Source organism: Pseudomonas sp. WAC2 (genome assembly GCF_030403525.1).
GTDB classification, from domain to species: domain Bacteria; phylum Pseudomonadota; class Gammaproteobacteria; order Pseudomonadales; family Pseudomonadaceae; genus Chryseomonas; species Chryseomonas luteola.
Map to the genome: position 1 here is coordinate 171304 of NZ_JAUEPD010000009.1, position 84973 is coordinate 256276.

General features: G+C 53.1%; 82 protein-coding genes, 1 tRNA gene and 1 pseudogene (1 of these 84 cut by a window edge). 56 read left to right on the forward strand and 28 right to left on the reverse strand.

Annotation, left to right across the window (positions count from 1 at the left end):
- From QWJ10_RS19040 to brnQ, 6 genes are all read left to right on the forward strand, one after another.
- Window positions 1–30, forward strand: the 3' portion of a protein-coding gene (locus QWJ10_RS19040; RefSeq protein ID WP_026003888.1) for a 2-oxoglutarate dehydrogenase E1 component. The gene continues 2802 nt to the left of window position 1, outside the view; only the last 30 of its 2832 coding nucleotides appear in the window; its start codon lies beyond the left edge, outside the window; its stop codon occupies window positions 28–30.
- A 36-nt stretch (window positions 31–66) separates the two neighbouring features.
- Window positions 67–1290 (forward strand): 2-oxoglutarate dehydrogenase complex dihydrolipoyllysine-residue succinyltransferase, encoded by a 1224-nt coding sequence (gene odhB / locus QWJ10_RS19045; RefSeq protein ID WP_019365383.1) that lies wholly within the window; start codon window positions 67–69, stop codon window positions 1288–1290.
- Window positions 1291–1355: 65 nt separating this feature from the next.
- A complete protein-coding gene (gene lpdA, locus QWJ10_RS19050; RefSeq protein ID WP_010797807.1) occupies window positions 1356–2792 on the forward strand; it encodes a dihydrolipoyl dehydrogenase in 1437 nt (478 codons plus the stop codon).
- Window positions 2793–2943: 151 nt separating this feature from the next.
- A complete protein-coding gene (gene sucC / locus QWJ10_RS19055; RefSeq protein ID WP_019365384.1) occupies window positions 2944–4110 on the forward strand; it encodes an ADP-forming succinate--CoA ligase subunit beta in 1167 nt (388 codons plus the stop codon).
- Window positions 4110–4997: a succinate--CoA ligase subunit alpha gene (sucD, locus tag QWJ10_RS19060; RefSeq protein WP_003087428.1), complete on the forward strand. Its 888-nt coding sequence runs from the start codon at window positions 4110–4112 to the stop codon at window positions 4995–4997. The genes sucC and sucD overlap by 1 nt, the downstream gene beginning before the upstream one ends.
- 314 nt (window positions 4998–5311) lie before the next feature.
- A complete protein-coding gene (gene brnQ / locus QWJ10_RS19065) occupies window positions 5312–6631 on the forward strand; it encodes a branched-chain amino acid transport system II carrier protein (protein ID WP_197873205.1) in 1320 nt (439 codons plus the stop codon).
- A gap of 55 nt (window positions 6632–6686) precedes the next feature.
- On the opposite strand, the gene QWJ10_RS19070 is transcribed toward brnQ, so the two are convergent.
- Window positions 6687–6971 carry a hypothetical protein gene (locus tag QWJ10_RS19070; protein WP_010797811.1) on the reverse strand — a complete coding sequence of 95 codons (285 nt, stop codon included), beginning with the start codon at window positions 6969–6971 and terminating at the stop codon, window positions 6687–6689.
- A gap of 277 nt (window positions 6972–7248) precedes the next feature.
- Between QWJ10_RS19070 and htpG the strand changes: the two genes are divergently transcribed.
- Complete coding sequence (gene htpG, locus QWJ10_RS19075) at window positions 7249–9147, forward strand: molecular chaperone HtpG (protein ID WP_125887836.1); 1899 nt, start codon at window positions 7249–7251, stop codon at window positions 9145–9147.
- Between the two features lie 63 nt (window positions 9148–9210).
- Window positions 9211–9945: a dienelactone hydrolase family protein gene (locus tag QWJ10_RS19080; protein WP_150347691.1), complete on the forward strand. Its 735-nt coding sequence runs from the start codon at window positions 9211–9213 to the stop codon at window positions 9943–9945.
- A 74-nt stretch (window positions 9946–10019) separates the two neighbouring features.
- Here the strand turns inward: QWJ10_RS19080 and bfr are convergent, their stop codons facing one another.
- The 4 genes from bfr to pyrC all read right to left on the reverse strand — a co-directional run bounded on the left by bfr (window position 10020) and on the right by pyrC (window position 12744).
- Complete coding sequence (bfr, locus tag QWJ10_RS19085; RefSeq protein ID WP_019365389.1) at window positions 10020–10496, reverse strand: bacterioferritin; 477 nt, start codon at window positions 10494–10496, stop codon at window positions 10020–10022.
- A 186-nt stretch (window positions 10497–10682) separates the two neighbouring features.
- Window positions 10683–10898, reverse strand: coding sequence for a bacterioferritin-associated ferredoxin (locus QWJ10_RS19090; RefSeq protein WP_073450677.1), 216 nt, complete (start codon window positions 10896–10898; stop codon window positions 10683–10685).
- Window positions 10899–11023: 125 nt separating this feature from the next.
- Complete coding sequence (gene rnt / locus QWJ10_RS19095) at window positions 11024–11704, reverse strand: ribonuclease T (protein WP_019365390.1); 681 nt, start codon at window positions 11702–11704, stop codon at window positions 11024–11026.
- On the reverse strand, window positions 11701–12744 hold the full coding sequence (gene pyrC / locus QWJ10_RS19100) for a dihydroorotase (RefSeq protein WP_197873242.1): 1044 nt from the start codon (window positions 12742–12744) through the stop codon (window positions 11701–11703). The genes rnt and pyrC overlap by 4 nt, the downstream gene beginning before the upstream one ends.
- A 244-nt stretch (window positions 12745–12988) precedes the next feature.
- On the opposite strand from pyrC, the gene QWJ10_RS19105 reads away from it, so the two are divergent.
- The gene (locus tag QWJ10_RS19105) at window positions 12989–13939 is read left to right on the forward strand and encodes an OmpA family protein (protein ID WP_073450678.1); all 951 of its coding nucleotides are present in this window, start codon (window positions 12989–12991) and stop codon (window positions 13937–13939) included.
- 109 nt (window positions 13940–14048) lie between these two features.
- A complete protein-coding gene (locus QWJ10_RS19110) occupies window positions 14049–15266 on the forward strand; it encodes an argininosuccinate synthase (protein ID WP_019365393.1) in 1218 nt (405 codons plus the stop codon).
- Between the two features lie 98 nt (window positions 15267–15364).
- Here QWJ10_RS19110 and QWJ10_RS19115 read toward each other — a convergent pair whose 3' ends face one another.
- The 7 genes from QWJ10_RS19115 to metG form a co-directional block, all read right to left on the reverse strand.
- Window positions 15365–15544 (reverse strand): PA3496 family putative envelope integrity protein, encoded by a 180-nt coding sequence (locus tag QWJ10_RS19115; RefSeq protein ID WP_010797819.1) that lies wholly within the window; start codon window positions 15542–15544, stop codon window positions 15365–15367.
- A 144-nt stretch (window positions 15545–15688) separates the two neighbouring features.
- Entirely contained in the window at window positions 15689–16327 is a 639-nt protein-coding gene (gene nth / locus QWJ10_RS19120; RefSeq protein WP_289929027.1) for an endonuclease III, read from the reverse strand.
- 44 nt (window positions 16328–16371) lie between these two features.
- Window positions 16372–17751 (reverse strand): RnfABCDGE type electron transport complex subunit B, encoded by a 1380-nt coding sequence (locus tag QWJ10_RS19125; RefSeq protein WP_289929028.1) that lies wholly within the window; start codon window positions 17749–17751, stop codon window positions 16372–16374.
- A 140-nt stretch (window positions 17752–17891) separates the two neighbouring features.
- A complete protein-coding gene (locus tag QWJ10_RS19130) occupies window positions 17892–18674 on the reverse strand; it encodes an ABC transporter ATP-binding protein (protein ID WP_289929030.1) in 783 nt (260 codons plus the stop codon).
- Window positions 18674–19747, reverse strand: a complete 1074-nt coding sequence (locus tag QWJ10_RS19135; RefSeq protein ID WP_125887843.1) for an iron ABC transporter permease — start codon at window positions 19745–19747, stop codon at window positions 18674–18676. Before QWJ10_RS19135 ends, QWJ10_RS19130 begins: the two co-directional genes overlap by 1 nt.
- Window positions 19744–20892 (reverse strand): ABC transporter substrate-binding protein, encoded by a 1149-nt coding sequence (locus QWJ10_RS19140; RefSeq protein ID WP_289929035.1) that lies wholly within the window; start codon window positions 20890–20892, stop codon window positions 19744–19746. Before QWJ10_RS19140 ends, QWJ10_RS19135 begins: the two co-directional genes overlap by 4 nt.
- 132 nt (window positions 20893–21024) lie before the next feature.
- On the reverse strand, window positions 21025–23070 hold the full coding sequence (gene metG / locus QWJ10_RS19145; RefSeq protein ID WP_289929037.1) for a methionine--tRNA ligase: 2046 nt from the start codon (window positions 23068–23070) through the stop codon (window positions 21025–21027).
- Between the two features lie 162 nt (window positions 23071–23232).
- Between metG and apbC the strand changes: the two genes are divergently transcribed.
- The 4 genes from apbC to QWJ10_RS19165 all read left to right on the forward strand — a co-directional run bounded on the left by apbC (window position 23233) and on the right by QWJ10_RS19165 (window position 27108).
- Complete coding sequence (gene apbC / locus QWJ10_RS19150) at window positions 23233–24327, forward strand: iron-sulfur cluster carrier protein ApbC (RefSeq protein ID WP_010797826.1); 1095 nt, start codon at window positions 23233–23235, stop codon at window positions 24325–24327.
- Window positions 24328–24452: 125 nt separating this feature from the next.
- Window positions 24453–25019, forward strand: a complete 567-nt coding sequence (gene dcd / locus QWJ10_RS19155; protein WP_010797827.1) for a dCTP deaminase — start codon at window positions 24453–24455, stop codon at window positions 25017–25019.
- Window positions 25020–25275: 256 nt separating this feature from the next.
- Complete coding sequence (locus QWJ10_RS19160; protein ID WP_019365402.1) at window positions 25276–26205, forward strand: chemotaxis protein CheV; 930 nt, start codon at window positions 25276–25278, stop codon at window positions 26203–26205.
- Between the two features lie 96 nt (window positions 26206–26301).
- On the forward strand, window positions 26302–27108 hold the full coding sequence (locus QWJ10_RS19165) for an MOSC domain-containing protein (protein WP_289929043.1): 807 nt from the start codon (window positions 26302–26304) through the stop codon (window positions 27106–27108).
- A 43-nt stretch (window positions 27109–27151) separates the two neighbouring features.
- Here the strand turns inward: QWJ10_RS19165 and rapA are convergent, their stop codons facing one another.
- On the reverse strand, window positions 27152–29974 hold the full coding sequence (gene rapA, locus QWJ10_RS19170; RefSeq protein WP_289929044.1) for an RNA polymerase-associated protein RapA: 2823 nt from the start codon (window positions 29972–29974) through the stop codon (window positions 27152–27154).
- Window positions 29975–30089: 115 nt separating this feature from the next.
- Here rapA and QWJ10_RS19175 point away from each other — a divergent pair, with 115 nt between their 5' ends.
- From QWJ10_RS19175 to ccoM, 4 genes are all read left to right on the forward strand, one after another.
- A complete protein-coding gene (locus QWJ10_RS19175; protein ID WP_010797831.1) occupies window positions 30090–30356 on the forward strand; it encodes a hypothetical protein in 267 nt (88 codons plus the stop codon).
- Window positions 30357–30455: 99 nt separating this feature from the next.
- Window positions 30456–31037: an alpha-ketoglutarate-dependent dioxygenase AlkB gene (locus QWJ10_RS19180; protein WP_150347682.1), complete on the forward strand. Its 582-nt coding sequence runs from the start codon at window positions 30456–30458 to the stop codon at window positions 31035–31037.
- Window positions 31034–31192 carry a hypothetical protein gene (locus QWJ10_RS19185; RefSeq protein ID WP_010797833.1) on the forward strand — a complete coding sequence of 53 codons (159 nt, stop codon included), beginning with the start codon at window positions 31034–31036 and terminating at the stop codon, window positions 31190–31192. Before QWJ10_RS19180 ends, QWJ10_RS19185 begins: the two co-directional genes overlap by 4 nt.
- A gap of 100 nt (window positions 31193–31292) precedes the next feature.
- The gene (gene ccoM / locus QWJ10_RS19190) at window positions 31293–31400 is read left to right on the forward strand and encodes a cytochrome c oxidase subunit CcoM (RefSeq protein WP_289929049.1); all 108 of its coding nucleotides are present in this window, start codon (window positions 31293–31295) and stop codon (window positions 31398–31400) included.
- Window positions 31401–31509: 109 nt separating this feature from the next.
- On the opposite strand, the gene QWJ10_RS19195 is transcribed toward ccoM, so the two are convergent.
- The 4 genes from QWJ10_RS19195 to QWJ10_RS19210 form a co-directional block, all read right to left on the reverse strand.
- Window positions 31510–32745: a sugar MFS transporter gene (locus tag QWJ10_RS19195; protein WP_010797835.1), complete on the reverse strand. Its 1236-nt coding sequence runs from the start codon at window positions 32743–32745 to the stop codon at window positions 31510–31512.
- A gap of 225 nt (window positions 32746–32970) precedes the next feature.
- Window positions 32971–34188 carry a beta-ketoacyl-ACP synthase I gene (gene fabB, locus QWJ10_RS19200; protein WP_122042994.1) on the reverse strand — a complete coding sequence of 406 codons (1218 nt, stop codon included), beginning with the start codon at window positions 34186–34188 and terminating at the stop codon, window positions 32971–32973.
- Window positions 34189–34200: 12 nt separating this feature from the next.
- Complete coding sequence (gene fabA / locus QWJ10_RS19205) at window positions 34201–34716, reverse strand: 3-hydroxyacyl-[acyl-carrier-protein] dehydratase FabA (RefSeq protein ID WP_010797837.1); 516 nt, start codon at window positions 34714–34716, stop codon at window positions 34201–34203.
- Between the two features lie 180 nt (window positions 34717–34896).
- Window positions 34897–36780 carry an ATP-binding protein gene (locus QWJ10_RS19210; RefSeq protein WP_289929057.1) on the reverse strand — a complete coding sequence of 628 codons (1884 nt, stop codon included), beginning with the start codon at window positions 36778–36780 and terminating at the stop codon, window positions 34897–34899.
- 196 nt (window positions 36781–36976) lie between these two features.
- On the opposite strand from QWJ10_RS19210, the gene QWJ10_RS19215 reads away from it, so the two are divergent.
- From QWJ10_RS19215 to QWJ10_RS19245, 7 genes are all read left to right on the forward strand, one after another.
- Window positions 36977–38005, forward strand: a complete 1029-nt coding sequence (locus QWJ10_RS19215; RefSeq protein WP_197873214.1) for an NAD(P)H-dependent glycerol-3-phosphate dehydrogenase — start codon at window positions 36977–36979, stop codon at window positions 38003–38005.
- 8 nt (window positions 38006–38013) lie between these two features.
- Window positions 38014–38307, forward strand: a complete 294-nt coding sequence (locus QWJ10_RS19220) for a DUF4389 domain-containing protein (protein WP_197873215.1) — start codon at window positions 38014–38016, stop codon at window positions 38305–38307.
- Window positions 38304–38759: a phosphohistidine phosphatase SixA gene (gene sixA / locus QWJ10_RS19225; protein WP_197873216.1), complete on the forward strand. Its 456-nt coding sequence runs from the start codon at window positions 38304–38306 to the stop codon at window positions 38757–38759. The genes QWJ10_RS19220 and sixA overlap by 4 nt, the downstream gene beginning before the upstream one ends.
- Before the next feature lie 96 nt (window positions 38760–38855).
- Window positions 38856–39293, forward strand: coding sequence for a hotdog fold thioesterase (locus QWJ10_RS19230; protein WP_289929060.1), 438 nt, complete (start codon window positions 38856–38858; stop codon window positions 39291–39293).
- A 159-nt stretch (window positions 39294–39452) separates the two neighbouring features.
- On the forward strand, window positions 39453–40319 hold the full coding sequence (locus QWJ10_RS19235) for an alpha/beta hydrolase (RefSeq protein ID WP_289929062.1): 867 nt from the start codon (window positions 39453–39455) through the stop codon (window positions 40317–40319).
- Window positions 40320–40569: 250 nt separating this feature from the next.
- Window positions 40570–41370 carry a DUF4892 domain-containing protein gene (locus QWJ10_RS19240; RefSeq protein ID WP_122042986.1) on the forward strand — a complete coding sequence of 267 codons (801 nt, stop codon included), beginning with the start codon at window positions 40570–40572 and terminating at the stop codon, window positions 41368–41370.
- A gap of 164 nt (window positions 41371–41534) precedes the next feature.
- Complete coding sequence (locus tag QWJ10_RS19245; protein ID WP_026003889.1) at window positions 41535–42587, forward strand: AI-2E family transporter; 1053 nt, start codon at window positions 41535–41537, stop codon at window positions 42585–42587.
- Window positions 42588–42632: 45 nt separating this feature from the next.
- Here the strand turns inward: QWJ10_RS19245 and QWJ10_RS19250 are convergent, their stop codons facing one another.
- Window positions 42633–43838, reverse strand: a complete 1206-nt coding sequence (locus tag QWJ10_RS19250) for an MFS transporter (protein ID WP_219653212.1) — start codon at window positions 43836–43838, stop codon at window positions 42633–42635.
- A 540-nt stretch (window positions 43839–44378) separates the two neighbouring features.
- On the opposite strand from QWJ10_RS19250, the gene selD reads away from it, so the two are divergent.
- The 3 genes from selD (at window position 44379) to QWJ10_RS19265 (ending at window position 46850) form a co-directional block, all read left to right on the forward strand.
- The gene (gene selD, locus QWJ10_RS19255) at window positions 44379–45413 is read left to right on the forward strand and encodes a selenide, water dikinase SelD (protein WP_150347677.1); all 1035 of its coding nucleotides are present in this window, start codon (window positions 44379–44381) and stop codon (window positions 45411–45413) included.
- Window positions 45413–46504, forward strand: coding sequence for a tRNA 2-selenouridine(34) synthase MnmH (gene mnmH / locus QWJ10_RS19260; RefSeq protein WP_019365418.1), 1092 nt, complete (start codon window positions 45413–45415; stop codon window positions 46502–46504). Before selD ends, mnmH begins: the two co-directional genes overlap by 1 nt.
- A gap of 64 nt (window positions 46505–46568) precedes the next feature.
- Entirely contained in the window at window positions 46569–46850 is a 282-nt protein-coding gene (locus QWJ10_RS19265) for a hypothetical protein (RefSeq protein WP_010797849.1), read from the forward strand.
- A 57-nt stretch (window positions 46851–46907) separates the two neighbouring features.
- Here the strand turns inward: QWJ10_RS19265 and QWJ10_RS19270 are convergent, their stop codons facing one another.
- The 4 genes from QWJ10_RS19270 to QWJ10_RS19285 all read right to left on the reverse strand — a co-directional run bounded on the left by QWJ10_RS19270 (window position 46908) and on the right by QWJ10_RS19285 (window position 50476).
- The gene (locus QWJ10_RS19270; protein WP_289929071.1) at window positions 46908–47651 is read right to left on the reverse strand and encodes a YciK family oxidoreductase; all 744 of its coding nucleotides are present in this window, start codon (window positions 47649–47651) and stop codon (window positions 46908–46910) included.
- Between the two features lie 38 nt (window positions 47652–47689).
- Window positions 47690–48361, reverse strand: a complete 672-nt coding sequence (gene mupP / locus QWJ10_RS19275; RefSeq protein ID WP_289929073.1) for an N-acetylmuramic acid 6-phosphate phosphatase MupP — start codon at window positions 48359–48361, stop codon at window positions 47690–47692.
- 4 nt (window positions 48362–48365) lie between these two features.
- The gene (gene ubiG / locus QWJ10_RS19280) at window positions 48366–49064 is read right to left on the reverse strand and encodes a bifunctional 2-polyprenyl-6-hydroxyphenol methylase/3-demethylubiquinol 3-O-methyltransferase UbiG (protein WP_289929075.1); all 699 of its coding nucleotides are present in this window, start codon (window positions 49062–49064) and stop codon (window positions 48366–48368) included.
- Window positions 49065–49153: 89 nt separating this feature from the next.
- Window positions 49154–50476: a TRZ/ATZ family hydrolase gene (locus QWJ10_RS19285; protein ID WP_289929077.1), complete on the reverse strand. Its 1323-nt coding sequence runs from the start codon at window positions 50474–50476 to the stop codon at window positions 49154–49156.
- A 182-nt stretch (window positions 50477–50658) separates the two neighbouring features.
- Between QWJ10_RS19285 and mtnA the strand changes: the two genes are divergently transcribed.
- The 4 genes from mtnA (at window position 50659) to pheA (ending at window position 56854) form a co-directional block, all read left to right on the forward strand.
- Window positions 50659–51735 (forward strand): S-methyl-5-thioribose-1-phosphate isomerase, encoded by a 1077-nt coding sequence (gene mtnA, locus QWJ10_RS19290; protein ID WP_010797854.1) that lies wholly within the window; start codon window positions 50659–50661, stop codon window positions 51733–51735.
- Between the two features lie 116 nt (window positions 51736–51851).
- The gene (gene gyrA / locus QWJ10_RS19295; RefSeq protein ID WP_125887859.1) at window positions 51852–54671 is read left to right on the forward strand and encodes a DNA gyrase subunit A; all 2820 of its coding nucleotides are present in this window, start codon (window positions 51852–51854) and stop codon (window positions 54669–54671) included.
- Window positions 54671–55756, forward strand: coding sequence for a 3-phosphoserine/phosphohydroxythreonine transaminase (gene serC / locus QWJ10_RS19300; protein ID WP_197873226.1), 1086 nt, complete (start codon window positions 54671–54673; stop codon window positions 55754–55756). Before gyrA ends, serC begins: the two co-directional genes overlap by 1 nt.
- 3 nt (window positions 55757–55759) lie before the next feature.
- Window positions 55760–56854 (forward strand): prephenate dehydratase, encoded by a 1095-nt coding sequence (pheA, locus tag QWJ10_RS19305; protein ID WP_010797857.1) that lies wholly within the window; start codon window positions 55760–55762, stop codon window positions 56852–56854.
- A gap of 18 nt (window positions 56855–56872) precedes the next feature.
- Here pheA and bamE read toward each other — a convergent pair whose 3' ends face one another.
- Window positions 56873–57406: an outer membrane protein assembly factor BamE gene (gene bamE / locus QWJ10_RS19310; RefSeq protein ID WP_289929081.1), complete on the reverse strand. Its 534-nt coding sequence runs from the start codon at window positions 57404–57406 to the stop codon at window positions 56873–56875.
- A gap of 302 nt (window positions 57407–57708) precedes the next feature.
- Here bamE and mgtE point away from each other — a divergent pair, with 302 nt between their 5' ends.
- Entirely contained in the window at window positions 57709–59142 is a 1434-nt protein-coding gene (mgtE, locus tag QWJ10_RS19315) for a magnesium transporter (RefSeq protein WP_010797859.1), read from the forward strand.
- 48 nt (window positions 59143–59190) lie between these two features.
- On the opposite strand, the gene QWJ10_RS19320 is transcribed toward mgtE, so the two are convergent.
- Window positions 59191–59508: an Arc family DNA-binding protein gene (locus QWJ10_RS19320; protein ID WP_010797860.1), complete on the reverse strand. Its 318-nt coding sequence runs from the start codon at window positions 59506–59508 to the stop codon at window positions 59191–59193.
- 281 nt (window positions 59509–59789) lie between these two features.
- On the opposite strand from QWJ10_RS19320, the gene QWJ10_RS19325 reads away from it, so the two are divergent.
- The 9 genes from QWJ10_RS19325 to QWJ10_RS19365 all read left to right on the forward strand — a co-directional run bounded on the left by QWJ10_RS19325 (window position 59790) and on the right by QWJ10_RS19365 (window position 68527).
- Window positions 59790–59866, forward strand: a tRNA-Arg gene (locus QWJ10_RS19325).
- A 511-nt stretch (window positions 59867–60377) separates the two neighbouring features.
- Window positions 60378–61403, forward strand: coding sequence for a glycosyltransferase (locus tag QWJ10_RS19330; RefSeq protein WP_010797861.1), 1026 nt, complete (start codon window positions 60378–60380; stop codon window positions 61401–61403).
- A 14-nt stretch (window positions 61404–61417) separates the two neighbouring features.
- Window positions 61418–62524 carry an FAD-dependent oxidoreductase gene (locus tag QWJ10_RS19335; RefSeq protein ID WP_289929085.1) on the forward strand — a complete coding sequence of 369 codons (1107 nt, stop codon included), beginning with the start codon at window positions 61418–61420 and terminating at the stop codon, window positions 62522–62524.
- On the forward strand, window positions 62505–64154 hold the full coding sequence (locus QWJ10_RS19340; protein WP_256680594.1) for a hypothetical protein: 1650 nt from the start codon (window positions 62505–62507) through the stop codon (window positions 64152–64154). Before QWJ10_RS19335 ends, QWJ10_RS19340 begins: the two co-directional genes overlap by 20 nt.
- 5 nt (window positions 64155–64159) lie before the next feature.
- Window positions 64160–64951: a pyridine nucleotide transhydrogenase gene (locus QWJ10_RS19345; RefSeq protein ID WP_289929088.1), complete on the forward strand. Its 792-nt coding sequence runs from the start codon at window positions 64160–64162 to the stop codon at window positions 64949–64951.
- On the forward strand, window positions 64951–65790 hold the full coding sequence (locus QWJ10_RS19350; RefSeq protein WP_289929092.1) for a sugar phosphate isomerase/epimerase family protein: 840 nt from the start codon (window positions 64951–64953) through the stop codon (window positions 65788–65790). Before QWJ10_RS19345 ends, QWJ10_RS19350 begins: the two co-directional genes overlap by 1 nt.
- On the forward strand, window positions 65787–66146 hold the full coding sequence (locus QWJ10_RS19355; protein WP_010797866.1) for an EamA family transporter: 360 nt from the start codon (window positions 65787–65789) through the stop codon (window positions 66144–66146). Before QWJ10_RS19350 ends, QWJ10_RS19355 begins: the two co-directional genes overlap by 4 nt.
- A gap of 7 nt (window positions 66147–66153) precedes the next feature.
- Window positions 66154–66966: a glycosyltransferase family 2 protein gene (locus QWJ10_RS19360; RefSeq protein ID WP_230382325.1), complete on the forward strand. Its 813-nt coding sequence runs from the start codon at window positions 66154–66156 to the stop codon at window positions 66964–66966.
- Between the two features lie 187 nt (window positions 66967–67153).
- Entirely contained in the window at window positions 67154–68527 is a 1374-nt protein-coding gene (locus QWJ10_RS19365; RefSeq protein WP_289929095.1) for an MFS transporter, read from the forward strand.
- Here QWJ10_RS19365 and QWJ10_RS19370 read toward each other — a convergent pair.
- The 4 genes from QWJ10_RS19370 to flgA all read right to left on the reverse strand — a co-directional run bounded on the left by QWJ10_RS19370 (window position 68524) and on the right by flgA (window position 71031).
- Window positions 68524–69258, reverse strand: coding sequence for a flagellar brake protein (locus QWJ10_RS19370; protein WP_019365194.1), 735 nt, complete (start codon window positions 69256–69258; stop codon window positions 68524–68526). The genes QWJ10_RS19365 and QWJ10_RS19370 overlap by 4 nt on opposite strands.
- Before the next feature lie 74 nt (window positions 69259–69332).
- Window positions 69333–69800, reverse strand: coding sequence for a flagellar protein FlgN (locus QWJ10_RS19375; protein ID WP_010797870.1), 468 nt, complete (start codon window positions 69798–69800; stop codon window positions 69333–69335).
- A 41-nt stretch (window positions 69801–69841) separates the two neighbouring features.
- Window positions 69842–70159: a flagellar biosynthesis anti-sigma factor FlgM gene (flgM, locus tag QWJ10_RS19380; RefSeq protein WP_289929098.1), complete on the reverse strand. Its 318-nt coding sequence runs from the start codon at window positions 70157–70159 to the stop codon at window positions 69842–69844.
- A 146-nt stretch (window positions 70160–70305) separates the two neighbouring features.
- Window positions 70306–71031 carry a flagellar basal body P-ring formation chaperone FlgA gene (gene flgA, locus QWJ10_RS19385; RefSeq protein WP_289929101.1) on the reverse strand — a complete coding sequence of 242 codons (726 nt, stop codon included), beginning with the start codon at window positions 71029–71031 and terminating at the stop codon, window positions 70306–70308.
- A 98-nt stretch (window positions 71032–71129) separates the two neighbouring features.
- On the opposite strand from flgA, the gene QWJ10_RS19390 reads away from it, so the two are divergent.
- The 14 genes and pseudogenes from QWJ10_RS19390 to QWJ10_RS19455 all read left to right on the forward strand — a co-directional run.
- Window positions 71130–72062, forward strand: coding sequence for a chemotaxis protein CheV (locus tag QWJ10_RS19390; protein ID WP_019365191.1), 933 nt, complete (start codon window positions 71130–71132; stop codon window positions 72060–72062).
- Window positions 72063–72105: 43 nt separating this feature from the next.
- Entirely contained in the window at window positions 72106–72933 is an 828-nt protein-coding gene (cheR, locus tag QWJ10_RS19395; protein ID WP_197873234.1) for a protein-glutamate O-methyltransferase CheR, read from the forward strand.
- A 227-nt stretch (window positions 72934–73160) separates the two neighbouring features.
- Window positions 73161–73574 (forward strand): flagellar basal body rod protein FlgB, encoded by a 414-nt coding sequence (flgB, locus tag QWJ10_RS19400; RefSeq protein WP_026003857.1) that lies wholly within the window; start codon window positions 73161–73163, stop codon window positions 73572–73574.
- 2 nt (window positions 73575–73576) lie between these two features.
- Window positions 73577–74020: a flagellar basal body rod protein FlgC gene (gene flgC / locus QWJ10_RS19405; RefSeq protein WP_010797876.1), complete on the forward strand. Its 444-nt coding sequence runs from the start codon at window positions 73577–73579 to the stop codon at window positions 74018–74020.
- Window positions 74021–74033: 13 nt separating this feature from the next.
- Window positions 74034–74744, forward strand: a complete 711-nt coding sequence (locus QWJ10_RS19410; RefSeq protein ID WP_289929110.1) for a flagellar hook assembly protein FlgD — start codon at window positions 74034–74036, stop codon at window positions 74742–74744.
- Window positions 74745–74771: 27 nt separating this feature from the next.
- Window positions 74772–76079 carry a flagellar hook protein FlgE gene (gene flgE, locus QWJ10_RS19415; protein WP_289929112.1) on the forward strand — a complete coding sequence of 436 codons (1308 nt, stop codon included), beginning with the start codon at window positions 74772–74774 and terminating at the stop codon, window positions 76077–76079.
- Between the two features lie 184 nt (window positions 76080–76263).
- Window positions 76264–77001 (forward strand): flagellar basal body rod protein FlgF, encoded by a 738-nt coding sequence (locus QWJ10_RS19420; RefSeq protein WP_197873237.1) that lies wholly within the window; start codon window positions 76264–76266, stop codon window positions 76999–77001.
- Between the two features lie 52 nt (window positions 77002–77053).
- Entirely contained in the window at window positions 77054–77839 is a 786-nt protein-coding gene (gene flgG / locus QWJ10_RS19425) for a flagellar basal-body rod protein FlgG (RefSeq protein WP_150347661.1), read from the forward strand.
- Between the two features lie 29 nt (window positions 77840–77868).
- Window positions 77869–78564, forward strand: a complete 696-nt coding sequence (gene flgH / locus QWJ10_RS19430; RefSeq protein ID WP_150347660.1) for a flagellar basal body L-ring protein FlgH — start codon at window positions 77869–77871, stop codon at window positions 78562–78564.
- 11 nt (window positions 78565–78575) lie between these two features.
- Window positions 78576–79676, forward strand: coding sequence for a flagellar basal body P-ring protein FlgI (locus tag QWJ10_RS19435; protein WP_289929118.1), 1101 nt, complete (start codon window positions 78576–78578; stop codon window positions 79674–79676).
- A 13-nt stretch (window positions 79677–79689) separates the two neighbouring features.
- Window positions 79690–80916, forward strand: coding sequence for a flagellar assembly peptidoglycan hydrolase FlgJ (gene flgJ, locus QWJ10_RS19440; RefSeq protein WP_150347658.1), 1227 nt, complete (start codon window positions 79690–79692; stop codon window positions 80914–80916).
- A 9-nt stretch (window positions 80917–80925) separates the two neighbouring features.
- The gene (gene flgK / locus QWJ10_RS19445; RefSeq protein ID WP_289929124.1) at window positions 80926–82977 is read left to right on the forward strand and encodes a flagellar hook-associated protein FlgK; all 2052 of its coding nucleotides are present in this window, start codon (window positions 80926–80928) and stop codon (window positions 82975–82977) included.
- An 11-nt stretch (window positions 82978–82988) separates the two neighbouring features.
- Entirely contained in the window at window positions 82989–84539 is a 1551-nt protein-coding gene (locus QWJ10_RS19450; protein WP_289929127.1) for a flagellar hook-associated protein 3, read from the forward strand.
- Between the two features lie 329 nt (window positions 84540–84868).
- A pseudogene (locus tag QWJ10_RS19455) lies at window positions 84869–84973 on the forward strand (flagellin FliC); the annotation flags it as partial.

The window sequence follows — 84973 nt, forward strand, 5'->3', positions numbered from 1 at the left end:
AAATTGCTGAACGATGCTTTTAATGGTTAACGCGCGCGCATAAAACGAATTAAGGAATCCAATAGAATGGCTATCGAGATCAAAGCCCCAACATTTCCAGAGTCGGTTGCAGATGGCACCGTCGCTACTTGGCACAAGAAGCCTGGTGAAGCGGTAAAGCGGGACGAACTGCTGGTCGATATCGAAACCGACAAGGTTGTCCTGGAAGTTGTGGCTCCCGCTGACGGTGTGTTGGCCGAAGTCTTGAAAAACGAAGGCGACACCGTGCTGAGCGAAGAAGTCATTGCACGCGTGGAGGAGGGTGCTGCAGCTGCTGCGCCAGCCGCTAGTGCTCCGGCCGTAGCGCCGTCTGCTGCGCCTGCTGCTGCAGCTCAGGATGAAGAGGATCCGATTCTGGCGCCAGCCGCTCGTAAGCTGGCAGAAGAAAATGGTCTGGATCCAGCCAGCATCAAGGGCACCGGAAAAGGCGGTCGCGTAACCAAGGAAGACGTTGTAGCCGCTATCGAAGCCAAGAAAGCTGCGCCTTCCGCTCCGGCAGCCAAGCCGGCTGCAGCTGCTGCGCCGGCACAGACCTTTGCTGCAGGTGATCGCGTCGAAAAGCGTGTACCGATGACACGTCTGCGTGCCAAGGTCGCCGAGCGTTTGGTCGAGGCTCAGTCAAGCATGGCCATGTTGACTACATTCAATGAAGTCAACATGAAGCCGATCATGGAGCTACGCGCCAAGTACAAGGACATGTTTGAGAAGAAGCACAATGGCGTACGCCTTGGCTTCATGTCTTTCTTTGTTAAGGCGGCGACCGAGGCTCTCAAGCGTCAGCCAGGCGTCAATGCCTCTATCGATGGTAGCGACATCGTTTACCACGGTTATCAGGATATTGGTGTTGCGGTTTCCAGTGATCGTGGCCTGGTTGTTCCGGTGCTGCGCAATGCCGAGCTCATGAGCCTGGCTGAAGTTGAGGGTACCATTGCTGATTTCGGCAAGAAGGCGAAAGCCGGCAAGTTGACCATGGAAGACATGCAGGGCGGTACCTTTACCATCTCCAACGGTGGTGTTTTTGGCTCGTTGCTATCCACTCCGATCGTTAACCCGCCGCAGACTGCCATCCTTGGCATGCACAAGATCCAGGAACGGCCTATGGCAGTGAATGGTCAGGTTGTCATTCTGCCGATGATGTACCTTGCTCTGTCCTATGATCACCGTCTGATCGACGGTAAGGAAGCCGTAACCTTCTTGGTCACCATGAAGGATCTGCTGGAAGACCCGGCCCGTCTGCTGCTGGATATCTAATCTGGTCCATATATAGAGACGGCTTCGTAAGAAGCCGTCCGGTTTATCGAAATAGGATGAAACTTATGAGCGAAAAATTCGACGTAGTCGTGATCGGTGCCGGCCCTGGCGGCTATGTGGCTGCCATCCGTGCTGCGCAGCTCGGCCTGAAAACTGCCTGTATCGAGCGATACAAGGGTAAGGAAGGCAAGGTCTCCCTGGGTGGTACCTGCTTGAACGTAGGTTGCATTCCTTCCAAGGCGCTGCTGGATAGCTCTTACAAGTTTCATGAAGCGCATGAAGGCTTCAAGGTTCACGGCATCGATGCACCCAACGTGACTATCGATGTACCTGCCATGATCGGTCGTAAGGATCAGATCGTTAAGAACCTGACAGGTGGTATCGGCACGCTATTCAAGGCCAACGGTGTAACGCTGTTGGAAGGACATGGCAAGCTGCTAGCCAACAAGCAGGTTGAAGTGACAGGTCTGGACGGTCAGACTCAAGTCGTCGAAGCGACAAATGTCATCCTGGCTTCGGGCTCGCGTCCGATCGAAATTCCGCCGGCTCCGCTTGTTGAAGGCATTGTTGTTGACTCCACGGGTGCTCTTGACTTCACTGAAGTTCCGAAGCGTCTGGGCGTTATTGGTGCAGGCGTTATTGGTCTGGAACTGGGCTCGGTATGGGCTCGTCTGGGTGCCGAAGTAACTGTTCTGGAAGCGCTGGACAAATTCCTGCCGGCTGCCGATGAGCAGATTGCGAAGGAAGGCCTGAAGATTCTAACCAAGCAAGGTCTGAACGTTCGTCTGGGTACACGTGTAACCGGTTCGGAAGTCAACGGAAACGAAGTGACCGTGACCTTTACCGACTCTACCGGTGAGCAGAAGCAGACGTTCGACAAGCTGATCGTAGCCGTAGGCCGTCGTCCCGTGACGACCGATCTGCTGGCTTCTGATTGCGGCGTGGAGAGCGATGAGCGCGGATACATCTATGTTGATGACTATTGCGCTACCAGCGTACCCGGCGTTTACGCAATCGGTGACTGTGTACGCGGCCTGATGCTGGCTCACAAAGCTTCCGAAGAAGGTGTCATGGTGGCCGAGCGTATCGCAGGTCACAAGGCTCAGATGAACTATGATCTGATTCCTTCGGTTATCTATACCCATCCGGAAATGGCATGGGTCGGCAAAACCGAGCAGGCTTTGAAGGCTGAAGGCGTTGAAGTGAATGTCGGCACCTTCCCGTTTGCTGCAAGTGGCCGAGCCATGGCGGCCAACGATACGGCTGGCCTGGTCAAGGTAATTGCCGACGCCAAGACCGATCGCGTTCTAGGTGTTCATATTATTGGCCCAAGTGCAGCGGATCTGGTTCAGCAAGGCGCCATCGCCATGGAATTCGGCACCAGTGCCGAAGACCTGGGCATGATGGTGTTCTCGCACCCAACACTGTCTGAAGCGCTGCATGAAGCGGCCCTGGCAGTGAATGGCCATGCCATTCATATTGCCAACCGCAAGAAGCGTTAAGACGGTAGACCAACGGTGAGCAGCCCGCCGCTACTCCAGGGGAGGGCCGCAGGAACGCTCACCGGACTGCCAGAGGGCAGTTACAGGTGGCGCGGCGCCAGTGAGCGCAGCGCCGAAAATGCGCAATACCTAACGAAGACGGTAGATAAGCATGAATCTCCACGAGTATCAGGGTAAGCAGCTGTTCGCTGAGTACGGCCTGCCTGTATCCAAGGGCTTCGCTGTAGACACCCCGGAAGAAGCGGCGGAAGCCTGCGACAAAATCGGCGGCAGCGAGTGGGTCGTTAAAGCACAAGTTCATGCGGGTGGCCGTGGTAAAGCCGGCGGTGTGAAGCTGGTCAAGAGCCGTGAAGACGCCAAGGCGTTTGCTCAAAACTGGCTAGGCAAAAATCTGGTGACCTACCAGACTGATGCTAATGGTCAGCCGGTTAGCAAGATCCTGGTTGAGTCCTGCACGGACATCGACAAGGAACTGTACCTCGGTGCGGTCGTTGACCGCTCCAGCCGCCGTATCGTTTTCATGGCCTCCACCGAAGGTGGCGTGGACATCGAAAAAGTTGCGCACGACACGCCTGAGAAAATTCTGAAGGCAACCGTTGATCCTCTGGTAGGTGCTCAGCCTTATCAAGGCCGTGAGCTGGCCTTTCAGCTAGGCCTGACTGGTAACCAGATCAAGCAGTTCACCCAAATTTTTGTTGGTCTGGCTAAGTTGTTCCAGGATTATGACCTGGCGCTGCTGGAAGTGAACCCGCTGGTCATCAAGAAAGATGGCGACCTTCACTGCCTGGATGCCAAGATCAATATCGACAGCAACGCCATGTATCGTCAGCCCAAGCTGCGTGCGATGCATGATCCATCCCAGGATGATGCTCGTGAAGCCCATGCGCAGAAGTGGGAACTGAACTACGTTGCACTTGAAGGTAACATTGGCTGCATGGTTAATGGTGCAGGTCTGGCCATGGGTACCATGGACATCGTTAACCTGCATGGCGGCAAGCCGGCCAACTTCCTGGACGTAGGCGGTGGCGCGACCAAAGAGCGCGTAACCGAAGCGTTCAAGATCATTCTGTCCGACAGCAATGTTAAAGCCGTACTGGTTAATATCTTCGGCGGTATTGTTCGTTGCGACATGATTGCTGAAGGCATCATCGGCGCAGTGAAAGAAGTCGGCGTGAAGGTTCCCGTCGTTGTGCGCCTGGAAGGCAACAACGCTGAGTTGGGTGCCAAGGTCCTGGCCGAAAGCGGTCTGAACATCATCGCGGCAACTAGCCTGACCGACGCTGCCCAGCAGGTCGTCAAGGCCGCGGAGGGTAAGTAATGAGCGTCCTGATTAATAAAGACACCAAAGTTATCTGCCAGGGCTTTACCGGTAGCCAAGGTACTTTCCACTCCGAGCAAGCTATCGCCTACGGCACCAAGATGGTTGGCGGTGTAACGCCAGGCAAGGGTGGTACTACTCACCTGGGTCTGCCCGTATTCAATACGGTTAAGGAAGCAGTAGAAGCGACCGGCGCCGAGGCTTCGGTCATCTATGTTCCGGCTCCTTTCTGTAAGGACTCCATTCTTGAAGCCGCGTTTGGTGGTATCAAGCTGATCGTTTGCATCACCGAAGGCATTCCTACGCTGGATATGCTGGATGCCAAGGTCAAGTGCGATGAGTTGGGCGTACGCCTGATTGGTCCAAACTGCCCAGGCGTAATCACACCCGGCGAATGCAAGATCGGCATCATGCCTGGTCACATTCATTTGCCAGGTAAGGTCGGCATTGTTTCCCGTTCCGGTACGCTGACGTACGAAGCGGTCAAGCAAACCACTGACGCAGGTTTCGGCCAATCCACATGTGTGGGTATTGGCGGTGACCCGATTCCGGGTTCCAACTTCATCGATATTCTAAAGCTGTTCCAGGAAGATCCCCAGACCGAAGCGATCGTCATGATCGGTGAGATCGGTGGTTCTGCCGAAGAAGAGGCTGCAGCCTTCATCAAGGCCAATGTGACCAAGCCTGTTGTGTCCTACATTGCCGGTGTTACTGCACCTCCTGGCAAGCGTATGGGTCATGCGGGCGCAATCATCTCTGGCGGCAAAGGTACTGCTGACGAGAAGTTCGCTGCGCTGCAAGACGCAGGCGTCAAGACCGTACGTTCCCTGGCTGATATCGGCAAGGCCCTAGCCGAGCTGACTGGTTGGGAAGTCAAGAAGGCGTAAGCCTTACCTTGATGCAAAGGCCACCTTTAAGGTGGCCTTTGTTTTTATAGGGCTGATAAATTTTTAGTTCTGTAAATCGCTGATCGATCGACAATACTGCTACAGAGGGCCTGATTTCGGCCCGTTTAGTCGGGGTGTAAGACGTTTTTGCTGCCTTTGTCTGCAGATTTCGTTAGGATGTGCACCCTTCACAGCCACCGTCTCCAAAAGAGTAGGGTAGCCATTAGTGGTCCGCTTTAGCCAAGCGGGCGTCGTTCCTAATAAGCAACGGGAACCCTTCGCGATCAATCTGTCTGAATCCGGTATTCCCTTAAATGAAATCTCTGAAAGGCCAGGATATCCTGGCGCTTGGCTTTATGACCTTCGCTCTCTTTGTAGGCGCGGGTAACATCATTTTCCCTCCGATTGTAGGCTTGCAAGCCGGTCCACACGTTTGGGCTGCGGCTATTGGCTTCCTTATTACAGCGGTAGGCTTGCCTGTACTAACAGTGGTTGCCTTAGCTCGTGTAGGCGGCGCCATGAATGCGCTGAGCTCACCAATCGGACGGGTAGCCGGTGGCCTGTTGGCAGCGGTCTGCTATTTATCAGTCGGTCCGCTGTTTGCCACCCCACGTACTGCAACTGTCTCATTCGAGGTTGGGCTTGCGCCCCTTACAGGTGGTGGGGCGCTACCGCTGTTTCTCTACAGCCTTGTCTATTTCTGTGTTGTATTGCTGGTATCGCTTTATCCAGGTCGGTTGTTGGATACGGTGGGCCGTTTCCTGGCGCCGTTGAAAATCCTGGCGCTTGCCATTCTGGGGGCGGCGGCATTCCTATGGCCTGCCGGCGGGACGGGCGAGTCCGTTAAAGCTTATCAGGCACAGGCGTTTTCCCAAGGTTTCATTAATGGTTATCTGACCATGGATACGTTGGGCGCTCTGGTGTTTGGCATCGTCATTGTAAATGCGATCAAGGCGCGTGGCATAGAATCAGCAACACTGATTACGCGCTACGCTGTTATTGCAGGACTGATTGCAGGTGTTGGGTTGGCTCTGGTTTACATCAGCCTGTTCCAGCTGGGCTCTACTAGCCATTCATTGGTGCCAGCGGCCACTAATGGGGCAGAGGTGCTTCATGCCTATGTACAGCATACGTTTGGTGAACCTGGCAGTATTTTCCTTGCCTGTCTGATTTCGCTTGCCTGTCTGGTCACTGCGGTTGGATTGACCTGCGCCTGTGCAGAATACTTTAGTGAAGCCCTGCATCTGCCTTACAAAGTTCTGGTTGTTGCACTGGCACTTTTTTCTCTACTCGTTTCGAATCTGGGTTTGACTCATCTGATTCAAATATCCGTACCCGTGCTGACGGCCATTTATCCGCCGTGTATTGTCTTGGTTGTGCTTAGCTTCTGCTCCAGACTGTGGCATTCACCCTCGCGCGTTGTAGCCCCTGTCATGTTGGTTGCGTTTCTATTCGGCGTTGTAGATGGCATAAAGGCGGCAGGTTTTGATGCCAGCTGGATTACATGGCTGGAAGCCAAGCTTCCGCTGGTAGATCAAGGGCTGGCGTGGCTCATTCCATCGGTTGTAGTGGGTGTATTGGCTACGCTCTGGGATAGACAGCAAGGCCAGCCACACGCCGTTCGAGCTTCATAAGAGCTTTTTCCCGGTAATAAAAAAGCCCGCAATAGCGGGCTTTTTTATTACAAGCTTACTGCTGCTTGGTGTTCGGATCACCGCCTTGCAGAGGCTGATCCGGATTTCCCTGAGGAGAAGTATTGGTGCCGGTATCCTGAGCTTCTTTAGCTTGCTCTTGGGCGGCTTCAGTACGCTCTTGAGCAGCCTGATTGCTTTCCTTGGCTGCTTCATTCATGTGTTCTTGAGCTTTCTGCTCGGATTGCTGTGCGTCTTGTGCCTTTTCTTCGGAAGGCTTGTCACAGGCAGCTAAGCCAAGGGCTGCAGCAAGCAGCAGGGCGTAAGCGAAAGGTTTTTGCATGGTCTTCTCCTTGTTTAATTCACGGCAGCACTTCGAGCATACGTATACAGCGAAGTTCCGCGTAGACCTTCTTAGCGTCTATGGCGGTATGCGAGCCTAACAGGTACGGCTGCCAGACCTATTGGCAGCAATCATGGCCAGGTAGTTCCTGACATTTGATTAAATGGCCCGGATATGAGACCTGTAATCCGTTTTGGGTTGAAAAATAAGGACTTGCCCCCATTTTGCGTCCATCACCGCTATCGCGGCTCAACCGTCATCTGTGGAGTTCGTAACCATGAGTGTGGAGACTCAGAAAGAAACATTAGGTTTTCAGACTGAAGTGAAGCAGCTGCTTCATCTCATGATTCATTCTCTGTATTCCAACAAGGAAATTTTTCTTCGGGAGTTGGTTTCCAACGCCTCCGATGCGGCGGACAAGCTCCGCTTTGAGGCCCTGGCCAAGCCGGAGCTGCTTGAGGGCGGCGACGCGCTCAAGATCCGTATCAGCTACGACAAGGATGCACGCACTGTCACGATAGAGGACAACGGCATCGGCATGAGCCGTGAGGATGTCGTTACGCATCTGGGAACTATTGCCAAATCAGGCACCGCTGATTTCCTTAAGAACCTGTCGGGCGACCAGCGCAAGGACTCCCACTTGATCGGCCAGTTTGGGGTCGGTTTTTATAGTGCCTTTATCGTAGCGGACAAAGTGGATGTCTTTACACGCCGTGCTGGACAGCCTGCTGCGGAAGGGGTCCACTGGAGTTCGAAAGGCGAAGGCGAGTTCGATGTTGAAACCATCGAAAAACCTGAGCGTGGTACTCGCATCGTTCTGCATCTGAAAACAGGCGAAGAAGAGTTCGCTGACGGCTGGCGTCTGCGTAATATCATCAAGAAGTATTCTGATCACATTGCACTGCCGATCGAGTTGCCAAAAGAGCATCACGGAGAGGACGCACCCTCAGAGCAGGAGTGGGAAACGGTCAACCGGGCCAGCGCGTTGTGGACACGGCCGCGTACTGAAGTCAAGGATGAGGAATACCAGGAGTTTTACAAGCACGTCTCCCATGATTTCGAGAACCCTCTGACCTGGAGTCACAATAAGGTAGAGGGCAAACTTGAATACACCTCGCTGCTTTATGTACCTGCACGCGCGCCCTTTGATCTGTACCAGCGTGAAGCGCCGCGTGGATTGAAGCTATATGTGCAGCGTGTATTCATTATGGATCAGGCTGACGAGTTCCTGCCCCTTTACCTGCGCTTCATAAAGGGTGTGGTGGATTCCAACGATCTCTCGCTTAACGTCTCTCGTGAGATTCTTCAGAAGGATCCGGTCATCGACTCCATGAAGTCGGCGTTGACCAAGCGGGTCCTGGATATGTTGGAAAAGCTGGCCAAAAACGAGCCGGAGCAATACAAGCAGTTCTGGAGTGCTTTTGGACAGGTACTGAAAGAAGGGCCGGCGGAGGACTTTGCCAATCGTGAGAAGATTGCCGGCTTGCTGCGTTTTGCATCGACTCATGGAGATGCGGGTGAACAGGACGTTGCGCTCGCTGACTACATTGGTCGCATGAAGGAAGGGCAAGACAAGATCTACTACCTGACAGGCGAAAGCTACAATCAGGTGAAGAGCAGTCCACACTTGGAAGTTTTCCGTAAGAAGGGTATCGAAGTCCTTCTGCTAACGGATCGCATCGATGAGTGGCTGATGAGCTACCTGACTGAGTTCGATGGTAAGGCATTCGTTGACGTCGCTCGTGGCGATCTGGACTTGGGTAAGCTTGATTCCGAAGAGGACAAGAAGGCTCAGGAAGAAATAGCCAAGGCCAAAGAAGATCTTGTTGGTCGCATCAAGAAGGCACTGGATAACGAGGTCAGCGAAGTGCGGGTTTCTCATCGCCTGACAGACTCACCGGCTATTCTGGCAATCGGCGAACAGGACCTGGGTCTGCAGATGCGTCGCATCCTTGAGGCGAGCGGCCAGAAGGCCCCTGAATCCAAGCCGATTTTTGAAATCAATCCACAGCATCCTTTGATTGAAAAGCTGGACATGGAGCAGGATGAAGACCGCTTCGTAGATTTAGCTCATGTCTTGTTCGATCAGGCAGCTCTCGCTGCAGGTGATAGTCTCAAGGATCCGGCTGCGTACGTGCGCCGTCTCAATAAGCTTCTGGTAGAACTTTCTGCCTGATGCGCTGATAAAGCCCGCTTCTGGCGGGCTTTCTTTTAACACCCAACGACGAAGAGGTAACCCATGGCCGAAATGACGGTTAAGGCAATCCAGTATGAGATCGATGGACAGCCGTTCGAAGGGCAGCTGGTCTACGATGCTGATCAGCCCCAGACGCGGCCAGCAGTTCTGCTTTCGCCTAACTGGATGGGCGTATCGCAAGGTGCTATTGATTTAGCCAAGCGCCTTGCCAGCGAAGATGGGCTGGTTTATTTCATCGTGGATTTTTATGGTCAGAAGGTGCGTCCTGCTAATGCAGATGAGGCGCTGGCAGCCATGATGCCGATTCGTAATGATAGGGCTTTACTACGCAAGCGCCTGCAATCTGCTTATCAGGCGCTTGTTGCTCAAGCAGGCACTGTTGCAATAGACACGAAACAAATTGCTGCCATTGGCTTTTGCTTTGGTGGCTGTGCTGCGCTTGAGTTGGCGCGTGAAGGTGCAGAATTGGCTGCTGTTGTCACTTTCCATGCCAATCTGGATACGCCAAATCCTGAAGATGCCCGTAATATCAAAGCACCCGTTCTAGTGCTGCACGGGGCTGCTGATCCGTTAGTGCCTAGCGAACAGATTTCTGCTTTCGAGGCAGAAATGACCGCAGCCAATGTCGATTGGCAAGTTATCAGTTACGGTAACGCTGTCCATTCCTTTACTGATCCGGAAGCCAATAATCCAGGCAAGCAGCAATACAATCCGGTTGTTGCCAAACGCGCCTTTCTGGCTATGCATAATCTGTTTGATGAGGTCATGTCGCGCTAGTATGCGAAGACCCGCAGCAGTGCCTGGTCTAAGAAAAGCCCGCCAATAGGCGGGCTTTTTATGACCTGTAAGATTTAGTCGTCGTCATGCATATTGGATTGCAGGTAGTTCTCAATCCCTACCTTGTCGATCAGCCCCAACTGAGTTTCGAGCCAATCGATATGCTCCTCTTCAGACTCTAGGATGTCTTTGAGCATGTCGCGACTTACATAGTCTCGAACACTTTCACAGTACACAATTGCATCTCGTAGGTCGGCAACCGCTGCGATTTCCAGGCGAAGGTCACACTCAAGCATTTCCTTGGTATTTTCACCAATCATCAACTTGCCAAGATCCTGAAGGTTTGGAAGGCCTTCAAGAAACAGGATTCGCTCAATCAGACGATCCGCATGCTTCATCTCGTCGATTGACTCATGGTATTCATGGTGGCCAAGTTTTTTCAGGCCCCAGTCGTTATACATGCGCGAATGGAGGAAGTACTGATTGATGGCAACAAGCTCGTTTCCAAGTATCTTGTTGAGATGCTGAATGACTTTAATGTCGCCTTTCATGACGGCTCCGCCCAAGGATTATGTAATACAAGTCTGGGCGCGAAGCGAGAGCTTGTCAAACGTAAGTTATTGAATTGATTATGAAAAACATCTGTGAATAACACGCTTTCGCAACTGATTCATAACCTACTGATTTTTAGACATAAAAAAACCGGGCCAAATGCCCGGTCCTTAAAAATCTGTTTATCAGGCTTGGGATAATCCGACCGGGTAGGCCAGACTTTGAGCCGCCTGAAGCTCGCCAAGGGTTTCTCTGACAACCGTTTTAGCCAGGCAGGCACATTTACCGCATTGAGTACCTACTCCTGTGCATTCCCTTACTTCCCGATAGCTGCAGCATCCTTCGTAGATAGCTTCACGGATTTGCTTATCGGTGACACCTCGGCACAAACATACGTACATGGCGATTCGTCTATGGCTGAAAAGAGATGTCGGCAGACTAATCGTAGTGAGAATGATTGTCAAAGCGTTATAGGAGGGAATGTTATTAACCTGCCGAGCGGCACAATGGCCGCTCGGCAAAAGGTTTATTCAGGGTCCATCCAGCCGCCCAGCTCACGCCAGCGATTGACGATACCGCAGAACAGATCGGCCGTTTTTTCCGTGTCATAACGGGCAGAGTGCGCTTCCCTATTATCAAACTCGATTCCAGCGCTTTGGCAGGCTTTGGCTAGTACCGTTTGCCCATAAGCCAGTCCGGCTAATGTAGCCGTGTCAAAGCTTGAGAAGGGGTGAAAGGGGTTTCGTTTGATACCACAGCGCAAGACCGCAGCGTTGAGAAACGCAAGATCAAAGCTACTGTTATGACCTACCAAAATGGCTCGCTTGCAACCGTTGGCTTTCAAAGATTTACGCACCCCACGGAAGATCTCCGTAAGGGCATGTTCTTCCTTGACGGCCATCCTCAGCGGGTGATCAAGCTTGATGCCAGTAAACTCGAGCGCGGCAGGTTCTACATTGGCCCCTTCGAATGGCTCGACCCGAAAGAAATGGGTGTGCTCAGGGAAGAGAAAACCTTTCTCATCCATCCCAATGACAGTAGCGGCTATTTCCAATAGCGCATCGGTGGCCGCATTGAAGCCACCGGTTTCTACGTCCACGACTACAGGTAGATAGCCACGAAAGCGTCGGGCCATTGGAATACGCGAGTCGGACATTGGCGCGGTGTTTTCCATTTCTTCCGCGAACAGTTCTTCATCATCACTCATGCAGAGGTCTCCAGACGCCAACGCAACGTTTCTCCGGCACGCAGCGGCACAACTTCAAAATCGCCAAAAGGCAGGGAGCTAGGTGCTTTCCACTCTTCACGCACCAGCGTTACGGTATCGGTATTATGCGGAAGGCCATAAAAGTCGGCGCCAAACAGGCTGGCGAAGCCCTCTAATTTATCCAGCGCGTCACGGCTTTCGAAGGCTTCGGCATACAGCTCAAGTGCTGCATAGGCGGTATAGCAGCCAGCGCAGCCGCATGCAGACTCCTTGGCGTGTTTGGGGTGTGGTGCTGAGTCCGTACCCAGAAAGAACTTTGGACTTCCGCTGACAGCGGCATCCAGTAGCGCTTCCTGATGCGTGTTGCGTTTGAGGATAGGTAGACAAAAAAAGTGCGGGCGGATGCCGCCAACCAGCATGTGATTACGATTATAGAGCAGATGATGCGCGGTGATGGTGGCGGCTACGTTCGCCGACGCATCACGTACGAATTGTGCTGCATCGCCTGTCGTGATGTGTTCAAGCACGACCCGAAGCGCGGGGAAGCGTCTGACGATGACGCTAAGCTGCTCGTCGATAAAGCGCTTTTCACGGTCGAAAATGTCGACTTCTGAGCGTGTAACTTCGCCATGTACCAGCAGCGGCAGTCCTACCTCGGCCATCGTTTCCAATACCGGAAAGATATTGTCCAGCGAGGTGACCCCTGAGTCGGAATTTGTTGTGGCGCCAGCAGGGTAGAGCTTGACGGCATGTACGAAGCCGCTCGCCTTGGCAGCACGGATTTCGTCTGGTGTGGTGCGGTCAGTCAGGTACAGTACCATCAGCGGTTCGAAGCGGTTGGCGGCGGGGCGGGCAGCCAGAATACGTTCGCGATAAGCCGCGGCTTGTTCCGCATTGCGTACAGGTGGTACCAGGTTGGGCATGATGATGGCACGGGCAAAGGTGCGAGCAACATCGGCTACGGTTTGGCTCAAGGCCGCACCATCACGGAGGTGTATATGCCAGTCATCGGGACGGCGAAGCGTTATCCGGTCGGACATGCTGATTTCCAGGCGAACAAATGTGGGGAGAATGCTACCGGAAAAGGCGGACTCGGGCACGCCGCCCAGCCTAGAAGTATTTCAGAATAGCTGATCCATTGGGTGAAACAGGCAGAGTTGTTCTAAAGCAATGCCGCCTGCGTAGCGTAGGCGTACTATCCAGGTGCTGATTGTATTCAAGTTTTCTGGGTAATGAACCGATATCACAAGGGTAAGATTCTTCTATTGGATTCGGAGCCTCCCCGTGCGCCTTCGTTACTTGACCCTTCTACCGCTCCTGGCCAGCCTGCCGGCAATGGGCATCACATTCCAGGACCGCATTGAAAAAGCGGGATGGAAAGTGGAGGGCGATCAGTTTGAATGCCGGCTTTCTCAGGATGTTCCCCGCTTTGGTACGGGTGAGTTTGTTCGTCGTGCCGGAGAGCAACCTACCTTCAGGCTCAAAACATCTGAAAACTGGCTTTCCCAAGGCTCTGCGACGCTGCTGGCTGCCGCTACGCCATGGCAGCCGGGACGAGGTGATGAGTCGCTGGGTTCAATCAGAATTCAAAGTGGCAATACTCCGCTCAATACGAGCGAGAGTCAGGGGCGGCGCCTGCTGACCGGATTGATGGAAGGTCGCAGTCCATTGATCAAATCGCGTAGCCGTAATGGCGACCCGCTTGAGGTTCGTATTTTACCCGCGAGGTTTGAGTCGGCGTATCAGGATTTCCAGCTGTGTGCTGCCAAGCTTCTGCCAGTCAACTTTGATCAAATTCGTCACTCCCTGGTTGGCTTTCCCAAAGGGGGAAGTGATCTGGATGAAGTGGCACGTAACAAGCTGGACATCATTCTTCAGTATCTCAAAGCCGATCCCACTGTAAATCATGTAGTGATTTCTGGCTTTACCGATAATTCCGGTAATCGACTCGATAACCGCCAGGAATCGCGGCTGCGTGCAATGGCTGTCATGCAGTACCTGAAAGCCAGCGGCGTTCCTGAGGAGCAAATGGAAATTCGCTTTTTTGGAGAGCAGTATCCTTTGGTCGCCAATAACAGCAAGGCAAATCGAGCCAAGAACAGAAGGGTGTCGATGGTGTTTACCCGTGAGCCTGTAGCCTCTGACTCCAAGCCAGAGTCTTCTACGGCAGCGCCAGCCGACGCGCCGGCGGCCGTTCCAGCTACAGCTTCGCAAGGTGGTAAGCCAAGCAGTTAATAGCGTACCGGGTGTCGCCTAGGCAACTTCTTGTGTCGCGCCTCTATAAATAGCTCCGCTTGGCAAGTAGAATCATCTTCTTTCTAAGCAATGCGTGGGAGCGAGTGGCATGACGGACGTCAAGAAGGTAGTCCTGGCGTATTCGGGCGGCCTGGATACTTCGGTGATCCTCAAGTGGCTGCAGGATACCTATAACTGTGAAGTCGTAACATTTACAGCGGACCTTGGCCAAGGGGAAGAAGTGGAGCCCGCTCGCGCTAAAGCCAAGGCTTTAGGCGTCAAGGAAATCTTCATCGAAGACCTGCGTGAAGAATTCGTTCGTGATTTCGTTTATCCGATGTTCCGGGCGAATACGGTATACGAAGGCGAATACCTGCTAGGTACTTCCATTGCTCGTCCGCTTATCGCCAAGCGATTGATCGAAATTGCCAACGAAACGGGCGCTGATGCCATCTCCCACGGTGCAACCGGCAAGGGCAATGATCAGGTACGCTTCGAACTGGGAGCCTATGCGCTCAAGCCTGGCGTAAAGGTTATTGCACCCTGGCGTGAGTGGGATTTGTTGTCCCGCGAAAAGCTCATGGATTATGCAGAAAAGCACAATATCCCGATCGAGCGTCACGGCAAGAAAAAATCGCCTTATTCCATGGATGCTAACCTCCTACACATCTCTTATGAAGGTGGTGTGCTGGAAGACACATGGACTGAGCATGAGGAGGACATGTGGCGCTGGACCAAGTCGCCAGAGGCTGCTCCGGATCAGCCGACGTATATCGAATTGACTTACCGTGCTGGTGATATCGTGGCTATCGATGGCAAGGACATGACGCCTGCCCATGTGCTGGCTGAGCTCAATCGCATCGGTGGCGAAAACGGTATTGGCCGTCTGGATATCGTTGAGAACCGTTACGTGGGAATGAAGTCGCGTGGCTGCTATGAAACGCCTGGCGGCACCATTATGCTCAAGGCCCACCGAGCTATCGAGTCCATTACCCTGGATCGTGAAGTCGCCCACCTCAAGGATGAGCTCATGCCTCGCTATGCGAGCTTGATCTATACCGGCTATTGGTGGAGTCCCGAACGCCTGATGCTGCAGCAGATGATCGATGCTTCCCAGTCCAACGTAAACGGGGTCGTACGTCTGAAGTTGTATAAAGGCAACGTAATTGTCGTTGGACGTAAATCTGACGATTCCCTGTTTGATGCGAATATCGCTACGTTTGAAGAAGACGGTGGTGCTTACAACCAGGCTGATGCAGCAGGTTTCATCAAGCTCAATGCATTGCGTATGCGTATCGCCGCTAATAGCGGACGCAAATTGTTTTGAGTGATCTTGCCCCGGATCAATGCCTGGGCAGCCCTTCCGTCTGGAGGGGCTCTCGCTCTTAAACGCTAATAAAAAAAGCCCAACCGGGCTTTTTTTATTTACAGATCGAAATCGTATTCCGAGATCTGACGCTTCAAGCGACGCTCTTCAAGCATATTGTCTATTAAGCGGCGCTTGGTAAGGTTGGTTTTGCTGACAGGCACATCAGCAGCCTCAACGTCACCCTCGGTTTCTACGAAGTCATCATCAAGTTCGATATCACTTTTCTCGCTCGCCATGAGAAAACTCCTAGCATGAGGTGGTCAAGGAGCGGGTGCAGTTTGAGAGGACTACACAGCCCTTTTGGCGCACCTTATAGCGACAAAGTGATGAGTCGTAAAAAAGATTTTTTTAATCGATCAGCTTGAAAGTTACGGTACTTATTAATTATCTGATGTCTTGGCTTTGTATTCGCACAGGTCCTCAATGCGACAGCTCCCACAGCGGGGTTTTCGCGCCTGACACACGTAGCGCCCATGCAGAATCAACCAGTGGTGTGCATCCAGCAGATATTCCTTCGGAACCACCTTGAGAAGCTTTTGCTCCACCTCAACCACATTTTTTCCTGGAGCAAGATTGGTCCGGTTGCTGACACGGAAAATATGCGTATCAACGGCCATCGCAAACTGCCGAAACGCTGTATTTAAAATGACATTTGCAGTTTTACGACCTACGCCAGGAAGGGCTTCCAGTGCCTCACGTGTCTGTGGGACTTCACCGTTGTGCTGCTCGATCAAAATACGGCAGGTCTCGATAACGTTCTTGGCTTTTGTGTTATAGAAATTGATCGTATTGATGTATGCAGAAAGCCTATCTACACCAAGGGCATACAGAGTTTCCGGAGTGTTGGCCACTGGAAACAACTTTGCGGTTGCCTTATTGACCCCTTTATCGGTGGCTTGTGCCGATAGCATTACGGCAATCAGTAATTCGAAAGGCGTCGTGTAGGACAGCTCGGTCTTGGGATCAGGGTTGTCCTCGTGGAGACGACGAAAGATTTCCAGGCGTTTGGCGGCATTCATGGGAATAGTGGCTCGGCTTTCGCGGTATAAGGGCTAACGTATCATTACGATGCCAAATGCTCTGACAGTTTATTTTCAAGCTCGGTCAATCGGCCACGCACTTCCAACAAGACATTCTCGGAAGTGTCCCTGTCGCGTTCAAGGCGTTTTACTTCTGCCTTGGCATAAGCAATCTGCGTCTTAAGGGTCCGCGTTATAGGGTCGACAGGGCTTTTCTGTATCAGAGTATGCTCCGGCAGAGGTCTGTCTGAAGCCTTTTCAGCCATGTCCAAAGCGTTCTCAGCCTGATGAAGCATTTGGCGCAGTTGCGAAAGCTCCTCTTGAGGCGCACCGTTACGCTCTGCCGAGAGAAACGCGGCACGGGCACTTACTAGACCCAACTTTGCCTGTTTCAATGCGTCCGGCGTCTTGGAGTGCGTCTGATCTTCAAGATTTGCCAGGGCTTGTGCAGCAGCGGCAGCTGAACCGTGAAGCATGCTCAGCTGCTCTTGCTGTTCCGGGGTTGGCTGTTGCCCGAATGCTTTCTCAGCTTTACTGAGTTGCGCTCGTGCCATGGCAGCATTGATTTTGGCTCGCTTTATTTCAACAGAAACATCAATCGGTTGGGCTTGGCTTGAAGGGCGGCTACCACTCAGCGCTTCATCCAGCGCTTGCTGAGCGGCTTCAGCGGCCTGCTTGAGCCATTTAACCTGATCTTCCAATTGTTGTGTAGCACGCTGAGCCAGCTGCTTTTCAGCCTTCTTGAGCGCCATTTGGGCTGTAGAGGCATCGATCTTGAGTTTTTTAAGTATTACGTCCGCATCAGTGGATGGATCTTTCTGAGCTTTAATGCGCGATATTGCTGCCTGGACAGGATCGACTGACGTGGCAGTTTGAACCGCCTCTGTCGACAATTGAGAGCGTGCCAGACGTGCATCTCGCTCGGCCTGTTTACGCTGCTCTTCACGCGCCAGACGTGCGTTGTGTGCGTCATAGCGTAAGCGGTAATGAGCCGCTTGCTGCCGTTGCTGTTCGTGAGAAGGTTGTACAGGTAGCGGGTTCAGGTCGATGCAGTCGACAGGGCAAGGCGCAATGCACAGTTCACATCCGGTACATTCAGCCGCCATGACCGTGTGCATCAGCTTTGCTGCGCCTACGATGGCATCTACCGGGCAAGCCTTTAAGCATTTGGTACAGCCAATGCACTCTGCCTCACGAATGAACGCTACCTGAGCAGGTGTAGGCGGGTAGGGTGAGTCCAAAGGCGTGGCCTCGACGCCCAGCAGCACGGCCAGATCATGAATGGTTTCATCCCCACCGGGAGGACATTTGTTAATGGCTTCGCCCGCCGCAATGGAAGTGGCATAAGGGAGACAGCCAGGATGGCCACATTTACCGCACTGGGTTTGCGGTAGAAGCGCGTCGATTGCATGTATCAGGCTCATGCACATACATCCAGTGACGTGCGCATGGCGCCAAAAACAACTTCAAGCATGGTCAGCAGATAAAGCGAATAGCCAGACAGGGGCGTATTATCCGGGATATGGCCACGAATGAACACCTGCCGCTGGCCAGCGGCAGGTTGCTAGATCAACGAGGCACTATGGAGGCCATCGATCAGGACTTGCGGTCGCCCTTTGGAGCAAGACTCAATCCGTGCGCGAACTCCATAAACTTCTGCCAGACTATCTGCATCGATCACGCTCTGTGGAGTGCCGTGAGCCGCCAAGCGTCCATTCTTGAGCATGACAATATGGTCGGTTTGTCTCAAGGCGATGTTGATATCGTGCAACACGATAAGGGTAACCATATCGCGCTGACGTGTTTCCTGGGCTATCACGTCCATCACATGAAACTGGAAGTTCAGATCGAGTGCGCTCAGGGGCTCATCAAGTAAAAGCAGTGTCGGTCTGCGGATCAGGGCCTGTGCCAAGCCTACCAACTGTTTTTGCCCACCAGAGAGCTGGTCAAGGTAGTGCATACCCAGGTGTTCGATCTCAAGGCGCCTAAGCAGGGTAAGCGCGTCCTCAGTGTCTTTGGCATGCGGCTGCCCAGAGGCACGGCGTGCAACCAGAAGCGACTCGAAAACACGCAGATGGACGCTGGCAGGCAATGTCTGGGGAAGATAGACCACTTTCTCCGCGCGTTTGGCAAAGCTCAGACTGGTAAGCGCCTCTTCGTCCAGTGTGATGGTGCCTTTGGCTGGCGTCAGGCCAGCGATGGCCTTGAGTAAAGTTGACTTGCCGCTTCCGTTGGGGCCGAGCAAGGCGGTTACTTTGCCATGCGTAATGCCATTAAGAGTAAGGTCATGAATGATCGTTTTTTTTCCATAGCCAACATTCAGCCCCTGCATGGATAACGCGTGCATTACAGGCCTCCCTTGTTACGCAGGACAACCGTGAGGAAAAAGGGAATACCCACAAGAGCCGTTACGATTCCAACCGGTATCAGCACGCCGGGGAGCAGGTTCTTGGATGCAACAGATGCAAGTGAAAGAATCAGCGCACCGGCCAAGGCGCTGGCAGGTAGATAGAACCGGTGGTCTTCGCCAAAGATCAGGCGAGAAATGTGCGGGCCTACCAAGCCAATGAAGCCGATGGTGCCTACAAACGCCACAGCCAGGGCGGTAAGAATACTAACTCTCAGCAGGGTGCCTAGCCTTAAGCGCTTGACATTGATTCCAAAGCTGGCTGCACGATCCTCACCGAGTCGTAACGCTGTCAGCTGCCATGCCCGACGGAGCGACAAGGGAAGTGCGATGGCAAGTGCCAGCGCCAGAATGCCGAGCTTGAGCCAAGTAGCTCGGGCAAGGCTTCCCATGGTCCAGAAGACGAGCCCTGAAAGCGTATCTTCACTGGCAACAAATTGAACCAGCGATACTAGTGCCTGAAAGGTAAAGCCCAAGGCAATACCGAACAACACAATGGCGCTGGTGGTGGCTTGACGAAGCCGTGCGACAACGTCGAGTAGAAGGGTTGCTGCCAGAACAAACACAAAGGCGTTGATCGAGATAAGCCACTCGCTGGGTACACCCGGAATGCCCAGATTTAAAACAATGGCCAGGGCCGCTCCGAACGCGGCGGCGTGTGAAAGCCCTAGCGTGAAAGGGCTGGCCAGAGGGTTATTCAGTATTGTCTGCATTTCGGCGCCGGCAAGGCCTAACGCTGCGCCGACACAAACGGCCATGAGCGCTTGCGGGAGACGAATATTCCAGACAATAACCGCCTGACTAGGACTGACCGACTCGCGATGCACCAGGGTTTGCCAGAGATCACTGATGCTCAGGCCGGCCGGCCCGAGCGTGAAGTCCAGTAGTAATGAACAACCAATTGCGATTACGAAGATCGCCAGAATAAGGAGTCGCTTACTCAGGAGCGAGCGGTAATCGTTAGAGAGAGAGGCATCCAGGGCAGGATGCTCAATCGATTGCTTGGCGTTCATGGATTACTCTTGGCTTGCGTCCAGTAGGCGCCACGGATATCGACAGGAAGGAACTGATTGTTCAGTTCATCCAGCGTTTGCTTGGGGTCGACGTCCTTGAACGCGTCCGGGTAGAACCATTTGGCAAATGCCTCGATGGTCAAAATGTTGTAGGGCGAGTTATAGAAATTATGCCAGATGCCGTACGTACGACCTTCATGAACAGCTCTGAGCGGCGCGATTTCCTGACGCTTGAGCAGACCTTGCAGGCTGGCGGTCGCGGCATCATCCGTAACGCCTGTGCCTGACTTCAGGCCGTTGTCAGTGGAGCTCATGTCCCGAGTACCACTTGCAATGTAAATATCTGGATTAACACTCAGAAGGGTCTCGGCATTGATGTCGCCGATTACGCCAGGCAGCAGGGGAGCGGCCAGGTTGTTGCCTCCAGCCGCTTCGATAAACTCGCCAAAGTTGCCTTTACCGGCCGTATGGCAGCACGCTGCGCCAGGCCAGATACCTGCCAGCATTTCGATGAAGACATTGGGGCGTTTGTCGCTAGGGATGGTTGAGACGGTTTTCTGAATTCGATCCAGATGACGTTGATAGAACGCGATGTAATCTTCAGCCTGCTTTTCTCGATGCACAGCCTTGCCAAGTACACGCATGCTGGGAATGGTGTTTTGCATGGGGTGCTGACGGAAATCAATGAAAACAACCGGCACACCTGCAGCCTTTAGCTGCTCTACCAGCTCATTCTTGACGCCCGGGCCGTGGCCAGCAATCCCAAAGATTGCAATATCAGGCTTCAGGGAGATCGCTTTTTCATCGTTGACACTGGCTTCAGACGTTTTGCCAATAGTCGGGATCTTGTCGATTTGAGGATACTTGGCCTGATAGGTCGCGTAGCCCTGCTTGTCTACGGTACTGAGTTCACCTTGCCAGCCAACAATGCGGTCGAGTGGCTTGTCGCCTTCCAGTAGAGCCAGTGCATAAAGCATCCGTCCTTCGCCCAGAAGGATACGGTCAACCTTGGCAGGAATTTCTACCTGGCGGCCAGCGATATCAGTAATAGTCTCAGCATGAAGGCCGCTCGACATGATAGCAGCTAGAGAAAAGCTTGATAGAAGGCCAAGCCAGCGCTTGCCAGACAATATGGAATTAAACATTACTCTTCCCTGCAAATGAGATGCTTTATTATTAGGCGGCTAACAGCTTATGTTTTCAAGTCTCTTTGCAATATTTAGCCGTTATTGTTCAATCACTTATAAGAAAACGGCCGCTTATAGCGGCCGTTTTTATTATTTCACACGTTGACCTGGCAAGGCGCCAGCGTCTGGACTTAACAGGAAAATATCCTTCCCACCAGGACCGGCTGCCAGCACCATGCCTTCGGAAACACCAAAGCGCATCTTGCGGGGAGCCAGATTGGCAACATACAGAGTAAGGCGGCCTTCCAGCGTAGCGGGGTCATAGGCGCTCTTGATCCCAGAGAACACATTGCGCAGTTCGTCGCCAATATCCAACGTGAGTTGCAGAAGCTTGTCGGCTCCCGCTACCGCTTCAGCCTTGACGATACGTGCTACTCGCAGATCTACAGCGGAAAAGGCATCGAAGTCGATGGTTCCTGCAATAGGCTCCTTGGCCAGCTCACCATTATTGGAGGCCTGAGGCGCTGTAGTGCTGGCAGTCAGGTCTTCTTTTGATGCTTCGATCATCTCGGTCACTTTTGCAGATTCGATTCGTGTCATGAGGGGTGCAAACGGGTTTAGCTGATGATTCGCCAATGCCGTTGAAAGATCTTCCCAGCGCAGCGGAGCTATATTCAGGAACGTTTCGGCGGCCTCTGCGAGCTTGGGGAGTACGGGCTTGAGGAAGATGACCAGTTGACGGAAGAGATTGATGCCCAATGCGCAGATTGCCTGGACTTCATCCTGTTTACCTTCCTGCTTGGCCAATGCCCAAGGCGCTTTTTCAGCAATCCAGGCGTTAGCCTGGTCGGCCAGCGCCATGATTTCACGCATGGCGCGCCCAAATTCGCGACCTTCATAGGCTTCGGCGATGCTGGGAGCAGCGGTCTGAAATGCCTGCCAGAGTTCGGGTGCCGGGTTAGCCTCGATCAAGAGCCCGTTATTACCCTTGTGAATGAAGCCGGCACAGCGGCTGGCGATATTGACAACCTTGCCCACCAGATCGGAATTGACTTTCTGGACAAAATCTTCAAGGTTCAGGTCCAGATCATCTACACCGCGCCCCAGCTTGGCGGCATAGTAGTAACGCAGGTATTCAGGCGAGAGATGCTCAAGGTAAGTGCGAGCTTTAACGAAAGTGCCACGCGACTTGGACATCTTTTGGCCGTTGACTGTAACGTACCCGTGGACGTTGACAGCGGTAGGCTTTCGGTAGCCTGCACCCTCCAGCATGGCCGGCCAGAACAAGGCGTGGAAATTAACAATATCCTTGCCGATAAAGTGATAGAGCTCTGCGGTTGAGTCCTTGCCCCAGAATGTATCGAACTCAAGGCCTAGTTCCGGACGATGAGTGATCAGGTTCTGGAAGCTGGCCATATAGCCAATTGGAGCGTCCAGCCAGACATAAAAATACTTGCCAGGCGCATCAGGGATTTCGAAGCCAAAGTAAGGCGCGTCACGGCTAATGTCCCACTCCTGCAGACCAGCATCGAGCCATTCGGCAATCTTGTTGGCTACTGATTCCTGCAAGGCGCCGCCGCGCGTCCAGCTTTTGAGCATGGCGTCGAAGTCAGGTAGCTTGAAGAAAAAGTGTTGCGATTCCTTGAGAACAGGTGTCGCGCCGGAGATGGCTGACTTTGGATTGATCAGATCCGTTGGTTCATAGGTAGCGCCACACTTTTCGCAGTTATCACCATATTGATCCTCGGTGCCGCATTTAGGGCAGGTGCCCTTGATAAAGCGGTCAGCCAGGAACATGTTCTTGTCCGGGTCGAAGTACTGGGTCACTGCACGTGTAGCAATGTGGCCTGCATCCCGTAGCTTCAGATAGATCTGGCTTGCCAGCGCACGGTTCTCTTCCGAGTGCGTCGAATAGTAATTGTCGAAATCAATAAGAAAATCGGCGAAATCCGCCATGTGCTCGGTACGAACACCATCAATAAGCTGTTGAGGCGTAACGCCTTCACGTTCGGCGCGCAGCATGATGGCGGAGCCATGGGCATCATCGGCACAGACATAGATGCACTGGTTGCGGCGCAGTTTTTGATAGCGCACCCAGATGTCAGTCTGGATGTACTCCAGCATATGGCCAAGGTGAATCGAACCGTTGGCATAGGGGAGGGCGCTAGTGACAAGAATCTTCCGGGGTTCGGACATAGGGCTCGACTGTCAATTAAGGCTAAAAATAATTGAACACTATAAAGGCCGAACCGTTTTTTTTCACGCCTGGTCCAATAGCTGAGTATTCGGGTAGGTTTTATCCTGTCTGACCGGTAGCATAGTGACTACGATTACACCGTACCCTTGTTTGGAGCTGTTATGAGCGCACTTACCCGCGAAGTGGTAGAAGCCACTCTGCGCCAGTACACCGATCCCTACCTCAACCAGGACCTGGTCACCGCAGGTTGCCTGCGCGATGTCACACTTAACGGCGGGCACATCGTCGTTAGCATCGAACTAGGTTATGCGGCGGGACTGTTCAAGAATGGCATGGCACAGGTGCTCAAGAATTCGCTGGAAAACCTGCCAGGTGTGACCCAGGCGGATGTCCAGATCCAGTGTGTCATCAAGCCCCATGCGGCTCAGCCTCAGGTTGAGGCGATGTCGAACGTAAAGAATATTATTGCGGTCGCGTCTGGTAAGGGTGGGGTCGGCAAGTCCACGACTTCTGCCAACCTCGCGCTGGCCCTGGCACGTGAAGGGGCTCGAGTAGGTATCCTGGATGCCGACATCTACGGCCCCAGCCAGGGCATCATGTTTGGTTTGCCTGAAGGTACACGTCCCAAGATCCAGGATGAGAAGTGGTTCATTCCGCTGGTGGCACATGGGGTCGAGGTTATGTCCATGGCTTTCCTGACCGATGAGCGCACACCTGTAGTGTGGCGTGGTCCGATGGTGTCGGGCGCGCTGCTGCAGCTGATTACTCAGACCGCCTGGAATAATCTGGATTACCTTGTTATCGATATGCCGCCAGGCACGGGTGACATCCAGCTTACGCTGGCCCAGAAGGTTCCCGTAGCTGGTTCTGTCATCGTAACGACTCCGCAGGATCTGGCCCTTCTTGATGCCAAGAAGGGCGTTGAGATGTTCCGTAAGGTCAATATTCCAGTGTTGGGCGTAGTCGAGAATATGGCTGTGCACATCTGCTCGAATTGTGGTCATGCCGAGCATTTGTTTGGCGAGGGCGGCGGCAACAAGCTTGCCAGTCAGTATGGGGTTGATCTTCTAGCCTCTCTGCCGCTATCCATGGCTATTCGCGAGCAGGCGGACCAAGGACGTCCTACGGCCATTGCTGATCCAGACAGCCAGATCGCCATGATTTATCAGGATATGGCGCGTCATGTTGGCGCACGCATTGCCCAGAGTGGGAAAAAGGCTGCCATCATGCCCACCATCACGGTTTCGGACGACTGATGCTATTGACGAGCGAGGGACTGAATAGCGTTGGTCCTTCGCTTTCTCATGGTTTAGGTCTTTGATGAGTGCCGCCGTACCGGTAAGATGTGCGGTTATGTTTTTACCCCTGACAGGACAGTGCCATGAGCATCAAAGCAGATAAGTGGATTCGCCGCATGGCCCAGGAACACGGCATGATCGAGCCGTTCGTTGAGCGGCAGATGCGTGGGGAGGGAGCCGACCGGCTGATCTCTTTTGGCGTGTCCAGCTACGGTTACGATGTGCGCTGCGCTGATGAATTCAAAGTATTCACCAACATCCATTCAGCTACCGTCGACCCGAAGAATTTCGATGAAAAAAGCTTCGTCGATATCAAGGGAGATGTTTGCGTTATTCCGCCAAACTCCTTTGCGCTGGCGCGTACCGTCGAGTACTTCCGTATTCCTCGTAACGTATTGACCATCTGCCTTGGCAAAAGCACTTATGCCCGCTGTGGCATTATTGTGAATGTCACGCCGCTTGAGCCGGAGTGGGAAGGGCACGTAACACTGGAGTTCTCCAATACTACAAACCTGCCAGCTAAGATCTATGCTAACGAAGGCGTGGCTCAAATGCTGTTCCTGGAATCTGACGAGCCTTGCGAGGTGTCTTACAAGGATCGTGGTGGAAAGTATCAGGGGCAACGCGGTGTAACACTGCCGAAAGCCTGATTGACAATAGTGGCTGAAGCCGGGCGTGTCCCGGCTTTTTCATGCCTGCTGATCTAGCCAGTCTGCTCAACTGTATTAAGAGGCCGGTTAGGCGGAGGCATAATAAACGCTTTAAGTAGACCCTACTGCCTGCCGATACAGTAAGAGCCATACAGCCATCTGTCGTGGCTGAGCGGACGGGCTTTTACAGAGTTTCGCTTCAAGGTCCTTGCAAGATGGCCGATACCTAGGAAACGCTATTCTTAGGAGATTTGGCATGGCTAGCATTCTTGACTCTGTCGACCAGCGCACGCAGCTGGTAGGCGAGAACCGTCTGGAAATTCTGATGTTTCGTCTGTCCAGTCGGCAGATGTTTGCCATCAACGTGTTTAAGGTGCAGGAAGTGCTGCACCTGCCCAAACTGACTTTAATGCCCAAGCGTAATCCGATGGTCTGCGGTGTCATTCATCTGCGCGGACAAACACTGCCGGTTATTGACCTGGCATGTGCCATTGGCATGAGGCCGATTGTGCCTGATCAAAACAGCACGATTATCGTCACTGAGTACAACCGCACCGTCCAGGCGTTCCTGGTAGGAAGCGTGGATCGCATCATCAACCTTAACTGGGACAGCATCCAACCCCCCCCGGGTGGAGCCGGTCGTCAACATTATCTGACGGCTATTACCAAGTTTGAGGACAAGCTGATCGAAGTCATCGATGTAGAAAAAGTACTGGCTGAAATCGTGCCTTATAACGTCAAGGTCTCCCGCGAGCGCTTGGACGACTCGTTGCTAACCAAAGCGAAGTCACGTGAGATTATGTTGGTGGATGACTCCAGCACCGCGCTCAATCAGATGCACGACACGTTGACGCAGCTCGGTTTGACGTTCCATATCGCTACGGATGGTCTTAAGGCGTTGCAAAAGCTCAAGCAATGGGCCAAGGACGGGGTCAATGTCTCTGAAAAGCTGCTAATGCTTATTACAGACGCTGAAATGCCGGAGATGGATGGCTATCGTCTAACGACGGAGATCCGTCAGGATCCCCAGCTCAGTAGCCTTTACGTTGTACTTCATACCTCGCTGTCCGGTAGTTTCAACGAGGCGATGGTCAAGAAAGTAGGCTGCAACGCATTTCTGTCCAAGTTCCAGCCTGATTTGTTGGTTGAGGCGGTACGAACCCGATTGAGCCTGCTAGACCAATAAGTGTAGGTCCTGACGATAATTTTGTCCGTCAAGCCTGCACACAGGCACTGATCTTTTCTAGACTCACGGCTTCTTTGGTCGACAGGAAGCCGTGCCATGCTTCATCTCAGCGGACTTTATCGTTATCCCGTCAAATCTACTGCGCCTGAGCCTCTTGAACGTGCCGATATTGATTGCCTAGGCGTGGCGGGAGATCGGCGATGGATGGTGGTAGAGGCTTCGACAGGACGTTTCCTGACCCAGCGATTGTTACCCAACATGGGGCAGATTGTAGCCCGTTGGATCAGTAACGTTTGCCTCTCGCTTAATGCCCCTGGAATGCCAGCGCTTGAAGTTTCCGTTCCTCTGCCAGATGAGGCCCTGCAGGGCGTCACACTCTGGCGAGACACGTTCCAGGTTCCAGAGGCAGGAGAGGAAGCCAATGCCTGGTTAAGCACCTTCTTGGACAGACCTTGTCGCTTGGTGTACATGCCCGAAAGTCGGGCGCGTCAGGTTGATACTGCTTATGCCAGTCCTGGTGATTACGTTAATTTCGCAGATGGTTTTCCATTGCTACTGATTGGCCAAGCCTCTCTAGATGATCTGGCTCAGCGCGTGGGCCGGCCTTTGGATATGAGGCGGTTCAGACCTAATCTGGTCGTTGAAGGTAGCAAGGCTTACGCGGAGGATAAATGGACGCATATACGAATAGGGGAGGTTGAATTTCGTATTGTAAAGCCTTGCTCTCGGTGTGTACTGATTACTGTTGATCCGGTTACCAGCGTGCGCAGTCATGACCGGGAGCCTTTAGCAACACTGAAGACTTATAGAGAACATGAGGGCGCCGTTTACTTTGGGCAGAATCTGATCCAGCTTAATCCAGGCGCAGTGAATATCGGTATGCCTGTTGAGGTGTTGGCATAGCGCAGTGGAAATGAAAAGGCCCTTCTGAGAAGGGCCTTTGTCATCAACCAGCTACTAGAACCCGTATGGATTCAAGGCGTAGCGATGCTTTGTCCAAATGGGTAATACCTTCTTCACGCTGCTGACGCAGGGTGTCGATTTCAGTATCACGAACACTTGGGTTGACGGCTTGCAATGCCGTCAAGCGAGCCAGCTCCTCGTCCATGTTAGCAACGAAACGCTGACGTGCCAGTTCGACGCGCTCGTTATGACGAGGCAATACCTTGCCTTCGCCAGCCGCCACGAGTTTGCTCAAGGCGTCACGCTGGGCTTGAACAAACTTGTTGGCGCTTCCGCGTGGTACGCTTTCCAGCTGATCATTAAGCGTTTCGAACGAAACGCGTGCAGCCAGATCATTGCCGTTTGCATCCAGCAGGCAGCGAAGGGCAATAGGGGGCAGGAAGCGAGTCAACTGAAGTGAACGTGGGGCTACCGCCTCGCTGACGTAAAGCAGTTCAAGCAGTACTGTGCCAGGCTTGAGTGCCTTGTTCTTGATCAGCGCTACTGCCGTGTTGCCCATCGAGCCTGATAGCACAAGGTCCATGCCGCCCTGGACCATGGGGTGCTCCCAGGTAAGAAACTGCATGTCTTCGCGTGCCAGGGCCAGATCCCGGTCATAGGTAATCGTCACGCCTTCATCGTTACCCAGGGGGAAGCCTGCATCGAGCATTTTTTCGCTGGGCTTGAGGATGAGCGCATTATCGGAGTGGTCTTCGCTGTCGACGCCAAAGGCATCCAATAGCTTCTCCATATAGATCGGCAGTGCAAACTCGTCATCCTGTTCCAGGATCGCCTCCTGAAGCTCTTCACCTTCGCCGGAGCCACTGGAGTTAAGCTCAAGCAACCGATCGCGGCCTGTATGCAGCTCGGCTTCAAGTGCTTCACGTGTGCGGCGACCCTCTTCAAGCAGAGCTTGCCAGCTGTCTTCATCTCCACCAGGGAGCAGCGTGTTGAGCTGTTCACCGAAGCGCTGCTCTAGCGTATTGCCGGTAGGACAGGTTGACAGAAACGCATTCAGTGCATGGTGGTACCACTGGAACTTGCGCTCCTGTGCGCTACCTTCGAGGTAAGGAACATGCAGCTGAATAGTGTGGCGCTGACCGATCCGGTCCAAACGGCCGATTCGCTGTTCCAGCAAGTCAGGGTGCGCGGGTAGATCGAACAACACGAGATGATGGGCAAACTGGAAGTTGCGTCCTTCACTACCAATTTCAGAGCAGATCAGTACCTGCGCCCCAAATTCTTCGTCAGCGAAGTAGGCGGCAGCCCGGTCACGCTCAAGGATGCTCATCCGCTCATGGAAAACCGTGGCCGGAATACCCGAGCGCAGTCGCAAGGCGTCTTCCAAATCCAGTGCAGTCTCTGCATGTGCACAGATGACTAGAACCTTGAATTTTTTCAAGCTTTTGAGGGTTTCAATCAGCCACTCTACACGTGGGTCATGGCGCCACCAGCGATCGTTTTCATCCTCTGGAACATACAGTGTTTCAGGATACAGCGAGGCGCTGGCATTCATGTACTGATCCGGGAAGGGCAAGGCTGATGCATCCAGGTTTCGCTCTGGAAAGCCCAGCACTGCGGCGCGAGTATTACGGAAAAGAACCCGACCTGTCCCGTGACGGTCCAGCAGCTCACGAATAAGACGTGAGCGAGCCTCTTCATCACCAGCCGCAGCGGATGTAAGCAGCGTGTCGCCTTCCTCGCCCAGGAAGCCATGAATGGCAGCACGTGAAGCATCGCTCATCGTGCCGTGGTCCAGCAGCTCTTGAACAGCTTCGGCAACCGGGCGGTAATTGGCACTTTCATTACGGAATGCTTCAAGATCGTGGAAGCGATTAGGGTCCAGCAGGCGCAGGCGGGCAAAGTGGCTGTCTTGGCCAAGCTGTTCGGGCGTAGCGGTCAGAAGCAGGACGCCAGGGATGACTTCAGCCAGCTGCTCGACCAGAGCATATTCGGGGCTCACCTGTTCCGGGTGCCATACAAGGTGATGGGCTTCATCCACAACCATAAGGTCCCAGCCGGCTGCAAACGCGGCGTCCTGAGCGCGCTCATCACGCTTTAGCCAGTCCAAAGAGACCAAAGCAATCTGATTATCTTCAAAAGGATTGGTCGCGTCACTGGCGCGGAAGCGCTCTGAATCGAACAGGGCGACTTCCAGATTGAAGCGCCGGCGCATCTCTACCAGCCACTGATGCTGGAGGTTTTCAGGCACAAGAATCAGAATGCGACGCGCACGACCACTGAGCAGCTGGCGATGGATAACAAGACCTGCTTCGATCGTCTTGCCAAGGCCTACTTCGTCGGCCAAAAGGACACGTGGAGCAATACGGTCAGCTACACTACGGGCAATATGCAGCTGGTGTGGGATAGGTTGGGCTCGAGCGCCTGCCAGCCCCCAGAGTGGCGATTGTAAGAGACGACTGCTGTGTTCAAGTGTGTGGTAACGCAGGCTGAACCAGGAAAGCGGGTCGATTTGACCTGCGAAAAGACGATCACTTGCCAGACGGAACTGAATAAAGTTGGACAGTTCAGCCTCGGTCATCGTGCGAGGTTCGTTTTTGGCATTCAAACCGTGATAGGTGAGCAGGCCTTCGTTTTCTTCCACCTCACGAACGGTGAGTTTCCAGCCTTCAAAGTGGGTGATTTCATCACCTGGTGCGAAGCGTACGCGGGTCAAGGGTGCGTTGCGTTGAGCATACTGGCGTGTTTCTCCGGTAGCCGGATACAGTACGGTCAGAAGGCGTCCATCCTGTGCCAGGATGGTACCGAGCCCCAGCTCGGCTTCACTGTCACTGATCCAACGTTGCCCAGGTTGATACTGCGCCATGTAGTAGCTTCTCCCGCCCATTCAAAAAGCCGGTTATGTTAACGAATGCGCCCGCCGAGGCCAAAGCCTGATGGCATAAAATCTTTAAATAGGTATATCGCGAGAGGACAAGTTGATGTTACCGCCCATACCGCAAGCCTTGATTCCGATCACTACGCAGCACGATTCCGTAAAGCCTCGACCGGACATCGCTCCAGTAACAGCTGTCGCCCATGCAAAGGACGCGGGCTTTCAATCCGTTCTGGATGAGCAAAAGCTGGAGCAGGAAAGCGAAAAACGTCGCAAGCGTAAGCGGGGACTGCAGGTTTTACTGCCGGATGAGCGTGCCGAAGCATTGATGGAACCTTCCGAAAAAGGGCAGTGTGTTGATATCAAAGTTTAGGCGGCGGCTGGGTTCTATCAAGCCATATATAGCGCTCTGTATAAGTCAATGCCAAGAGCGGGTCGGCCGCAAGCCCTCTCGGGAAGGAGAAGGGAGGCCATGACTCAGACAGGTTTGGCGAATGCCGATGTGACGCTCTATGAGTCTTGGGTTGTTTCTCAGGAAGCTGACGACTGGATGGCGGAGCTGATTAAACAAACGCCATGGGAGCAGCCGCAGGTGCAGGTTTACGGCAAGAGCTATCCAACCCCCAGGCTCGTTGCTTGGTATGGTGATCCTGGAATCAGTTATGGATATTCCAGTCTTGCGCATCCTTCTTTGCCTTGGACGGAGCTTCTTGGCGATATTCGTGGTCGAGTGAGTCGGTTTTGTGAACACCCATTCAATGGGGTGTTGATCAACTATTATCGTAACGGCCAAGATGCCATGGGTTGGCATAGTGATAACGAGGCTGTGCTGGGCCGAAACCCTACAATTGCTTCGTTAAGCCTGGGGGAGGCGCGACGTTTCGATCTGCGTCGTCGCGGTGTGCAACGTATCGAGCATTCCATCGAGCTAACGCACGGCTCGCTTCTGGTTATGCGAGGTGCTACCCAGCATTATTGGCAGCATCAAGTTGCCCGTACAAAACGGTCTATGTCTTCTCGACTCAATCTTACTTTTCGTTGGATACGAACGTGAGCGATAACAATCTGATTGATTTTACTTCCGAGCGAAGCAAGCGCATCCATGATTTGAATGAAAAACGGCTGAACGAGATGCGTCAGGCGTTCGAACAGGCTCTGCCATTGGCGAAGCCCAAAAAGAAAGGCAAGTCAAAGCCCAAGAAACGTTGAGTGTCAGTTACCTACCTACCCAACCATTGACTGAGGTCAATAATCCGAAGCTGTCTCTCGTTTAACGTATACCCATTGCTTGGCCGCAGAGATCATCACCATGTTTATCGATGATGTCATCACAATGGGTATCGGCGCGTTGGCTTCGATTTCGCTGTTTGTTGCGGTTGTAGGTTTCATCGTCTGGAGGGATATGCATAAACGCTGACCTTCTGGACAAAGGGCACGCAAGGCACTTGGGCGACTTCGGTCGCCTTTTTTTTTGCTTTATTTTCAGGGATTAGAAAAAGGCTGGCTAAAAAGCCAGCCTTTTGTGTTTAGTGAGCAACTACAGGTTTGGTGCGATAGCCTTTCAAACCGTAGAAGAGAATGTAGACATAGCCCAGCATCGGAACAAAGAACGACATCAGCAGGCCGATAGAGTCAGCAAACATAGCCTGGATAAACGGAACCAGTGCGCCGCCAACGATGCCCATGCACAGCAGGCCAGAGCCCTTACTGGTGAACTTGCCTAGGCCGTCTAGAGCCAGGGAGAAGATGGTGGGGAACATAATGGAGTTGAACAGACCAATGCAAAGCAGAGCCCACATTGCTGCCTTACCACTGACTGCCATGGCAATCGCAAGCAATACGACGTTTGCAACGCTGTTGAAGGCCAGCACATAGTTAGGTCTGACGCGTGCCATGATCACACCACCGACAAAGCGGCCTACCATCGCGCCGCCCCAGTACAGAGCCAGGTAGCGTCCAGCTACATCACTCGAGAGGCCTGCCACGTCAGGGCTTTCCATCAGGCTGATCAGGTAGGTGCCGATCGATACCTCGGAGCCTACATACATGAAAATACCGATAACACCGAGAAGAAGGTGCTTGTACTGCCAGATGCTTTTGGCTTCGTGCTGAGGAGCGCTGTTCTGCTGGGTCTGAACTTCGTCATTACCACCTTTGATTTGCGGCAATTTGATAAAGCCAATGATCACGGCAATTGCCAGAAGCATACCGGCCAGAATCAGGTAGGGCATCTGTACCGAAGAGGCATCTGTGCTGTGCTCGACCAGTGCCAGAATGGTTACGGCGCCAATCAGCGGGCCTACGGTTGTGCCCAGGGAATTGAAGGCCTGAGTCAGCGTCAGACGGCTTGCAGCGGTTTCCGGCTTACCAAGAACAGTAACATAGGGGTTGGCTGCCACCTGTAGGACAGTGATACCGCCCGCTAGTACGAATAAGGCCAGTAGGAAGAAGGCGTAGGAGTGCGCTCCGGCAGCTGGATAAAACAGCAAACAGCCAACAGCAGCTGTACATAAACCGAAGATAATTCCCTTCTTGTAGCCAAGCCCCTCAACCAGGCGACCTGCCGGGAACGAGACGATGAAGTAGGCGGTAAAGAAACAGAACTGAATCAGCGAGGCTTGAACGTAGCTCAGCGTGAAGACAGCCTTGAGGTGAGGAACCAGAATATCATTCAGCGAGGTAATCAATCCCCACATGAAGAACAGTACTGTCAGTACCGACAGGGGGCCTCTGTAATTTGGAACTTCGTTGGAATTATTCATCTTCTCTCCAAAGGGGTAGGCGACTCAAATAAACGCCCGTTTAAAGCTCGCATATGATTGATCCAATCCGTTTCGGTTCAATCCGCGCGGAATAATAGTTATGAACCGTGCAGAAATCGATTCAGCGAGAGGTTAAATTTTTAAAAAGTTCGTCTAAAGTCATGTTTTGGTTGTAAAAAAACCCGCACGGTGTGCGGGTTTTAGGGTGTTGCACGCGGCGCTGGATCAGCTATTCCAGCGCTTGAGAATCAGCGTGGCGTTGGTTCCACCAAAGCCAAAGCTGTTGCTCATGACGACGTCGAGCTTGGCATTCTCCTGAGTCTCACGAAGAATGGGCAAGTCTGCTACCTGAGAGTCGAGCTCATCGATATTGGCTGAGCCAGCGATGAAGTTACCCTCCATCATCAACATGCAGTAGATCGCTTCATGAACACCAGCGGCGCCCAAGGAGTGACCTGACAGGCTCTTTGTAGAGCTGATGGCCGGGGCCTTGTCACCAAAGACTTCCCGTACCGCCTTGATCTCCGCAACATCACCCACCGGGGTGGAGGTGCCGTGGGTGTTCAGGTAGTCAATCGGGGCGTCCACTGTAGACATCGCCTGGCGCATGCAGCGTGCAGCGCCTTCACCGCTCGGCGCAACCATGTCATAGCCATCGGATGTTGCACCGTAGCCTACGATTTCTGCATAAATCTTGGCACCACGAGCAAGGGCATGCTCGAGTTCCTCGACTACGACCATACCGCCGCCGCCAGCGATGACAAAGCCATCACGATTGGCATCGTACGCGCGGGAAGCTTTTTCAGGGGTTTCGTTGTACTGGCTAGAAAGGGCGCCCATGGCGTCGAACAGGAAGGACTGGGACCAATGTTCCTCTTCACCGCCACCGGCAAACACGACGTCCTGCTTGCCCAGTTGAATCTGCTCCATCGCCAGACCAATGCAGTGCGCACTGGTTGCGCAGGCCGATGCCACGGAATAGTTCAGGCCTTTAATTTTGAAAGGCGTTGCAAGGCAAGCCGATACCGTGCTGCTCATAGTACGAGTAACCCGGTAGGGGCCGACACGCTTGACGCCTTTTTCGCGCAGGATATCCAGCGCTTCCATCTGGTTGAACGTAGAGGCGCCCCCAGAGCCGGCAATCAGGCCGGTACGTGGGTTTGAAACCTGCTCTTCGGTCAAGCCTGAGTCTTTGACAGCCTGTTCCATTGCCAGGTAGGCATAGGCGGCTGCATCACCCACGAAGCGCTTGACCTTGCGGTCGATCAGCTCTTCCAGGTTCAGGTCGATGGACCCGGACACTTGGCTGCGAAGCCCCATTTCGGCATATTCCGGATTGAAACGAATGCCGGGACGACCTGCGCGCAGGTTGGCGGAAACGGTGTCTTTGTCATTGCCGAGGCAAGAAACAATGCCCAAGCCGGTGATCACGACGCGACGCATGCGGAAGGACCCTTAGAAACTTTCTGTTGAAGTGAATAGGCCGACACGAAGACCTTCGGCCGAGTAAATCTCGCGACCATCAACGCTAACCGTACCATCTGCAATGGCTAGAATTAGCGAACGTGTAATGGTGCGCTTGATATGTATGTTGTAGGTCACTTTCTTGGCAGTGGGCAGTACCTGGCCAAAAAACTTGACCTCTCCTGAGCCCAGCGCACGGCCGCGGCCAGGATTTCCCTGCCAGCCAAGATAGAAACCTACCAATTGCCACATGGCATCCAAGCCCAGGCAGCCTGGCATTACCGGGTCACCTTCGAAATGGCATTTAAAGAACCAGAGATCTGGATTGATATCCAGCTCGGCGACCAGTTCACCCTTACCGTACTTGCCGCCTACATCGCTGATATGAGTGATCCGATCGATCATCAGCATGTTCGGGGCGGGCAGTTGCGCATTACCCGGGCCGAATAGCTCGCCACGGCTGCAGCGCAGCAAGTCTTCGTGGGTGAAGGCGTGTTGTTTGGTCATGCAAGCTCCTGTAGCTGGCCTGGTGATCAATGTCGGCGATTATAGTGTCGCTCTCGCTATTGGACAGCCACCACATAGACAGCCAAGCCATTTTGAAAGTCACAGCGAGGCGGTAAAACCTCGCGAAAGACGAATTGTGCACGTTGGAGATCAAATACTCCAATAGTGATGCATATCCGATTACAAGGACGTTGCTCCTCGAGACCGCTCGGGCTGGCTAATCCAGCGTTGCAGCATCTGCTGAAGATCAGCTCGCTTGAAGGGTTTTGCCAGATAATCATTCATTCCGGCAGCCAGACAATTTTCCCGGTCCCCCTGCAGCGCATTGGCCGTCAGTGCAATGATGGGAACCATAGGTCCAGGCTGTTGGCGGATCAGGCGAGTAGCCTGATAGCCATCCAGCACCGGTAAGCGACAGTCCATGAGAATTGCACTGAAAGACTGCTGCTCGGCCAGACTTACCGCCTGGGCTCCATCCCCTGCGATAGTAATATGATACCCCAGGCTGCGTAACATGGCTTCGATAACTGTCTGATTGACCGGGTTATCCTCAACCAGCAAGACGTTCAGTCCATTGACCTGAAACTCCTGAAGAGGAGACTGGTTGCGCTCTGTCTGCTGGACGTGTCGGAAGGGAAGCGGCAATTCGAGCGTAAAGGTTGATCCCTGGCTTTCCTGGCTTATGGCATGAAGCGATCCACCCATCCGCTCCGCCAGTGTACGTGCGATGGACAGGCCAAGCCCGGTACCTCCGTAACGGCGGCTGATGGTTGGGTCAGCCTGCTGGAAGGCATCAAACATGCGCTCCAGACGTTCTGCCGAAATACCTATGCCGCTATCGTGTACCGAGCAGGTGAGCCAGAGCAGGCGCTCATCCAGAGGTTGGCAGTAGCATTTAACCTCGATTGAGCCGCTCTCGGTAAATTTGAGTGCATTGCCCACTAGATTCACCAGGATCTGTCTCAGGCGCGTCGGGTCTCCGGTAACCTCCAGTCGCTCCAGACTTTCGGCACCTTCAAGCGTCAGCTGCAGACCACGTTGTGTTGCACTGTGCTGAAAAACCTGCACCGAAGCTGTAATCAGGTCGGCCAGATTGAATGGAATGCTTTCCAGCTCCAGCGCACCACGCTCGATGCGTGAGAAATCCAAAACATCGTTGATGACTTTCAGCAAATGCTCTGTGGATTCGGTAGCAAGGCTGGTGTATTCACTTTGCTCGCGGGATTGCTCTGTGGTTTCAAGGAGCTGCAACATGCCCAGTACGCCATTGAGTGGTGTACGAAGCTCATGACTCATCATGGCGAGGAAGTCTGATTTGGCGCGGTTGGCCTGCTCGGCCTCTTCACGTGCCGCAACCAGCTGATCAATGCTGCGCTGTTGCTCTTCACTGGCCCGCTGCAGGGCTTGGGCAAGATCATTGATCAGATGCGCCAATACGCCCATTTCGGAGTTGTCTGGTACCGGAAGACGGCTGTGGTAGTCGCCTGCGCGAATGGCATTCACGGTACGACCCATGTCGCTTAGCGGCGCGGAAAGGCGCTTGGCCAGGCGCCAGGCCAACAAGAAGGTAAGCCCAAGTGCCAATAAGGCCAGTGCGCCTGCCTTGGTCAAAATAGCCTGTTGGCGCTCATGGAAGGCTTCGTTGGTCACGCCAACGGCAACACGGCCAAGGGACCCATTCGAATTGGGTGTGCCCGAGCGGCTGATGCTTGCGTGAAATATCTCTACCTGTGAAGCCGATTGCGCATTGGGGGGCGGATTATGCGCATACATGATGATGCGCTCCTGACGATCGCGGATTTCGATAAAGCGAACGTAGCGGGTCGCCAGTGTGGCCTCCAGGAGGTTGCGTAGCATCGGGAGGTTATCGGTCGAGACCCCGTATTCACTGGCAGATGCCAACTGAATTGCAATCAGCTGGCCTGTGTGACTGAGTTCGTGATGCAGATCCTGAAGGCGGGCGTATGTGAAATAGCCCGTCAGTACCAGTGTAATAATCAGGGCAGGTCCCAGGCTGATGGCTAAAGTACGGGTACGTATGCCCCAGCCGCGTCGCTTGTCCAATAGAGCGTTCTCCGTGAGCCTTGAGCTCGATGCTCTTACTACAATAGGCCATTCTGGCCGTTATGGTGTTAGCGTCCACCTTCAGGAAGAAGGATACGGTAATTACACATGGTTCAATAAAAGAGAGCGGAATGTTAAATAGGGGCTTCGTATAATGTGGATACCGTCGCACATTGCGGCATAAATGGATAACCCGATGAGTGTAAAGCAACCTATAGCAGTCTTGGGCGGAGGCAGTTTTGGAACAGCCCTGGCCAATCTGCTGGCGGAGAATGGTCATCCTGTAAAGCTTTGGATGCGCGATCCTGAGCAGGCTGAAGCTATTCGTCAAGTTCGTGAGAATCCGCGGTATCTAAAGGGCATAAAGGTTCATCAATCTGTCGAGCCGGGATGTGATCTTGATGCCTCTCTGGCAGGGTGTGACATTGTCTTTGTCGCGCTGCCCTCCAGTGCGTTACGTAATGTGCTTGCCCCGGTAGCCGGTCGCCTGGCTGGTAAGGCGTTGGTCAGCCTCACCAAAGGAATTGAAGCGCATACCTTCAAGCTGATGAGCCAGATTCTTGAGGAGATCGCACCGAAAGCGAGAATTGGTGTGATTTCAGGACCTAACCTGGCGCGAGAGATTGCAGAGCACGCACTGACGGCTACCGTTATTGCCAGTGAAGATGATGCGCTCTGCCAGCAGGTGCAGGCTGTTCTCCACGGGCGTACCTTCAGGGTCTATGCCAGCCGTGACCGGCTGGGAGTAGAGCTGGCCGGAGCCTTGAAGAACGTATATGCCATCATGGCGGGGCTGGCAGCTGCGCTGAATATGGGTGAAAACACCCGCAGCATGCTGATTACCCGCGCGCTCGCCGAGATGACTCGCTTTGCCGTACAGCAGGGTGCCAATCCCATTACGTTCATGGGTTTGGCCGGGGTAGGTGATCTTATCGTCACTTGTTCTTCGCCCAAGAGCCGCAACTATCAGGTAGGGCATGCATTGGGTGAGGGCCTTACGCTTGAGGCGGCAGTTGCTCGAATGGGGGAGACGGCGGAAGGAGTTAACACCTTGCGTGTCCTCAAGGAAAAAGCCGATGAACTCGGCGTCTACATGCCACTGGTGCAAGGCCTGTATGCGGTACTGTTCGAGTCCCGCACGCTGGATCAGGTTATTGCTGCGTTGATGCGTGGAGAGCCGAAAACTGATGTCGATTTCTATTTGCCGATAGGCTCCGAAACTTAGGAGAGAATATGTCAGCAGACACTCATGAACGCGAAAGCCTCGCGTTGCGTCTTATCTGGATGGTGATTTTCCTGCTTGTATGGTTAGTGTCGCAGTACATTTTTGCAGGCGTGGTAATTGCTCAGCTGGGCTATCGCCTCGTCAAAGGCACACCAAGTGACGCCTTAAGTGAATTTGGTTCGAGTTTGTCCTGCTATCTGGCGCAGATTGTTCGTTTCGGAACCTTTGCTACAGAAGAAAAGCCATGGCCTCTTGCTGACTGGCCCGATACCGCTTCCTCTATGCAAGAGAGGCAGCCATGACGCTCTGGTTGCTAAGGCATGGTGAGGCGGAGCCGCGTTCAGAGGGCGATGAGTTCAGGCCGTTGACGGATAGGGGCCGTAGTGAAGTCAGACGCAGTGCGGAGCGGCTGTTGGGGGAAAGGATCGATGTGATTTATGCAAGTCCATATGTCCGAGCCCAGCAGACAGCCGAGCTGGTCAGGGGTGTTCTAGGGCACAAAGAGTCCATTGTCACTCTGCCCTGGATAACGCCTGATGATGACGTGATCAAGGCTATTGATCTTCTGGATGATCTTTCCGGCAGTAATATCCTGTTAGCTACCCATAATCCCTTTGTCAGCTACCTGGCTGGTCTTCTGATTCATGGAAACCTACAGCAGCCACTGAGTATGGCTACAGGCTCACTGGCTACGCTTGAAGGGGAAATGCGCATTGCAGGTGCCATGGAGCTGGTTGAGCTTTTTCATCCTTGACTGATTCGACGATTCCATAATTTCTAACAAAAAAGAGGTCGTTATGTTAATTGATGCATCAGGTGTGTCTTTACGGGTCTATGCGGAGTACCTGGTATGAGTATCTGGTTCACCGAGCCGGACCTCGCTGCGCTGGATGAGAGTTTGCAAAACACTATTTGCGAGCGTGTGGATATTCATTTTGAGGCTTATGATGACGATTCGCTCACTGCAAGCATGGCGGTAGATGAGCGTACCCACCAGCCGTTTGGGTTGCTTCATGGAGGGGCTTCTGTTGTCTTGGCAGAGACCGTCGGTTCCATTGCCAGTCTGCTCTGTATCGACAGGAGCCAGTACACCTGCGTGGGGCTTGAGGTCAATGCCAATCATTTGCGCGCTGTTAGACGTGGTCGGGTGACCGCTGTGGCAAAGCCTGTCCATCTGGGTCGAAGTACTCATGTATGGGATATCCGATTGTCAGATAAAGCGGGGCGTGCAACCTGTATTTCGCGTTTAACGGTAGCTGTCATCCCCAAAGACCGCATTTCGTCCTGATGCCGCGCCTGGACCAGCCCTTTCGGTTATTAGGTGTTGGTCTTGCGCCTCTTTATATCTAGAGCATTTACTGGTTCATCGAGCATGAACGCCATTGCTCTGCGAAGCCCTTCTGCTTGCTTTATTGTCTGATCTGAAAATCAATCATGAGAACTAGACATGACTGCCCATGTACAGGAGTTGCGCCTTAATTTACCCCACCTTGAGCTTGCGGCTCGTTTATTCGGCCCTGAAGACGGGCGGCCAGTGCTGGCTTTGCATGGCTGGTTAGATAATGCCATGACGTTCTCGCGATTGGCCCCTTATCTGGAGGGGTTGCGCATTGTTGCAGTCGACCTGCCGGGGCATGGTTTATCCGCTCATCGCCCGGCCGGTGTTGGCTACCTGCTGCAAGACTACGTGCAGGACGTGTTGATGGCAGCAGAGCAGCTAGGGTGGGAGCGCTTCTCGTTACTGGGGCACTCACTCGGGGCCATTATTTCAGCGCTTTTCGCAGCGGCATTGCCGGAACGTGTCGAGCGTCTGGCGTTAATCGACGGGCTGATACCGTACACGACAGAGCCGGATGAGGCACCTGAAAAACTAGGCAATGCCTTGCGTGCTCAGCTTAATTTGCCCAATAAGCGCAAGCCGGTTTATGAGACTGTTCAGCAGGCCGCTCAAGCCAGACTCAAAGGTGTGGGATCGGTCAGTATGGAGGCTGCGGAACTACTGGCAGAGCGAGGGTTGATGCCTATTCCAGGAGGGTATACCTGGCGCTCCGATGCTCGTTTAACCTTGCCGGCCACATTAAGGCTGACGCATGAGCAGGCGTTGGCGTTCATTAAAAAAGTGCAGTGTCCTGCAAGTCTTGTTGTGGCTGACAAGGGGCTGCTCGTCAATATTCCCGGTATCGATGGACTTCTACAGGAGCTTGCTTGCTATGAAGTTACCCGTTTGGCTGGGGGGCATCACTTGCATCTGGATAATGAGATTGGCGCAAGGGCAGTAGCAGATTGTTTCAATCGCTTTTTCTCTGCAGCTTGACTCGAATACGGGTATTGATAAGGCTTGTTATGCATAAAGGATCAATAGCGATCAAGTCACAGGGAGCCATGCCTCTAAAGGATGCAGCGTTTGGGTGGTTTTTGAACGTGTATTCGCTCTGTCAGATTCGCCTGTCAGTCCTCAGGTAGGAAAAAGCGCGTGTCGGTATAACACGCCACTCCAGGTAAACATGTCCCCGCTATTATTTATGGGGCTTTAAATTAATTCAGGGTGATTCACTAATATATATATGCGACTTTTTTTTGCGCTTGGTCTGGGATTCATGACGTGTGCTGCTGTTGCGGCAGATATGCCAGGCAGTGTCGATCTTCCAGTGCTGGCGCGACCTGCCCATGCCGAAATTATTGATTATCGTGAGGCTGGGTCTGTCGAGAAAATGTACCCACAGGGCGCTGTAAGTCGTATAGGGGGCAAGTTGCGCCTGGAGGGAGACGTCCAAGCAGAGGGTAAGCTCGTCACTCTGACCTATGAGTTGCCCCGTGGACATGACCCTATTGCGGCACTCAATGAGGCTAGAAGTACATTGCAGAAGCAGTCTGCGATACCGTTATCGTGGTGTGAAGGCCGCGATTGTGGCTCCAGTAATGTCTTTGCCAATGCTATTTTTGGCAAATCGCAGTTGTATGGGCCGGACGAGCAGCAGTCGTATCTCCTATTGCGTCTCGCTCCACCACAAGACGAGACATTGCTGGCGCTTTACGCGATCACTCGGGGTAATCGAAGGGGTTATCTGCACGTGGAACAGCTCGAGGCTTCCACACCTTTGGGCAAGCTGGTAGCAAGTCCTGCAACATTGCTTCGTCAATTGCGGCAAGATGGTGAGTTACATCTTCCTGCGTTAGCCGATCCACCAGACGATATTTGGCTGGACCTGGTAGGGCAGTGCCTTAATCTGGACACAGGTACCCGAGTAATCATTGGTGGGCCGCAAGCGGGCAAGTGGGAGAAAGCGTTGCTGGCCAAGCGTATACGAGCGGCCCGGCTTGAGGCTGACCCGAATCGTGAGCCTGGGCTCTATCTGCAGCCATAATCCATCTAGCGGTAACGACAGGTATCTGCCGGGGCGTTAAGCTCTGACACTATCGCTTGCCTATTCGGCGGATGGAGCCGCTTAAGCAGGACAGTGATTCGATTGTCATCTTAGGAATTTATATGCGGCTTCCTGCTGGTCAGTCTCCCCAATTACCTCCGCCCATGTATGAGCACGATCGCCTGCTCGTCCGCATACTTCTCCTGTCACTCCTTGGTGCCTGTCTATGGGTGTTGCTGCCATTCATGTCGGCCCTATTTTGGGCTGCGGTACTGGCTTACGCCAGTTGGCCTCTGATGCGGGGCTTGACCCGCAGGCTGAACGGCCGTAATACGGTGGCCGCTGCGATTCTTACGATCGGTTGGATATTGTTGGTGGCATTGCCGCTTGTATGGGTCGGTATCGGACTTGCTGATCATGTGCGTGGAACGATTGAGTTAGTTCGCAGCATCCAAGTGGGCGGTTTGCCGCCTGTGCCAGAGTGGGTAGTGCGGTTGCCTCTTGTTGGCGACCGGCTGGCCAGTCTATGGCAAACCCTGGATGCGCGAGGTACTGCCTATTTTGACAGCTTGAAGCCCTATCTGGGGCAGATGGGGAATTGGCTTCTGGCGCGAAGTGCGCGCGTAGGTGGCGGCTTTTTAGAGCTGGCGCTAAGTCTTGTCCTAGTGTTTTTCTTCTACCGTGACGGACCTCGGCTGGCTACCTTGGTTGAAAAGCTGCTCGTCAGGCTGATTGGTGCTCAAGCCGGCCATTATATGCAACTGGTCGGCGGCACAGTGCATCGAGTCGTTAATGGAATTCTAGGAACGGCGGCGGCTCAAGGTGTCTTGGCGATGATAGGCCTAATGATCGCTGGGGTGCCCGGCGCGTTAGGATTGGCGTTGTTGACCTTTGCATTGAGCTTGATCCCTGTGGGGCCTCCGCTGGTCTGGATACCTTCAACGATCTGGCTGGTGCTCCAGCAGGAATATGGATACGCCATATTCATGGGACTTTGGGGGCTCTTTGTCATTAGCGGTGTAGATAATATTCTCAAGCCGTATTTGATTAGTCGGGGAGGGGACCTGCCATTGGTAGTCGTATTGCTTGGTGTCTTTGGCGGCCTGCTGGCGTTTGGTTTTATGGGATTGTTTCTGGGACCTATTCTTTTGGCCGTTGCCTACAATCTGATTCGTGACTGGATGGCAGGCGCTGCAGATCAGGTCCCAAAGCCATAACCAAACGAATGGGGCAAACAAGACGTTTTACCCCACTCAAGCCAGTTATAGCGGAAGGCTCTTGGCGTTTACATGCAGGTTGCGTCCTGCAAGCAGGCCAAATAACGCGGCTGAAATGGCGATTCCTATAAACAGGATGCCCACACTGCTCCAGCCGCTGCTCATGTCATGGATCACGCCTACCAGCAGGGGACCCATGGCTGCCAATGTATAGCCTACGCCTTGGGACATTCCTGACAGGCGAGCTGCAATATGCGCATCAGGCGAACGAAGTACGATCAAGGCCAGGGCTATACTGAAGGTTCCGCCTTGGCCCAGGCCTAGAATGCAAGCCCAGAACCATAGACTGCCAAGGGATCCGTACAGGCAGCCAAGAAGACCGGTTAGCGTCATGCTCAGCACCAGGATGATGGCCAGGCGCTGGTCCTTGCCTCGAGTAGCCAGCCAGGGCGTGATAAGCGCGGTCAGTAATTGAAGTAGGACTGAAATGGACAGCATGAGTCCTGCCTCTACAGCGCTGAGACCTCGATCAATCAGGATGGAGGGTAGCCATCCAAAAACAATATAGGCGAGCGATGATTGAAGCCCCATATAAAGGGTAACCTGCCAGGCCAGCTTATCCTGCCATAAGCCTACCACCTGCCATTTCTGGCTGTTCGCATGATGATTAGCGCGGGTTTGCGGCAACCAGACGATTGCTGCCAAGATCGCTGGCGTTGCCCAGAAAGCCAAGGCCGGTTGCCAGCGGTCGTTGAACATATGCTCCAGTGGGGCTGTTGCACCGGCGGCGAGGGCGGCACCCAGGCATAGCGCCATGGTATAGGCGCCCATGAGCATGCCTGCCTGCTTTGGAAAGTCCCGCTTGATAATGCCAGGTAATAGAACGCCTATGACTCCAATGCTGGCACCTGCAACAAGACTGCCTATAAACAGGCCGGCAGGGGGTAACAGACTACGTAAGACAATACCGCCTGCCAGTGTAAGCAGTATCACCAGCACGGTTCTTTCGCTGCCCAGCCATCGGGAGAGGCGAGGCGCCAATGGCGCAAAAAGTCCCAGGCACAGGACGGGTGCTGTAGTCAGTAGCCCGGCTGCTGAGCTGGACAACCCGGTCGAGGCCTCGATCTGACGAAGCAGAGGGGAAAGACTTGATAAGGCGGGCCTTAAATTGAGTGCGACAAGAAAGAGTCCCAGCAGGAGTAACCACGCACGTGCGGGTACAGATGAGGTGTGGGTTGATGGGGCAGACATTAAGTAATCCAAATGTATAAACATGCTTATCCTACCTCAAACAATCGGCAGGACATTTTTGTAGTTGGGGGGGCGAGATATACACACCCGACTAAAACGCCATTGGGCGTAATGTCAAGGGGTTGTAATGCGTAGTAAAGCTATACTCTAAAATTATAAATGACTGAAAAGGCACAGAATTTATGAATTGCCTAAAAAAACGACAGTTTAGTTAAAGGTGGCGTGGCTACTGGCGTTGCGGTGATTTCCACCATCTTTTCCACGAACTTATCCACAGCTTTTGTGGATTAAAAACGTTCATGCCAGGTACTTTTAGGCGTTTATACAATGTTTTTTCGCGACATTTTGTCCTTGTAAACAGCTGGCAAGTTCCATCTGTGGCTCCATACGAGCCTCGAATCACGCGTATAGCAGGCGTATTCTGGCTATTTAGTCTGGTTCACTTACCAAGCAAGCCTAACCTTATCCAGGCTTTGTTAGAATACTGACCTATAAGCGCGCCTCGCGCGTATGAAATTCTTAGCCTTCAGCGGAGTACTTATGTCCGAGCCGATTCGCCTTACCCAATACAGCCATGGAGCCGGCTGTGGTTGCAAGATTTCGCCTAAGGTATTGGAAATCATTCTGGCCGGCAGTGGTGCCCAGCATCTGGACCCGAACCTTTGGGTAGGAAATGCCTCGAGGGATGATGCAGCGGTATATGCCCTTGATGCTGAGCGAGGTGTGGTTTCCACAACTGACTTCTTCATGCCCATTGTGGATGATCCCTTTGATTTCGGACGTATCGCGGCGACCAACGCCATTAGCGATATCTACGCCATGGGTGGTGATCCTTTGATGGCAATTGCAATTTTGGGCTGGCCTGTCAATGTGCTTCCACCTGAGGTTGCACGGGAAGTGGTGGCAGGTGGCCGCAAGGTTTGTGACGAGGCGGGCATCCCGTTGGCTGGTGGACACTCTATCGATGCGCCTGAACCTATTTTTGGTCTGGCAGTAACAGGTGTCGTCGAAAAGCGAAACATGAAGCGAAACGACACGGCTTCGTTAGGCTGCAAGTTGTTCCTCACCAAGCCTCTGGGCATCGGCATTCTGACTACCGCTGAAAAAAAATCAAAATTGCGTGTGGAAGACATGGGTGTCGCACGCGATTGGATGTGTCAACTGAACAAGCCGGGTAGTCGCTTTGGCAAGTTGGCTGCCGTCACCGCAATGACAGATGTAACGGGCTTCGGGCTACTGGGACATCTGGTGGAAATGGCTGACGGCAGCGGCTTAACTGCCCGGGTTGAATATAACGCAGTTCCACGTTTGCCTATGGTTGAGCAGTATCTGGAGTGGGGGTGTGTGCCTGGTGGCACCTTACGCAACTTCGATAGCTACGGTGACCGTATTGCATCGCTATCCGAGCAGCAGAAATTGCTTTTGTGCGATCCCCAGACCAGTGGCGGGCTGTTGATCGCGGTCGAGCCGCAGGGCGAGTCAGCATTCATGTCGGTCGCTCGAGAGTTAGGCCTATCACTTCAGCCTATTGGCGAAATGGTTGATCGACAGCGGCATGCGGTTGAGGTGTATTGATGCGCGATGACGCTCGGGACTACCGCTCCCTCTTTCTTTCTGGTGTGCCGCTAATGGATGTGCGTGCACCCGTCGAGTTTTCCAAGGGCGCTTTTCCGGGCGCAACCAACCGGCCGTTGATGAATGACATCGAGCGGCAAAAGGTGGGTACCTGTTACAAGCTGAAGGGGCAGCAGGCTGCTCTGGAGCTTGGACACTCTCTGGTTTCCGGTAAGTTGAAGGAAGCGCGGGTACAGGCGTGGGCCGAGTTTGCCGAGGCCAATCCGGAGGGCTATCTGTACTGCTTCAGGGGTGGGCTGCGGTCGCAAATCACTCAGCAATGGCTGCTTAGTGAGGCAGGTATTGCCTATCCACGTGTAGCCGGTGGCTATAAGGCCATGCGTACGTTTCTCATGGAAACACTGCTTCAGTCTGTTGAGGAATGCCGCTTTGTATTGGTGGGCGGTATGACTGGAACTGGCAAAACAGAAGTCATCGCTCAGCTCGACGATAGTATTGATCTGGAAGGGCATGCCAATCATCGCGGCTCAAGTTTTGGTAAGCGCGCCACCGTACAGCCATCACAAATCGATTTTGAGAACAGTCTGGCCATTGACTTGTTGAGGCGTCGTGCAAAGGGGCAGGATCGTTTTGTGCTGGAAGATGAGTCTCGGTTGATTGGGCGGTGCTCCTTGCCTTTTGAGTTGCACCAGGCTATGCAGCATTTTCCCATGGTATGGCTGGAAGACACCCTGGAGGGGCGTGTCGAGCGAATACTAAAGGACTACGTGATTGATCTGGCAGCCGAGTTCAATCGTGAACATGGCGACAGCGGATTTGATTTGTTTGCTGAACAGCTTTGTAAGAGTCTTTCCAATATTGCCAAAAGACTGGGCGGCGAGCGCTATCAACGCCTGGCGGAAATCATGAATGAAGCACTCGCGGTGCAGAAGGTCAGTGGCGATGTAGAGCAGCATCGTGAATGGATTCGAGCGTTGCTAAGTGAATATTACGACCCTATGTATGCCTATCAACGCGAGAATAAGTCAGGGCGCATCCTCTTTGCTGGAGATCAGCAGGCGGTCGTGGGTTATCTCAAGGCAAACCGTTGAACAGGCTAATTAAAACGAGGTCTTTAATGCGCCGGATTTACTTATCCATTGAAGGAGTCAAATCATGAATCGCTGGCTTGCAATGATGCCTGTCGCGGCGCTGGTACTTGCTGGATGTGCAGCCAAAACGGTCAACCGAGACAGTTGTGCGGCAGAGGTGAACGCTGCATGGAAAGAACTGGATATAGCCAAAACCGAAGGGTTTGCAGGTACGGTCAGCTATTCCAAGGCGCTGGGCTTGATTTCAACCGCCAAGACTCAGCAGCAGGTAGAGGCCTATAACGGCTGCGTTCAAAATGCCCAGAAGGCGCGCTTCTATATTCGCGAATCACGCGCTGGTCGTTGATTGATCCAAGGATGAACATCTCACATGTTCATCCTTTCTTGCTTCCCTTTCCTCTATCTAGCCTTGAGCGTTGAACGCTTGCCCATTGACGTGTGCGCTGTCTGGTCCCATCAAATAGAGGTAGACGGGCATGATCTCCTCGGGTGTTGGGTTGCGTGCAGGGTTTTCAGCAGGGTAAGCGAGAGCACGCATGTCGGTTCGGGTTCCGCCGGGATTGATACTATTGGCCCGTACGGCCGCAGTGCCATCCATTTCATCGGCAATCACCTGCATAAGGCCTTCGTTGGCAAATTTAGAAACGGCGTATGCTCCCCAATAGGCACGTCCTTTTCGCCCCACACTGCTGGAGGTGAAAATGATCGAGGCATCGTTCGATTGTCTGAGTAGTGGCAGTAGCGCACGCGTTAGCATGAAGACTGCGTTGACGTTGACTTGCATAACCTGCATGAAGGCTTCTCCGCTGGTCTGCTCAACGGAGGCGCGAGGACCTAGAATGCCTGCATTGTGCAAAAGACCATCAAGTCGACCAAACTCCGTTTCTACCATGGCAGCCAGCTCTTCGAATTGCTCAGGCCGTGCGGCTTCAAGGTCAAAAGGAACGACTACCGCTTGTGGATGGCCAGCAGCCTCGATTTCATCGTAGACCTCGTTGAGGTTCTCTTCTGTCTTACCCAAGAGCAGGATGGTTGCGCCATGGGCAGCATAGGTTTTTGCCGCTGCCCGGCCAATGCCTCGTCCGGCACCTGTTACAAGGATGATTCGATTTTTGAGAAGGTCTGGGCGGGCCTTGTATTCAAACATCTTGACTCCCAGCCGCTCGCTTGAGCGGCCCTATTGTTTTAACAGCCGCAAATGGCGCGGTCCAAGGCGTCACGCAGCTCAAGCGGGTGATCTACTACCAGATCGGCGCCCCAGTGAGCAGGATTGTCCTCTGGATGGATATAGCCATATCGCACGGCCGCTGTTTTGGTGCCCGCTGCGCGCCCCGATTCGATATCTCGACGATCGTCACCGACAAAAATGACGGCTTGCGGCTCGATATTGATTTGTTTACACGCTAACAGCACGGGCTCTGGATCAGGTTTGCTGTAGGTGACATGGTCAGGGCAGACCAGAACGGCTGAACGTTTAGCAAGGCCAAGTGCCTGCATGATGGGCTCTGCATAGCGGACGGGCTTGTTGGTGACTACGCCCCAAGTCAGACGAGCCCGTTCCAGGTCCGCCAACAATTCTTCCATGCCCTCGAATAGGTGAGAGTGGGCGGCGCAGTGGTCCTGATAGCGGTCAAGAAAGTCCAATCGTAGTGGGTCAAACTCATCACTCAAGGGATCTACTTCGAACGCGCTGGCTACCATGGCTCGCGCGCCACCCGATACGACGTCCCGGACAGTTTTCTCATCGACGGCTGGCAAGCCTCGATCAGCGCGCATGGACTGGATCACGGCGATAAAGTCAGGTGCCGTGTCGAGCAATGTGCCGTCCATATCGAACAGTACTGCTTTTATTCGCATCCTATTACTCCTCGCGGATGGTGCGCAGCATGTAGTTTACGTCGACATCATTGCCCAACTTGTAAACCTTGGTAATCGGGTTGTAAGTCATACCGATGACATCGCGTACGTGTAGGCCAGCGTTTCGGCACCAGGCGCCTAATTCGGATGGACGAATAAACTTGCGGAAGTCATGAGTGCCGCGCGGCAGTAAACGCAAGACATATTCGGCGCCCACAATGGCAAATAGATAGGATTTGGGGTTGCGGTTAATCGTAGAGAAAAAGACATGGCCGCCAGGTTTGACTAGTGTCCGGCATGCTTGAATCACAGATGCGGGATCTGGGACATGCTCAAGCATTTCCATGCATGTGACGACATCGTAAGTGCCGGGCGTTTCAGCTGCCAGCTCCTCAGCGGTAATGCGGCGGTAGCTGACGGGCACACCTGATTCCAGTTGGTGAAGCTGTGCAACTGAAAGCGGCGCTTCGCCCATGTCGATTCCTGTGACGTCCGCGCTCCGTACTGCCATGGCTTCGCTCAGGATGCCGCCGCCGCAGCCTACGTCGAGTACTTTTTTGCCGGCGAGGTTGGCGTGTTGGTCAATCCAATTGACGCGCAGCGGATTGATATCATGAAGCGGCTTGAATTCACTCTCTCTGTCCCACCACCGCGAGGCCAGGGCTTCGAATTTGGCAATCTCGGCATTATCGACGTTGGACATCCATTACACTCCATTCTCTAAATTCGTTGTGCAAATGCGCTTGTGATTTGGCATTTGCTAGATGAACGCACCACTGGCGCAGCCAGTCGTTAGCGAGCGGCTATCTTTTGGCCCCAGGTGCGAGCGTTCTCGATAAGTTCTTGTTCATCCAGGCGGGTCAGCTTGCCGTCCTTTAACAAGGGGCGACCACCCACCCAGACATGCTTCACACAATCACGGTTGCTGGCATAAATCAGTTGAGACACTGGGTCATAAATGGGTTGCTGAGCCAGTCTGCTCATGTCGAAAGCGACCATGTCAGCTGCCTTGCCCACCTCAAGGGAGCCCAGGCAGCGCTCAAGACCCAGGGCACGTGCCCCATTGAGTGTGGCCATACGCAAGGCTCTGTGTGCATCCAGTGCTGTTGCGGAACCGGCTACGGCCTTGGCCAGGAGAGCGGCGGTACGGGTTTCGCCCAACAGATCCAGGTCATTGTTGCTGGCTGCCCCGTCCGTACCTATGGCGACGTTCACGCCTGCCTGCCAAAGCGTTTCTACCGGGCAGAAACCGCTGGCTAGCTTGAGATTGGACTCAGGGCAGTGGATTACATGAGTGTTGGTCTCAACCAGGTTTTCCAAGTCTTCCTCGTCGATCTGGGTCATGTGGACAGACTGGAAGCGGGGACCTAAAAGTCCTAGCCTGCGCAGGCGAGTAAGCGGACGTTCCCCTGTCTTTTCGATTGCCTCCTGCACCTCGCCAGCCGTTTCATGCACATGCATGTGGATGCATGCGTCAAGTTGATCGGCCAGCATCAGGACATTGGCCAGCTTGTCATCGCTGACGGTGTAGGGGGCGTGAGGCCCAAAAGCGACCTTGATGCGCTCATGTAGCTTCAGGTCATCAAAAAGCTCAAGTCCCCGGCGTATCGCCTCATCTGCAGTCCTTGCCCCTGGTACAGGAAAGTTCATGATCGGCAGGGTGACTTGCGCCCGCATACCTGACTCGTGGATGGCCTCACACGCTACCTGCGGAAAAAAGTACATATCCGAAAAGCAGGTTATGCCGCCTTTAATTTGCTCTGCGATGGCCAATCGGGTGCCGTCGCGGACGAAATCCTCGCTTACCCATTCGGCTTCAGCGGGCCAGATATGTTCCTGTAGCCAAGTCATAAGCGGAAGGTCATCCGCAAGGCCACGAAACAGTGTCATCGCAGCATGGCCGTGCATATTGATGAGGCCCGGGCTCAGTAGCATGCCGGGAAGTTCGACTGACTCGGCTGCCTGATAGCGTCGCAGATCAGAGCGGGGTGCCAATACGGCGATTTGCCCATCCTTGATGCCGATAGCGTAGTCAGTCAGTACCACCCCGGCCGGTTCCACCGGAACGATCCAGGTGGGGAAAAGAAGCAGGTCAAGGGGCACGACACCAGGCATGGAAGGGCTTCCTGAAGGTAAATAAATGAAAGTATAACTGGCGTCAGCCCAATGGCGGGACTCAGTCGGGCCACATTATTGATAAAAGCGTTTATAAACCCATGTATTCGCGATGTCCTGTCACAGCGGCTTGTATCACCCCTGTATAATCGACTTTTTTGTTTCAGGCGATGAGGGTGATCATGCGCGAGCGACTTCTGGCCGCAGAGAAGGTCAAGGCTATCGAGTGGAAAGAGGGCGTACTGCATCTGCTAGATCAGCGTTTATTACCCATGCAGGAAGTCTGGCTCACGTATGACTCGGCCAGTGGTGTGGCCGAGGCAATCAGGCAGATGGTCGTGCGAGGAGCACCGGCAATCGGTATTAGTGCAGCCTACGGCGTTGTGCTAGGCGCTCGAGCGCGCCAGCAGGCAGGAGAGGACTGGTTGCAAACGCTGGATGAGGATATGCAGATGCTCGCAGAGTCCCGTCCTACAGCGGTCAACCTGTTCTGGGCGCTTAACCGTATGCGAGAGCGCCTGAAGCGACTCAAGCCGGGCGAGGAAGCGCTCGCGGCCCTTGAAGCGGAGGCCGTTGCCATCCATGAGAGCGATCGCGAAGCCAATCTGACCATGGCGCAGCTCGGGGTCGAGTTGATTCGCAAGCATGGCGATGGCGTTCAGACGCTTCTGACCCATTGCAATACCGGTGCGTTGGCGACCGGAGGGTTTGGAACCGCCCTGGGGGTTATTCGTGCGGCTCACCTGGAAGGACTTGTGGACAAGGTATTTGCCGATGAGACGCGCCCGTGGCTACAAGGTGCTCGCCTTACTGCCTGGGAGTTGGCTGGCGAAGGCATTCCTGTCACTTTGAATGCCGATGCGGCAGCGGCCCATCTGATGAAAACCGGCAATATCTCCTGGGTCATCGTAGGGGCTGACCGAATCACAGCCAACGGTGACGTTGCCAACAAGATCGGGACCTATCAGCTGGCCGTCAATGCAATGCACCATGGGGTGCGCTTTATGGTTGTGGCGCCCAGCTCGACCATCGACATGAATCTGACATCCGGTGAGGACATCCCCATCGAGCAGCGTGAGGGACGCGAACTGCTTGAAATAGGCGGTGTTCGGATTGCGGCAGAAGTCGATACTGTAAATCCTGTTTTCGATGTAACGCCTGCTGATTTGATTGATGCGATTGTCACGGAGCGAGGCGTCGTGGAGCGGCCCACTGCAGAGAAAATGGCTGCACTTATGAACCGCAAGCGCTTGCACTGATTTTTCCGCTTAACACGACTCACACATCGCCTGCGGGAAACCGCAGGCAACCCTTGGTTTGTGGTAGTATTTACCGCTTTCCCGCAGGGTGTTGAAACTAAGGAACCAGGCTTCTCATGGGCGAACTGGCCAAAGAAATCCTCCCGGTCAATATTGAAGACGAACTCAGACAGTCTTACCTCGATTATGCGATGAGCGTAATCGTCGGACGCGCATTGCCGGATGTGCGCGACGGCTTGAAACCTGTGCATCGCCGTGTGCTTTATGCCATGAGCGAGCTGGGTAACGATTGGAACAAGCCTTATCTGAAATCCGCCCGTGTCGTGGGCGACGTAATCGGTAAATACCACCCTCACGGCGACTCTGCGGTATACGACACGATTGTACGTATGGCGCAGCCGTTCTCCCTTCGCTACATGTTGGTGAATGGTCAAGGTAACTTCGGCTCGGTTGACGGTGACTCCGCAGCCGCTATGCGATACACCGAAGTGCGCATGTTCAAATTGACCCACGAAATCCTGGCGGACCTGGATAAGGAAACCGTTGACTGGGTAGACAACTACGACGGGTCCCTGAAGATCCCGGCAGTCATGCCTACAAAGGTTCCGAACCTTCTGGTCAATGGCTCCAGTGGTATCGCGGTGGGGATGGCTACTAACATTCCGCCTCACAACCTGACCGAAGTGATTGATGGCTGCCTGGCGCTGATCGAAAACAGTGAGCTGACTGTCGACCAACTGATGCAGTATATCCCGGGACCTGATTTCCCGACGGCAGGCATCATCAACGGCCGGGCAGGTATCATCGAGGCTTATCGCACAGGACGTGGCCGTATCTATGTACGTGCACGCGCTGACGTCGAAGATATCGACAAGTCAGGCACTCGCCAGCAGATCGTCATCACCGAGCTGCCTTATCAGCTGAACAAGGCTCGTCTGATCGAAAAGATTGCCGAGCTGGTGAAAGAGCGCAAGATCGAAGGTATCACCGAACTGCGTGATGAGTCCGACAAGGACGGCATGCGTGTTGTAATCGAGTTGCGCCGCGGTGAAGTGGCTGAGGTCGTGCTGAACAATCTGTATGCACAAACTCAGCTGCAAACAGTGTTTGGTATCAATATCGTCGCGCTGGTGGATGGTCAGCCCAAAGTCCTTAACCTAAAGGACATGCTTGAGGCATTCATCCGTCACCGTCGCGAAGTGGTTACCCGCCGAACCATTTATGAGCTGCGTAAAGCGCGTGAGCGTGGTCATATTCTCGAAGGCCAAGCGGTAGCGCTGTCCAATATCGACCCGGTTATTGAACTGATCAGGTCCTCTCCAACCCCAGCTGAAGCCAAAGAGCGTCTCATTGCGACCGGCTGGGAGTCCAGTGCTGTCGAGGCGATGGTGGAACGCGCTGGTGCGGATTCTTGCCGGCCGGAGAACCTGGATCCGCAGTATGGTCTTCGTGATGGCAAATACTGGCTGTCTCCTGAACAGGCGCAGGCCATCCTTGATTTGCGACTACATCGCCTGACCGGCCTGGAGCATGAAAAGCTGCTGGCTGAATATCAGGAGATCCTGAAACAGATTGCAGAGCTGATCCGAATACTCAACAGCCCTGAGCGTCTCATGGAAGTCATCCGTGAGGAGCTTGAAAAGATCAAGGCAGAGTTCGGTGATGCACGTCGTACTGAAATCGTCGCCTCTCAAGTCGACCTGACCATTGCTGACCTGATCACAGAAGAAGATCGTGTCGTCACCATTTCCCATGGCGGCTACGCCAAGTCCCAGCCCTTGCATGCCTACCAGGCTCAGCGCCGTGGTGGTCGCGGCCGTTCTGCCTCGGGCGTAAAGGAAGACGATTACATCGAGCATCTTCTCGTCGCCAATAGCCATACCACACTGCTGTTGTTCTCCAGCCTGGGTAAGGTGTACTGGAAAAAGACCTACGAAATTCCTGAGGCTTCTCGTGCTGCACGTGGTCGTCCGCTTGTAAATCTGCTGCCATTGGCTGAAGGCGAGCGTATCACTGCGATGTTGCCAGTAGATCTGGAGGCCGTGCGTCAACAGGCACCTGAGGATGAAGACCTAGGTGATCAGGACGATGTCGTTGAAGACGTGGTGCTTGAAGATGATGTTGAGGTCGATGAGGGCGCAGAAGGGGTTGAAGATAGCGGCAAGGATGAGCCTACCGGATCCTATATCTTCATGGCTACTGCTTACGGCACGGTCAAGAAAACCCCGCTGGTGCAGTTCAGTCGTCCTCGTAGCAATGGCCTGATTGCGCTGAAGCTGGAAGAGGGCGATAGCCTGATTGCAGCGGCCATTACCGATGGCGCCCAGGAGGTCATGCTGTTCTCTGACAACGGTAAGGTCATTCGCTTCAAGGAGCGTCATGTCCGCACGATGGGACGTACGGCCCGTGGTGTCCGCGGTATGCGTCTGGGTGATGGGCAGCATCTGATTTCCATGCTGATTCCAGAAGAGCAGGCGCAGATACTGACAGCCAGTCTGAATGGTTATGGCAAGCGTACTGCTATTGCTGAGTATCCGCAGCGTGGTCGTGGTGGTCAGGGCGTGATAGCCATGGTAACCAATGAGCGTAATGGCCCGCTGATTGGCGCTATTCAAGTCCTTGAAGGTGAGGAAATCATGTTGATTTCCGATCAGGGTACGCTGGTGCGTACACGGGTTGATGAGGTTTCCCTTCAAGGTCGCAACACGCAGGGTGTGACACTGATCAAGCTTGGCAAGGGCGAGAAGCTCGTAGGCCTTGAGCGTGTGCAGGAGCCCTCAGTTGACGACGAGTTGATCGAGCATGAGGGCGAGCTTGATGACGAGTTGCTTGAAAAGGAGCTTCCTGTCATTAGCGAAGAGCCAAGCGATGAGGATGTCCTGCCGGGCGCCAACGATGTTCCCTCTGATGACATGCCCAATGAGGACGATGAGTGATGAGCAAGCGAGCGTATAACTTCTGCGCTGGCCCGGCTGCGCTGCCGGAGGCGGTACTGAAACAAGCTCAGGCCGATCTGCTCGACTGGCAGGGGCGCGGCTTGTCTGTCATGGAGATGAGTCACCGTGGCGACGACTTCACTGCAATCAGCTCGAAAGCCGAGCAGGACTTGCGGGATCTGCTTGTAATCCCCGCTGATTACAAAGTGCTTTTCCTGCAGGGTGGGGCAAGTCTACAGTTCGCTCAGATTGCACTGAACCTACTACCTGAAGGTGGAAAGGCTGATTACATCGATACAGGGATCTGGTCACGCAAGGCTATCGAGCAGGCGCAAAACTATGGCGCAGTGAATGTTGCCGCCAGCGCCAAGAAATACGATTACCTGGCTATCCCTGGGCAGAATGAGTGGCAGCTTTCCAAGGACGCGGCCTATGTTCATTACACTCCAAACGAAACCATTGGCGGCCTTGAGTACAACTGGATTCCTGAGACAGGTGATGTTCCTCTAGTTGCTGATGCGTCCTCGAACCTGCTGTCACGTCCTTTGGACGTATCACGGTTTGGGTTGATTTATGCGGGCGCGCAGAAAAACATCGGACCCAGTGGGCTTGTAGTAGTGATCGTTCAGGAGGAGTTGCTGGGGCGGGCACGTTCCTCTTGTCCCAAGCTCCTCGATTATAAGGTCGAGGCAGACAACGGTTCGATGTACAACACGCCCGCCACGTTTTCCTGGTATCTGTCTGGCCTGGTATTCCAGTGGCTGAAAGATCAGGGTGGACTACCTGCCATCGAGCGGATCAACCGTCAGAAGCAGGAGCTTCTGTATGGCTTCATCGATAGTAGTGAAATGTATATGAATCCGATTGCGGTAAATGATCGCTCCTGGATGAACGTGCCTTTCCGCCTGGCAGATGAGCGTCTGGACAAGACTTTCCTGTCGGGTGCCGAAGAGCGAGGCCTTCTATATCTTCAGGGGCATCGCTCGGTAGGTGGCATGCGCGCATCCATCTACAACGCTGTCAGTCTTGAGGCTGTGCAAGCACTGGTCGCCTATATGACAGAGTTTGAAAAGGAGCACGGTTAAACCATGGCGGAACAAGAGCTCAAGGCCCTGCGCCTCCGTATCGATAGCTTGGATGAACGGATTCAGGAACTCATCAGTGAGCGCGCCCGCTGCGCTCAGGATGTGGCTCGCGTGAAAATGCAGTCGCTAGGTGAGGGTGAAAGTCCGGTTTTCTATCGACCGGAGCGCGAAGCGCAGGTGCTCAAGCGGGTAATGGAGCGTAACCAGGGCCCGTTGGGTAATGAGGACATGGCTCGTTTGTTTCGAGAGATCATGTCGTCGTGCCTTGCGCTTGAAGAGCCATTGAAGGTTGCCTATTTGGGGCCGGAAGGTACGTTTTCGCAGGCGGCTACGCTTAAGCATTTTGGTATGGCGGTAAAGACACGGCCAATGGCCGCTATCGACGAAGTCTTTCGTGAGGTGGCGGCTGGGGCCGTAAATTTTGGTGTGGTTCCTGTTGAGAACTCAACTGAAGGTGCCGTCAACCATACGCTTGATAGTTTCCTAGAGCATGATCTGGTTATCTGCGGCGAGGTGGAATTGCGTATCCACCATCATCTGCTTGTGGGTGAAACGACCAAGACAGATAGCATTTCGCGTGTTTACTCACACGCGCAGTCCCTAGCTCAGTGCCGTAAATGGCTAGACGCGTATTTCCCTAACATCGAACGAATCGCAGTTTCGAGCAATGCCGAGGCTGCGAAGCGGGTTAAAAGTGAATGGAATAGTGCGGCGATAGCAGGGGATATGGCGGCTTCCCTGTATGGTTTGTCAAAGCTGCATGAGAAAATCGAGGATCGTCCAGATAACTCCACGCGGTTTTTGATTATCGGAAATCAGGAGGTCCCACCTAGCGGCGATGACAAGACGTCTGTGATCGTGTCGACTCGCAATAAGCCGGGCGCCTTGCATGATTTGTTAATGCCGTTTCATGCCAACAACATTGACCTGACGCGCATCGAAACACGTCCATCCCGCAGTGGTAAGTGGACCTATGTTTTCTTTATAGACTTCATCGGTCATCAGCATGATCCTCTCATCAAGGATGTGCTGGAAAAAATCAATGGCGATACGGTCGCCTTGAAAGTTTTAGGGTCGTATCCTAAAGCAGTGTTGTAACGCTCGAAAGCCACACCGTTAGGGTGTGGCTTTTTTATATTTGCTTCCTGTATCTGTAACGCATCCCGCATTATCAAAACTAATGACGCGTGAATGCTTCTTGCGCTGCGTTACATAGTAGTAGCGGGCGCGATTATTGTTCTCGATGATCCTGTCTGGCTTTCCCAGGGCGCTTTCGACATCCTCTTTCGTCATGCCCGCTATAACCTTTTTGTGAATGACCGCCGTTCTTCTTTCCGAGCCTGAAAGCACGTTTGGGCAGGCTCCTTCCTTGGCTCCCACAACTGCTAGCTCATGGTAGGTAGGCAATTGATCCTTTGAGGGGGAAGGCGGGGATAACGGTTGTGTCAATATCGGTGTTTTGGGTCCGTTGCCGCCAGGCTTGGGGTTATCAGCGGTTTGGTGGGTAATCGTATCGCCTTTAAGGCAACCATTTGCGGAAAAGCTGATATGGCCGTCTTCGCTTACACACCGAAAGACGGTTGTGGCAGTAGCCGTATTTGAAAAAAACAACGTTGCCAAACATAGAAGTGTAACGGGATTACGGTACATAGCTGTCCTCCATGACATCTGTTCATAGCGTAGTGCGAGATGCGCCGTGCCGCTGTGATTGGCTCCGCAGATCAACGGCCAAGCTCGGTCAGGCATGAGCATTAGCTGCCAAATGATTGTTTTTAACTGTTTTACATCGCCGATTCAGCGCATGCAGTGCTATGATTCCGCTTGTCAGCCCCGCCGGGGCTCGTGGACCCTTTCCATGGACATACCCCGATCTAACAAACTTCGATCGCTGTTTCGTTTATTAAAGATTTGATTCCCGCAGCGCGCTCCGTTGCCGGGGATGGAGTGCGCTTATGAGTGAAGTGGAAGCAAGAAAGCCACAGGAAAGTCTGCAGGAGCGACTGGCTCAAGTCGTTGAGCTGCTCCATCAGTATCGTTTCGTTGAAGGTCCCGCTCACGACGAGCAGGTTGTGCAGCCTGATGAGGCGCTGCATGAAGAGGGGCTGTCCGAACTCCGTCGCCGTCTGGATGAACTGCATCCGGCCGATATTGCCTTTATCCTTGAGGCGCTTCCACTTCATGAGCGTCTGACCGTCTGGAGCTTGGTTAAGACCGAGCGTGACGGCGACATCCTTCTTGAGGTCTCCGACTCTGTTCGTGAAACACTGATCGCCGACATGGATGATCAGGAAATCCTTGCAGTGGCAGGACAGCTGGATGCTGATGAGCTGGCCGACTTGGCGCCCGACCTGCCTCGGGATGTTGTGCATGAGCTTATGGAGGCTTTGGACGCCCAGCAGCGTGAGCGGGTGCGCTCAGCGCTTTCATATGAAGAGGATCAGGTTGGCGCACTGATGGACTTCGAGATGGTGACTATCCGCGACGATGTCACGCTTGAGGTTGTTCTGCGGTATTTGCGTCGCTTGAAGGAGCTGCCAGGCCATACGGATAAGCTGTTTGTTGTCGATTATGACGGCATATTGAAGGGCGTGCTTCCTGTGAAGCGGCTTTTGGTCAATGACCCGGAAAAGCAAGTCGCTGAGGTAATGGCTAACGACCCGGTAGCGTTTCATCCTGATAATGATGCCTACGAGGCCGCTCAAGCGTTTGAACGTTACGATCTAATTTCTGCGCCTGTCGTTGACAAGAATGGCAAATTGATAGGTCGTCTCACTATCGATGAAATGGTGGACTTGATTCGCGAGGAAAGTGAATCTGAGGTCCTCAACATGGCGGGTCTTCGTGAAGACGAAGATGTTTTTGCTTCTGTTTGGAAGTCGGTCGGCAATCGTTGGACTTGGCTTGCTACGAATCTGGTAACGGCGTTTGTTGCATCTCGTGTAATCGGGCTTTTTGAAGGCAGCATTGAAAAGTTAGTAGCGCTGGCCGCCTTGATGCCTATCGTTGCAGGTATTGGCGGTAATTCGGGCAATCAAACGATCACTATGATTGTGCGTGCTATCGCGCTGGGTCAGCTCAATGCCAGCAGCACCATGAGATTGTTGAGGAAAGAGCTAGGTGTTGCGCTCTTCAATGGATTGATTTGGGGTGGGGTAATTGGCCTGATTGCCTATTACCTTTATAACAGTTGGTCGTTAGGGGTCGTCATGACGGCTGCCATGACATTGAATCTCTTGCTAGCCGCGTTCATGGGAGTATTGATTCCCATGACGTTACAACGGTTTGGGCGAGATCCCGCAATGGGGTCCAGCGTGCTGATTACAGCAATGACAGACAGCGGCGGCTTTTTCATCTTCCTTGGTCTTGCCACTATGTTCCTTCTGTAACTTCAAGCGAAAGGATCAGGGCGTATCCCTGATCCTTTAACAAATACTTTATTCCTGTGATGACTCGACGTCATTGGCAATCAGAGAGAGGAGAGCGTTTTGCTGGCGTCCAGAAAGTTGCCTGAAGCGCTGTAGCAGTTCCCGTTCATGAGCGCTTAGCTCTGGACTATCCATACGCATGCTCGGATCTGTATCGATAGCGCCTTCTTGAATGAGACTCTGCTCCAGTCGAGCAATGATTTCAGAATTCATGCTGCGATGATGGTTGCGTGCAACTTCGGCGATACGTTCGCGCATTCCTTCGGGAAGACGGACGACGAATTTGTCAGCTGTGCGACTGGAGTACGATCTAATTGCCTGAGTCATGAGTACATTCATCTAAGTGGTCAAGGACGATGCCAACAAGGCTTTCATGAAGCTTGGGACAGCATTGTTATTTGCTCTCAACGCCATTACTTGCGTGAGCTTATTGGCGTCAATTTAGTGACAATTTTCAAAAAAAGCAAAGTGGCTTCTCTCTAAATCAATGCTAATGAGAAGCTTAGCAATGATTTCTGGGAATAGCGGTCTTTAACGCTAGGTTTTACATAACGCATGACAAAGCGCGCTCTTGTCGTTAACATTCTGCTCTCGCACGACGTCATTTGGTCCCAGTAGCTCAATTGGATAGAGCATCCCCCTCCTAAGGGGAAGGTTGTGAGTTCGAACCTCGCCTGGGACGCCATAAAACTTGCAATACCTCACGCACTTCTACTCTTCACATCCTTGACTAACGCATAAACTGGGCTTTATGGTCTTTTATATTATTGCGCGTTAACGGTTGTCCTTTCATTTTTATGTCAACTATTAATATGACTTTTACCGTAAAGTGATATTAATAGTTAGTCGTCCTATAACCGATATATAAATATGTGATGGGGTTGGCAGGCTGAAGGGGAACCTTTGGTGGGCATGAGAATCTATCGCTGGCGCTAGTATTAAGGGGTAACAAGATTCCTTAATTATAGTTATGTTATTCCGGTGCTCATTGGGCTGAGCGTGTTGGCCTCGATAACGATTCGAACAAGCAGAGCCCAGCAATGAACTTGTTTTACAGGCACGGCCAATTGAGTTGGCTGTGATGGTTTGTTCGTTATGTCGCGCCCATTCTTAATGAAGCCGCAATATTAAAGTTTATCTAGACAGCTTTGCTGAATATGGATCAACCCACTTGGGCTCTCTGAGAGGAAGCGTGAATGTCTTATTATCCCGTTCTGTTATCAATCGTCTTTGTTGTCCGTAATCAGTCTAGGGAGCTTGCAGAGTCATTGACTAATGCGGCGAGTATTATCGCCTCACTAGTGAGTGACTATGAGTTGATCATTGTTGACAACGCCTCTACCGATGACAGTGTAGCCATGTTGAAAGGGTTAACCAGCGAGAAGGGTTTGCCGAATCTTCAGGTGTATGCTCTGACCAAAGAGGTCGATACGGACACCGCTTGCTGGGTGGGTTTGGAAAATGCACTTGGCGATTATGTAGCCGTCATTGATCCACTGACGGACGATGTCGGGTTCTTGCCTGCAATGCTGGAAAAGGCAGCGGAAGGAAGTGATGTCGTATTTGCGGCCAATTCTCAAAAGCCTAAGCGTACCTTAGCCTACAAGGCCTGTTTCTCCAGCTTTAACTCTTTGTACAAGCGTCTAGGCGGCATCGACCTTGCAAACGATGCCCCTCAGTATCGCCTGTTGAGCAAGCGCGTAGTTAATTTTATTCTGCAACACCCTGTTCCTGCTTTGACCTATCGTCATTTGCCGGCAACAGCGGGCTTTGCTCAGACCAAGTTGACCTATAGCTCTACGCCCAAAGCGCCTCAGAACAAGCGTCTGGGAGACAGTATCGAGCGGGGAATCCGTCTTCTGATCTCCACAACGCGTGCCCCTATGCGACTGGTCAACATGCTTTGCATGTTTGGTGCTGCAGCGAACCTTATCTACTCGGCATACGTCATCGCGGTTGGACTTCTCAAGTCGGATGTTGCGCCAGGTTGGGTAACGCTATCCCTGCAACAGTCAGGCATGTTCTTCCTTTTGTCCCTCGTGCTGCTGGTATTGGGCGAATACATCCTGCAAGTGGCTACCCGTACCAATGAAGGGCCGGCATACCATGTTGCTCAGGAGTTTACGAGCGCCATCATGACGCGACGCGAGAAACTCAACATCGAGGTCGTCAGTGACCCACAGCCGTCTACCGTGACTGCTGCTGCCTCTAATATGGCTTAAGGCATACATACATCATGCAGGATGCTATTGTCATTGGTGGCGGTTTCTACGGATCCATGATTGCCTTGTATTTGATGAAAGTACGAGGTTTCAAGGCTGTGACGTTGATTGAGCGAGAGGCGACTCTGCTCAATCGTGCGTCTTATAACAATCAGGCCCGTGTGCATAACGGCTATCATTATCCGCGTAGTTTCACGACTGCCTTCAGAAGTCGCGTCAACTTACCCCGCTTTATAAAAGATTATCCTGACGCTGTAGTCACAAACTTCACAAAGCTCTACGCCATAGCCCGTAATAACTCGAAAGTTACTGCCAAGCAGTTCGAGCGGTTTTGCCATGAAATTGGTGCAAAGCTTGAGCCTGTACCTGCGTCAATGGAAAAGCTCTTTGAGCCACGGCTTATTGAGGCTGTTTATCTAACGGAAGAGTACGCGTTCAATTCTAGAGAATTGGCAGGGGAGGCGAGGCGCGAACTCGATGAAGTTGGAGTCGAGGTATTACTTAATACTAGGGTGAAATCTATTCATCGGCAGGGCAGCGATACACTTTCGGTCACTTATGAGCAGGATGGAAGATCGGTAGAGCGCTCCACGCGGTTCATTTTTAACTGCACCTATAGTGGCCTGAATCAGTTTTCTGGCGACTTTCCTGGCACTCAAACCAAGTTGAAGCATGAGTTAACAGAAATGGCCTTGGTTGAGATGCCGGATGCGCTTAAGGGCCTAGGTGTTACGGTGATGGATGGGCCTTTCTTTTCCATGATGCCTTTCCCTGCGAGAGGGCTACATACGCTATCCCATGTACGATACACGCCGCATATGCAGTGGAATGATTCACCGGATCTCGATCCTTATCATCGCCTTGAGCATTATCATCGTGACACACGCGTTGATCGCATGATTCGAGATGTAGCGCGCTACATGGCGCCTGTGGCCAATGTTCAGTACAGGGACTCGCTTTTTGAAGTCAAGACCATTCTCGTTAAAAACGAAGGCGATGATGGTCGTCCCATCCTTTTTGAGCAACACGCTCAACTGCCCAATTGTTACTCGGTTCTAGGCGGAAAAATCGATAACATTTTTGATGTTCTGGAGAAGCTAGATGCCGAACCCATCCACTGATGCAACAAGTTTTGCGGATGTTACCCCGGCTCGGACGGCCCGCTGGCTGGGAATTATTGCTCTACTCGCGTTTGCTTTCGTCAGTCATTTCACGCTAGGTCCAGGCAATATTGTCGATCCTTTCCATCAAGGAGAGTTTTTTGCCACTTTGCCTAACATGTTGCATGGCCAGGCAGGTGAGCATGCTTTTACTATTCATGGTGCGCTCGATTATTTGCCTGCCTGGATCGCCACTCACTTCAGCGGGCCGGATAATAACTTTCTCTATACCCAGGTTGCCTACGCACTGTGCAACCTAGGTGCGGCTTGGCTGTTTTACTTGATAGCGTCTTTATTCATTGAGCGTGGCGCTAGATATGAGTTGCTGACACTCGTTGCAGTGGCGGTGGTAGCCAGTCAACTGGTTGGTTACCGTGACCTATGCTTGCTGCTTTCGATCTATTTATTCCTGCTGTGTTTGCGAGCCAATCGCTCCTCCGATTTTTTTGTTAAAGCGACTCTCTTGGGTATTGCTGCAGCATTCAACATGTTTTGGTCTTATGACCGGGGCATTACCGGGTTTGGGGCGATAGGGTTGGGCGTGCTTCTGGCCAGCTTTTACGATCGCCGTTTCATCTATGCCATGGCCATCTTTGTTGGGACATTTCTTGTACTGTCCCTGATGACTGAGGTGTTTTCCCTTAGCGATTATCTACGGAACTTCGACTTTCTACTCAGTACATCCTCGCAATGGACGTATCACAGTCCACGCTTCATCATTCAGAGCGCGCTACTGACCGTACCGACAGTGCTGGCCTATTATGCACTGTTCAAAGCGCTGCCTAAGCCGTTCCATTTCGGCTCTGCGTTTGCCATTGCTGGAATGCTGGCTGTCCTGATGTTGGTTTTGTACAAGATCGCGACCAACCGTGCAGATTTCATCCATGTTCCGATGGGTATGTGGGCGCCTTTGCTCAGTTTCCTCTTTGCTTATGACCAGCTGCGTAAGACGGGCCGAAAGCAGGAATTTGTGCTGCTGAAAAAGCCCGTAGCCGTGGCGGTGGTTGGGTCCATGCTGCTTCTAGGGCTGATTGGTAAGAACCCGATGCCCTTTTTTGCAGTTCTGCTGGGTTTGGTACTCATTAGCAGCAACCGCAAGCCCTTGGGGTATGTAGCCCTGGTAGGTCTCTCGGGGTTGCTGGCTGCCTTTACACTTTACAAATCGCCAGTCCCCAATGTTCTTGTAAACGGCTACAAGTGGCTACCCAATATGGCGTCGCCCCCTGATAACTCTCTGCTGGTCTCTGACGGTGCGCGTTGGGCGGCCAGCCAGATCAAGGGGTCAGGATCGCAGTGTGTGTTTGATCTTTCCAATAACGGAATTATCAATGGCGTGACAGGTTTGCCCGCGTGTACGAAATACATTTATCCGGTGTATGCCACGCGCGTGTATGAGCAAGACATGATTTCGGATCTGAAAAAGTCAGACCCCTCTGTCGTGGTCTACTCCACAACGTTCTGGTCGTTCAATATCAACGACATATCAATGCACGACAAATTTCCTGAACTCAAAAAGTATCTGGATGAAAAGTATCCGTACGAAAAGTGCGAGTCGGAATATTGTCTTCGTTTTAAAAATACTCAGGGGTGATAGGAATGAGTTTGCCAGACGCGCTTATAGGATATAGCGGCTTTGTCGGTTCGACATTGCTCAAGCAAAAAGACTTTGAGGGCCAGTTTCGCTCGACCAACATCTCTGAAGTAGGCGAAAAGGCTTATCACACGCTTGTATGCGCCGGTGCCCCCGCTCAGAAATGGATCGCGAACAAGGATCCCGAGGCTGACCGTGAGAAGATCGACGGTTTGATCGAACACTTGAAGCAGGTTAAATGCGAGACATTTGTTCTTATCAGCACTGTTGATGTATTCGGCTCGCCCGTTGGAGTTAATGAAGAAACGCCTGTTGTTGAAGAGGGCCTGCATGCGTATGGCTTGAATCGCAGACGCCTTGAGAAATTCGTAGAAAGTCATTTCCCCAATTCCCTGATTGTTCGTTTGCCAGGTCTGGTCGGACCAGGACTTCGCAAGAACGTTATTTTTGACTTCCTGAACGATAACAATCTTTCGGTCATCGATAGTCGCGGAGTGTTCCAGTTCTATCCCATGGTCAATCTCTGGTACGACATCCAGACAGCTCTGAAGGCCAATCTCAAACTGGTGCATTTTACTTCGGAGCCTGTCAGCGTCGCTGATATCGCTCGCCATGGCTTTGGCTTCGAGTTCACTAATGAATTAAGTAACACTCCAGCGTCGTATGATTTCCAATCCCTCCATGCTGAGGAGTTTGGCGGTGGTGCCGGCTATCAGTACAGCAAGCGTGAGACGCTTCAGGCAGTAAGGGCATATGCACAGTCCGAGCCGTTGAAAGCTGCTTCGGAGGCTCATTAATGCGAGTCGCCATTTCCAATATCGCTTGGGATGTTTCCGATGACGAAGAAGTAGCGCAGCTGCTTTCCCGTTACGATGTAGATGCAGTCGATATAGCGCCCGGTAAGTATTTCCCGCAACCCAAGGATGCGTCGTACGCAGAAATCCAGGCGGTCAAGCAGTGGTGGCAGTCCCGTGGTGTTTCGCTAACAGGTATGCAATCCCTGTTATTCGGAACTACTGGATTAAATGTTTTTGGCTCCGCTGAGTCACAGCAGGCAATGCTGGATCACTTGGATGCCGTCTGCCGTATTGCGGCAGGCCTGGGCTCTACGCGTTTGGTATTTGGCTCTCCCAAGAACCGTGATCGCTCTGCAATTGCGGATGAACAGGTAGATAGCGTAGCTATCCCTTTCTTCCGCCGCTTGGGTGATATTGCTGCTCGTCATGGTGTGCTGATATGCCTGGAGCCAAATCCCACCTGTTATGGCGCTAACTTCATGGTCGATAGTGTGGAGACTGCTCGTGTAGTTGAGGCAGTTGATCATGACTCTATCCGGATGCAACTCGATACCGGCGCCTTGGCGATCAATGACGAAAATCCTGAAGAGATCATTGCCCGCTTTGCACCTTTTATTGGGCATGTACATGCCAGTGAACCCAATCTGATTACGTTGGGTGATGGCAGTTCGAAGCATGCGCAGGTTGCCCAGGCATTGGCAAAACACCTTCCCGATCATGTCGTGACTATCGAGATGCTCCCTGCCAAGGAAGAGTCGAACATGGCATCTATCGAAAGAGCATTGGGCGTTGCTACACGGCTCTATCGAAATGGTGTGCAAGCAGGGGTAACGGCATGAAGTGGATGATCCTCATACTGGGCATCCTGTCCAATGCATCTGCTAGTGTCCTTGTAAAGATGGCCATGATGCCACCAAGAAAGTTTCCAAGTCTTTCCGATCCTATGGGAGCGTTAAGCAACTGGCCATTCTGGCTTGGGCTGTTTCTTTATGGATTGGCGTTTCTGCTGTATGCCGCTGCGCTTGCACGTTTGCCGCTGAATGTGGCGCATCCCGTTTTGACCGCTGGTGCCATAGCAACCGTGGCGATCATGTCGGCAGCGATATTCAAAGAACCTTTCCCATGGACGACCATTACCGGGATCATCATGGTAATCGCCGGTGTTGCGCTGATTACGGCCCGTGTAAGCTCATAACGTAGACATGACTATGACAGCAGATATTTCCGAACACATACGCACTTCCTGGCAAGTGCCTGCGTATGAAAAAACGATGTGGTTGGGCAAGCAGCACGCCACATGCATCATCATTCCTGTGATCAATGAAGGAAGCCGTATTGTCAGTTTGCTGACTCGGATGAAGGATCTGAACGTTGATCAAGCGTCGGATGTAATCATTATCGATGGCGGCAGCACAGACGGCTCATTGGAGCTGGAGCGCCTCAAGTCCAAGGGTGTTAGAGGCCTGTTGCTCAAAAAGGGACCTGGTAAGCTAAGTGCTCAGTTGCGTTGTGCCTATGCCTTTGCATTGGAGCAGGGTTACGAGGGCATCGTGACGATTGACGGTAACGACAAGGATGATCCTGAGGCTATCCCGCGGTTCATCAAGGCATTGGAGGAGGGGGCAGATTTCGTTCAGGCGTCGCGCTTCCTGCAAGGCGGTGTTGCTGAAAACACGCCGAAGTCCCGTGATTTCGCTATTCGCTTCATTCATGCGCCTATGCTGAGCATGGCGTCAGGCTTTCACTGGACCGATACGACCCAGGGGTTCCGGGCCTATAGCCGCAAAATGTTGTTGGATCCGCGCGTCGCTCCATTCCGTGATGTGTTCATGACCTATGAGCTGTTGGCTTACCTGTCCTATCGAGTGCCCAAGCTGGGTTATCGTTGTGTAGAGCTGCCTACCATCCGGCGCTACCCTAAAGGTGAAGTGCCCACCAAGATCAGTAGCGTGAGAGGAAATCTCTCTGTTCTTCAAGTTCTCTTCAAGGCGTGTACGGGACAGTACAACCCTTGAGGGACTATAAACACGGCGGCTTAGGCCGCCGTGTTTATTTCGGCTAAAAATCCCTCCTGACTCGACCGAACTCTTGGGCTTGCTGCCCATCGAAGGGGTACATCAACGTCAAGGCAACAGGCCTTCGTATCAAACGCATAAGAATCTGTCTTCGAAGCGCATTGTGCTGCCTTCGTAAGGAGCTGTAATGGGACGTACGTTATCTGCCTTCCGAGCGCTTTATGCTGCTACGTTGCTCATGCTGATCGGCTCAGGTCTGCTTAGCACCTATATGGCACTAAGGCTTGCGTCCGAGGAAGTTCCGGGGGCCTGGATCGGTGCATTGACAGGTGCTCAATACCTGGGTCTGGTGTTGGGGGGCAAGGTAGGGCATCGTCTTATTGCGCGTGTAGGGCATATAAGGGCTTACGTTGCTTGTGCGGGAATCGTAACTGCTGCAGTGTTGGGAACTGGTATATTGCCCTTTCTGCCCGTATGGCTGCTGCTGCGTATGCTGGTAGGGATGGGCATGATGTGCCAGTACATGGTGTTGGAAAGCTGGTTGAATGAGCAAGCTGAGCCCAACCAGAGAGGCAAGGTATTCTCGGGGTATATGACGGCTTCCTACTTTGGTCTGGTGCTAGGGCAAGGTGTACTGATTGCCTGGCCTGAGCTCGGTAGCGAAAAGCTTATGCTGGTTGCGCTCTGTTTTGCGCTCTGTCTGGTGCCTGTTGCGATCACTGCAAAGATCCACCCGGCCCCGATGAGTCCGGCTCCTCTTGATCCTGGATTTTTCTTCAAACGAATCCCTCAATCGTTAACAACAACTGTAGTGAGTGGCCTCGCTATCGGTTCGTTTTATGGTCTTGCGCCTGTTTACGCCGCGGCCCAAGGGCTGCCAACCGAGCGAGTCGGCTTATTCATGGGGGTTTGTATTTTCGCAGGGCTGCTGGCTCAATGGCCTATTGGTTGGCTTTCCGACCGCCATGATCGTAGTTGGCTGATCAATAAGGTTGCGCTTGTTCTGGTGGTGGCTGCACTACCGCTGGCGTTATTGCCCAAGGTCCCCTTATTACTGCTGCTTGCTCTTGGCTTTGCAGTCAGCATGTTGCTTTTTGTGCTTTATCCTCTAGCCGTTGCGCTTTCCAATGACCATGTGGAAGGGGAGCGACGGGTATCCCTTACCGCCATGCTCCTGGCCACCTTTGGCGTGGGAGCCTGTATCGGTCCGCTATTGGTAGGTGCCTTGATGAATTGGTTCGGCGCCAACATGTTGTACGCGTCCATTGGTGTGTGCGGGTTGATTCTGGTGTGGCGTATCAGGCCGCAGGATGTAAAAGGCTTGCACCGTGTCGACGAGGCCCCGCTGCAACACGTGCCTATGCCGGATAGCCTGGCCAGCTCACCTTTGGTTGCGGCACTGGACCCGCGAGTAGATGAGCAGGTAGTCCATGATCAGATGCAGAATGCAGAGGCGGTGGCAACTCCAGCGGAGGCTGCAGATGAAGAGACTTCCTCATCTGCAGTGGAGGCTATGGCTGAAGAGAGCAATCCTATACTTGAGGATGAGCCCAAGCGTTAGTCTATCCGCCGTGTTTCGCGTTGAAGTTGATAGACGAAGCGTTCGACCTGACGTTGAGTTAAGCCTGACATGCGATAGAAGCGCAGGCCTACCTCGGTACAATCTAGCCTTTCGTTATAAGAAACGTGGCGGACTTCTACTGTTGAGCTAAGAGCGCTGCCAGGGAGGGCTACGGAGAATTTTTCCAGTAGCTCACCAGGAGACACCATGGACGTTGCATTCTTGGCGATACGGATCTTGCAGCCGGTCGCCGAGATGTCCAAGAGCGAACCTTTCAGGAATTTTTTACTGGGAAGGTCTGAGAGCTCGGCTGTTGGCTGGCGATTAAGCTGAAGGCGGACCCGAAAGGCATTTCGGCGCTGGTGATAGCTTACTTCCTTCGGGAGTGGAAACCAGTAGCAGCGGCTGTTGTTCAGCTCGCTCAAATTGCCTGGAACGTCGTATTCCCAAGTGATTTGCACGCCTTCATGAGAGCTATCAATGCGAAAACGCTCTCCCTGAAGCAGTAGCCGTTCCCCCTCGGTAGGGATGAGTTCATCCAGCGCGATCAAGCCTTGTTCGGTATTGATGTCGATCAGGAAGCTCTGGAACTGTCTGTTACGTTCCAGAAAGGTTATGCGGAGTGGACTACGGGTTTCCACCAACGGTTTTAGGTATGCAGCTATCTCAATAGGTGTCTTGAGTAGCTTGGGTGGCTGGGGACCCTGCACATCATTAAATGCGTTGGACACGCCCTGTCTCCATTTCTTGACAAATAAATAAAGAATGGCCGGGATCATTTAATCCCAGCCACTGTTTCAACAATTCATACCTGACTTAACGGGCGTTGGTAACTCGAGCGGGGCAGATGGCCGCGTCTGTTGTACAGACTGGGCACAGGAGGACCCTGCAAAATTTCGAGCATGCTGGCCACAGTATACTGGTTGGCCTTGATGATCTGGCCATTCCGGTTGTTGGCTTCCTTGCACTGCTCAATAACGGTCGTGAGCTGGTCTGCCGCCTCGATCAACTGATCGTCCTGCTCGAAACGTTCGGCATAGGCTAACAGGCCTTCACGGCTCAAGGGTAACCCCAGGCGCTGCAATTGTGCGGAGCGCAAGTGATTATGCTGATCCAGTTGAACCAGGAGTGGCTGCTTTTCATCCAGCAGCAGGCCAAGCAAATCGAACTTGCGATTTACCAGGGCTTCGTGTTCTAACTCGATCAGTTCCAGCAACCTTGTAGCGATGTTCAAATCGCTAAGGGTTAGCTCAAGCAAGCTGGCGTTGTGCATACGATCTACACTCGTGCGTCATATTTCCAACGCTGCGTCGCTTAGCGCTGGGATTCAAAATCAAGCAGTTTGGAAGCTACGCGCTGGCTATCGACTTTATAGCTGCCATCAGCAATGGCCTGCTTCAGGCGATTAACACGCTCGCTATCAACCACCGGCTCTTGGCGAATCTTTTCGACAGCCTTCTGAAGCGTTTGGGCTTCATCGCTCAGCTTTACATTTTCGCCTGCTGGCTGGGTTGGGGATACGGCAGCTGCCTTGGCAACTTCACTGGTTTTGTTAGTTGCATTGGTCGCTGCAGGTCCAGTAGTCCGGCTAGTGCTGGCGGTGCTGTTCGTTCTGTTGAAATCAATAACCATGATGGAGAACCTCGGACAGTTTCGGTCGCATGCCCAGCTTTTCGGCTTAGCCCAAAAAAACTTTAGGCTAAATTTTGTGCTCCGTTTGGCAAAAAGCTAATGGGTCAGTATAAACCATCTGTTAGAGGCCATGGTGGCTGTTTGGCTTACATGGCGACCTCAACCATTCCCGGGCCAGTCACGCGCGCTTTAATAACGCGCTTGGAATTCAGATTCTTGACACGAATCTGCTCTCCCTGGGCACCATCAATCAACGCCTCTCCCTGCATCCGTACAGTGAAGCCTCCCGATCCCGCACTAATAACAACCTGATCGCCCTTGCGCACCACTTCGGCTGCCTGGAGAAAGGAGGGAGCCAATATTTGATCTGCCACTACCTGCCGCTTGAGTTTTTGACCCATCACTAGATCGATATCGGTGAGATAACCTTGAGGCAATTTTCCGACGTCTCGCTCCAGTAGAGCTACATTTTGCGGATCTATAATCGTATCGCGCAGCAACGGTCGGGTAGTGACTACGACATTTCGATACAGGCGAACCTCCGCAGGGATGTAGACGGTCCAGGGGGTACTTCCTTCGCATCGAACACGTACCGAAACACGGCCTAGCGGGGCATCAAGGCCCTGCTGTGCAACGGTTAACGTTCGGTCGCAGGCCGCTAGCCGTAAACGTGGGTCCAAGTCTTTCACCTGAACCTCGTGTCGACCCTTGGCATGACTCTCGATCAAATATTCCTGAACGCGCTCCTCAAGAAATCCTTGAGCTGCGCCGATAAGTTCTTCAGGCAGGGTTAGCTCGGCAGCTGCATAGGTCTGGTTTGCAGAGCAGAACCCTACAAGAGTTATCAGTAATGAGATGTGGCGTCTGTTCATGCGTCGAGAAACTGTCTTCGGCGGTTCATGAATCTACCTAAGCAATCCCTGTGCCGTCTTCTGTCATCCGATAGGCCGGCCTTTTCAGGAGTTCACAAATGGCTGGCGTATTAGATGCAGTCAACCAGCGTACTCAGTTGGTCGGGCAGAATCGGCTGGAACTGCTGTTGTTCCGTTTGGACGGCCCGCAGCTTTATGGAATCAACGTCTTCAAGGTAAGGGAGGTGCTGCAGTGCCCCAAACTTACCGTGATGCCGAAATCCAGTGCTGTTGTGCGTGGCGTTGCAAGTCTTCGTGGTGGCACCTTCCCGATCATGGATTTGGCGTTGGCAACGGGTCGCCGTGGTCTGGATGATCTGACGAACAGCTTCGTCATCATTACCGAATACAACACCAAGGTTCAGGGCTTCCTGGTGCGCTCCGTCGAGCGAATCATCAACATGAACTGGGATATGATTCAGCCGCCACCCAAGGGAACCGGTCGTGACCATTACCTGACGGCTGTCACGCGTGTCGATAATCAGTTGGTTGAAATTATCGATGTGGAAAAAATCCTTTCAGAAGTGGCGCCTTCGGTCGAAACCATTTCGGAAGGTATTATCGATACGGCTGTACAAGCTAAGGCAGTTACCAAGCATGTACTGATTGTCGATGACTCGTCTGTGGCGCGTAAGCAGGTAAGCCGCTGCCTTGAAACCGTTGGAGTGGAAGTAACTGCGCTCAATGACGGACGTCAGGCGCTGAACTTCCTGAAGGAAATGGTCGATAATGGTGAAAAGCCGGAGCAAGAGTTGCTCATGCTGATTTCGGATATCGAGATGCCCGAGATGGACGGCTATACTCTGACAGCAGAAATCCGTAACGATCCCCGGATGAGTAAACTCCATATCCTTCTTCATACCTCACTATCTGGTGTATTTAACCAAGCTATGGTTAAGAAGGTGGGGGCTAATGATTTCCTCGCTAAATTCCGTCCCGACGATCTAGCATCCCGGGTCATTGAGCGTATCAAGGCAGCTGATGAAGGCTGAAATGATTAACGCTCTTCTTTTCTGATTCAGGAGCAGAACGGAAGTGTCAGCAGTTAATGCAGATTTTATGCAGTTCCGTGTCTTTCTTGAAAAGACGTGTGGAATCCTGCTTGGTGATAATAAACAGTATCTGGTTTCTAGCCGCCTCAACAAACTGATGGAGGCGGAAGGAATCAAGTCGTTGGGAGAGCTGGTGCAGCGTATCCAGACCCAGCCACGCAGCGGACTCAAGGAGAAGGTCGTCGATGCGATGACGACCAATGAGACCCTATGGTTTCGTGATACCTACCCGTTTGAGGTTCTAAAGAATCGCTTGTTGCCGGAGCTGACCAAAGCCAGCCCGGGACAGCGGCTGCGTATCTGGTCGGCAGCCTGTTCGTCAGGTCAGGAGCCTTACTCGCTATCGATGACTATAGACGAGTTTGAGCGTAGCAGCCCAGGCCAACTACGCAGCGGTGTCCAGATCGTGGCAACAGATTTGTCTGGTGTAATTTTGACAGCGGCTAAATCGGGTGAGTATGACTCACTGGCAATCGGGCGTGGCCTTTCCCAGGAAAGACTGCAACGTAATTTTGACGTGGTTCCGCCGAATCGGTGGTCAGTAAAGCCCGCTATTAAAAGCCGCGTTGAATTCAGAGCGCTTAACCTGTTGGACAGTTATGCCAGCTTGGGCAAGTTCGACATGGTCTTTTGCCGCAACGTGCTGATTTATTTCTCGGCTGATGTGAAGAAAGATATCCTGACGCGTATTCACGGCACGCTCAAACCGGGAGGCTACCTGTTCCTGGGGGCGTCGGAAGCCTTGAACGGGCTGCCGGAACTCTATCAGATGGTCCAGTGTAATCCTGGCATCATTTACAAAGCGAAATAAGCCAAAGGCCCGACATGTCGGGCCTTTTTCTTTTCCTGCCTTGCCATCCTTCCCGTCAAAGTTTTGCCGTCATCCTTGCCGCTTGCCCCTTCAAATACGGAAAAACCTTGCCGCTTTTGGCGCTGTAGCGCGCCTTGTTTTAATAACTCATTGATATTTAACGATTTTAATAGTTGGCATGTGCATTGCTAAAGGGAGATAGCCCTTCTGGCAATAGGTTAATGACCATGAGTATCAGTTTCGATAAAGCATTGGGTATCCATCAGCAGGCGTTGAATTTCCGTTCTCAACGCGCCGAAGTGTTGGGCAACAACATTGCTAACGCCGACACGCCTGGATACAAGGCGCGCGATCTGGATTTCTCGGCCGTTCTGGCAGAGCAAGCCAACAAGTCGTCGCATAGCAAGTTCAACCTTGATACGACCAACACTCGTCATATCGAGGCTGAAGGTTTCGGTGATCTGTCAGCGGATGCTGCGATGCGCTATCGCATACCCACTCAGCCTTCGCTGGATCAGAACACTGTGGATGAGCAGGTAGAGCAAGCCAATTACGCAGAAAACTCTGTGCAGTTCCAGGCCAGCTTCACGTTGCTTAACAACAAATTCAAAGGGCTCATGTCTGCCCTTCGTGGAGAGTAACCATGTCCCTGAGTAATGTATTCAACATTGCTGGTACAGGTATGAGCGCACAGACCACGCGCCTGAATACCATCGCCAGTAACATTGCTAACGCCGAGACCGTTTCGTCCAGCGTGGATGAGACCTACCGTGCCCGTCATCCTGTGTTTGCAACCATGTTGAACCAGGCGCAGAACGGTGGCAGCGCTTCTCTGTTCGATGAACAGGGCGAGGCCGGAACGGGTGTGCAGGTACTGGGCATCGTTGAAGACCAAAGCAATCTTGAGGCCCGTTACGAGCCTAATCATCCGGCTGCTGATAAAGACGGCTATGTGTACTACCCGAATGTCAATGTCGTGGAAGAGATGGCGGACATGATTTCGGCAAGCCGCGCATTTCAGACTAACGCTGACATCATGAACACTGCCAAGCAGATGATGCAGAAAGTCTTGACGTTAGGTCAGTAAGCGGAGATCACGCATGTCCACTATCAATACGAATACCAATAACGCAGGCGTTGCAGCATCGGCATTGACGAGTCTTACGAGCACTTCGTCAAAGGATGCTACTGCGTCTACCGATAAGAAAGGTAGTCTGGGAAAAGATGATTTTCTGCAGCTGCTGGTCACTCAACTTAACAACCAGAACCCGCTGAGCCCTCAGGACAATAGTGAGTTCGTCGCTCAGTTAGCGCAGTTCAGTAGTGTTGAAAGCCTGCAGAACCTGAACTCTGCAGTTAACGGCATCGCGGGTACCTATCAGTCTTCGCAGGCGCTGCAGGCGTCGTCACTGGTGGGACGCTCCGTGATCGCCCAGACGGGGTCGTCCATGGTGGATACCTCGAAGAGCTTCAATGGTTCGCTGGTCATGCCCGCGGCCGGTAAGGATGTCACTGTCGGCGTGTACGACAGTGCAGGTTCGCTGGTCAAGACCATCGACCTGGGCGCGGCCAAGGCAGGCGCTACCGATTTCATCTGGGATGGTACGGATGCGAAAGGTAATAAAGTTGATGCGGGAATTTATAGCTTCAAAGCATCTGCCGATATCGATGAAACGCGGCAAGCCCTGACTACTTATCTGCCAGCTACCGTCAATAGCGTAACGCTGGGACAGGATGGCGGTGAAATGCAACTTAACCTGGCTGGGCTGGGCAGCGTAACGCTGTCGCAAGTTCAGATGATTGGTCAGTAAGCCGGCAGTCCGGCAGAGGAAAGAATTATGTCATTCAATGTTGGTCTGAGCGGTCTGAAAGCAGCAAGCACTCACCTGAGCGTTACCGGCAATAACATTGCCAACGTAGGCAGCACAGGTTTCAAGGCATCCCGTGCCGAATTTGCTGATATTTATGCAACGTCCATGCTTGGTGTGGGCAACAACACCACAGGCAGCGGCGTCTTGACTGCCAATATTTCCCAGCAGTTCACGCAGGGCACAATCAGCAAAACCGGCAACAGCCTGGACATGGCCATTAACGGTAATGGCTTTTACATCATGAGCAACAACGGTACGGAGACCTACACTCGTAACGGTACGTTCAGTACGGATAAAGAAGGCTATATCGTTGACAACTCGGGCAACCGTCTCCAGGGCTATCGCGCAGATGTCGATGGCAATATTGTGCCCGGCGCGGTGACTGACCTTGTGGTCGATACGACCAATCAGCTGCCTAAGGCCACGACTGCTGTAGCACAGACACTGACCTTGAACTCAAGCTCTACGGTACCGACATCCACTACATTCGATCCTAATCTAGCTTCTAGCTACAACTGGTCTACCTCAGTCAGTGTGTTCGATACTCAAGGCAACGAGCACAACATGATGCAGTACTTCGTCAAGAACGATACAAACCAGTGGACCATGTATGTAACGGTTGACGGTCGTAACCCTGCAGATCCGACTTCAACCACACCGTATTCAGCGAACGTGAATTTTGACGCTGCCGGTCGCATGAGCTCAATTGCATCGAATGACTTTCAGGTTGATGCAAACAATGTGCTGACCATGAATAATTGGGTTCCTGCTGCTGTTAAAGACAGCAAGGCTGATCCGGTCGTTTGGGATGCTAATGGCGCGGCTGCCAACGGTGCGGGTGTAACCCTGGATATCACCAAAGTCACCCAGACTAACAGCAGTTCTGCGGTTACCAAGGTAACCCAGGATGGCTATACCACGGGTCAGCTGTCAGGTCTTTCCGTAGACGCCAGCGGCACGTTGTTCGCCAACTACACCAATGGCCAGTCGAAAAACATTGGTCAGACTGTTCTGGCTACCTTCGCCAACATGCAGGGCCTGCGTCCGGTAGGCAACACTAATTGGATCCAGACCGTTGCGTCCGGCGAGCCCGTTCGTGGTACTCCGGGCTCAGGTGTGATTGGTACGATCGAGTCCGGCTCATTGGAAGATTCCAACGTGGATCTGACGGCTCAACTGGTAGACCTGATCGTTGCTCAGCGCAACTATCAGGCTAACGCCAAGACCATCGAAACTGAGAACGCTATTTCCCAGACGATCATTCAGATTCGTTAATTAGAGGAAGGATAGGTTTGCCGCTAGCGGCAACAATATTCCGGCGCTCTGACAAAAAGGCCTCATTCGAGGCCTTTTTCTTTTTAACTCAACTGCTTAACTAATTTAAATAATATGGCACAGGCCTTGCTATAGATCCTGCATCGAAGCAATTCGCTGCAAAAAACCGTCGCTAGAGGATTCTATGGACAAGTTGCTTTACGTCGCTATGAGCGGTGCCAGCCAGAATGAAATGGCACAGCGTGCCCACGCCAACAACTTGGCGAACGTTTCCACTTCAGGATTCCGTAAGGATCTTGAGCAAGCACGCTCGATGCAGGTATTTGGTGATACTCATCCTTCACGCGTTTATGCCATGAGCGAGCGTCCGGCAACGGACTTTACGCCTGGCTCGCTTCAAGAGACCGGACGGAACCTGGATATCGCTATCGAGGGTAACGGCATGATTGCTGTCCAGGCGCCCGATGGTAGCGAGGCGTATGTGCGTACCGCCAGCCTTCAGATTGATGCATTGGGTCAGCTGCGTACCAGCGGTGGCTTTCCGGTCATTGGCAATGGCGGACCGATTGCAGTGCCTCCGCAGGCCAAGGTGGAAGTCGGTCAGGACGGCACAATCAGTATTCAGGCGCTAGGTGAGAGCCCCCGCGTACTGGCTGAGGTTGACCGCATCAAGCTGGTTAACCCTGATACCAAGCAAATGGAAAAAGGTCTTGATGGCCTGATCCACACCAAGAACAACCAGCCTGCAGCGCCGGATGCCAATGTCCGTGTGGCTTCGGGGTTCGTAGAAAGCAGCAATGTGAATGCTGCTGAAGAAATGACCTCTGTTCTTGCCCTGGCCCGTCAGTTCGAGCTGCACATCAAGATGATGCGTTCGGCTGAAGACAACTCGGCTGCGATGGCAAAGGTTTTGCAATCCTAATTACCAGTTTGCATGAAACGCCGTAAAGCCGGCGCTTGAGGAGAACGCAATTATGATGTCTGCATTGTGGGTCAGTAAAACAGGTCTGTCCGCTCAGGACATGAACCTGACCACTATTTCCAACAACCTGGCCAACGTCTCCACGACGGGCTTCAAGCGTGACCGTGCCGAGTTCCAGGATTTGCTGTACCAGGTCCGTCGCCAGCCGGGCGCTCAATCCACGCAGGACAGCCAACTACCGTCAGGCCTGCAACTGGGTACCGGTGTACGTATTGTAGGTACTCAGAAAAACTTTAGCGAAGGTAGTCTGCAAACCACGGATCAGCCGTTGGACATGGCCATCAACGGTCGTGGTTTCTTCCAGGTTTCCATGCCGGACGGCACGATTGCTTATACCCGTGACGGTACCTTTCACCTGAACTCTGATGGTCAGGTCGTTACCGCCAATGGTTTCGCGTTGGAGCCAGCGATTGTTGTTCCTGCCGAGACCAGAACCTTTACGGTGGGTGAAGACGGCACGGTGTCGGTAACCACTGCTAACAATGCGGCGCCGCAGGTGATCGGCAATCTTCAAACGGCTGACTTTATCAACCCGGGCGGCCTGCAGGCTGTAGGCAACAACCTGTTCATGGAAACCGCTGCTAGTGGTGCTCCGCAGAACGGTACCCCAGGCTTGAATGGTCTTGGCACAGTCATGCAGCAGACATTGGAAAACTCCAACGTAAGCACCGTGGAGGAGTTGGTGAACATGATCACCACTCAACGCGCTTACGAAATGAACTCCAAGGTCATCTCCACAGCTGACCAGATGCTTGGCTTCGTTACTCAGAACCTGTAATCGCTTTTATTCGCGAGGTCGTTGTTTGTATGAACCGCCTTCTTGCTCTTGTTCCCGCGCTTGGCGCTGTATTGCTGGTTGGCTGCGTAGCACCTGCTGCTCAGCCCAACGATCCGTATTACGCGCCGGTGCTGCCGCGTACGCCGATGCCGGCTGCGCTGAACAATGGCTCTATTTACCAGCCTGGGTTCGACCAGAACCTGTATACCGACCGCAAGGCGTTCCGCGTGGGTGACATCATTACCATCACGCTGGAAGAAAGAACTCAGGCGAGCAAGAACGCGAGTTCGGATATTTCCAAGGACAGCTCGGCCGATCTGGGCGTTAGCTCCTTGTTTGGTACCAAAGCACAGATTGGCAACCCGCTTTCCAGCGGCAACCTGAACCTGGGTGCCCAGTTCGAGGGGTCTCGGGAGAACAAGGGTGATGCCAAGGCCGCGCAGGGCAACAGCCTGACAGGCTCTTTGACCGTAACGGTTGCAGACGTGATGCCCAACGGCGTGCTGGCTGTCAGGGGTGAAAAATGGCTGACGCTCAATACGGGCAATGAGCTGATGCGTATTTCCGGACTGATTCGTGCAGACGATATCAGCACCAATAACACTGTGTCTTCCACTCGCGTAGCAGATGCACGGATTACCTATTCCGGTACAGGGGCATTTGCCGATGCCAGTCAGCCGGGTTGGTTGAGCCGCTTCTTCACCAGTCCGCTATTTCCGTTCTGAGGCGTGAAATCATGTTGAAACATCTATGCGTTGCTTTCGCACTGGTACTGTCGGCAACGGCAGCCCAGGCAGAACGCCTCAAGGATATCGCTACCATTCAAGGCGTGCGGACCAACCAGCTGATTGGTTACGGCCTGGTTGTGGGCTTGAATGGTACAGGTGACCAGACGACTCAAACGCCGTTTACCGTCCAGACCTTCAATAACATGATGGCGCAGTTCGGTATCAAAGTACCCAGCGGTGGAAACGTGCAGCTCAAGAACGTAGCAGCAGTATCCATTCATGCGGACCTGCCAGCGTTCGCCAAGCCAGGCCAGACTATTGACGTTACCATTTCGTCGATCGGTAATGCCAAGAGTTTGCGTGGCGGTAGCCTGTTGATGGCTCCGCTAAAGGGTATCGACGGTAGCGTATATGCCGTCGCGCAAGGCAACCTGGTTGTGGGTGGTTTTGACGCAGAGGGGAAAGACGGCTCTCGTATCACCGTCAACGTTCCGTCAGCAGGGCGTATCCCCGGCGGGGCCACTGTTGAGCGTCCGGTTCCAAGCGGATTTGATCAGGGGAACTCGCTTACGCTGAACCTCAACCGTTCGGACTTCACGACCGCCAAACATATCGTTGACAAGATCAACGACTTACTAGGTCCGGGTGTGGCAACAGCAGTAGATGGCGGCTCGGTTCGCGTAACGGCACCGCTTGATCCTAACCAGCGCGTGGACTACATCTCTGTACTGGAAAACCTGGAAGTCAACCCAGGCGAAGCGGTTGCCAAGGTCATTATCAATTCGCGTACCGGCACTATCGTGGTAGGGCAGAACGTAAAAGTTGCGCCTGCAGCTGTTACGCACGGCAGCCTGACGGTCACCATCAGTGAAGATCCCATTGTCAGTCAGCCCAATCCGCTCTCGGACGGCCAGACCGCAGTGGTGCCCAACTCGACAGTCAAGGCCAAGCAGGAAGCCAAGCCGATGTTCAGGTTTGGTCCTGGCACGACTCTTGATGAGATTGTACGGGCCGTCAACCAAGTTGGCGCAGCACCCAGTGATTTGATGGCGATCCTCGAGGCGCTTAAACAGGCTGGCGCCTTGCAGGCCGATCTGATTGTAATTTAACGGAGCAGTAGTCATGGACTCTCGTTTGGGCGGAACCTACAGCAGTAACGTCGATTCCGGCGCATACACCGACTTGAACCGCCTTGCCCAGATGAAGGGCAAGAACCGGGACAGTGAGGAAAACATCAAGAAAGTGGCTCAGGAGTTTGAGTCGCTCTTCCTGAACCAGATGATGAAGTCCATGCGCTCGGCTAATGAAGTGCTGGCCGATAAGGACAGCCCGTTTCAGAGCGAAACGACCAAGCAATACCAGAGCATGTATGACCAGCAAATGGCCGTGTCGCTCTCGCGAGAGGGTGGTGGCCTTGGCTTGGCAGCGGTGCTTGAGCGTCAGCTCTCGAAGACGGGGCAGGCCAGCCATCGTCCGAATCCATTTGCGCAGGTAGGGCAGGCAGCGGCGGCGCCGAAAAGTGAGGCTTCAGCGGCTGCCCAGCCCTTAACGCTTCGCTCCGATCACAAACTGGCCACTGTAGATCCTGCGCGTGATGATTCCAAGTTTCTCAATCAACGCCGCCTAGCGTTGCCTGGAAAGCTGGTTGATCGCGTCATGGCCGGTATTGTGCCGGATGTACAAAATCCGACCAATCACGTTGCCGGCACGGCTAACACTGCACTGTCAAAAAATGATTGGAAGCCTGCTCAAGCCCTGGCCGTTTCGGCCGATAAAGGTCTGAGTACGGGTGTGTCCCAGGACATTAGTGGACGTCGGTATGCACAACCGCCTCTGGCCAGTAAATCATCCTTCAGTAGCCGTGAGGACTTCGTTAATACGATGCTGCCAATGGCGAAGGAAGCTGCTGAGCGGATCGGCGTCGACCCACGTTTCCTGGTAGCCCAGGCTGCACTGGAGACCGGCTGGGGCAAGTCCATCATCCAGCAGCAGGACGGCTCCAGTAGCCACAACCTGTTCGGCATCAAGGCTCATGGCTGGCAGGGTGGTTCGGCGCGTGCACTGACTACCGAATATGTGAACGGGCAGCCCGTTAAAGAGGTAGCCAAGTTCCGTGCATATGACTCGTACGCAGACAGCTTCCATGACTATGTGAGCTTTCTGCAGGACAACGATCGGTATCAGAAGGCGCTCAACAGCGGAGGCGATTCAGAGAAGTTCATGAAAGGACTCCAGCAAGCCGGCTATGCCACTGACCCGAACTATGCACGCAAGGTAACGCAAATCGCTCAAGGCATTGGTACTTACCAGAACATTGCCTCGAATAGCTCAACTACGATTCGTTCATAAGGCCTGATCATGTCGAACCTCATTTCAATCGGACTTTCGGGGCTTTCAGCCAGCCAGAGTGCTTTGAGCACGACGGGTCATAACATTACAAATGCGGATACCGCAGGGTATACCCGTCAGCAGACCGTTCAGAAAACGACGGCAGCGCGTCTTGAAGGTACCTCCTATATTGGTACCGGTACGACCATTGCCGACGTGCGCCGTATTTATAACGACTATCTGGGTACCCAGGTAAGGACGACCACCGCGCTGAATAGCGCCGCGCAGTCGTTTTACAACCAGGTCAAGCAGGTCGACTCACTGCTGTCGGACGGTACTACCGGCGTTAGCAAGGTCATGCAGTCATTCTTTGCTGCGCTACAGACAGCATCGGCCAGTCCTACGGATAATGCCTCTCGCCAACTGCTTCTAACACAGGCTCAGGGCTTGAGCGAGCGCTTCAACTCCGTAACCAACCAGCTGATAGACCAAAATAACTACGTTAACGAGCAGTTGGCCAGCATGGCCACACAGGCCAACAAACTGGCAGGTAGCGTAGCTCAGTACAACCAGGCTATTGCCGAGGCCTCGGGCAACGGCGCTTCGCCCAACGATCTGCTGGATGCCCGGGACGAGGCGGTACGTCAGCTTTCCGAGATGATCGGCGTGACGGTGGTCAACCAGGACGGCAACTACAACCTGTATATCGGCTCAGGTCAGCCCCTGGTGGTCGGCAACTCCGTATCTACGCTTGCAGCAGGCCCCAGCCAGATCGATCCGGCGCGTTATGCCGTTACGTTGACCAAGGCCAATACAACCCAAGATGTCTCTTCCGTAGTAACGGGCGGTGAAATGGGCGGATTGCTCAACTACCGTGACAACGTGCTTGATCCGGCCCGTAATGAGCTGGGCCGCATGGCCATGGTGATTACCGAGCAGGTGAATAGCCAATTGGGGCAGGGCCTGGATCTTAACGGCAACTTCGGTTCGCCGATGTTTGCAGATCTTAACAGCGCCGCTAACGTTTCCCATCGCAGCCTTGCCCAGATTGGCAACAGCGATAAGACGGCAAGCCTGAACGTAGACATCAAGGACACCAGCAAGCTGACCACTAGCGACTATGAAGTCACGATGCTGGAAGGTAATAGATATTCAGTGCGCCGTCTTTCCGATGGCCAAGCTATGGGCTCTTACAACCTGGATGCTTCACCTGCACCGGTGATTGATGGCTTCTCACTGAGCCTGGCGAGCGGGTCTGCGGTAAAGGGTGACAAGTTCACAATCATACCGACTCGTACGGGTGCGGCAGACATCTCTGCGCAGCTCAAGGATGCCTCTCAACTGGCGTTCGCTGCGCCGTTGTCTGCCACGCTTACAACCGGTAATAAAGGGTCTGGCAGTGTGACGCAGCCGACTTTGACGACCAAGCTGGATGTCAATGATGCCACCGCCAATGCTCAGATGCAGGCGGGTATCAAGAACGGCACGCCGGTCAAGATTGTATTTGGTGACGTCGCGAATGGCTCTCAGAGCTACTCGGTATTCAATACCAAGGGTGAATCCATCGGGACCGGTACTATCGTTCCGGGCAACAACAACAAGGTTGCTGTCAATGTTCCTGTATTGGATGACGCTGGCGATGCGGTACTGAATACAGACGGAACGGCCAAGACATTCTCGTTTGAAATGACAGTGAGCGGCTCTCCATCCAAGGACGACAGCCTCACGGTGTCGTTCAACAAGAGTGGCGCTTCTGACAACCGCAACGCCCAGCAATTGCTGAACCTGCAAACTAAGAATGCGGTGGGCGTCAGTGGCGGGAGTGTAGGAACCAGCATTACAGGTGCTTACAGCTCTTTAATTGAGCGGGTAGGGGCCATTACGAGTCAAGCCGAGCTCGACACCAAGGCGACGAGCGCCGTGCTGACTCAAGCAAAAGACAGTCGTGATTCGGTATCAGGCGTCAACCTGGACGAAGAAGCGGCCAACCTGGTCAAGTTTCAACAGTATTACAACGCGTCTGCGCAGGTGATCTCAATCGCCCGCAGCACGTTCGATACGCTGATCAATGCAGTTCGATAGAGGCTTTATTCATGCGCATCTCTACCTCACAAATGTTTGCTTCGAATATTTCCGGATATCAGAACGGCTATTCGAGCATTGTTAAGACACAACAGCAGATCTCCAGCGGCGTTCGTATTCAGACTCCGGCAGACGATCCGGTCGGTGCTGCTCGCCTGCTTCAGCTGGAGCAGCAACAGGCTCAGCTTGGACAGTACAAGGGCAATCTGGATACGGCGAAGAACAGTTTGCTGCAAGAAGAAAGCGTACTGACGTCCATGGGCAATATGCTGCAGCGTGCGCGTGAATTGGCGCTCAGTGCTGGTAACGGCTCTTATTCGGATATCGATAGAAAATCCGTAGCCGCCGAGATTGACCAGATTCAACAGCAGCTTCTGACCTCCATGAACAGTCAGGATGCAAACGGCCAATATCTGTTTGGTGGAGCCAAGAGTTCATCAGCGCCGTTCACCCAGAACCCTGATGGCAGCTATAGCTACACGGGCGATCAAGGTACTCTTGAAGTCCAGGTATCGAGCTCAATGCGGCTTTCGTCCAACGATAGCGGCTGGAGCCTGTTTGAAAACGTAGGCAACAGCAGCCGTACCGGCACTACGCTGACCAATGCACCCAGCAGTGGCCAGAAGGCCTACATGGGGCAGGGCGTAATCAGCAACGAGCAGAGCTTTGACAATAGCTATCGCAGCGGTGCGCCTTATGCAGTCGAGCTGACCAGCGGCAATGAGTACAAGATTTATAGCAAAGCTGATCCGAGCCAGACGTTGACGACTGGCTCGTTCGATGTTGCCAAAAGCAAGAACAACATATCGTTCCGGGGTGTTGAATTTGCCCTTGATTTTAAAGAGTTGTCTGGCACTTCCAGTGCGGAAGATCAGCTGAAAGGACATACGTTCGAGCTATCAGTTGCCTCGGACAAGTTCACTGTCTCAGGCCAAAATGCGTCGAATGCTCAGATTGGCAATGCCAAGATTGTAGATGCAGGCGCGTACTCATCGACTTTTCCAGCTTCTGGAGTGACGATCAAGTTCACCAGCAGTACCGATTATGAAGTCTATGCTCAGCCGCTTTCTGAAGGCGACAAGCCCTTGGCTTCAGGCGCGCTCAACAGCAACACGCTGACGTACGGTGGCGTCCAGTTCGATGTCGGTGGTACGGCACAGGCCGGCGATCGGTTGAGTGTTTCGCCTAAATCACAGAATACCCAAGGTATCCTGGATACGCTGTCTAACTTGTCGAAAGCACTAAGGGCGCCGGTATCGGGTGACAACGCGGCCAAATTCAAGCTGAGTGAGTCGATAAATGCCGCGGTAGGTAATATCGATAGTGCGCAGGCACAGATTCTGTCTACTCATGCTTCCATCGGCGCGCGTCTTAATACAATCGACACGCTTTCTGTCGAGAACGAAAGCTTGAACATGACCAATAAGTCTACTCAGTCTGATATCCGTGACACGGACATGGCCGAGGCTTCTTCAAAGCTCATCCTGCAGCAAACAATGCTGGAGGCGGCGCAAGCTTCCTTTGCGCGTGTCAGCCAGCTTAGCTTGTTCGACAAGCTATAAGTTCTAAGCCAATAAAAAAGGCGAGCTCCGAGCTCGCCTTTTTTATTGCTGTAAACAGAGTGGCTCAAGTAAGAAAAAGAGGGCGACAAAAGGTAAAAACTTTCGTTAAAGCAAATGAGTTCAAGGCCGAAATAGAAAGTAACCCGCTCAGGAAGCCTTGCTTGTCGTGGCTTGGGATGTGTCGGTATCACTTAAAGCCTTGGAAACCTTAAATAAATTTCTAAAGCAAATTAAGTAAGCGCCGATAACCTGAATGTAAGCTCTCCAGGCCGTACGAGGCAGTTGCCAGGCCGGGGTATCAATCAAGTGACTTTTGTGAGTATCTCATCATGGCTATGACCGTAAACACTAACGTTGCCTCCCTGTCCGTTCAGAAGAACCTGAACCGCGCTTCCGACAGCCTGAGCAACTCCATGCAGCGCCTGTCCTCTGGC

Coding starts and splice junctions, on each gene's coding strand:
- odhB (WP_019365383.1), top strand. CDS start 67: ATGGCTATCGAGATCAAAGCCCCAACATTTCCAGAGTCGGTTGCAGAT.
- lpdA (WP_010797807.1), top strand. CDS start 1,356: ATGAGCGAAAAATTCGACGTAGTCGTGATCGGTGCCGGCCCTGGCGGC.
- sucC (WP_019365384.1), top strand. CDS start 2,944: ATGAATCTCCACGAGTATCAGGGTAAGCAGCTGTTCGCTGAGTACGGC.
- sucD (WP_003087428.1), top strand. CDS start 4,110: ATGAGCGTCCTGATTAATAAAGACACCAAAGTTATCTGCCAGGGCTTT.
- brnQ (WP_197873205.1), top strand. CDS start 5,312: ATGAAATCTCTGAAAGGCCAGGATATCCTGGCGCTTGGCTTTATGACC.
- QWJ10_RS19070 (WP_010797811.1), bottom strand. CDS start 6,971: ATGCAAAAACCTTTCGCTTACGCCCTGCTGCTTGCTGCAGCCCTTGGC.
- htpG (WP_125887836.1), top strand. CDS start 7,249: ATGAGTGTGGAGACTCAGAAAGAAACATTAGGTTTTCAGACTGAAGTG.
- QWJ10_RS19080 (WP_150347691.1), top strand. CDS start 9,211: ATGGCCGAAATGACGGTTAAGGCAATCCAGTATGAGATCGATGGACAG.
- bfr (WP_019365389.1), bottom strand. CDS start 10,496: ATGAAAGGCGACATTAAAGTCATTCAGCATCTCAACAAGATACTTGGA.
- QWJ10_RS19090 (WP_073450677.1), bottom strand. CDS start 10,898: ATGTACGTATGTTTGTGCCGAGGTGTCACCGATAAGCAAATCCGTGAA.
- rnt (WP_019365390.1), bottom strand. CDS start 11,704: ATGAGTGATGATGAAGAACTGTTCGCGGAAGAAATGGAAAACACCGCG.
- pyrC (WP_197873242.1), bottom strand. CDS start 12,744: ATGTCCGACCGGATAACGCTTCGCCGTCCCGATGACTGGCATATACAC.
- QWJ10_RS19110 (WP_019365393.1), top strand. CDS start 14,049: ATGACGGACGTCAAGAAGGTAGTCCTGGCGTATTCGGGCGGCCTGGAT.
- QWJ10_RS19115 (WP_010797819.1), bottom strand. CDS start 15,544: ATGGCGAGCGAGAAAAGTGATATCGAACTTGATGATGACTTCGTAGAA.
- nth (WP_289929027.1), bottom strand. CDS start 16,327: ATGAATGCCGCCAAACGCCTGGAAATCTTTCGTCGTCTCCACGAGGAC.
- QWJ10_RS19125 (WP_289929028.1), bottom strand. CDS start 17,751: ATGAGCCTGATACATGCAATCGACGCGCTTCTACCGCAAACCCAGTGC.
- QWJ10_RS19130 (WP_289929030.1), bottom strand. CDS start 18,674: ATGCACGCGTTATCCATGCAGGGGCTGAATGTTGGCTATGGAAAAAAA.
- QWJ10_RS19135 (WP_125887843.1), bottom strand. CDS start 19,747: ATGAACGCCAAGCAATCGATTGAGCATCCTGCCCTGGATGCCTCTCTC.
- QWJ10_RS19140 (WP_289929035.1), bottom strand. CDS start 20,892: ATGTTTAATTCCATATTGTCTGGCAAGCGCTGGCTTGGCCTTCTATCA.
- metG (WP_289929037.1), bottom strand. CDS start 23,070: ATGTCCGAACCCCGGAAGATTCTTGTCACTAGCGCCCTCCCCTATGCC.
- apbC (WP_010797826.1), top strand. CDS start 23,233: ATGAGCGCACTTACCCGCGAAGTGGTAGAAGCCACTCTGCGCCAGTAC.
- dcd (WP_010797827.1), top strand. CDS start 24,453: ATGAGCATCAAAGCAGATAAGTGGATTCGCCGCATGGCCCAGGAACAC.
- QWJ10_RS19160 (WP_019365402.1), top strand. CDS start 25,276: ATGGCTAGCATTCTTGACTCTGTCGACCAGCGCACGCAGCTGGTAGGC.
- QWJ10_RS19165 (WP_289929043.1), top strand. CDS start 26,302: ATGCTTCATCTCAGCGGACTTTATCGTTATCCCGTCAAATCTACTGCG.
- rapA (WP_289929044.1), bottom strand. CDS start 29,974: ATGGCGCAGTATCAACCTGGGCAACGTTGGATCAGTGACAGTGAAGCC.
- QWJ10_RS19175 (WP_010797831.1), top strand. CDS start 30,090: ATGTTACCGCCCATACCGCAAGCCTTGATTCCGATCACTACGCAGCAC.
- QWJ10_RS19180 (WP_150347682.1), top strand. CDS start 30,456: ATGACTCAGACAGGTTTGGCGAATGCCGATGTGACGCTCTATGAGTCT.
- ccoM (WP_289929049.1), top strand. CDS start 31,293: ATGTTTATCGATGATGTCATCACAATGGGTATCGGCGCGTTGGCTTCG.
- QWJ10_RS19195 (WP_010797835.1), bottom strand. CDS start 32,745: ATGAATAATTCCAACGAAGTTCCAAATTACAGAGGCCCCCTGTCGGTA.
- fabB (WP_122042994.1), bottom strand. CDS start 34,188: ATGCGTCGCGTCGTGATCACCGGCTTGGGCATTGTTTCTTGCCTCGGC.
- fabA (WP_010797837.1), bottom strand. CDS start 34,716: ATGACCAAACAACACGCCTTCACCCACGAAGACTTGCTGCGCTGCAGC.
- QWJ10_RS19215 (WP_197873214.1), top strand. CDS start 36,977: ATGAGTGTAAAGCAACCTATAGCAGTCTTGGGCGGAGGCAGTTTTGGA.
- QWJ10_RS19220 (WP_197873215.1), top strand. CDS start 38,014: ATGTCAGCAGACACTCATGAACGCGAAAGCCTCGCGTTGCGTCTTATC.
- sixA (WP_197873216.1), top strand. CDS start 38,304: ATGACGCTCTGGTTGCTAAGGCATGGTGAGGCGGAGCCGCGTTCAGAG.
- QWJ10_RS19230 (WP_289929060.1), top strand. CDS start 38,856: ATGAGTATCTGGTTCACCGAGCCGGACCTCGCTGCGCTGGATGAGAGT.
- QWJ10_RS19235 (WP_289929062.1), top strand. CDS start 39,453: ATGACTGCCCATGTACAGGAGTTGCGCCTTAATTTACCCCACCTTGAG.
- QWJ10_RS19240 (WP_122042986.1), top strand. CDS start 40,570: ATGCGACTTTTTTTTGCGCTTGGTCTGGGATTCATGACGTGTGCTGCT.
- QWJ10_RS19245 (WP_026003889.1), top strand. CDS start 41,535: ATGTATGAGCACGATCGCCTGCTCGTCCGCATACTTCTCCTGTCACTC.
- QWJ10_RS19250 (WP_219653212.1), bottom strand. CDS start 43,838: ATGTCTGCCCCATCAACCCACACCTCATCTGTACCCGCACGTGCGTGG.
- selD (WP_150347677.1), top strand. CDS start 44,379: ATGTCCGAGCCGATTCGCCTTACCCAATACAGCCATGGAGCCGGCTGT.
- mnmH (WP_019365418.1), top strand. CDS start 45,413: ATGCGCGATGACGCTCGGGACTACCGCTCCCTCTTTCTTTCTGGTGTG.
- QWJ10_RS19265 (WP_010797849.1), top strand. CDS start 46,569: ATGAATCGCTGGCTTGCAATGATGCCTGTCGCGGCGCTGGTACTTGCT.
- QWJ10_RS19270 (WP_289929071.1), bottom strand. CDS start 47,651: ATGTTTGAATACAAGGCCCGCCCAGACCTTCTCAAAAATCGAATCATC.
- mupP (WP_289929073.1), bottom strand. CDS start 48,361: ATGCGAATAAAAGCAGTACTGTTCGATATGGACGGCACATTGCTCGAC.
- ubiG (WP_289929075.1), bottom strand. CDS start 49,064: ATGTCCAACGTCGATAATGCCGAGATTGCCAAATTCGAAGCCCTGGCC.
- QWJ10_RS19285 (WP_289929077.1), bottom strand. CDS start 50,476: ATGCCTGGTGTCGTGCCCCTTGACCTGCTTCTTTTCCCCACCTGGATC.
- mtnA (WP_010797854.1), top strand. CDS start 50,659: ATGCGCGAGCGACTTCTGGCCGCAGAGAAGGTCAAGGCTATCGAGTGG.
- gyrA (WP_125887859.1), top strand. CDS start 51,852: ATGGGCGAACTGGCCAAAGAAATCCTCCCGGTCAATATTGAAGACGAA.
- serC (WP_197873226.1), top strand. CDS start 54,671: ATGAGCAAGCGAGCGTATAACTTCTGCGCTGGCCCGGCTGCGCTGCCG.
- pheA (WP_010797857.1), top strand. CDS start 55,760: ATGGCGGAACAAGAGCTCAAGGCCCTGCGCCTCCGTATCGATAGCTTG.
- bamE (WP_289929081.1), bottom strand. CDS start 57,406: ATGTACCGTAATCCCGTTACACTTCTATGTTTGGCAACGTTGTTTTTT.
- mgtE (WP_010797859.1), top strand. CDS start 57,709: ATGAGTGAAGTGGAAGCAAGAAAGCCACAGGAAAGTCTGCAGGAGCGA.
- QWJ10_RS19320 (WP_010797860.1), bottom strand. CDS start 59,508: ATGACTCAGGCAATTAGATCGTACTCCAGTCGCACAGCTGACAAATTC.
- QWJ10_RS19330 (WP_010797861.1), top strand. CDS start 60,378: ATGTCTTATTATCCCGTTCTGTTATCAATCGTCTTTGTTGTCCGTAAT.
- QWJ10_RS19335 (WP_289929085.1), top strand. CDS start 61,418: ATGCAGGATGCTATTGTCATTGGTGGCGGTTTCTACGGATCCATGATT.
- QWJ10_RS19340 (WP_256680594.1), top strand. CDS start 62,505: ATGCCGAACCCATCCACTGATGCAACAAGTTTTGCGGATGTTACCCCG.
- QWJ10_RS19345 (WP_289929088.1), top strand. CDS start 64,160: ATGAGTTTGCCAGACGCGCTTATAGGATATAGCGGCTTTGTCGGTTCG.
- QWJ10_RS19350 (WP_289929092.1), top strand. CDS start 64,951: ATGCGAGTCGCCATTTCCAATATCGCTTGGGATGTTTCCGATGACGAA.
- QWJ10_RS19355 (WP_010797866.1), top strand. CDS start 65,787: ATGAAGTGGATGATCCTCATACTGGGCATCCTGTCCAATGCATCTGCT.
- QWJ10_RS19360 (WP_230382325.1), top strand. CDS start 66,154: ATGACTATGACAGCAGATATTTCCGAACACATACGCACTTCCTGGCAA.
- QWJ10_RS19365 (WP_289929095.1), top strand. CDS start 67,154: ATGGGACGTACGTTATCTGCCTTCCGAGCGCTTTATGCTGCTACGTTG.
- QWJ10_RS19375 (WP_010797870.1), bottom strand. CDS start 69,800: ATGCACAACGCCAGCTTGCTTGAGCTAACCCTTAGCGATTTGAACATC.
- flgM (WP_289929098.1), bottom strand. CDS start 70,159: ATGGTTATTGATTTCAACAGAACGAACAGCACCGCCAGCACTAGCCGG.
- flgA (WP_289929101.1), bottom strand. CDS start 71,031: ATGAACAGACGCCACATCTCATTACTGATAACTCTTGTAGGGTTCTGC.
- QWJ10_RS19390 (WP_019365191.1), top strand. CDS start 71,130: ATGGCTGGCGTATTAGATGCAGTCAACCAGCGTACTCAGTTGGTCGGG.
- flgB (WP_026003857.1), top strand. CDS start 73,161: ATGAGTATCAGTTTCGATAAAGCATTGGGTATCCATCAGCAGGCGTTG.
- flgC (WP_010797876.1), top strand. CDS start 73,577: ATGTCCCTGAGTAATGTATTCAACATTGCTGGTACAGGTATGAGCGCA.
- QWJ10_RS19410 (WP_289929110.1), top strand. CDS start 74,034: ATGTCCACTATCAATACGAATACCAATAACGCAGGCGTTGCAGCATCG.
- flgE (WP_289929112.1), top strand. CDS start 74,772: ATGTCATTCAATGTTGGTCTGAGCGGTCTGAAAGCAGCAAGCACTCAC.
- QWJ10_RS19420 (WP_197873237.1), top strand. CDS start 76,264: ATGGACAAGTTGCTTTACGTCGCTATGAGCGGTGCCAGCCAGAATGAA.
- flgG (WP_150347661.1), top strand. CDS start 77,054: ATGATGTCTGCATTGTGGGTCAGTAAAACAGGTCTGTCCGCTCAGGAC.
- flgH (WP_150347660.1), top strand. CDS start 77,869: ATGAACCGCCTTCTTGCTCTTGTTCCCGCGCTTGGCGCTGTATTGCTG.
- QWJ10_RS19435 (WP_289929118.1), top strand. CDS start 78,576: ATGTTGAAACATCTATGCGTTGCTTTCGCACTGGTACTGTCGGCAACG.
- flgJ (WP_150347658.1), top strand. CDS start 79,690: ATGGACTCTCGTTTGGGCGGAACCTACAGCAGTAACGTCGATTCCGGC.
- flgK (WP_289929124.1), top strand. CDS start 80,926: ATGTCGAACCTCATTTCAATCGGACTTTCGGGGCTTTCAGCCAGCCAG.
- QWJ10_RS19450 (WP_289929127.1), top strand. CDS start 82,989: ATGCGCATCTCTACCTCACAAATGTTTGCTTCGAATATTTCCGGATAT.